The sequence below is a fragment of the Sphingobacteriia bacterium genome (genome assembly GCA_017304685.1).
GTDB lineage: Bacteria > Pseudomonadota > Alphaproteobacteria > Rickettsiales > 33-17 > JAFKLR01.
Genome location: JAFKLR010000003.1, coordinates 518,093 through 633,435 on the forward strand (window position 1 = coordinate 518,093; position 115,343 = coordinate 633,435).

The 115,343-nt window shown below is 28.7% G+C and carries 110 protein-coding genes and 1 tRNA gene (2 of these 111 running past the window's edge); 55 read left to right on the forward strand and 56 right to left on the reverse strand.

What is annotated here, in order from left to right; all coding sequences use genetic code 11:
* Together mgtE and J0H68_02455 are read right to left on the reverse strand one after the other, a co-directional pair.
* Positions 1-122 carry the beginning of a magnesium transporter gene (gene mgtE / locus J0H68_02450; protein ID MBN8827548.1) on the reverse strand. The gene continues 1,261 nt to the left of window position 1, outside the view, so the window shows 122 of its 1,383 coding nt (coding positions 1-122); it begins with the start codon at positions 120-122; its stop codon lies off the left edge, out of view.
* Between the two features lie 31 nt (positions 123-153).
* A tRNA-Leu gene (locus J0H68_02455) sits at positions 154-238 on the reverse strand.
* Between the two features lie 167 nt (positions 239-405).
* Here J0H68_02455 and lipB point away from each other — a divergent pair.
* From lipB to J0H68_02490, 7 genes are all read left to right on the forward strand, one after another.
* Positions 406-1,068 carry a lipoyl(octanoyl) transferase LipB gene (gene lipB, locus J0H68_02460; protein ID MBN8827549.1) on the forward strand — a complete coding sequence of 221 codons (663 nt, stop codon included), beginning with the start codon at positions 406-408 and terminating at the stop codon, positions 1,066-1,068.
* Positions 1,069-1,471: 403 nt separating this feature from the next.
* Complete coding sequence (locus J0H68_02465; GenBank protein MBN8827550.1) at positions 1,472-1,894, forward strand: rhodanese-like domain-containing protein; 423 nt, start codon at positions 1,472-1,474, stop codon at positions 1,892-1,894.
* Positions 1,894-3,540 carry a chromosomal replication initiator protein DnaA gene (dnaA, locus tag J0H68_02470; protein ID MBN8827551.1) on the forward strand — a complete coding sequence of 549 codons (1,647 nt, stop codon included), beginning with the start codon at positions 1,894-1,896 and terminating at the stop codon, positions 3,538-3,540. The genes J0H68_02465 and dnaA overlap by 1 nt, the downstream gene beginning before the upstream one ends.
* A 35-nt stretch (positions 3,541-3,575) precedes the next feature.
* Positions 3,576-4,010: a hypothetical protein gene (locus J0H68_02475; GenBank protein ID MBN8827552.1), complete on the forward strand. Its 435-nt coding sequence runs from the start codon at positions 3,576-3,578 to the stop codon at positions 4,008-4,010.
* 117 nt (positions 4,011-4,127) lie between these two features.
* On the forward strand, positions 4,128-5,534 hold the full coding sequence (gene dnaN / locus J0H68_02480; protein ID MBN8827553.1) for a DNA polymerase III subunit beta: 1,407 nt from the start codon (positions 4,128-4,130) through the stop codon (positions 5,532-5,534).
* Positions 5,535-5,779: 245 nt separating this feature from the next.
* Positions 5,780-6,121, forward strand: a complete 342-nt coding sequence (locus tag J0H68_02485) for a hypothetical protein (GenBank protein ID MBN8827554.1) — start codon at positions 5,780-5,782, stop codon at positions 6,119-6,121.
* A 241-nt stretch (positions 6,122-6,362) separates the two neighbouring features.
* On the forward strand, positions 6,363-6,785 hold the full coding sequence (locus J0H68_02490) for a hypothetical protein (GenBank protein ID MBN8827555.1): 423 nt from the start codon (positions 6,363-6,365) through the stop codon (positions 6,783-6,785).
* Between the two features lie 400 nt (positions 6,786-7,185).
* Here the strand turns inward: J0H68_02490 and J0H68_02495 are convergent, their stop codons facing one another.
* Positions 7,186-7,794: a hypothetical protein gene (locus J0H68_02495; protein MBN8827556.1), complete on the reverse strand. Its 609-nt coding sequence runs from the start codon at positions 7,792-7,794 to the stop codon at positions 7,186-7,188.
* 110 nt (positions 7,795-7,904) lie between these two features.
* Between J0H68_02495 and J0H68_02500 the strand changes: the two genes are divergently transcribed.
* Positions 7,905-8,597, forward strand: coding sequence for a hypothetical protein (locus J0H68_02500; protein MBN8827557.1), 693 nt, complete (start codon positions 7,905-7,907; stop codon positions 8,595-8,597).
* A gap of 122 nt (positions 8,598-8,719) precedes the next feature.
* Positions 8,720-9,094, forward strand: coding sequence for a hypothetical protein (locus J0H68_02505; protein MBN8827558.1), 375 nt, complete (start codon positions 8,720-8,722; stop codon positions 9,092-9,094).
* A gap of 42 nt (positions 9,095-9,136) precedes the next feature.
* Here J0H68_02505 and J0H68_02510 read toward each other — a convergent pair whose 3' ends face one another.
* The 7 genes from J0H68_02510 to J0H68_02540 form a co-directional block, all read right to left on the reverse strand.
* The gene (locus J0H68_02510) at positions 9,137-10,111 is read right to left on the reverse strand and encodes a polyprenyl synthetase family protein (protein ID MBN8827559.1); all 975 of its coding nucleotides are present in this window, start codon (positions 10,109-10,111) and stop codon (positions 9,137-9,139) included.
* Between the two features lie 3 nt (positions 10,112-10,114).
* Positions 10,115-10,948 (reverse strand): RMD1 family protein, encoded by an 834-nt coding sequence (locus tag J0H68_02515; protein ID MBN8827560.1) that lies wholly within the window; start codon positions 10,946-10,948, stop codon positions 10,115-10,117.
* Positions 10,949-10,987: 39 nt separating this feature from the next.
* Positions 10,988-11,404 (reverse strand): GNAT family N-acetyltransferase, encoded by a 417-nt coding sequence (locus tag J0H68_02520; GenBank protein ID MBN8827561.1) that lies wholly within the window; start codon positions 11,402-11,404, stop codon positions 10,988-10,990.
* Positions 11,401-11,820, reverse strand: a complete 420-nt coding sequence (locus J0H68_02525; GenBank protein ID MBN8827562.1) for a GNAT family N-acetyltransferase — start codon at positions 11,818-11,820, stop codon at positions 11,401-11,403. The genes J0H68_02520 and J0H68_02525 overlap by 4 nt, the downstream gene beginning before the upstream one ends.
* 1 nt (position 11,821) lies before the next feature.
* On the reverse strand, positions 11,822-13,204 hold the full coding sequence (locus tag J0H68_02530) for a glutamate--tRNA ligase (protein ID MBN8827563.1): 1,383 nt from the start codon (positions 13,202-13,204) through the stop codon (positions 11,822-11,824).
* Between the two features lie 59 nt (positions 13,205-13,263).
* Complete coding sequence (locus J0H68_02535) at positions 13,264-14,118, reverse strand: SDR family oxidoreductase (protein ID MBN8827564.1); 855 nt, start codon at positions 14,116-14,118, stop codon at positions 13,264-13,266.
* Between the two features lie 62 nt (positions 14,119-14,180).
* Positions 14,181-15,941 carry an aminopeptidase P family protein gene (locus J0H68_02540; GenBank protein MBN8827565.1) on the reverse strand — a complete coding sequence of 587 codons (1,761 nt, stop codon included), beginning with the start codon at positions 15,939-15,941 and terminating at the stop codon, positions 14,181-14,183.
* Between the two features lie 197 nt (positions 15,942-16,138).
* Between J0H68_02540 and J0H68_02545 the strand changes: the two genes are divergently transcribed.
* On the forward strand, positions 16,139-18,124 hold the full coding sequence (locus J0H68_02545) for an ankyrin repeat domain-containing protein (protein ID MBN8827566.1): 1,986 nt from the start codon (positions 16,139-16,141) through the stop codon (positions 18,122-18,124).
* Between the two features lie 27 nt (positions 18,125-18,151).
* Here the strand turns inward: J0H68_02545 and ligA are convergent, their stop codons facing one another.
* Positions 18,152-20,224 carry an NAD-dependent DNA ligase LigA gene (gene ligA / locus J0H68_02550; GenBank protein MBN8827567.1) on the reverse strand — a complete coding sequence of 691 codons (2,073 nt, stop codon included), beginning with the start codon at positions 20,222-20,224 and terminating at the stop codon, positions 18,152-18,154.
* 98 nt (positions 20,225-20,322) lie between these two features.
* Here ligA and J0H68_02555 point away from each other — a divergent pair, with 98 nt between their 5' ends.
* Positions 20,323-20,808 carry an ankyrin repeat domain-containing protein gene (locus J0H68_02555; GenBank protein MBN8827568.1) on the forward strand — a complete coding sequence of 162 codons (486 nt, stop codon included), beginning with the start codon at positions 20,323-20,325 and terminating at the stop codon, positions 20,806-20,808.
* A gap of 10 nt (positions 20,809-20,818) precedes the next feature.
* On the opposite strand, the gene J0H68_02560 is transcribed toward J0H68_02555, so the two are convergent.
* Entirely contained in the window at positions 20,819-21,094 is a 276-nt protein-coding gene (locus J0H68_02560) for a hypothetical protein (protein MBN8827569.1), read from the reverse strand.
* Positions 21,095-21,258: 164 nt separating this feature from the next.
* Between J0H68_02560 and J0H68_02565 the strand changes: the two genes are divergently transcribed.
* Both J0H68_02565 and J0H68_02570 read left to right on the forward strand, forming a co-directional pair.
* Positions 21,259-21,795, forward strand: a complete 537-nt coding sequence (locus tag J0H68_02565) for a peptidylprolyl isomerase (protein ID MBN8827570.1) — start codon at positions 21,259-21,261, stop codon at positions 21,793-21,795.
* A gap of 126 nt (positions 21,796-21,921) precedes the next feature.
* A complete protein-coding gene (locus J0H68_02570; protein MBN8827571.1) occupies positions 21,922-24,726 on the forward strand; it encodes a hypothetical protein in 2,805 nt (934 codons plus the stop codon).
* Here the strand turns inward: J0H68_02570 and J0H68_02575 are convergent.
* The 4 genes from J0H68_02575 to J0H68_02590 form a co-directional block, all read right to left on the reverse strand.
* Positions 24,723-24,992, reverse strand: coding sequence for a hypothetical protein (locus J0H68_02575; protein ID MBN8827572.1), 270 nt, complete (start codon positions 24,990-24,992; stop codon positions 24,723-24,725). The genes J0H68_02570 and J0H68_02575 overlap by 4 nt on opposite strands.
* Before the next feature lie 73 nt (positions 24,993-25,065).
* Complete coding sequence (locus J0H68_02580) at positions 25,066-25,782, reverse strand: hypothetical protein (protein ID MBN8827573.1); 717 nt, start codon at positions 25,780-25,782, stop codon at positions 25,066-25,068.
* A 66-nt stretch (positions 25,783-25,848) separates the two neighbouring features.
* The gene (locus J0H68_02585; protein ID MBN8827574.1) at positions 25,849-26,940 is read right to left on the reverse strand and encodes a hypothetical protein; all 1,092 of its coding nucleotides are present in this window, start codon (positions 26,938-26,940) and stop codon (positions 25,849-25,851) included.
* Between the two features lie 130 nt (positions 26,941-27,070).
* A complete protein-coding gene (locus J0H68_02590; GenBank protein MBN8827575.1) occupies positions 27,071-27,844 on the reverse strand; it encodes an outer membrane protein assembly factor BamD in 774 nt (257 codons plus the stop codon).
* Between the two features lie 282 nt (positions 27,845-28,126).
* On the opposite strand from J0H68_02590, the gene J0H68_02595 reads away from it, so the two are divergent.
* From J0H68_02595 to J0H68_02605, 3 genes are all read left to right on the forward strand, one after another.
* Positions 28,127-28,438, forward strand: coding sequence for a hypothetical protein (locus J0H68_02595; protein ID MBN8827576.1), 312 nt, complete (start codon positions 28,127-28,129; stop codon positions 28,436-28,438).
* Positions 28,439-28,602: 164 nt separating this feature from the next.
* Positions 28,603-32,175: a tetratricopeptide repeat protein gene (locus J0H68_02600; GenBank protein ID MBN8827577.1), complete on the forward strand. Its 3,573-nt coding sequence runs from the start codon at positions 28,603-28,605 to the stop codon at positions 32,173-32,175.
* A 44-nt stretch (positions 32,176-32,219) separates the two neighbouring features.
* On the forward strand, positions 32,220-32,579 hold the full coding sequence (locus J0H68_02605; protein ID MBN8827578.1) for a hypothetical protein: 360 nt from the start codon (positions 32,220-32,222) through the stop codon (positions 32,577-32,579).
* Positions 32,580-32,605: 26 nt separating this feature from the next.
* Here the strand turns inward: J0H68_02605 and ettA are convergent, their stop codons facing one another.
* The 4 genes from ettA to lipA all read right to left on the reverse strand — a co-directional run bounded on the left by ettA (position 32,606) and on the right by lipA (position 37,869).
* Positions 32,606-34,276: an energy-dependent translational throttle protein EttA gene (ettA, locus tag J0H68_02610; GenBank protein MBN8827579.1), complete on the reverse strand. Its 1,671-nt coding sequence runs from the start codon at positions 34,274-34,276 to the stop codon at positions 32,606-32,608.
* 138 nt (positions 34,277-34,414) lie between these two features.
* The gene (locus tag J0H68_02615; protein MBN8827580.1) at positions 34,415-36,355 is read right to left on the reverse strand and encodes a hypothetical protein; all 1,941 of its coding nucleotides are present in this window, start codon (positions 36,353-36,355) and stop codon (positions 34,415-34,417) included.
* A gap of 145 nt (positions 36,356-36,500) precedes the next feature.
* Positions 36,501-36,950, reverse strand: coding sequence for a type II toxin-antitoxin system RatA family toxin (locus J0H68_02620; GenBank protein ID MBN8827581.1), 450 nt, complete (start codon positions 36,948-36,950; stop codon positions 36,501-36,503).
* A 10-nt stretch (positions 36,951-36,960) separates the two neighbouring features.
* Positions 36,961-37,869, reverse strand: a complete 909-nt coding sequence (gene lipA / locus J0H68_02625) for a lipoyl synthase (GenBank protein ID MBN8827582.1) — start codon at positions 37,867-37,869, stop codon at positions 36,961-36,963.
* Between the two features lie 236 nt (positions 37,870-38,105).
* On the opposite strand from lipA, the gene motA reads away from it, so the two are divergent.
* Positions 38,106-38,969: a flagellar motor stator protein MotA gene (gene motA, locus J0H68_02630; protein ID MBN8827583.1), complete on the forward strand. Its 864-nt coding sequence runs from the start codon at positions 38,106-38,108 to the stop codon at positions 38,967-38,969.
* A gap of 93 nt (positions 38,970-39,062) precedes the next feature.
* A complete protein-coding gene (locus J0H68_02635; protein MBN8827584.1) occupies positions 39,063-39,638 on the forward strand; it encodes a hypothetical protein in 576 nt (191 codons plus the stop codon).
* 2 nt (positions 39,639-39,640) lie between these two features.
* On the opposite strand, the gene J0H68_02640 is transcribed toward J0H68_02635, so the two are convergent.
* The gene (locus tag J0H68_02640) at positions 39,641-40,375 is read right to left on the reverse strand and encodes a hypothetical protein (GenBank protein ID MBN8827585.1); all 735 of its coding nucleotides are present in this window, start codon (positions 40,373-40,375) and stop codon (positions 39,641-39,643) included.
* Positions 40,376-40,537: 162 nt separating this feature from the next.
* Here J0H68_02640 and J0H68_02645 point away from each other — a divergent pair, with 162 nt between their 5' ends.
* Together J0H68_02645 and bamA are read left to right on the forward strand one after the other, a co-directional pair.
* A complete protein-coding gene (locus tag J0H68_02645) occupies positions 40,538-41,647 on the forward strand; it encodes a site-2 protease family protein (protein ID MBN8827586.1) in 1,110 nt (369 codons plus the stop codon).
* A 14-nt stretch (positions 41,648-41,661) separates the two neighbouring features.
* Positions 41,662-43,944, forward strand: a complete 2,283-nt coding sequence (gene bamA, locus J0H68_02650; protein ID MBN8827587.1) for an outer membrane protein assembly factor BamA — start codon at positions 41,662-41,664, stop codon at positions 43,942-43,944.
* A gap of 69 nt (positions 43,945-44,013) precedes the next feature.
* Here bamA and J0H68_02655 read toward each other — a convergent pair whose 3' ends face one another.
* Together J0H68_02655 and J0H68_02660 are read right to left on the reverse strand one after the other, a co-directional pair.
* A complete protein-coding gene (locus J0H68_02655; GenBank protein ID MBN8827588.1) occupies positions 44,014-45,543 on the reverse strand; it encodes an ankyrin repeat domain-containing protein in 1,530 nt (509 codons plus the stop codon).
* A 158-nt stretch (positions 45,544-45,701) separates the two neighbouring features.
* Positions 45,702-46,358 (reverse strand): hypothetical protein, encoded by a 657-nt coding sequence (locus tag J0H68_02660; GenBank protein ID MBN8827589.1) that lies wholly within the window; start codon positions 46,356-46,358, stop codon positions 45,702-45,704.
* A gap of 293 nt (positions 46,359-46,651) precedes the next feature.
* Between J0H68_02660 and J0H68_02665 the strand changes: the two genes are divergently transcribed.
* The gene (locus J0H68_02665; GenBank protein MBN8827590.1) at positions 46,652-47,191 is read left to right on the forward strand and encodes an OmpH family outer membrane protein; all 540 of its coding nucleotides are present in this window, start codon (positions 46,652-46,654) and stop codon (positions 47,189-47,191) included.
* A 72-nt stretch (positions 47,192-47,263) separates the two neighbouring features.
* Here J0H68_02665 and J0H68_02670 read toward each other — a convergent pair whose 3' ends face one another.
* On the reverse strand, positions 47,264-48,313 hold the full coding sequence (locus J0H68_02670) for a hypothetical protein (GenBank protein ID MBN8827591.1): 1,050 nt from the start codon (positions 48,311-48,313) through the stop codon (positions 47,264-47,266).
* A gap of 269 nt (positions 48,314-48,582) precedes the next feature.
* On the opposite strand from J0H68_02670, the gene J0H68_02675 reads away from it, so the two are divergent.
* The gene (locus J0H68_02675) at positions 48,583-49,014 is read left to right on the forward strand and encodes a hypothetical protein (GenBank protein MBN8827592.1); all 432 of its coding nucleotides are present in this window, start codon (positions 48,583-48,585) and stop codon (positions 49,012-49,014) included.
* Here J0H68_02675 and recN read toward each other — a convergent pair.
* Positions 49,011-50,666, reverse strand: a complete 1,656-nt coding sequence (gene recN, locus J0H68_02680) for a DNA repair protein RecN (GenBank protein ID MBN8827593.1) — start codon at positions 50,664-50,666, stop codon at positions 49,011-49,013. The genes J0H68_02675 and recN overlap by 4 nt on opposite strands.
* Before the next feature lie 180 nt (positions 50,667-50,846).
* Here recN and J0H68_02685 point away from each other — a divergent pair, with 180 nt between their 5' ends.
* The 3 genes from J0H68_02685 (at position 50,847) to J0H68_02695 (ending at position 53,991) form a co-directional block, all read left to right on the forward strand.
* Entirely contained in the window at positions 50,847-52,184 is a 1,338-nt protein-coding gene (locus tag J0H68_02685) for a glutamate--tRNA ligase (protein ID MBN8827594.1), read from the forward strand.
* Positions 52,174-53,064 (forward strand): substrate-binding domain-containing protein, encoded by an 891-nt coding sequence (locus J0H68_02690; protein MBN8827595.1) that lies wholly within the window; start codon positions 52,174-52,176, stop codon positions 53,062-53,064. Before J0H68_02685 ends, J0H68_02690 begins: the two co-directional genes overlap by 11 nt.
* 186 nt (positions 53,065-53,250) lie before the next feature.
* Complete coding sequence (locus tag J0H68_02695; protein ID MBN8827596.1) at positions 53,251-53,991, forward strand: queuosine precursor transporter; 741 nt, start codon at positions 53,251-53,253, stop codon at positions 53,989-53,991.
* Positions 53,992-53,994: 3 nt separating this feature from the next.
* Here the strand turns inward: J0H68_02695 and ruvX are convergent, their stop codons facing one another.
* Together ruvX and J0H68_02705 are read right to left on the reverse strand one after the other, a co-directional pair.
* Entirely contained in the window at positions 53,995-54,450 is a 456-nt protein-coding gene (gene ruvX / locus J0H68_02700; GenBank protein MBN8827597.1) for a Holliday junction resolvase RuvX, read from the reverse strand.
* A gap of 14 nt (positions 54,451-54,464) precedes the next feature.
* Positions 54,465-54,983 (reverse strand): cytochrome b, encoded by a 519-nt coding sequence (locus J0H68_02705; GenBank protein MBN8827598.1) that lies wholly within the window; start codon positions 54,981-54,983, stop codon positions 54,465-54,467.
* A 93-nt stretch (positions 54,984-55,076) separates the two neighbouring features.
* Here J0H68_02705 and J0H68_02710 point away from each other — a divergent pair, with 93 nt between their 5' ends.
* The gene (locus J0H68_02710) at positions 55,077-55,721 is read left to right on the forward strand and encodes a hypothetical protein (GenBank protein ID MBN8827599.1); all 645 of its coding nucleotides are present in this window, start codon (positions 55,077-55,079) and stop codon (positions 55,719-55,721) included.
* A 358-nt stretch (positions 55,722-56,079) separates the two neighbouring features.
* On the opposite strand, the gene J0H68_02715 is transcribed toward J0H68_02710, so the two are convergent.
* The gene (locus tag J0H68_02715) at positions 56,080-56,742 is read right to left on the reverse strand and encodes a phospholipase (protein MBN8827600.1); all 663 of its coding nucleotides are present in this window, start codon (positions 56,740-56,742) and stop codon (positions 56,080-56,082) included.
* Between the two features lie 184 nt (positions 56,743-56,926).
* On the opposite strand from J0H68_02715, the gene J0H68_02720 reads away from it, so the two are divergent.
* On the forward strand, positions 56,927-58,342 hold the full coding sequence (locus J0H68_02720; GenBank protein ID MBN8827601.1) for a hypothetical protein: 1,416 nt from the start codon (positions 56,927-56,929) through the stop codon (positions 58,340-58,342).
* Here the strand turns inward: J0H68_02720 and J0H68_02725 are convergent.
* From J0H68_02725 to J0H68_02735, 3 genes are read right to left on the reverse strand one after another with little or no spacing between them, the layout of a single operon-like run.
* Complete coding sequence (locus J0H68_02725; protein ID MBN8827602.1) at positions 58,339-59,517, reverse strand: UbiH/UbiF/VisC/COQ6 family ubiquinone biosynthesis hydroxylase; 1,179 nt, start codon at positions 59,515-59,517, stop codon at positions 58,339-58,341. The genes J0H68_02720 and J0H68_02725 overlap by 4 nt on opposite strands.
* The gene (locus tag J0H68_02730) at positions 59,517-60,386 is read right to left on the reverse strand and encodes a bifunctional 5,10-methylenetetrahydrofolate dehydrogenase/5,10-methenyltetrahydrofolate cyclohydrolase (GenBank protein ID MBN8827603.1); all 870 of its coding nucleotides are present in this window, start codon (positions 60,384-60,386) and stop codon (positions 59,517-59,519) included. The genes J0H68_02725 and J0H68_02730 overlap by 1 nt, the downstream gene beginning before the upstream one ends.
* A gap of 13 nt (positions 60,387-60,399) precedes the next feature.
* A complete protein-coding gene (locus tag J0H68_02735; protein ID MBN8827604.1) occupies positions 60,400-61,404 on the reverse strand; it encodes an NAD(P)/FAD-dependent oxidoreductase in 1,005 nt (334 codons plus the stop codon).
* A gap of 165 nt (positions 61,405-61,569) precedes the next feature.
* Here J0H68_02735 and J0H68_02740 point away from each other — a divergent pair, with 165 nt between their 5' ends.
* A complete protein-coding gene (locus J0H68_02740; protein MBN8827605.1) occupies positions 61,570-62,463 on the forward strand; it encodes an OmpA family protein in 894 nt (297 codons plus the stop codon).
* A 164-nt stretch (positions 62,464-62,627) separates the two neighbouring features.
* The gene (locus J0H68_02745) at positions 62,628-64,730 is read left to right on the forward strand and encodes an ankyrin repeat domain-containing protein (GenBank protein ID MBN8827606.1); all 2,103 of its coding nucleotides are present in this window, start codon (positions 62,628-62,630) and stop codon (positions 64,728-64,730) included.
* Here the strand turns inward: J0H68_02745 and J0H68_02750 are convergent.
* Positions 64,723-65,826 carry a DUF2336 domain-containing protein gene (locus J0H68_02750; protein MBN8827607.1) on the reverse strand — a complete coding sequence of 368 codons (1,104 nt, stop codon included), beginning with the start codon at positions 65,824-65,826 and terminating at the stop codon, positions 64,723-64,725. The two genes, J0H68_02745 and J0H68_02750, sit on opposite strands and share 8 nt — an antisense overlap.
* A 155-nt stretch (positions 65,827-65,981) precedes the next feature.
* Between J0H68_02750 and J0H68_02755 the strand changes: the two genes are divergently transcribed.
* Genes J0H68_02755 through J0H68_02765 form a run of 3 tightly spaced genes read left to right on the forward strand, consistent with a single transcriptional unit; the run spans position 65,982 to position 68,790 of the window.
* Positions 65,982-66,680 (forward strand): CoA transferase subunit A, encoded by a 699-nt coding sequence (locus tag J0H68_02755; GenBank protein MBN8827608.1) that lies wholly within the window; start codon positions 65,982-65,984, stop codon positions 66,678-66,680.
* 38 nt (positions 66,681-66,718) lie between these two features.
* Positions 66,719-67,384, forward strand: a complete 666-nt coding sequence (locus J0H68_02760) for a 3-oxoacid CoA-transferase subunit B (protein MBN8827609.1) — start codon at positions 66,719-66,721, stop codon at positions 67,382-67,384.
* Between the two features lie 29 nt (positions 67,385-67,413).
* Complete coding sequence (locus tag J0H68_02765; GenBank protein MBN8827610.1) at positions 67,414-68,790, forward strand: hypothetical protein; 1,377 nt, start codon at positions 67,414-67,416, stop codon at positions 68,788-68,790.
* An 11-nt stretch (positions 68,791-68,801) separates the two neighbouring features.
* On the opposite strand, the gene J0H68_02770 is transcribed toward J0H68_02765, so the two are convergent.
* Positions 68,802-69,005, reverse strand: a complete 204-nt coding sequence (locus J0H68_02770; GenBank protein MBN8827611.1) for a hypothetical protein — start codon at positions 69,003-69,005, stop codon at positions 68,802-68,804.
* 212 nt (positions 69,006-69,217) lie between these two features.
* Here J0H68_02770 and J0H68_02775 point away from each other — a divergent pair, with 212 nt between their 5' ends.
* The 4 genes from J0H68_02775 (at position 69,218) to J0H68_02790 (ending at position 72,142) form a co-directional block, all read left to right on the forward strand.
* A complete protein-coding gene (locus J0H68_02775; GenBank protein ID MBN8827612.1) occupies positions 69,218-70,228 on the forward strand; it encodes a nitronate monooxygenase in 1,011 nt (336 codons plus the stop codon).
* Positions 70,229-70,239: 11 nt separating this feature from the next.
* Positions 70,240-71,133, forward strand: a complete 894-nt coding sequence (locus J0H68_02780; GenBank protein MBN8827613.1) for a peptidoglycan DD-metalloendopeptidase family protein — start codon at positions 70,240-70,242, stop codon at positions 71,131-71,133.
* 67 nt (positions 71,134-71,200) lie between these two features.
* Positions 71,201-71,629: a hypothetical protein gene (locus J0H68_02785; GenBank protein ID MBN8827614.1), complete on the forward strand. Its 429-nt coding sequence runs from the start codon at positions 71,201-71,203 to the stop codon at positions 71,627-71,629.
* 75 nt (positions 71,630-71,704) lie between these two features.
* Entirely contained in the window at positions 71,705-72,142 is a 438-nt protein-coding gene (locus J0H68_02790) for a hypothetical protein (GenBank protein MBN8827615.1), read from the forward strand.
* Here the strand turns inward: J0H68_02790 and J0H68_02795 are convergent, their stop codons facing one another.
* The 4 genes from J0H68_02795 to J0H68_02810 all read right to left on the reverse strand — a co-directional run bounded on the left by J0H68_02795 (position 72,143) and on the right by J0H68_02810 (position 76,454).
* A complete protein-coding gene (locus tag J0H68_02795) occupies positions 72,143-73,360 on the reverse strand; it encodes a hypothetical protein (GenBank protein ID MBN8827616.1) in 1,218 nt (405 codons plus the stop codon). It abuts the gene before it with no gap.
* 72 nt (positions 73,361-73,432) lie between these two features.
* Positions 73,433-75,613, reverse strand: coding sequence for a bifunctional (p)ppGpp synthetase/guanosine-3',5'-bis(diphosphate) 3'-pyrophosphohydrolase (locus J0H68_02800; protein ID MBN8827617.1), 2,181 nt, complete (start codon positions 75,611-75,613; stop codon positions 73,433-73,435).
* 255 nt (positions 75,614-75,868) lie between these two features.
* Positions 75,869-76,210, reverse strand: a complete 342-nt coding sequence (grxD, locus tag J0H68_02805) for a Grx4 family monothiol glutaredoxin (protein MBN8827618.1) — start codon at positions 76,208-76,210, stop codon at positions 75,869-75,871.
* A 10-nt stretch (positions 76,211-76,220) separates the two neighbouring features.
* Positions 76,221-76,454, reverse strand: a complete 234-nt coding sequence (locus J0H68_02810) for a BolA/IbaG family iron-sulfur metabolism protein (GenBank protein ID MBN8827619.1) — start codon at positions 76,452-76,454, stop codon at positions 76,221-76,223.
* 177 nt (positions 76,455-76,631) lie between these two features.
* On the opposite strand from J0H68_02810, the gene J0H68_02815 reads away from it, so the two are divergent.
* Positions 76,632-77,150, forward strand: a complete 519-nt coding sequence (locus J0H68_02815; GenBank protein MBN8827620.1) for a hypothetical protein — start codon at positions 76,632-76,634, stop codon at positions 77,148-77,150.
* 19 nt (positions 77,151-77,169) lie between these two features.
* Here the strand turns inward: J0H68_02815 and J0H68_02820 are convergent, their stop codons facing one another.
* On the reverse strand, positions 77,170-77,655 hold the full coding sequence (locus J0H68_02820; GenBank protein MBN8827621.1) for a hypothetical protein: 486 nt from the start codon (positions 77,653-77,655) through the stop codon (positions 77,170-77,172).
* A 152-nt stretch (positions 77,656-77,807) separates the two neighbouring features.
* Between J0H68_02820 and J0H68_02825 the strand changes: the two genes are divergently transcribed.
* The 3 genes from J0H68_02825 (at position 77,808) to J0H68_02835 (ending at position 80,508) form a co-directional block, all read left to right on the forward strand.
* Positions 77,808-78,725, forward strand: coding sequence for an ABC transporter ATP-binding protein (locus J0H68_02825; GenBank protein MBN8827622.1), 918 nt, complete (start codon positions 77,808-77,810; stop codon positions 78,723-78,725).
* A gap of 65 nt (positions 78,726-78,790) precedes the next feature.
* Positions 78,791-79,357 carry an SCO family protein gene (locus J0H68_02830; GenBank protein ID MBN8827623.1) on the forward strand — a complete coding sequence of 189 codons (567 nt, stop codon included), beginning with the start codon at positions 78,791-78,793 and terminating at the stop codon, positions 79,355-79,357.
* Positions 79,358-79,365: 8 nt separating this feature from the next.
* The gene (locus tag J0H68_02835) at positions 79,366-80,508 is read left to right on the forward strand and encodes an ABC transporter ATP-binding protein (protein MBN8827624.1); all 1,143 of its coding nucleotides are present in this window, start codon (positions 79,366-79,368) and stop codon (positions 80,506-80,508) included.
* Position 80,509: 1 nt separating this feature from the next.
* Here J0H68_02835 and J0H68_02840 read toward each other — a convergent pair whose 3' ends face one another.
* Positions 80,510-81,124 (reverse strand): hypothetical protein, encoded by a 615-nt coding sequence (locus J0H68_02840; GenBank protein MBN8827625.1) that lies wholly within the window; start codon positions 81,122-81,124, stop codon positions 80,510-80,512.
* 151 nt (positions 81,125-81,275) lie between these two features.
* On the opposite strand from J0H68_02840, the gene gatC reads away from it, so the two are divergent.
* From gatC to gatB, 3 genes are read left to right on the forward strand one after another with little or no spacing between them, the layout of a single operon-like run.
* Positions 81,276-81,569 carry an Asp-tRNA(Asn)/Glu-tRNA(Gln) amidotransferase subunit GatC gene (gene gatC / locus J0H68_02845; protein ID MBN8827626.1) on the forward strand — a complete coding sequence of 98 codons (294 nt, stop codon included), beginning with the start codon at positions 81,276-81,278 and terminating at the stop codon, positions 81,567-81,569.
* Positions 81,569-83,041, forward strand: coding sequence for an Asp-tRNA(Asn)/Glu-tRNA(Gln) amidotransferase subunit GatA (gene gatA, locus J0H68_02850; GenBank protein ID MBN8827627.1), 1,473 nt, complete (start codon positions 81,569-81,571; stop codon positions 83,039-83,041). The genes gatC and gatA overlap by 1 nt, the downstream gene beginning before the upstream one ends.
* 14 nt (positions 83,042-83,055) lie before the next feature.
* Complete coding sequence (gene gatB / locus J0H68_02855; protein MBN8827628.1) at positions 83,056-84,489, forward strand: Asp-tRNA(Asn)/Glu-tRNA(Gln) amidotransferase subunit GatB; 1,434 nt, start codon at positions 83,056-83,058, stop codon at positions 84,487-84,489.
* Here gatB and J0H68_02860 read toward each other — a convergent pair.
* Together J0H68_02860 and J0H68_02865 are read right to left on the reverse strand one after the other, a co-directional pair.
* Positions 84,486-84,989 carry a hypothetical protein gene (locus J0H68_02860; protein ID MBN8827629.1) on the reverse strand — a complete coding sequence of 168 codons (504 nt, stop codon included), beginning with the start codon at positions 84,987-84,989 and terminating at the stop codon, positions 84,486-84,488. The two genes, gatB and J0H68_02860, sit on opposite strands and share 4 nt — an antisense overlap.
* A gap of 166 nt (positions 84,990-85,155) precedes the next feature.
* Positions 85,156-85,734, reverse strand: a complete 579-nt coding sequence (locus J0H68_02865; protein ID MBN8827630.1) for a hypothetical protein — start codon at positions 85,732-85,734, stop codon at positions 85,156-85,158.
* A 109-nt stretch (positions 85,735-85,843) separates the two neighbouring features.
* Between J0H68_02865 and J0H68_02870 the strand changes: the two genes are divergently transcribed.
* From J0H68_02870 to J0H68_02895, 6 genes are all read left to right on the forward strand, one after another.
* Positions 85,844-86,686 carry an NAD-dependent epimerase/dehydratase family protein gene (locus J0H68_02870; protein ID MBN8827631.1) on the forward strand — a complete coding sequence of 281 codons (843 nt, stop codon included), beginning with the start codon at positions 85,844-85,846 and terminating at the stop codon, positions 86,684-86,686.
* A 33-nt stretch (positions 86,687-86,719) separates the two neighbouring features.
* Positions 86,720-87,664 (forward strand): glycosyltransferase family 2 protein, encoded by a 945-nt coding sequence (locus J0H68_02875; GenBank protein ID MBN8827632.1) that lies wholly within the window; start codon positions 86,720-86,722, stop codon positions 87,662-87,664.
* Positions 87,654-88,523: a flippase-like domain-containing protein gene (locus tag J0H68_02880; GenBank protein MBN8827633.1), complete on the forward strand. Its 870-nt coding sequence runs from the start codon at positions 87,654-87,656 to the stop codon at positions 88,521-88,523. Before J0H68_02875 ends, J0H68_02880 begins: the two co-directional genes overlap by 11 nt.
* Before the next feature lie 72 nt (positions 88,524-88,595).
* On the forward strand, positions 88,596-89,105 hold the full coding sequence (locus J0H68_02885) for a glycine zipper 2TM domain-containing protein (protein ID MBN8827634.1): 510 nt from the start codon (positions 88,596-88,598) through the stop codon (positions 89,103-89,105).
* Between the two features lie 259 nt (positions 89,106-89,364).
* Positions 89,365-90,168, forward strand: a complete 804-nt coding sequence (gene fabI / locus J0H68_02890) for an enoyl-ACP reductase FabI (GenBank protein MBN8827635.1) — start codon at positions 89,365-89,367, stop codon at positions 90,166-90,168.
* A 15-nt stretch (positions 90,169-90,183) separates the two neighbouring features.
* A complete protein-coding gene (locus J0H68_02895; protein ID MBN8827636.1) occupies positions 90,184-90,522 on the forward strand; it encodes a hypothetical protein in 339 nt (112 codons plus the stop codon).
* Between the two features lie 23 nt (positions 90,523-90,545).
* Here J0H68_02895 and J0H68_02900 read toward each other — a convergent pair whose 3' ends face one another.
* Entirely contained in the window at positions 90,546-91,964 is a 1,419-nt protein-coding gene (locus J0H68_02900; GenBank protein MBN8827637.1) for a citrate/2-methylcitrate synthase, read from the reverse strand.
* An 81-nt stretch (positions 91,965-92,045) separates the two neighbouring features.
* On the opposite strand from J0H68_02900, the gene J0H68_02905 reads away from it, so the two are divergent.
* On the forward strand, positions 92,046-92,429 hold the full coding sequence (locus J0H68_02905; protein ID MBN8827638.1) for an OsmC family protein: 384 nt from the start codon (positions 92,046-92,048) through the stop codon (positions 92,427-92,429).
* Here the strand turns inward: J0H68_02905 and J0H68_02910 are convergent.
* From J0H68_02910 to J0H68_02940, 7 genes are all read right to left on the reverse strand, one after another.
* Positions 92,426-94,105: an ABC transporter ATP-binding protein/permease gene (locus tag J0H68_02910; protein ID MBN8827639.1), complete on the reverse strand. Its 1,680-nt coding sequence runs from the start codon at positions 94,103-94,105 to the stop codon at positions 92,426-92,428. The two genes, J0H68_02905 and J0H68_02910, sit on opposite strands and share 4 nt — an antisense overlap.
* Before the next feature lie 80 nt (positions 94,106-94,185).
* Complete coding sequence (locus J0H68_02915; GenBank protein MBN8827640.1) at positions 94,186-95,547, reverse strand: hypothetical protein; 1,362 nt, start codon at positions 95,545-95,547, stop codon at positions 94,186-94,188.
* Between the two features lie 28 nt (positions 95,548-95,575).
* Entirely contained in the window at positions 95,576-96,817 is a 1,242-nt protein-coding gene (locus J0H68_02920) for a hypothetical protein (protein ID MBN8827641.1), read from the reverse strand.
* Positions 96,818-96,912: 95 nt separating this feature from the next.
* A complete protein-coding gene (locus J0H68_02925; protein ID MBN8827642.1) occupies positions 96,913-98,373 on the reverse strand; it encodes an NAD-dependent succinate-semialdehyde dehydrogenase in 1,461 nt (486 codons plus the stop codon).
* 108 nt (positions 98,374-98,481) lie between these two features.
* Entirely contained in the window at positions 98,482-99,276 is a 795-nt protein-coding gene (locus tag J0H68_02930) for an ankyrin repeat domain-containing protein (protein ID MBN8827643.1), read from the reverse strand.
* A 166-nt stretch (positions 99,277-99,442) separates the two neighbouring features.
* Entirely contained in the window at positions 99,443-100,738 is a 1,296-nt protein-coding gene (gene hflX / locus J0H68_02935) for a GTPase HflX (GenBank protein MBN8827644.1), read from the reverse strand.
* Between the two features lie 13 nt (positions 100,739-100,751).
* Entirely contained in the window at positions 100,752-102,011 is a 1,260-nt protein-coding gene (locus J0H68_02940) for a tyrosine--tRNA ligase (GenBank protein ID MBN8827645.1), read from the reverse strand.
* Between the two features lie 80 nt (positions 102,012-102,091).
* Here J0H68_02940 and J0H68_02945 point away from each other — a divergent pair, with 80 nt between their 5' ends.
* Positions 102,092-103,135 (forward strand): hypothetical protein, encoded by a 1,044-nt coding sequence (locus J0H68_02945; GenBank protein MBN8827646.1) that lies wholly within the window; start codon positions 102,092-102,094, stop codon positions 103,133-103,135.
* A gap of 46 nt (positions 103,136-103,181) precedes the next feature.
* Here the strand turns inward: J0H68_02945 and J0H68_02950 are convergent, their stop codons facing one another.
* Positions 103,182-103,811: a hypothetical protein gene (locus J0H68_02950; protein MBN8827647.1), complete on the reverse strand. Its 630-nt coding sequence runs from the start codon at positions 103,809-103,811 to the stop codon at positions 103,182-103,184.
* A 188-nt stretch (positions 103,812-103,999) separates the two neighbouring features.
* Here J0H68_02950 and J0H68_02955 point away from each other — a divergent pair, with 188 nt between their 5' ends.
* The gene (locus tag J0H68_02955; GenBank protein MBN8827648.1) at positions 104,000-104,260 is read left to right on the forward strand and encodes a hypothetical protein; all 261 of its coding nucleotides are present in this window, start codon (positions 104,000-104,002) and stop codon (positions 104,258-104,260) included.
* A gap of 25 nt (positions 104,261-104,285) precedes the next feature.
* On the opposite strand, the gene J0H68_02960 is transcribed toward J0H68_02955, so the two are convergent.
* From J0H68_02960 to J0H68_02970, 3 genes are read right to left on the reverse strand one after another with little or no spacing between them, the layout of a single operon-like run.
* The gene (locus J0H68_02960; GenBank protein ID MBN8827649.1) at positions 104,286-104,783 is read right to left on the reverse strand and encodes a hypothetical protein; all 498 of its coding nucleotides are present in this window, start codon (positions 104,781-104,783) and stop codon (positions 104,286-104,288) included.
* A gap of 15 nt (positions 104,784-104,798) precedes the next feature.
* Positions 104,799-105,215: a TraR/DksA family transcriptional regulator gene (locus J0H68_02965; protein ID MBN8827650.1), complete on the reverse strand. Its 417-nt coding sequence runs from the start codon at positions 105,213-105,215 to the stop codon at positions 104,799-104,801.
* Between the two features lie 28 nt (positions 105,216-105,243).
* Entirely contained in the window at positions 105,244-105,456 is a 213-nt protein-coding gene (locus J0H68_02970; GenBank protein MBN8827651.1) for a DUF378 domain-containing protein, read from the reverse strand.
* A 452-nt stretch (positions 105,457-105,908) separates the two neighbouring features.
* Here J0H68_02970 and J0H68_02975 point away from each other — a divergent pair, with 452 nt between their 5' ends.
* Positions 105,909-106,385, forward strand: a complete 477-nt coding sequence (locus J0H68_02975) for a hypothetical protein (protein ID MBN8827652.1) — start codon at positions 105,909-105,911, stop codon at positions 106,383-106,385.
* A 43-nt stretch (positions 106,386-106,428) separates the two neighbouring features.
* Here the strand turns inward: J0H68_02975 and J0H68_02980 are convergent, their stop codons facing one another.
* Complete coding sequence (locus tag J0H68_02980) at positions 106,429-106,968, reverse strand: 5-formyltetrahydrofolate cyclo-ligase (GenBank protein MBN8827653.1); 540 nt, start codon at positions 106,966-106,968, stop codon at positions 106,429-106,431.
* Between the two features lie 156 nt (positions 106,969-107,124).
* On the opposite strand from J0H68_02980, the gene J0H68_02985 reads away from it, so the two are divergent.
* Entirely contained in the window at positions 107,125-107,634 is a 510-nt protein-coding gene (locus tag J0H68_02985; protein ID MBN8827654.1) for a hypothetical protein, read from the forward strand.
* Positions 107,635-107,659: 25 nt separating this feature from the next.
* On the opposite strand, the gene J0H68_02990 is transcribed toward J0H68_02985, so the two are convergent.
* Positions 107,660-109,330 carry a hypothetical protein gene (locus tag J0H68_02990; protein ID MBN8827655.1) on the reverse strand — a complete coding sequence of 557 codons (1,671 nt, stop codon included), beginning with the start codon at positions 109,328-109,330 and terminating at the stop codon, positions 107,660-107,662.
* 177 nt (positions 109,331-109,507) lie between these two features.
* On the opposite strand from J0H68_02990, the gene J0H68_02995 reads away from it, so the two are divergent.
* A complete protein-coding gene (locus tag J0H68_02995) occupies positions 109,508-111,115 on the forward strand; it encodes a ShlB/FhaC/HecB family hemolysin secretion/activation protein (protein MBN8827656.1) in 1,608 nt (535 codons plus the stop codon).
* On the opposite strand, the gene J0H68_03000 is transcribed toward J0H68_02995, so the two are convergent.
* A protein-coding gene (locus J0H68_03000) for a hypothetical protein (protein MBN8827657.1) crosses the window boundary here: on the reverse strand, positions 111,112-115,343 show its 3' portion. 4,630 nt of this gene lie beyond the right edge of the window; only the last 4,232 of its 8,862 coding nucleotides appear in the window; the start codon falls outside the window, past its right edge; it ends in the stop codon at positions 111,112-111,114. The genes J0H68_02995 and J0H68_03000 overlap by 4 nt on opposite strands.

The window sequence follows — 115,343 nt, forward strand, 5'->3', positions numbered from 1 at the left end:
ATTTCCTTGTAAAATTCTTCAATTTTATTTTCTTCAAGTAAATTATCGATTTTTTCATGCGTCTCAAGGGTGAGGCCATAAATAAAGCCTCGATAGTCTTTGTGTTCTGAATTTGAGACCATCTATACCCCAAGTTTAGTTGATTAAGTTTTGTGGTGCGGTCGAGAAGACTCGAACTTCCACTCTGTTAGGAACAACGACCTCAACGTTGCGCGTCTACCAGTTCCGCCACGACCGCATAAATTCGCTTTAAGAATAGAAAGGAATTGACTTAAACTCAAGTAAATTTATTGTACACTTAACAGAAAATTTAAAATAAGCAAGAAATAATTTTGAAAAGTTAGAAATATCAAAATAATAATATAAAAGTTTAATAGTTAATTAACCTGTAAAAAAGTATTTTTTATGACAAAAGATATTGAATGGATCGTATCTAATAGTATAGAGCCTTATATAGACTCCATAAATAAAATGGAAAACTGGGTTTTAGATATAAAAGAAGGTAATGGTAAGGAAAAAATATGGCTTCTAGAACATGATGATATATTTACTCTGGGTACTAGCGGTAATGAGAGTGAAGTTATAAATAATGGTAATATAAAAATAGTTCAAACAGGAAGAGGTGGTAAGGTTACTTATCATGGCCCTGGACAAAGAGTTATATATATAATGTTAAATTTAAAAAAGCGTATGCGTGAATTTGATATTAGAAAATATGTTTATCTCCTTGAATGTTGGATTATTGATAGTTTAAAAGAAATTGGAATTAATGGAGAAGTTAGAGAAGGTAGAATAGGTATATGGGTAAAAACCCCGGGTAAAAATTTACCTTTTGAAGAAGCGAAAATTGCTGCAATTGGTATAAGAGTAAAACAAGGGATCTCTTATCATGGAGTTGCAATTAATATTCATCCTGATTTAAATAAATTTAAACAGATAATACCATGTGGTTTAAAAGAATTTGGTGTGACTTCTTTAAGTGATCTAAATAAAAAAATTACAATGTTAGATTTCGACAAAATTTTAAAAAATAAATTTGAAAATTTTATTCAGCAAATTTCTTCATAATAATAGTCATTTTTGTTATTCATTCTTTTAAGCGGTATATGTTTTCGATATATTTGCAATTATATTTTATAAAAAAAATATTTATAAAATTGAAAAAAATTATAAAATGAAGAATATGCTAATATATATTTTGAAAACATAAATTTTGTTAAATAATTGAAGCATAAAAGTCATATAAATTTTATAATATATACACTTAAAATACAATTAAGTTACTATATATTAATCTTGTTAAATAACGTTAGAAGATTTACCTTTTGTTAAAAAATCAATATGTTAAGAGCTTTTAAGGTCCTTTGTGTGTCAATCAATTTATTTGAAAAAAAAATAAAAAAGATTATTTACGTCACCTTTTTTTTTGTTGATTATATCCCATTAGTCATTAACAAAAATTTTGGAAGTTATGTTTGCAAGTAATAAAAATTCTGATCCAAACATGCAGGTAAAAGAAACATTACCTGAAGAGACATATGAGATATTACAACACGATAAAGACGCATATTTAATAGATGTTAGAACTGATTATGAATGGGAGAATGTAGGTCATCCTGATCTTACAAAAGCTAAAAACAACTTAGTAAAACTTTCTTGGCGTACATTGCCACAAATGGTAGTTAACACTAAATTTTCAGAAGAATTAGAACAAATTGTTTCAAATAAAGATTCAAAGTTATTTTTCATTTGCCGCGCTGGCGGTAGATCATATGAAGCTGCTACAGCTGCTATAAAAAGTGGATTTTTAAATTCATATAATGTTATTGGCGGCTTCGAAGGTCACGGTGAAGATAGCGGATGGAAATTTTCAAATCTACCATGGAGAAAGTAATGTCGACGGCCATTGATCAAAATTTTGAGGCTGATACAGAAAATAAGAACTATCAATGGGCGTTAGTTAAGAAGTCTCTTAACGAATTACTAGGCGATAATATCTATTATAATTGGCTTAATGATTTACAACTTGAATATGTAGCTAATGGACAAGTTTTACTTAAAGCCCCTTCAAGGTTTGTAAGAGAGTGGGTTATTAATAATTATTTACATCCAATTAGAAATGTATGGCAGCAATTTGATCAAAGTATTATTTGGGTTAATATATATTATGATCATACAACTTCTTCACCAGTTTCACAAAATCCTATAACTGAGATGAATGTTGCTCCAGCAGCTCCAATTATGCACGAAGCAAGTGTAAGTAGTTTTATTAATAATATTAATAATCCGGTATATGACCAAGCTTCACAAAACTTAGGAGCTGTTTATTGTAATAGTGATAGCTTTGTAGGACAAAATTTTAATAACTTTAATAATCAGCCATTAAATCAACAACTTAATAATATAAGACTAAATACGCAGTCTTTTAATTATCCTCAAGGAATGCAGGTTAATAATAGTTTCACACAAATAAATGAAACTCCAACAGATATTTTCGCTAATAATAATGATCCAAGGTCATTCCTAGATCCAAGATTTACATTTGAAAGTTTTGTAACTGGTAGTAGTAATGAATTTGCATTCAGAGCGGCAAGAGCGGTAGCTGGCAATAAAAATAGTAATTTTGAATTTAACCCATTATTTTTATATAGCCCAGTTGGTCATGGCAAAACTCATTTGATGCATGCTATTGCTTGGGAAATTACCAGACAATTTCCAGAACAAAAATTATGTTACCTTTCTGCGGAAAAATTTATGTTCCAATTTGTGAAATCACTTAAAAATAAAGATATGATTTCCTTTAAAGAACAATTCCGCTCAGTAGATGTTTTGATGATTGATGATCTACAATTTATTTGTGGAAAAGAATCAACTCAAGAAGAATTTTTCCATACATTTAATGCTTTGATTGATGGTAATAGAAAGATTATTTTAGCATGCGATCGTTCCCCAAATGAACTTGAAGGTTTAGATAATAGATTTAAATCTCGTTTAGGTTGTGGTTTAGTGGCTGATATTAATTTTAGCGATTACGAATTAAGATTACAAATTTTATCAATGAAAGCTAAAATGCTCAACTTGGTAATTGAGAATAATGTACTTGATTTTCTAGCAACTAAAATTACTACTAATATTAGAGAGCTAGAAGGTGCATTAAACAAATTAGTGGCTTATTCTACACTTATGAATAAGAAAATAAACCTTGATGTTGTTAACGTAGTGCTTAAAGATCTTTTAAGGACTAGTAGTAAAAGTATTACCGTTGAACTTATTCAACAAAAAGTAGCTGATTACTATAAACTTACCGTTACAAATATTTTATCCTCCTCAAGAGAAAGAAAACTTGCTCGTCCAAGACAACTTGCGATGTTCCTTTGTAAAAAACATACATTAGCTAGTTTATTAGATATAGGCCGTAGATTTGGTGGTAGAGATCATACCACTGTTATGCATGCTATTAAACAAATGGAAACTTTGCTTGTCGAAGACAATGAACTTATGAATGATGTTGCAGCAATTGAAAGATCAATTCTAGGTTAAGTAAGTTTTTTAATATTAATTAAATGAGGTGGATAATGAATATCAACTATGTTTCGCGTTATCAATATAAAACTATTTTTGATAATTCTGCAAATATTGTAAATAAATATAATGGTACAACAGAAATAGTTTTAGATTCGGATAAAAATGTAATTGTACAGCTACTCTCTGGGCCAAATGAGGACGAAAGTGCAGAGGTAAAACTTACAAGTGATAATTTTTCTGATCATTTAGAATTTTTAGCGAATAATCCTAATGAAATGCATATATTAGGTTCTGGTGAAAATAATAAATATAAATATGCCATGGTTTATGATGTAGATACATATTCACCGACCTACATTAAAAATGTAATTACAGATATTTATGATTCACTAAAAACTTATGAATATAACGGTACTTCTATTGCGCCTTTAACATGCACAAGCACAGTAGAAGATGTATATTCAATGGAATATGTGAATAAATAAATATCTAAATAAATATTTTGCTAATAAAAGTAATAAATATATAATATAGATTACTAAAACTTTTTTGAAATAAATTTTGATATTTTAATCTTTTTTAAACTTAAATGGTAATTGCTTATGAGTGATACAGAAACTTTATTAACACTAGGAAATGTAGCGGAAAAAGGAAGTGATAGTGACTTAACTGTTTCGGCTTCTAATCAACAATCTTATGAAATCAATGTAAGATTTAAAGTTGCAGATATTCATAAAACAATGTCTAAAATTAAAGGTGTTGTTGAAAGAAAAGCTACAATTCCGGTATTAAAAAACGTTCTTATTAGAATTACCAATTTTTCTCAAGCTGAATTAATAGTTTCTGATATGGATTTAATGGCTTCAGTTGTAGTAAATGCTGAAAGTGATGCAAAAGTTGGAAATACTAAAGCTACTGTAAATGATTTAAAAGAAATAGGTGTTATTACGGTACCTGCATTAACATTCTATGAAATTTTAAGCGCTTTAAATAAAGACAGTGATGTAGTAATTACTAAGAAATGCGCTAACGAGAATGGACAAAGCAAAATTACTTATGATATTACTTCTGACAGTTATTCAATTAATATACCATATGTAGATGTTGATAATTTTCCATTTGTAAACCTTGATGAATATGATGCGGAATTTGAAATAAATGCAAGTTTACTTGAAAATGTTTTAAATAAAACTTCATTCGCAATTTCAAATGATGAAACTAAATTCTTTTTAAATGGTATTTATTTGCATCAGAAAAGTGAAGCTGAATCAAATGTATTGTGTTTTGTAAGTACTGACTTACATAGACTTGCAAAAAGTGAAGTTATTTTAGCTGATAAATTAAGTCCTTTTAAAGGAATTATTATTCCAAGAAAAGCTATTAGTGAGCTTACAGGTTTATTAGAAAAATCAATTGGAATGGTAAATGTTAAGATTTCAAAAACAAAAGTAAGTTTTAAATTTGATACTTCTATTTTAGTTACAAAACTTATTGATGGTGAATTTCCTGAGTATCAAAATGCTATTCCAAGTATTGAATCAAGCGAAGTTAAGGTGAATATTAATAAAGCTAAATTAGTAAATGCCGTAAATCTTATTTCAATTGTTGCTCCTGAAAAAACCCAGAGTATTAAATTTTCTTTAGTAGCTAATGATCAAATTTCACTAGTAGATTTAAATGGTGAAGAAGAAGGTGAAAAAAAAGGTAAGAAAAAGGCTAAATCAGAAGATGAAGCAACAAGAGATACTTCCGATTCTGAAAATGGTACATTTTTAGTTAGCACAAGTTCAGAAAATAGTGCAAAGGCAGAGCAGGCGATTGCAATGAATTTTGAACCTCAAGATAAAAATCTTGAGATTAACTTTAATGCTAAATATGTACTTGAAGTATTAAAAGTTGTTGAAAGCGACAAAGTTGACTTATATTTTAAAGATTCATTTTCAGCAGTGTTAGTTAAAGATCAGAAAGATAGCGACTCACTATATATTATAATGCCTACACGCGGCTAATTTTAAAAGAAAGGGGTAGGAAACTACCTCTTTCAGCGCAATTTTCCTTTTTATTTTCACTTTAGTAAAAATATTTAAATTCAGTAAACAAATTCTTAAAAAAGTTGATTATGTCTTGATTTGTTTACCTGAGTAAAATATACTCTTATATTAACACGAGGTGATTTCTTTATTTTAAATTTTCACCTATTTGGTTAGTACACTTGGAAGTACTACTGTTTTAGTAATATTTACAAGGAGGTTGAATGATGCAATATTTTTTACTAGGCCTTGCAATCGTTGTTAATTTATTAGGTAATGTTTTTGCTAAATTAGGAGCAGATTTTAAAGGCGGTGGTAAACTTGGGGCTTTAGGAAATCCTTATTTAATTTTATGTCTTTGCTGTGCTGCTATCAGCTTATATTTTTTCACAAAATCTTTAGAAAAATTACCCTTACATATTGCTCAGCCTGTTCTTGCAATAGTTAGTATTGTAGGTGTTGCTTTTACTTCTACAATTTTTTTTAAAGCACACATGACCCCTATGCAAATTGCAGGTATATTAACAGCTGTAGTGTCCATATTTTTAATTACAGCACCTGCTTAATTAAAATTTGCTACCTATGATTTTATACATCATCATTTTGATGATGATGTATATCATATTCAATATAATATTCTCGTACCTATATTTTATCCAAAATGTTTTCCTAAAATTTTGCTTTTCTAATAAATTTTAAAAATTAAAATATTTATCATTATTAATTTTTTAGTTGAAAATTTATTTTATTACAATAACATTATTATGTTAAGTATTTACTTAGCGTAATTTGTTCGGAGGAAAGTTAATGTTAGAAAAGTTATATAATAAAATTAAAAGTGGTTCTACTCAAGCCGCTAATACTGCTGCTAAATATTCTAAAGAAACTACGATGCTTGCTTTATCAGGTTTAATTACTGCAGCTAATGCTCAAGCTCAAAATTCAACTGAGGCACCGGTAGCTTTAGCTCCAACTGCTGAAGAAGTTGAAGGAACTGGAATTGGTGTTATCATCACTTCAATTCTAGCTGGACTAGGCGCGGTAGGTAGTATTATTGGATTAGTATTGTATAAAACTAACAAATGTACAAAAGCTCCTACAGCGGATGATGTAATTGAAATGATAAATAAAGGTGTTATTGACGGTAAAACAGTTTACGATGCAATTAATACAACTCGTGAAGCAATTGAAAAAGAACAAAATGCTTCAAAAAAAGAAATGGCCGTATAAGACTTTCTAAATATAAGGGAGCTTTAAAAGCTCCCAAGTTTTTTTTAAAGTAAAATTATTTTATACAAAAATTTTAACCTTCTGTATTTCAATAATTAAATAAATGCCTTCAAATTTGACAAAAAATTTTTCATTTAATATTATAAATACAATTAATATTTGTAGTTCTTACCAAATTAATGCAAATATTATTAAAATAAATTTCTGCGCAGGAATTTAAGTTTAAATTTTAGTTTAATAAAATAGGCTAGCCTATACTTAAAGCAACTAAGTTAAATAATAAATATTAAATCTAAATACTAAAACCTTTTAATTTCTAAGTATTTTTTCGTTATTTCTTCCTATCAATGCTAATAAAAATATAATTGGCAAACCCAAGGGTGTATTCTTTACTTAAAAGCTATTCTCTTCTGGGTGATCTAGCTTTTTTATCACTTTCTTCTTTCTCTTCCAACAATTCTCGCATTGAAGAAATTTGAATAGCAAATTGCATTTGCAAAGTTACATTAGAATTATTTTTAATATTATCTAGACTTTGCATCAAGCTACTTAATGCTTTTATTATATCTTGATTTTGTGCATTTTGAAGAAAATCTCTAAGAGCTATTGCTTGTGAAGAGCTAATTTTAAGTACATTAATTTGATTTTTAAGTCCTATGTGCATAATAAACATAAAACGTTGAAATCCATTTTTAAGCATTCCACTAAAGCTTTCCTTTATATTATCACTTCTACTAAATCCTTTAGCTTCAATTTTTAAACTATTCATCATAGCGAAAATAAATAAACCTAAGCTTTCTTTTTCTTCTAATTTCTCAATTTTTATAAATTTTTTATAATAAAATTCAATTTCAGTTCTAGCATAACCAATTTTTTCATCTTCACGTCTTTCATCAAACATTCTTTTAAATGCTTTTGCACATAAATTTGTTAGAGCCTCGCTATTACTGATTGTCAGAATGATGTTTCTACATTTTTCAATAATTTCGTTGTCATATTTACTCTGCATGAAGGTGCTCATTTAAAATTTGATTGTTGATAATATAATTATGATTACAATAATGAAAAGGAGAATTTAAAATTTTAAATAAAATTTATATAATGAGTTAAGGAAAAAATATGGCAAAGGTTAGAGCTATAATTAAAAATATTGCAGAAAACACTGTGCTTAAAAATAAAGCATATAATATATTTGTAAAAATATCTCATGACTATGCTCATTACTCCCTCTCAACAGATAATGAAAAAGTGGTAAATATAAATTCTTATGGCAATATGGCAGAGGGGCAAGACGATTTGATTCTCTTTGCTTTAGCTTTAACATATGATGTTTTTTCTTCATTTAAACGTTATAAAAGTGAGAATAGAAAATTCACTATAACTTATAAGAAAACAGTTAGAGATTTTTTCTTGCAATTTAAAGATGTTATAAATGATCCCAGCTTAAAACACCATGTTGTTAAAGAAGAGTTTTATAAAATTTATGAAGATCTTTCCATTACATTATTTATAGCAAATTTAAGCAATGCATGTAGGCAAAACTATAAATGCGTGAGTTTTAATGCTCATGCTGATGAAATTAATAAAAGAGTTTTTACTTCAGATGATTTTAGTGAATTTGTTAAAAATAAACCACATAAATTAGAGCATGCCTCAATAAATTTAGAAGAAGCTTTTGAAACAGCTTTAGAGGGCTTTTTAGATTCATTAAATAGTAACCCATCTTCACGTAATAATTCCCCCTATCGTGAAAGGTATGAAAATAATAAGGAAAAAGGTAACTTTAATTTAATTACAGAACGAAAGTATTAGATTGATTTTTTATATAATTAGTTATTTGATATTAATTATTTATTAGTAATATTTGACGCTCTTTATTAAATAAGTTATACATAAAACTTCAAAATACTTGTAATTCAACTTAAAGGTAGGAAATGTCTAGATTTACAAATATAAGAATTGCGGTAGTACAGGGGGCGTTAACTTCAGTAATTGGAGCATTAGGTGGACATTTAATTGGTGCTTTTATAGGTCTCTTGATTGGAGCAAATGTGGGAGCTTATGAAATATATAAAAAAATGGATAAAAATGATCCTAATAAGTTCCACTTAATTTTTCAAGGTGCTGTCCTAGGTGCGTCCCTTTATACAGAAAAATTTGCTAAAATAGGTGCTATTACAGGTGCAGGAATAGGATTTACAGGTGGCGCAGGATTAGGATACTTTAGTGGTGGAGATTTGAATTATAAAGTTACAAATGCAAATAATAGAGCAAATTTTGTATCTTCTGCTTGGAATATATTTAAGTAACTTTTAGAAGAATAATAAGGTAAAATTTGCTTTATAATTCTTCTAATATTTTCTTACTAAAGTAAATTCGATTATTTCCTTTAATGCATTTTTGGCAAATGAATCAGGGAAATGCGCTAAAATTTCCGTGCATTTGCTCATGTATGTTTTTGCTGTATTAAAGCATTTATCAAACACGTTATATTTTTCAATTAATACAATTATAAATTCAAGGCTTTCCTGTGTAAATTCATGGTTAAAAAATATATTTTGTAATTTAGTTTTTTCATCAAAATTGCATTCATCTCTAATAATCATAAGCGGTAACGTAACTTTCCCTTCGTAAAAATCATCTCCCTTATTTTTTCCCATTTTTGATGTTTCTTGATAATCAATAGCATCATCAATAATTTGAAAAGCTATCCCTAAATTAAGTCCAAATTCATGCATTAATTTTACATGATCTTCATTAATTATTGGTGCGGTAAGAGGAGCGATCTCGCAAGAAGCTGCAAATAATTCTGCAGTTTTAGCTGTAATAACTTTTTTATAATCTTCAAATGTTAGGTTTAAATTTGCAATTGAACTTAATTGCATAACTTCACCTTCGGAAATAACAGCAGATGCATTTGAAAGTACGTCTAAAACTCTTATAGAACCATCAGTTACCATCAATTGAAAAGCTTGGCTAAAAAGGAAATCTCCAACTAAAATGCAAGCTTTATTATCCCATTTATGGTTAGCAGTAGGATTGCCACGACGAAGTTTACTTTCATCGACAACGTCATCATGTAAAAGGGTGGCTGTATGAATAAATTCAACTGCACCCGCAAGGTTTATATGTCTTTTATTATTAATACCACATAAATCAGCGCAAATAATTGTAAGGAGGGGTCTAAGACGTTTACCACCTGAATTTATAACATATTGGCTTATAAGTGATATTAATTCAGTTTCTCTAGTAGAATTTTTAATTAATACTTGATCGACTTCATTTAAACTATCTCTATAATGCTCGTATATATTCTCTAAACCCATTAATTATATCCATTTAAATAAGTCACGAAGAACGGCCATAATTACTTCAATTAAAATGAGTACGACAATTATCATTTCCAGTCTTGAAGAATGTAAATGGTTTAGCTCATTTGATAAAATATCATAAAGCTCATGTATGGCATCTAATCGGCGGTTAAGAATATCTAATCTAGTGTTAATATCCATATAGTGCGAAGCCATTAAATAGAATGGTTCATATCTTGGTCTTCTCCAAAAGAATTCAGGCATATCAAGAAGATCAGTGTCTAGATTTATAGAATTTCTTTCAGCAAAAAGCGCACCGGTTTGTTGTGCAAGTTTTCTACGTGATAATGATATTCTTCCTTTAGAAGCAAGTTCGTCAGAAAGGTAACGTGTTTGTTCAATAGTTTTGTTTACTCTGCGTTCAAACACTTCAAGTTTAACGGATTGTGATAAAGCATGGGAGAAAGAAAGTTTAATAAGTTCTTCATCTTCTTCTAAAATTATTAAATCTTCTTCTTCTAATATATAGGTTTTTTCCTCAGGATTTATACTGAAATTAATAATTTCTTCAAAAGGTTTATCATAGCTATTAGTTGCAAATTTATATAATTCTTCAATTAACTCCGCTGTAAATTCATACGAAACTGACCACCCAACAATACATCCATAAGGAAATATAAAAATATCTTGTTTTACCGGAGTTCCTTCTTCAAGTGAGGCAGGTATTTCTTCAATATGAGTAACATGAATTACATCATCATAAAATTTTGGCTCTAAGCCTTTAATACGAAGAAATTTCGCCATTGAATCGATATCATATTTTTCAGCAACAGCATACGCTATACATTTCATAAATCTTACATTTTACAGTTAAACAAAATAAATTTAAGGTTATATAAACTTCCTTAAATAATGAAGAGAAGAGTCATTTAAGAACCCATCCCTTGTAAATTCTAGATTAAACCCTAATTTAATGTAAAATTCAAGTGCTTGGAAGCTGAAAGTTTCAAGATAGATAAAAGAACAGAAATGTTTTTTAGCGTATTCTTCAGTATATTCAATTAATTTTTTACCTAATCCAAGCTCACGAAATTCTTCTTTTACTATTAAATATTTTATATAAAGATTTCCTGCCATATATTGAAAAACTACACTGCCTACAAATTCACCCTTATGATAAGCAACATATGCAAGTGGGTTTTCAAATATATCTTCACTTAATATTTTGTCGTGGTATTTATCAAATTCCTTAAACATAAGATGTTCAATATCATTTGATGCTTCTTCAAGTTTAATTTCTATCGTCATAAATATTTTCTTAAATAATGGAAAACAACATTATGAGAGAATCCAGCGCGACTGAATTCAATTTCAAAGCCGAGTTTTTTATAAAATTCTGGTGCTTGAAAATTTAAAGTTTCAACATATATAAATGGAAGTTTATTATCTTTTCCAAATTGAAGAACTTTATGCATTAAAAGCGTGCCAATTCCTTGTTTCCTATATTCTTTTTCAACATGAAGATATTTTATATGCAATGCTCCCCAAACAATTTCATAGGCAACAATTCCAATAAATTTTTCTTTATCATAAATAACAAATGTAAATGGATCTTCAATACCGTGATAACCCTTTATTTCATTAGCATATTCATTAAATCCGCTAAAAATCTTATTCTTTAGATCTTCAGTTAATTTTTCTTCTTTTATTTCAAAATCATGCATTTTATTTATCTAAAAGATTTTTAATTCTCCTTAAAGCTTCTTCTTTGCCTAGAATAGTTATAATTTCAAATACACTTGGTGAATTAGTTGAACCAGTAACTGCAATTCTTACAACTTCACCAAATTGCCCCATTTTAAGGCTGTTTGCCTCTAAGAATTCATTTACTTTAACTTGAATATTAGTTAGTTCCCAATTTACAATGTTATTTAACAATTCATAAATTTGCTTTAATAGGCTCGCTTTTGAATCATCAAATTTATTTAAAGCTTCTGAGGTAATAATAATATCGTCGGTTAAATAAAATTTTGAAGTATCAGTTAAGTCAATTAAAGTTTTTGCGCGAACTTTAAGGCTATCTAATCCTTTTAAAAGTCTTTCTTTATATTTAGGTTCAATATTACCAACATTTTCTTCAATAAGCGTAATAAGTCGTTCATTTGAAGATTCTTTAATGTAATGTGCATTTAAGTTGAGGAGTTTTTGCATATCAAATTTTGCTGCAGCGCGGCCAATATTTTCAATATTAAACCACTCAATTGCTTGTTCCATTGAGATAATCTCATCATTTCCATGGCTCCAGCCTAGGCGAAGTAAATAATTATTTAAAGCTTCAGGAAGAATTCCCATTTCTTTATATTCAAGAACTGATAGCGCACCATGTCTTTTTGATAATTTTGCCCCATCACTTCCATGAATTAAAGGTATATGAGCAAATTTAGGTATATCCCAGCCCATTGCTTTATATATAAGCAACTGTCTAAAAGTATTGTTAAGGTGGTCATCACCACGAATAACATGAGTAACTTTCATATCATGGTCATCTACTACAACAGCAAGCATATAGGTAGGTGTTCCATCTGAGCGAAGAAGAATCATATCATCTAAGTGATCATTCTGAACAACCACTTCTCCTTGAACGAGATCTTGAAGAACAGTTTGGTCTTCTCTTGGAGCTTTAATTCTAATAACCGGCTTAACACCTTCAGGTCCTGGTTTATTCCCATCTCTCCAAGGGCTTTTAAATAAAAAATGCTCTCCTTTACCAATAGCTTCTTCTCGAAGCTTAGCGATTTCTTCTTGTGATTCGTAGCAAAAATAAGCTTTTCCTATTTCAACAAGTTTATGTGCAATTTCTTTATGACGTTCAGCTCTTGCTAGTTGATAATAAATTTCATCATCTTGATGCAACCCAAGCCAATGCATGCTTTCAATAATAATATCTTCAAATTCTTTTTTAGATCTGGCTTGATCGGTGTCTTCAATTCTAAGTAAAAACTTGCCATTATATCTTTTAGCAAACAAGTAATTAAATAGGGCAGTGCGGCCACTACCTATATGTAATCCTCCAGTAGGGCTTGGAGCAAAGCGTGTAACAATAGTCATATCATAACCTATATATTTATTTTTGCTTACACATTATTTTTTGAGCAAGTTTATGTCAATTAAAAAGCATCAGATAAATGCCTGCCGCCGCCTAATATAATTTCAGAACCATGGGCGCCTGGTAATTGTAGTATATTTATAATTGCCTTGGCCATGTCAGTAGGTTCGTATACCACGCCACTAGGCACTCTTTTCGCGCGTTGTTCTTTAGGTGTATTATGAACATCCGGGTAATTTCTATTAATCTCAGTTAATGTTGAGCCTGGAGACACCATAGTTATGACCACATTTCTGGCAAATTCTACACTTAAATTTTCAAATAGTTTTAAAAGAGCTGATTTGCTCGCTTCATATAATATCATATTTTTTTTAGTATGATGAATAGAAAGGGAGGTTACTGTTATAATTCTTGGTAAATCTTCCTCTAACAAAGGTTTATTTTGTTGAGTTTTTAGCTGATAATTAATAAAATATTTAGATAAAATAAAAGGAGCATGACAGTTTATTTGAAAAATATTTTTAAGTTCTTTATTAGTAATATTTAAAGAAGAAGTTCTATCTACAATTCCTGCATTATTAATTAATATATCAAGGCCGGAAAGAAAGGAAACTGCATCATTAATAAGCTTTTCAATATCTTTTTCATTTTCATAGGCAAAGTCGAATTTAATTGCTTTAACTTTACCATTATGAGCTTTAATTTCTTTAATTAATTCTTCTGCACCTTTTTTATTAGTATTATAGGTAAAGACAATATCAGCCCCGTGCTTTGAAAGTTCAAGAGCAGTAGCGTAGCCAATGCCAGAACTTGCGCCGGTTATAAGTACTTTCTTGCCTTTAAAATTAACGTCTGCAAACGAACAATAGCTTGAGAAGATAATAATAAAACTAAATATGATATAAAAAAACTTCATCGATAATTATTAGTAAATAGTTAATAAATCGTTATATTTTTTAATTATAAAAAATTATGTTGTCAAATACTTACTTCTTTCTCAAACCAGACTTTAACCAATTCATCTTGAAGTAATGGCAATATTTCTTCTATAATTTGGTCATAATAATCGTTAAGCCATTTTTTCTCATGAATTTCTAGCATAGAAAAATCAATAAGCCTTTTATCATATGGAACAAGAGTAAGTTGCTCGAAAGAATTAAAGTTATTATTAGATTGTTTTACATACATAAGATTTTCAATTCTGATTCCAAATTCTCCAGGTAAATAAACACCAGGTTCGTTAGAAGTAACCATACCTGGAATTAAGGGTTGAGGATTTGCATATGTACTTATAGAATGAGGACCTTCATGAACATTTAAACAATTACCAACGCCATGGCCAGTTCCATGCTGGTAATCAAGCCCACATTGCCATAAATGAAAGCGAGCTAGAACATCAAGCTGATGTCCTGTTGTTTTATTAGGGAATTTTGCCCTTGCAAGGTTAATGTGTCCTTTTAATACCAGAGTATAATATTCAATCCATTTTGCTTTAGCTTTACCAACTAAAATAGTCCGTGTAATATCAGTAGTCCCGCATAAATATTGGCCGCCCGAATCAATTAAAAGTAAATTGTCGCCTACAATTTGTTTATTTGATTTTTCAGTAGCTCTATAATGAATAATTGCACCATTACTGCCAAAACCCGCTATTGTATCGAAGCTTTCTGAAATAAATTCTAATTGAGAATTACGATTATGAAAAAAGATTTTTCCAACTTCAAGTTCATCAATATATTCGCCGTTTTGAATTTTAAAATTCACATCATATAGTGAAGTTATCATTGCTACAGCGTCTAATTTATGAGCTTTTTTAATAGCCTCAATTTCACTGTCGTTTTTTATGGCTCTTTTTAAAATAGTTATATCTTTTTTATTAATAATATTTGAAATATCAGAAAGTAGATCAGAAAACCAAGCTTGTGATAATTCTTGATCAAAAATTATATTTTTACCCTTTAAATTTGTAAGTAAATACGATTCAATTTCATCTATTACTTTAACATTAATTTGGGCATGTATTTTATTTAAAATATTTTGATTTATTCTCTCAATATTATAAGTAAATAATGTTATAACTCCATTTTTATCGATAAGTGCGTATGATAATAATACAGGTGTATTTGATAGATCATATGCTCTAATATTAAGTAGCCAAGAGACTGATTCAGCTTTGGTAAGTAAATAGTAATCAGCATCATGATCTCTCATGTATTTTAATATATCTTCAAGTTTTGCTTTAACTTCACAACCACTATATTCAATAGGTTGGATAAATGAGTTAGAACTGGGTTGAGAAGGTTGATCTTTCCAAATTTTATCAACTGGGTTTTCAATTGATCTAAAAATATAATTTTTACCAGCTAATCTTAATTTAGTGCAATCAATCATTTTTTTTGTATGTAATTTAGAATCAAAAGCTAGCACTCCACCCTCAGGTATGTTGTTGCTAATCCATTCTGCAAATACGCTATCACCAAGTTCACTAAAATTATAAATCTCAAAATCATCTGAAAGTTCTAAACTAGCTTGAGTGGTATACCTGCCATCGGTAAAAAAAGCATTTTTTTCTAATTTGCCCGTGATAATTGCAATGCCAGCTGATCCGGTAAAATTAGTTATAAATTTTAATCGTTTCGCATATTCAGCAGCATATTCGCTTAAAAATTCATCAGAAGATCCAATTGCAAAAGCATCAATGTTATTATCTTTCAAATATTGTTTTAAAACTTTATACATAAGGTACAATTAATTGAGTTACATCAATATTTATAATCTACAGGAAAATTATTTCAATGGATATCATTATAAACTAATTGTAAAACTTCATTAAACTTCAGAGGATTTGAGGCAGAAAATTTTCATATAAATTATTGCATACTCAATAAGTTTATAGTAAAAATAATGTTAATTTATTTATACTTATGGTTGTAGATATGAGAAAAAAAGTTAATACAAAAGTAAAATCTAATCCTCATAATAATCCCCAACAAAGTGGTCCAAAACTTAATAACCAATTTGACTCACTTATTTCATCTAAATCGGGTATATTACCCAATGATGCCGAAGTTTCTATAACTATAAACTTTACACAAATAACAAATTTAAATATTAATCATCTTCCTCAAAATAATATTAATTATGATGAAAATGGTTATACAAACCTACATAAGGCTGTTAAAGGAAATAATTTCAAGGCTGTGCAAGCTATTTTAAGAAATAACCCTGATATCAATGTGAGAGATTTACAATATGGAAAAACCGCGCTTCATATAGCAGCAGAATCTGGTTTTAGGGAAATTGTTAATCTACTTTTACAATATAAGGAAGCATTAAGTTTAGACTTAGATATTAAGGATAGGGAAGGCTACACTGCATTACATTTAGCTTCGATGCCTATTCTTTCATTAAATGTATCATATTTTGAAGATTATATTATAGAATCAAGTTATCCTAGCAAAATGACATTATTGGAAAAAAGAATTAAAGATTATGATGATATTGTATTTGCATTAATTGAAAGAGGTGCGAATTTTAATATTCTTGATAACTATAATAGAAGCTGTCTTGATTTTCATATTCAAAATGGAAAAACGGAAGTAATTGCTCAATTACTTGAAATACCTGATATAATTATTAACGATACTACACTTTATAATTTAATTTCATTATATGCAGCAAAGGGTGAGATAAGTTACTTAAAAAATGTTTATTGTAAAGATACGTGTAAAAATGAAAAGTTTAGTTCCATTTATATAGATTATTTAATAAATCAAAAAGATATATTAAATCTTGTAAAATTCCTAATCGATTGTCACAATCATAAAATTAAAATTAAAAACATTCATAAAATTTTGGAGCTTGCAATTGTTTGTAATAAGCAAGAAATTATAGTTTATTTTATAAAAAATAATGGTTTTTTTAATTTGGCACTTGAAGAACCGTTATTTAATAATATGACTCTATTAGATAATGCTATTAGTTCAAATCATTTAATGGTTATTGAAGAGTTATTAAAAGCTCAAGTAAATTTCAATGAAACTCAGTTGAAGTATATATTTAACTTAGCGGCCCTTAATTTAAATGAAAATTTATTTTCATACATGCTTAATGGTTTTAAAATAGACATAAATAGGGAAGGTGAGCCACTACTTAAGCATGGAATAAGTACAAGTGATTCAAACTTGCTAATGTTACTTTTGAAATATGGGATTACATTAACACATGAATTGGCTAATGAAATAGTTAACATGGCTGTTTATTGTAAGGATTCTAAATTACTTTCTTTTATGATTATTAATAAAGAAAATTTTAAATTAAATATTCATGAAAGTGGGGCTGAATCACTTGAATATGCTATTAATAATAATCAATGTGAAATTGCAGAAACTTTACTAAAAGCTGGTATATCAGCAAATTTAACGTATATAAAATATCTTTTAAAATTATCTATTGAGGAATGTAAAACTAGCCTATTATCTTATTTATTAAGTAATAAAATGGTTTTTAATTTAGATGTAAACATGCCACTGGATGAATCAGAAAGCTTACCTTTACATTATGCTGTTAAAAGTGGAAATATAATTGCAGTGAATTTACTTCTAGAGCATGAAGCTGATTGTTTTAGTCGCGATGTAGAAGGTAAATCACCTATAGATTGGGCTGTTTTGCTTAAAAGAGATTTTATTGCTAAAAGAATGTTAGAGGGTAAAGTGGAGGACATAGATGACTACATTAAACAAATTGCGGATATCCTTGAAAATCCAATGTATGAACCTCAAATAAACGACATGGGTTTTTTAAAGGAAGAAATAAATATAACTACTATTCATGAAACTAATGAAATCATGAAGCTTTATAGAGTATGGAGATTATCTGCTGATAAAGGCTTTGGTAAAGACAGAATGGATCTTATGATGTAAGAAAATTCATAAACTTAGCAAACATTTTTAACCATTGGCTAAATTTATAAATTCCTGTTCATCTATTATTTTAACTCCAAGTTCTTTAGCATTTTTAAGCTTGCTTCCTGCGTCGTCTCCTGCAACTACATAATCAGTTTTTTTAGATACGCTACTTGAAACATGTGCGCCTAATTTTTCTGCAATAGCTTTTGCCTCAGGGCGGGAAATAGTTAGTGATCCTGTAAATACGATAGTTTTTCCTGTAAGAATAGAAGTAGAAGTTATTACTTCATAATCTTTAACTTCAATATATTGTAGTAGCTCATTTATAGTATCAATATGTTTTTTATTTTGAAAAAATTCAATTATTGAATGAGCGATTTTTTCACCAATACCGTTGGTATTTATTAAATGAATATATTCTTCACTTTGAGGGTGTAGAGCTGCTTTCTGCATGGCGTTTAGGAAACTATTTAATGTTAAATAAGTTTGTGCAAGTAGTTTTGAAATACCAGCGCCAACATGTCTAATTGATAAGCTATGAATAAATTGATCTAAATCCATTATTCTAGCTTTATCAATTGATTCAAATAAATTACTTACCGATTTTTTACCCCACCCTTCAAAATTCTCTAACTTTGTTAATGAAGCATCGTTTTTTTTGCTTAAGCGAAATATATCGACAACTGAAGTGATAAAACCATTACGATAAAGAAATTCTACTTGTCTTTCACCAAGTCCGTTAATATCTGCAACATTTTTTGAACAAAAATAAACTAGATATTCTATTATTTGTGCTTCGCAAGTTATTCTATTAACGCATCGAATTGCTGCTTCATTAGGTGATTCATAAACTTCTGAGCCACATACAGGGCAGTTTGCAGGAAATTTAAATGGTTGAGAAGTGCTATTACGTTTCTCTAAAATTACACTTGTGATTTGTGGTATTACATCACCAGCGCGAATAACTTTTACATAATCGCCAATTCTAATATCTTTTTTTTCAATTTCATCACGGTTATGTAAAGAGGCACGTGCAACCATTACGCCACCAATGTTTACTGGCTCAAGTTCTGCAACTGGAGTTAGTGCGCCAGTTCTACCAACTTGAATTTTAATATCATGAATGTGAGTTATTGCTTCCATAGCAGGAAATTTAAAAGCAATTGCCCAGCGTGGAGTTTTACCAACCGAGCCTAATCTTCTTTGTAATTTTAGATCATCAATTTTAATTACAATTCCATCAATATCAAAACCTAAATCTGATCTTTTTAAGGTCATGTCTCTATAATATTTTTCTACATCATCTAAATTGCTACTAGTTACTATATTATGATAAACATTAAAACCTTGTTCTTTAAAAAAAATAAGGTAATCGCTGTGTTTTAAGAATATTTCATGGCTTTCAAAGCCAACTGCATAAACAAAATAATTTAAATTCCTTTTAGCTGTAATTCTTGAATCAAGCTGTCTTAAAGAACCTGCAGCAGCATTACGTGGGTTTGCAAATAAGGCTTCTTCTTTTTCTAAACGCTCTTTATTTAAATATTCAAAATTTGCATGAGTCATATATACTTCACCACGAACTTCAAAATACTCTGGAAGGTTAGGGTGGGAAATAACTTTTGGGAAAGATTTTATTGTTAACATATTTTGTGTTACATCTTCACCGGTTGTGCCATCGCCTCGAGTTGCTACATATTGTAATTTACCATTATGGTACATTGCAGAGAACGATAAGCCATCAATTTTTGGTTCAATTGTAACAGTAAAATTTGGTTCAGGAATATTTAGAAAATTACATGCACGTTCAAAAAAATCTTTTATATCTTCCATGTCAAAAGCATTTGCAAGTGAAAGCATAGATTTTTTATGATTTACTTTTTTAAATTCTTCCGCAGGTTTACCACCAATTTCTTGTGTAACACTATTTTTTGAAAGTTCAGGGAATTCTCGCTCTATTTTAAGTAATTCTTGGACTGTTCTATCGTATTCAGCATCGCTTACAATCGGATTATCTTCATCATAATAAGCTTTATTATATTCTCTTATTTTTTCAGTTAATTCTTTATGCTGTTGTTCTACAGTTTTTAAGTCCATTTTACCTACATTTTTTATTTGCATAAAATTTTTATCATAAAACTGTATTTTATAAAATAGAAAATATATATAATAATATTTGTTAATTTAGTAATTTATTTTTAAAAGAGGGATGTATGAGAGATTCTATTTCAAGTGGACTTCAAAAGGCTTTACATAGGGCTGCGCTTGAAGCGAATTTCACCTTATTAGGCTGCTTAAAAAAGGAGAAGCTGGATTGTAATTCAAAAGATAAACACGGGAATACACCGCTTCATAATTTAATTAATATAGCTCCTTATAGAAATAAAAATAAAGAAGAATTACTGAAATCAATAGAATTGTTTATTAATGATAAAACAGTCGATTTAAATGCTACGAATAGCTTTGGTGAAACGCCTTTACATTTAGCAGCAATTAACGGAAATTTGCAAATTGTAACAATGTTAATTGAAAGCGGTAGAGTTGATACACAAATTAAAAATCGCTGGGGTAAAATTCCTTTAGAGTGCGCTAATACTAAAGTTGCAAATGTTATCAGGAATTATAACGCTTTACCTATTACTGGACTAAGAGCATTAATTGATAGTAGAAATGAATTGGCAGGAATTGAAATGTTGTAATTAATTTTTTTTAATTATTACACTTTAATTTGAATAAATAATTAGTAAGCTCTTTTTCCTTTTTGCAATCTTCTTTACACCTATTGCTATTTATATCTCTAATATTTTTTAAAGTTTTCTTCTCTTCTCCGTTAAGTGATAGGGTTGCAATGTTAAAAGTTGTTTCGCTGGTAAAATCTGTGGTTATAAGACTGCGAAACGTTCCACAAAGTGTAGAGGTTCCATGTTTTTCTTCTACAGTACGAAATACATCTAATATTACTTTTTCATCTAGCTGTCTTTTCATATTCTTATATTTTTAAAAAATTGTAATGAATATATATAATGTAACATGTGTATTAAATAAGTTAAGTATTTTAAACAAAATTATTTAAATTCTATAATAAATTTAGCTATCTAAAACTTTAATTTTATGCTAAACACGCCCCATAACTTTTGAGAGGATATTTTATGTTAAAAACGCTCAAACAATTTTTAAAAATCTGTTTATTTCTATTCGGAGTTTTTTCTATGGCTAAAGCTGATTCAAATACATTAATTTTAACACTAAAAGATGGTAATGTTTATATTCAAATGTTGCCTGAAGTTGCCCCTAAACACGTTGCAAGAATAAAAGAATTAGTCAAGAAAGGTTATTACGATGGTTTAAATTTCCATAGAGTAATCCCAGGTTTCATGGCTCAAACCGGTGATCCTACAGGTACAGGTTCTGGCGGTAGTGGAGTGAAATTACCTGCAGAATTCTCTACTGAACCACACCTTCGTGGTACCGTTTCAATGGCAAGAACCAATGACCCAAATAGCGCGGATAGCCAATTTTTCATTTGTTTTGAACCAGCTCCACATTTAGATGGTCAATATACAGTATGGGGTAAAGTTACAAAAGGAATGGAATTTGTTGATAAAATTAAGAAAGGTTCTAAAGGCAGTGGCGCTGTTCAAGATCCCGACAAAATTGTAAAAATGAGATTAGAAGGCGATAAATAAGCCAAACTTAAATTTATCCTTAATTTTCAATAAGTTAAATTTAAAATAGTTAAAAATTTAACTTATTGAAAATATTATGTTATAATATTAGCTAAAGCATAATATATGTGAGTTAGGGATAAATTTATGGTTGCTCCAGCTATCAATTTAGATGTATTTAAACAATCAATCGAAGAATTATATAAAGAAGTAAAGCTTACTAGCGATTTCTTTCAAAATAGAGGGAATGTTACCTTTAATGAAGTGTCGGGAAAATTATTCTCTCTTTATTTAAAAAATATTAATAAAAGTAATAGTAATATAAAAGGCGATTTAAATTTAAAAAATGAATTGAAAGTTCAGTTTTATAAATATTTAACTGAAGTTGAATTAGTACCTGCTTATAGCTTGCTTTATGATTATGAAGATTTAGAATTACTAAGATCTAATAATTTGTTTGAAGTCAAAGAAGAAAATGGAAAGAATATTTATTATTCTAAACTATTACCTGATGTTCAAAATCAAGAATCTGTAAAAACTCTAGTAAATAAATTAAATAAATTTCCTGAAACTAAAGACCTTAAAGAGGAAGATATTAGGCTAATTGTTCAGTTTGGAACACTTTTGTCTAATACTGCTAGCGATATTGAAAAACAAGCTATATCGGAAGGTTTAGAAAAAGCTATTGGAAACATGGATTTAAATAAAGTTTTAGGCGGACTTTTAAAAATAAAGCATCCTTTTGCTCAGGTCTATCATAAGCCAATTAGTGATTTACGCAGATTAATATTCAAATTAAAAGATTTAGATAAACTGGAAGATATAGTTAATCGTTTAGAAAAGGGTGAGAAAATTACTCTTAAAGAATATTCAATTATATATGCAGCATCAGAACAAGCTGGAACTCTATTTGCACTTGGATACACTAATAATGATAGAATCGAAAGAGTTCAAGTGTGTTTAGAAAGAATAATGCCAACTATAGTTGCAACTTATAACGCAACTAATCAGATGAAAATTGATACAGGTATTATATTAAATGATTTTATTAAGCTTGAAAAATTAGGGATTCATTTAAGAAATAAAGCTCAAATTTTAAATAAAAAATATATTTCAAATTATTCTCATGCAGGTGTTTATTATAAAAAATTAGTTAGAAATGATAAAGGTGAGATCGTAAAAGATATCAATGGAAATAGTACTTATGAATTAAAAATGGGAGAAATAGAAGCTACCTATCAAGAAGATGCGTTAAGTTTAAGAGCAATTTTAGGTAGCGATTCATTTAATATTAAAATTGATAGGCTTATTAATACAAATAAAGTCAAAAATAATCGTCTTAATAAAGAAGAGATTGAAAAATTTGCTAATAATAAATTTAAAGAAATATTTTCTAATTTAATGAGTCCTGAGAAATTTGGCGCAGCAGAAAATGGGAATAGATTAGAAAATTCGGTATCAAAAATATTACTAGCAGGTATGGCTGATTATGGATTGTTTTCATTCCATAAATATTTATTTAAAGACCGTAATAATAAAAAAATTCATGACCAGTTTTTTGGTAATGGCATAAGTAAGAAAAAATATAAATTATGTTCTCAATTTGCCGCAGAGGCAGTTTTGGCGGCAGTTGTTGAATTAAACGAGCAAATTAAAAAAGAATATGGAATTACTGAAGATTTAATTCAAATTCCTTTTGATAAAGGTGAAAAATTATCAAGAGTAAATCCTGGTAGATTATATAAATTACTTGACCAAGCAGGTTGTATTGAGAAAGTTTATTTACCAAAAGAAATAAGAGATATGTTCAGCGATTTTTATGATCCAGTTAATTTTAAAGATTTATCCCAAAAGAAAATAGATGAGCTTTTTGTACAAGCTTTTAGGCAGCGTGATGAATTATTGTTAGAAGATTTTAAGAATAATCCTAAGATAATACCATCGGAAAAAGCGCTTAAAGAAGCTTTAAGCTTTGCATTAAAAGATAAAGATAATGAAGAATTAAAATTCTTACATGAAAATTATTTAGATAACTTAAAATCCCCAAAGCTTGTATTTGAAACAATAAAAGAGGCGTTAAAAGCAGGTGAAGTTGAATTTGCTTTATTACTTAATGCAAATAATAAATCAAAAGAATTTAAAAAAGAGTTTGAGAAGTTTAAACAAGATTTAGAAAAAGAAATCGCGAATGGGCTTAATATTGCATCTACTTTAGAGAGGTTGATTAATGCTTACAACCATCCTGAGGTTAGAAGCAATATTATCGGAATGCCAGATGTATTATTAGCAATAGGTGAAATAGGCGGGCCAAAATTGCAAAATGAAATTATAAATATGACTTCAGTGCATTCTTTTTCCTATCTTCAATCTGTTACTAACGAGAAGTTAGAGCAAATAAATAACAAAGATAATTTAGTTATTGAAAATATTAAAAAACAATATAAAGAAACAAAGGCGATGATTAAAAGTTACAATGCAATGGGTAATGGAGTACCAATTGATTTAATTCACAAAGCACTTGAAGAAGCAGTATTAAGTAAAAATGCTAAAGCAATTCATAAATTAAAAAATGAATTTTCACATTGTTTGTCCCCAAAGATTATATTTGAGCATTTAAAAACAGCATTAGCAAATGATGATTTTGAAGTAGCAATTGCTTTAAGCGTTGACCCTAAAATGGTAAAAACAAAAGAATATAAACAAGAATTTGATAAATTTAAAAAGGAATTATCAAAAAGTTTTCATTTTTCTAGAGATGTTCCTCAATTACTGGAAGCTTATAAAAATGATGTTGAGAATTTAAAGGGTAAGCCAGTTCCGGATATCTTAATTGCTGTAGCAGAAATAGGTGGGTTAAAGATAGCGAATGAAATTATGACCGAAGTATCTAAGATAAATTCCTCAGTTTTAAATATTTCCGTTAATGATAAGGGAAAAGGGCTTGAGCTTTAATTATGTAAAAAGTAACTTTCAATATTTTCCTGAGGAAAATTGTAAGGCTCACCGTAATTCACTTCTAATGGCGCAATGAAGTTAAATTCTTCCCAAAATGTTAAAAATGATTCGTCAAAATCAGCTTTTTCAATATTAGAGCTATTATTCATTGATAATATACATTCCGGAAGTTGGTTTTTTAACCAAATATTAAAGTAATTTAAATTTACCTTAACCTTTGTATCTTCTTTCATATCAGATAATAGATCTTTAAGTGTTTCCATATTTCAATAACTTAAATTATGTTTATTAATTATTATATCTTATATTAATAAAAAATTAATAAAATGTCAAGGATTATATATTTTTAAAGCAATGTTTAATTTCTTCTTTATTAATCAGTTGATTATTTCTTCGTTTTTCTTCTATTCCTCTTAAAGTACTTAGAGAAGTAAGGAGATTTTTAGAATTTGAATTATGCTCAAGATATTCCTTAGCATAATGGTTAAATAATCCAGGAATTTCAGAAGATAAGATATTTAAACTATTATTTAAATCAAGATCAATTTCTATTAAACGAGTTATATTAGCAAAAATCTTTCTATATGATAAATCTTGAAATTTAGAATTGTTTTGGATTATTTTTAATGCTTCTTCTGTTATTTGTAAAAATGTTTGACCTAAATTTACAAATAGATGTTGATCTTCAGCAGATAAATTCTCTTGTTTTACAATTTTAACATATGCATAAATTAATTTGGCTATATGAATATGATTTCTCTCAATTGCTGTTCTAAAGGGTGAGGGAATATACTTATCTTCTTTGTAAGATAATACGGTATATGGAATATGAATAGCGTTATGTTCTAGTAAAGCTTCTGCGATTGGGAGAGAATCTGTTTGATGTAAAAGGGTAAAACCATTTTCATCAATAATATTAGCATTTGCACCACTATTTAAAGCAGCTTCTACCTTTTTTACCGCTTTTTTATTTACGGCATTTATTAAAGTTGAATTAATTAAAGAGTGTTTTTTTCTAGCGTCAGGTGCCTTTAATTGCATGTGTAAGCTCATAAAAATTAATATTAAATTTATGCTAAATATAATTTTTTGATATGTAAATAATAATTAAAATTTTAATTAGTTTTTACCGTGAGCTTTATGTTCATTTATATTATAACCTGATTTAATGTTTTTTCTAAATGTTGCTAATTCACTTGCAGCTAATACAGGATTGATAGTTGGATGAACATATTCAAAAATTTTAATAAGAATTTCATCAGGAAGTTCAAAGGATTTTAAATCCGCTGGATTATTTGAATATTTTTCTTTTTCATCTATTTTAATAGTTTTAGTAACACTAATGCTTCTAAATGAGCAACCTATTCCAAAATTTTTATCTTCACGATTTAAAATAAAATTATCAAATATGAAGAAATAAAAAGGTGTAATTGCATTAAAAATTATTTTATGAAACTTTAAACTATTAGCGGTTATATTAATCTTTTGGCTTATTAATATATTTTCTATTAAATTAATTTTCATTTTTACGAGTTTTCGAACTAAATTACTTAAGCCATTTACTCCCTCTAAAATTTCGGTAAAAAACTGAAAATGTTTAGATATTTTTTTATAAGCTTTTTTAATATCTTTACTTGGACGATTTATATCGCTTATAAAATTTGGTTTCCATGGGTCAGCATTATATTTTGGTAGAGGTTCTTGTAAAAATTTTGTTTGTTGTTCTTCAGTTTTATCTTTTAAAAAATATGTATAGAACCTTCTTATAAAGGGAAGTTTTAAATGTATTCCATTACCGATATTAACCTTAAATTTTCTTTGAATAGCAAGTAAATTATCATTATTTAATAAATTAGGATCAGCGCCAACTGATAATAATAACAAAAATTTATCTTTTTGTGAATCTCGATGGTCGTAATTTGAATTACAAGCATGTAATAAAGTGTCATTATTTGTGTTTATCGGCGCATTGATGTATAGTTTATTTAATACTAAAATTTTAAAAATTTTTAACTTAATTTTATCAATAATTTCTGAATAAGTTTTAATATTCTTATCTTCACGTTTGGGAAATGGAATAGCGCCAAAAGCTATAAAGGTTTCAATTAATTTAAAGTTTTCTGAATCAACTGAGCATACTAATTCTAATGGATAGTATTTACCTTTAAGCGGTGGGTTATAGTTTAATTGCGGTTGAAAAGGGATGTTCAATAATTCTGGTTTAATACCGTAAAATGCTTCTAATAGTTTTGTAATCCTGATTGAATATGGTCTTCTCTAAATCATAGCTTGAATACATCATGATTAGTTTCCTTATAATTTTCTGTAGATATTAGAAAAATTAGAAAATTTTATACCATTTTTCTTTTGATTTAACTCCTTTAAGTAATTCATAAGCTTTATGATACCAAGGGTTATGAGGGAAATTATAACCTAAAATACTTGCATATTTTTGTGCCTCATTAACAAGACCCATTGAATAATAAATTTCAGTTAGTCTAAATAAAGCTTCTGCTACGTGAATAGTTTTATTAAATCTATCAACCACTGTTTTGAATCTATTTAAAGCGCCAATAATATTATTTTTCTTTAAATAAAAACGACCAACCGACATTTCTTGTGCAGCTAAATGTTCATGTACTAAATCAAGTTTAACTTTTGCATCTTTAGCATAAGGTGAATCTGGGAAGCGATTAATAACTTCTTCAAGTGAATTAAGGGCTTTATATGTATCCTGTTGATCTCTTCCTGCATTATTAATTTGATCGTAATTGTTTAGTGCAATTAGGTAGTAAGCATAATCAGCGTTTTGATGAAGAGGATAGAGTTGTAAAAACCTTTCTAAAGAAGCAATTGAAGCTGCAAAATTATTTTGTGCATATTGTAAGTAAGCATACATTAATTGCCCTTTAATAGCCCATTTTGAATAAGGGAATTCTTTTTCTAGTTGTTCAAACAATTCAGATGCTTTTGCTATTTCTTTTTTATTTAATTCTACAACAGCTTCAGTATATAAAGCCTCTGCTGATTCATAATTTTTTTCAACTTCTTTTTTAGTCGAAGCACAATTTGCAAGAAGCAAGGTAGTGATTAAGGTAATTACAAGTTTTTTCATAATGATAAGTTAATTTTATTTAATTAATATTTCTTATAAAAATGCACTAACACATTTGTATATTGCTATACACTATACAAAAAAATACAAGTTAGTGATATTTTTTTGTATCATTTTTTGTGTAAAAGTTGAAATTATTTATATCAATAAATATTTTTCTAATCTTACATACCTTAAATTTACTAATAACCAGTTAAAATAATTAATTAATAAATAAATTAGTAATGTTTCATCTAGATTACTAATAAAACCTATGATATATTGATAATATTAGGAGCTAATATGTCGGAAGAAAGGGTATCAATTGTAGGCTTACCAAAAGCACTTGTTTTACAAGCGTTATGCAATAATGTAAAACCAAAATTTCCTGGTATGTCAAAAATCAGCATGCGATACGAAGAAGCGGAAGCAATTATAAGAGTCTCAGAAAAAACTAATAATTTTATATATGGTGTTATAAAAAATATATTTCACCTTGATATTGATTTGCATGGATTTGACTTTGATCCAACCAATTATGATAGAATGTATGGCAAAGGGCTTGCTAAAAAAATTATCAATACTCTTTATAAACAAATAGAAGTCGAAGAATAACTTCTTTCTAAAAATTATAAATAAAGTTTTTATAATTAAAAAATTTTCCATTTATATCAAATGTTTATTAATAAACTTACATTTGTTAATACTTTAATAATTGACTTTAGTAAATTAAATCTTAAATTAATGTTTATATGTAAATTTAAACTTAGGTTTTATTAATGAAAGAAGTTTTGGAAAGAGATTTATTAGAGATTTACAATGCTTATATTGCTATCGATCAGTTAATTGAAATTCAAACGATTAGCCAAAAAGATTGCTTAACTAAGCTTAGGGAATCAATTCATAAACTTACATGGAATCTATCAGACGAGTTAACAATTAGAAATAAATATGGTCGAATAAAATATTTAGACGGTGTAAATCATATTAGAGAACTATATATAGCAGATTGGGAGTTATTAGAATTTTTAGGACTTATTACAAATGAAGATGTTTTTCCTAATATCCAAAATATTGATTTCGTAAATATTTTTAAAAAAGACTTTATTACCTTAAGAAATAATTTGTTATTTTTATTAAATGAAAGAAAAGATATTTTGCCTAAGGAAATAAGTGATCGCATAACAATTGAAGCCAATAAATACGAAGTTTCTGGCGTTTATAAGTACATTACTATAAACCATTTTGTATCTTTTGTACGAGATATATATAATTTAAATTTTATTAGAGAAAAAATAAATCTTTTAAAGGTTATCGAAAAAGACAGCTTAATAAGTACAGATGAAGTTAAGAAAAGTTTTTATAAATATTCTGCGTCTCAAATTATTGTAGACATTGGTGAAGCATATAAATATTTATCCGAGCCTTTAAAGTTAGATAAAAACATAGGTCTTAAATTAAAACCTTTAAGCGAAAAAAGAAATGAAACTCATTCTAACCCGCAAATAATGGAAAATTATGTTACTAAACAAGAATATTTACCGGTTTGTGAAGATGTTTTTTTAAATAATTTGGAAACAACTATAAATGATAAAATTGTAATTCTCAAAGAATGCATTCAAACAGACAATTTTAGTCCTATTATACCTTCTAGTGGTTCAATTAAGGCTTCTAATACAAAACACTTAGAAAAAATGCTTACACTTGCCATTTCTACGCAAGAATATATTAATAAATTAGAGAACTACTTAGTAAAAGTACAAGATAGTAATTTAGATATAGATTCTTTCTATGATTCGTTTACTAATGAAGAAAAGCAAGAAGACGATGTATTAAAAAGGTTTTTTGGTGAAGCTAAAAATACAAGAAATAAAATAGAAAATAATTACAAGGCAAATAATAAGAAAAATACTAATAAAAAAGACTTGTCGCTATTATTTAAATATACTGAACAATCTAAAAAATTTGATTTTGCTGAATATATCCAAATCATAATAGAAGATCAAAAAATAAACTACCTTAATTATTTAAAAGAAATTAAAGAGCAGTCAAGCTTTTCGTTGGTAATTAATTCAAAAGATAATTTTGAAAAGCTAAAACGAATTTTAAATTTACCTTCGCTTAGTGAAACTAATTTTGAAGAGAATTTCTTAATAATTGAATCAATACTTGAAGCGAAAATTGAATTTATTACTAATAAATTAAATATGAGCCTTGTAAATAAACTAAGCGATAGTAAATCAGTTACTGAACAATCAAGTGATCATGAAGATCAAAATAAGCAGGAAAGTAATTTTAAACAGCTTCAACGCGTCGAAAGTAAATTAAAGTTATTAGAGGCATTTTATAATTCAACATTTGAAAAAACTTTATACAACTATGCCGTAGGTTATATTTTAATCACAATTAATGAGTCATTATCGAAAATAAAATTTAATGATCCTTCTATAAAAGAATTATTAAACGAGCTAATTGAAGAAAGTGTAGCAAATTTAAGATATATACGTAATAAAGAATGTGCGCATAGTACATTTTCAAGTAAAAAAGATGCTATTGATAATTTTGTAGTTAATAGTTTATTACCGCTTAAGCATGATTATACAGCATTATCCAGCATATTTAATTATGACGAAACAAAAAGTTATGACATAGAATTATTATATAAGTTTGGAACGGCTTTTCTAAGGTTAGGCAAATTTAAACAAGCCTATCTAGTTTTTAAAAAAGCAAAAGAAGCTTATGAAAAACAACTTTTTGATAAGGAAGCATTAGATAATCCTAATATTATAATTCTTACTATGGAAACAGATGTTAATTGTAATTTAATGATAATTAATCTTCATATGGCTAAGTGTTTGTTTTTGGCTAATGAACCAGAACAATCTATGGAGGTTTTATTAAAATCAAATAACTTTTTAAAAATGCTGGAATCTTCTTTACAAGTAGAAATTCCTGAAGTCACAAGTAAATTAGCAAAATTGAATATAAATGAATATAAAGAACTTCAAGCTATAAAAACAATTTTTGAAGAATATTTAGGTAAAGAAAACACTGAATATTTTGAAACCATATTAAAATATAAGAAAAAAGTTATTCAAGTTTTTTTAGATACAAACCTATTATATGGCATCATTCAAACAAAGCTTGGAATGAATGAAGAAGCCTATAAAACCTTAAATGACTTATATGTTAATTTTGCACATTATTTCAAGGAAGCACCGGAAGATATAAAAATATCGGTAGAATTACAACTTTTTAAGTTAACTTATGTGTTACAGAAAGAAGAAGCGCTAAAAGTTTTAACAACTAAAATGCTTGAAAGTATCAAAGATTTTGAAGAAGTTACGCAATTTCATAGTTACTTACATTTTGCAAATTTGTATATAAATTTTAAAAAAGCAGATCAAGCCAGATTCTTCTTAAAAAAGGCTGAAGATATTTATAATGCTCATAAAGCGAAATTTATTGACAGATTTGGAATTGGAATAAAAGATTTAGAAGCTCAACTCTTACTCGTTAAAGCGGGGGTTTATAGAGATACTAATAATGAATTGTTTGGATCTACGCTTGAAGAATTAAGAAATATAGAGATAAAATGTTCAAATACATTTTATTATCCCGAAATTTTAAATACCTTAATTATATGTGAAGTTAAAATTGGTAATTTAGAACGTGCAAAAGATTATTTGGAAAAGCTTGAAAAACATAGTGAAAATAAAGCAATTGATAAAAGCTTAGTTTTATTTAATTATTTTGAAATTGCAGAAAAATTAGCTGAATCTGATAACCATTTAAATGAAGTGATAGAAATTCTTAATAAAGCCTTAGCTTATAAAAAGGCATATAATTTAAAGCTCTCCGGAAGTCGAAAAGAAAGTTATTATAACATGATTAGTAATTTAGGTTATAATTATTTAAGGCTTAATAATTATGCTAAAGCTGAAGAATACTATAAAAAAACTTTAAAAAAGCAAATTAAAAATCAATATAACATTTATATAACTCTAGATAATTTAGCGGATACTTATTTTCGTTGGGGGGTAAGTTCAAAGGATATTAGTACTAAGGCTAAATATTTTGGGTATTCTTTATTTTATATAAATTTTATAAAGCATTCTTTTAAAGAAAAAGACAGGCTAAAAATTAATTTATGCTTTGAAAAAGACTTTGAGTTTATTAATAAATTTATATCAAATGAAGCAGATGAGAATATTAAAATTATTATTAAAAGCTCTATTAAAGAAGCTAAAGAAATTTTTGATAATGAGCTACTAGTACCTAATTTAAAAAATCATCGTACAATGTTTGAAGTGAAAGCTGGTTTTAAAGATGAAAAAATTGTTGAACTATAAACTTTTATGTATAAAATGCGCATGAAATTTTAAAAAGGTATATTATGGCAAAAGAAAAAATTTCTATAAAAGGAATTTCCTATGCACATGTTTTACAGGCTTTATATAATAATGCCAAATCACCTAATAATACATTCTACAAAATGAGTTTAAAAAAAGCTCAGGAAATTATCAATTTAGCTTTTGAGAATGATAATTTCTTTTTACAAGAAGTTTATATGCGTGAATTATATATAGATATTAGTACTAATGAATTTGATCCAACTGAATATGATAAAAGAAATGGCGAAGAAGGTTTAGCAAAAAAAATAATTTATAGCCTGCGTGAATTATTAGGCGGTAAAACTTTTAGAGGTAGCGTAAATATAGATTATGAAAAGAATACAAGCAGTAGAAAGTTATAATTTAATACTGCTTGTATAAGTAATTGTTAATGTGCGAACTTTTTAAATTTTGTTTTCTTTACTGATTCTTCACCAAGTCTACGTATTTTATCTTCTTCATAATCTTGGAAGTTACCTTGGAACCACTCAACGTGGCCATTTCCTTCAAAAGCTAGCATATGTGTTGCAATTCTATCTAAGAACCAACGATCATGCGAAATAACAAGCACGCAACCATTGAAATCAAGAATAGCTTCTTCAAGCGCACGTAAGGTTTCAACGTCTAAATCATTTGTTGGTTCGTCAAGTAATATAACGTTATGGCTTTCTTTTAACATTTTTGCCAAATGAACACGGTTTCTTTCACCACCAGAAAGTACTCCAATAGGTTTTTGTTGGTCACTACCTCTGAAGTTAAAGGCAGAACAATAAGCGCGGCTTTTTACAACCGTTTTACCAACTTCCATATCTTCTAGGCCTAAAGAAATTTCTTCCCAAACAGTTTTTTCATTATTCAAAGAATCGCGGCTTTGGTCAACATAACCAAGTTTTACTGATTCTCCTACAACAAATGAACCTGTATCAGGCTTTTCATGTTCTGTTATCATTTTAAATAATGTTGTTTTACCAGCGCCATTAGGACCAATAATGCCAACAATCGCAGCAGGTGGAATATCGAATGTTAAGTCTTTAATAACAGTCTTTTCACCGAAAGCTTTATTGATTTGTTCAGCTTTAATAACAATATTGCCAAGGCGAGGGCCATCTGGAATAATAATTTGAGCTGTACCTTGACGTTTTTCTCTTTCTTCTGATGCAAGTTTTTCATAAGCAGCAAGTCTTGCTTTACTTTTAGCTTGTCTTGCGCGTGGTGATTCACGAACCCATTCAAGCTCTCTTTGTAAAGTTTTACGGCGATCACTTTCACTTTTTTCTTCTTGAGCTAAGCGTTTTTCTTTTTGTTCAAGCCAAGAGGTATAATTTCCTTCCCATGGAATACCTTCACCACGGTCAAGTTCTAAAATCCAACCGGTAACGTTATCTAAGAAGTAACGATCGTGGGTAATCATAACCACGGTTCCTTTGTATTCTCTTAAATATTGCTCAAGCCATGCTACTGATTCTGCATCTAAATGGTTTGTTGGCTCATCGAGAAGTAACATGTCAGGTTTTTCAAGGAGTAATTTACAAATTGCAACTCTGCGCCTTTCACCACCAGAAAGTTTAGTAACATCTGAGTCTTTTGGTGGGCAATTAAGTGCATCCATAGCAATTTCGACTTCACGCTCTAAATCCCAAGCTCCACAAGCATCAATTTGCTCTTGAAGTTGTCCTTGTCTTTCGATTAAAGCGTTCATTTCATCATCTGACATAGGTTCAGCAAACTTATTACTTATCTCATAATATTCATCTAAAAGGACTTTTTTATCTTTTAATGCTTCTAAAATATTTTCATAAGCGTTCTTTGTTTCATCAAGTTTTGGTTCTTGTGCTAAATAACCAATTTTAACACCTTCTGCAGGCCATGCTTCACCGATAAAATCTTTATCAATACCTGCCATAATACGAAGTAATGTCGATTTACCGGAACCGTTCGGACCAATAACACCAATTTTAGCGCCTGGATAAAACGATAACCAAATATCTTTTAAAACCTGGCGATGTCCCTGAACGACTTTACCAACGCCTTTCATAACGTAAATGAATTTATGCGACATATTATACCCTTTAGCCTATTTTTAAGTTTGATTATAAATACAAGGTTTATAGGTAAAGTTCAAGTTAGATAATTGGTAATAATTGAATTTCATACTAATTATCTAACTATTAAAAGTTAAGGTACAAAAGTTGAAGAACTAAAAATTTCTACTTTTTTCTTGATTTCTTTCTGAAATAAGGTTTTTCCAAGTGTCTTTAGTATATATAATACCATTATTTGAGTGCACTTTTATTGAATCTCTATGTTTTTCTGAAGTGTAAGAATAACATACACCGGTACTTATTCCCCAATTAGTAACGTACCTTATTGGGTTAAATGGTGAAATAGTATCGATTAAATGATTTAGGGTTCTTAGATATTTATTTTCTTTAACGCCAATTTCGGTTAAGTGTATATATTTATCGTCTTTATCCTTAATATATCCCATAATTTCAGCGTTAGCATACGAATAAAGAGTGTTAATAAACATATGTAAAGATAGTAAGGCGCAAGTCATTAAATGTAAATTATAAAGGCGAACGGTATAATTATAATAAAATAATACTAAAGGCATAACGCTAATTTTAACTAAGTTCTCAGTAAAATTGCTTAATTCAATATGTGTATATTTGTTTTTAGCTTTTTCAGGGTAGTTATTATTTGCATAAATACCGTCTTTAATAGGGTAGGTAGTATTACTAATAGCTGTTAAATTAATAGGTAATTCTATTTTGTCTGACTCAGGGAAAACTGTAATAAGTAATCTATTTGTCTCTAAAACTAATTTCATAATTTGATCGGTAATTGATTTAAAAGAGTTACGATCATTTTTATGGTTGGGGTCAAAAGCCATTAAACAAAATATAGAAAAGAATTTTAAACCTATTAATTTTGTAATAGTTTTTGATGATAAAAAACGCTCTAAAAATTTAAAATACTTATCTTTAAATAAACCTATTATCATAAAATTAATTAAAAGTGCTAATCCACTATACGCTTTAAAGAAAGTTATTAATTTATGTTTTAAACTAACCTTTATTTTTGGAAAATGATATTTTTGTAAGTCGGTATATCTATATTGCATCCTTGTTTGATCAATAGCGCCTTCTATATCATCTAATATTTTTTGTTTTAGTTTTTTATAGTTATTCTTATCTTCAAAAAAATACTCTACATTTTCTATATCATCAATAAGGTTTTTTAGGTTCTTTATAAAGAGAGTTAGGCCTGTAGACCAAGATATTCCTACAGGTTCAAAGCTATCTAAAAGTCCTTTAAAAATGTCTTCAAAATATTTTACCTTAGAAGCTTCACTTAAGTCTTTGCATTTTGCTTTTAAAGCATTTGAATAAGAGATGTTTTGCTTTCTATGATTGTTCGTAAAGTAATAATTAACTTTTTCTTGAGCATTTTTACCTTTAAATTTCGATGCATCTTCATTTTCTTGTATTAATAAATATTCAAATACTTGTTTAAAGAAGTACATTTCCTCGGTTAATGAAGATGGCTCATATTCAAATTTACTATCTTTTTCATTATATTTAATAAAAATCTCATTAATTTTAACAAGCTTAATTCCTAAATTTACAGTTGATTCTTGCTGAGATTTTGCTTCATAAAATGTTGAATTAGATTCACTTGCATTAGAATGTAAATTTTCGTTTCCTGACTTTAAACTTACTATAACATCATCTAATGTAGAAGCTGCCATAAAAGCTTCACGCAAACTTGTTACTAATTTACTAATGCATCTTTCTTTATATTTATTCTTAAAAATTTTTTTATCATTATTAGAAATTTGATCTGAGTTCGTAAAATTTTCAAATAATTTATCAAAATTTTCTATCCTATCATTAGTAAAATGTCTAAATACAATTTTCTTTGCAGTCTTAAATTTGTCACTATCGCTTAATTTTTTGCTAACTTTATTGCCTGTATATTTTTTAACAAAATCAACTAAATCTTTTTGATTGTTTAAACCATTAATTTCAAGCGCTACATCGTTTGTCTCGTTACTTAGCTCAAAATTAAAAATATAAGTTTTATTAATTTTAGGTGTAGTTACTTGAAATTTAAATTGATAGTTCTGCGTCTTCATAGCGCTACTTTAAAATATTAAAATTTTTACGTATTTTAATAGTAAAGTAACCTTTTGTCAATAAATTGTCATTTATATAGTTATATAATAAACTATTGAAATTAATATAAATGAAAAATTATTTTATAAAAATTAAGGGAATTATTTATTTTCCATATAATTGGTCTGCTCTCTTTTCAAAAGAATCAATCATTTTAAATAATGCTTTTTCAAACATTATACCAATTACTTTTTCTAAAATTTTTGAATTGAATTTAAATGAAATATCGAAGTCAATAATTGTTCCATTTTCAGTTTCGGTAAATACCCAAAAGTTATCTAAATGCGTGAATGGACCCTCCATAAGTTCAACAATTACTTTAGCTTGTTTTGTGTCACTCGAATATGGTGTTTTTGTAACTTTAGAGGTATATTTTTCTCTAAACCCAGAAAAGCCAATAACTAGGTCAGCTATAATTTCTTTATCATTGTAACTTAATATTCTGGACGCAGTACACCAAGGAATAAATTCCGGATAAGATTCAATATCAAGAACAAGAGTATAAAGTTGTTCGACGGAATAAGGTGATATGCGATGTAATTTTCTTTCAGGCATATGGTTTCTTTTATGCGCTAACTTTTTTTAAATACTCTTCTCGTGCAGCGCGTAGTTTTACAAAATCATCGCCGGCATGATATGAAGAACGAGTTAATGGAGAAGAAGAAACCATTAAAAATCCTTTAACTTTAGCCATACGTTCATAATATTTAAACTCTTCAGGAGAAACAAATCTATCAATAGGTGCGTGTTTTGGAGTTGGTTGTAAATATTGACCTATTGTTAGGAAATCAACTTCTGCAGCTCTTAAATCATCCATCACTTGTAGCACTTCTTCTTTAGTTTCGCCAAGGCCGAGCATTAAGCCAGATTTAGTAAAAATGCTAGGGTTTAGCTCCTTAACTTTATGTAATAGATTAAGAGAATGAAAATATCTCGCACCTGGTCTAATTTGGTTATAAAGCGATGGTACAGTTTCAATATTATGATTATAAACATCGGGACGTGCTTGAACCACTATTTCTAGTGCTCCTGGTTTTCGTAAAAAATCAGGAGTAAGAATCTCGATTGTTGTATTTGGTGAAGTTATTCTAAGTTTATTTATGCAATTAGCAAAGTGATTTGCTCCTCCATCTGGTAGATCATCTCTATCAACTGAAGTTATAACAACATGTGAGAGTCCTAATTTACCAACTGCTTCTGCAAGCCTATCAGGCTCATGTGGGTCGAGAAGATCAGGAGTACCAGTTTCAATATTACAAAATCTACATGAACGAGTACAAACAGATCCAAGAATCATAACAGTTGCATGTTTTTGAGCCCAACATTCCCCAATATTAGGACAAGCAGCTTCTTCACATACGGTATTTAATTTAAGTGATTTAATTAATTCCCGTGTTGAATTATATTCTTTTGAAATAGGAGCTTTAACTCTTATCCAGTCAGGTTTGCTTCTATGAGTGCTTGGTACTGTCATTTTATATGAAAGGCTTTAAATTGATTTAGTTAGAATATAAAAAATCTCATTTAAAAGGTCAAGAGAAATGGGGTTGTAAATTAGTTAATAAATCTACAATCTTAGCTGATATTATTAACATCTTTAGTAGCTAGGTCTAACAAAATTAAATCGTGCAAGTATTAATTTATTTACAAATGTATAACAATTAGTATAGAATAATTATTTGAAGTTAAAATCATTTATTGAGGTATACCTTGATCTCGATCATAGGCATTATAACAACTTTTGTATTATTGTTTGGTAGTTATACCTTATCAGGTGGTAAATTTGGTATATTACTACATGCTTTACCTTTTGAAGGTGGTATGATTTTAGGAGCAGGATGCGGTGCATTCTTAGTTTCTAATAATGGGCATGTTGCCAAAAAAACTTTAAAATATCTTTCAAAAGTATTTAAGCCAACAAAATGGAAAAAACAGGATTATATAGACGTTCTTTTATTATTATTTGAAATAATTAAAACAATGCGTACAAAAGGTATGGCAGAGCTTGAAGGCCATATTGAAAATCCACATGAAAGTGAAATTTTCAAACATTATCCAAGAATTTTAGAAGATCATTTTGCTGTTGATTTTATATGCGACACCTTACGTTTAGTTAGTATGAATATGGAAAACCCATATCAAGTTGAAGATATGATGAATGAAGCTATTGAAAAGCATCATCACGAAGCAACTCATCCTGCGCATGCAGTGCAAACAATGGCTGATGGATTACCAGCGATTGGAATCGTTGCGGCTGTACTTGGGGTTATTAAAACAATGGCAAGTATTACTGAGCCACCAGCAGTACTTGGTGCTTTAATTGGAGGAGCGCTTGTAGGAACATTCTTAGGCGTATTCTTTGCTTATTGTTTCGTTGGCCCTTTTGCAAATAAAATGAAAGAAGTTGCCGAAGAAGAAGGTGCAATCTATCAAGTAATTAAAAAAGTGATTGTAACAAATCTTCATGGTGCCGCTCCACAAGTAGCAGTTGAAGTTGGGCGTATAGCTGTTCCATCACATCTACAACCTACTTTTAAAGAAATTGAAGAATCTCAACAAAATGTTGGTAAATAATAATTATTATTTCTCTAAAATGCCTTGATACACTATGTTATATTTGCTATTAATATAAATGGTAATTTATTAACAAAGTTTAAAGGTGTATTAATGTTAAATAGTATGTTAAGAATTTTTTGGTTAGAAGTTGCTAATGTATTTTTACAAGTTGGACGTCAACCTTTAAATATTCCGGAAACTCATTCAAAACCAGTATCATATCCATTATTAAGAGAAAATGCACAAAACTTAACTTCGCCTCAAGATAAAATAAAAGAGTTAAAGAATTATTCAGCAAAATTTAACTTAAATATTTTTTTAAGTCATGAAGGGGGTGAAGAAATTTTAAAATTTATACTAAATAATAAAATAAATTTCGAAAGCTATAAAAAATTTTTGAACCTACCTATAGATAATCAAAGTGTAATATTTACAAGTGAATTAAGTTTAAAATTATTTAAAGATTGTATAAAAAATATTGATGAATTAAGTGCAAAGCTTAAAGGAATAACTACTAATCTTGATCACTTTTTCTTAGAAGGGAAATCTTATCAATATATGATATGTTTACTTTCAAATCCACATTTGCATGATGAAATACACGATCATCCTAATATTATTAAAACAAGTGAAAATAATCGTATAAGAGTAGAAATCCCGAACACTAATATTCGATCTAAACTTTAATATTATGTAAGGGTTGGAGTATTAGATTTGCCATTATTTTTAACAGGTGGAGTAGGCAATGGTTTGTGATTACCTCCACTTTTATTATGGCTAACTGGTTTCGCTCCTGGGATCGCTGGTAAAGCTTTTTTAGGTTTTTGAGAAGGATCAGTAGTCTTTGCGGCTTCTGATCCTTTATTACTTTCAACATTAGTAGAATTTACTGCTTGTTGGTTATTTGTTTTATTTTGAGTTTGATTAGTGCTTTGAGTTTTTTCATCATTCTGAGTGGATTTTTCATCTTGCCCTCCATTATTTAATTGTGGTTGATTAGTTTCTGTAGTTCTAGGTGTAACGGATTTATTTTCTTCTTTTTCTTCTTCAAGTGAAAAAGGTCCATCCATTTCGCGCTGGCGTTCATGGCCTTGCTTCTCAATTTCATTCTCTTCAGTAACATTAACATTAGTAGAGTTTTTCTTTTTATCTGCCTTATCCATTCTCTTATTAACAACAGCTCTTTTGATTGCAATACCTGCTGGAATTAATCCTGCAGCTAAAAGTGGAATTCCTAAAAAAGGGAGGCCTGCAAAAATACAAGCAAGGCCAGCAAGTCCTAAAAATACTGCAGCTAAGGCTGGTGTTTTAACATTTGCACGTTTTTTCTTATCATCAGGATGATTTTGATCATTAACCCCCTGTTGTTGTGGGTCTTTTGCTGTATTTTCTTCTTCAACTCTAACATTTGAGTCTTTAGGCATAATAAAATCTCTTGTTTACATGGATATATTAATATTTTAACTAATTTTTATTATTTAAACAATAGTAAATGTATTAATTTAAATATTTATTGAGTGTTATTTTAATATCTTCTATAAAAGAAATAGTGCAAAAGTTTTTAATTTCAGGAAGTTGTAAACTCTATGGAATCATTATTTAACGGAATTCATAACGTAATTTCTTTTCTTTTAATAATAACTTTAATAGTTTTCATACATGAGCTCGGGCATTATTTAATAGCAAAATTCTATAATGTTAGGGTTAGGGTCTTTTCTATTGGTATGGGAAAGGAGCTTATAGGGAAATTTGATAAATCAGGTACCAGATGGCGCCTAAGTTTACTACCAATAGGTGGATATGTAAGTCTTTTTGGACATAATGAGTTTTTATCTCAATCAAAATACAGTCCAACTAAGCTTACAGAAGTAGAAAAGTCTTACGCGTTTGATTTTAAACCAATTTATCAAAGGTGCTTGATTGTCTTCGCAGGGCCATTATTTAACTTTATATTATCATTTATAATAATATGCAGCATATTCCTTGCTTATGGTTACACTTATGTTCCAGCAAAGATTGGTAAAGTTGTTAAAAATATGCCAGCTTATGAAGCAGGGCTAGAATCAGGTGATTTAATCACTCACTACAATGGTAAAACTATTACTTCCTTTTTTGACCTTCAACAAAACATGTTGTTAAATACCGGGGAAGAAGTCAAATTAACCGTTAAAAGACATGGTGAGGAAATAAAGTTAAAGTTAACCCCAAAAATTGAAGAAGTAGAAGATTTTGCAGGTTATAAAGTGCAAACTCCACGAATAGGAATTACAGATGCAGGTGCTGAAGTTAAACAACTTAAAGTACGTGAAGCTGTAGTTATTACTGTTGATGAAATATATAAAATGAGTGTGGCTTCTTTAACTGGCCTAAAACAAATGATTTTTGGTCAAAGAGATTTAAAAGATTTAGGAGGAATTATCAGAATTGCTGATTACTCAGGTAAATCTACACAACAAGGTTTTAAAAGAACAATGTGGTTTATTGCAGCGCTTTCACTAAACCTTGGATTATTTAATTTACTTCCGATACCTGCTCTTGATGGTGGTTATATAGTAGTTTATTTACTCGAGTCAGTAATTGGTAAAAATAATGCTGAAAGAATAAATGCTGTTGCAATTAAAGTTGGAATCGCTATTATTTTTTGCTTAATGTTATTAACTACTTATAACGATATTAAAAGCGTAATACTCAATTAAAATGGCTTAAATTTATGAAAAAGCTTCTGTATACTTCAACATTATTAATTTCCTTAAATTCTCTAGCATTTGCAGAAATAATTTCTAAAGTTGAAATTTTAGGTAATAAAAGAATCGATAATGAAACTGTTAAAATGCATATTAATATTAAAGAAGGTGATAATGTATCACAACTTCATATTGATGATGCATTAAAAAAGCTATATGCAACAGGGTTATTTAAAGACATTAAAATTGAACATGAAAAAGGTAAATTAAAGGTTTTATTAAAAGAAAACCCAATGATTTATACCGTGGCTTTAGAAGGAAATAAAAGAGTTAAAACAGAAGATATCATACCTGAATTATCACTTACTCAAAGATCTATTTTAAATAAAAATAAAGTTCAATCTGATGTTTCTACTATTCAAAGAATATATCAAAAAAATGGTAGATATGCTGTTAGTGTTTCACCTAAAATAATTGAGCTTCCACAAAATAGAGTAAATTTAGTTTACGAAATAAATGAAGGGCCAAAAACACTTATTGGAAAAGTGGTTTTCTTAGGGAATCAAAATGTAAGTGCAGGGAAGCTTAAAGATATTATTAATAGTAAGGAAGCTAAATGGTTCCGCTATTTAAGTAAAAGTCCAAATTTTGATATTGATAAATTAAGTTACGATAAAGAATTAATTACTCGTTTCTACTTATCACGTGGTTATGCTGATGTAACTGTAAAAGAGCCAGTGGTTGAGCTTGATACAGATAAAAACTATTTTGTTTTAACCTTTGTTATAAATGAAGGTAAGGTTTACAAATTTGGTGATATAGCACTTGAAAGTGAAATTAAAAATGTAAATCTAGATGATCTTAAAAAGCTTATCAAAACAAAAGAAAATGCAACATTTGATAATACAAAAATTGAAGATACTGTAAAATCAATAAACGAATATATGGGCGATAAAGGCTATGCGTTTATTGATGTTGATCCAGAAGCAAATAAAGAAGAAGATAGAGTCAGTTTAAAATATAACATTAAAAAAGCTCCTAAATATTATGTAAATAAAATTAATATTAAAGGGAATATCAGAACTTACGATAAAGTTATTAGACGTGAATTTAAAGTATCAGAAGGCGATGCATATAAAGTTTCTGAAATTAATAACGCCGACAAAAGACTTAGAGATTTAGATTATTTTGAAACAGTTAATATTGATGTGGAACCATCAACAGAATTTGAAGATAAAATTGATATCAATGTTGATGTTAAAGAAAAATCAACTGGCTTTATGAATTTAGCAGTTGGTTATTCCGATGGTGCAGGTCCTATTGCGAAAATTGCTTTTAGAGAATCTAATTTCGCAGGCCGTGGGCAAGATGTTTCATTAAGCGTTCAAAAAGCAAAGCGTACAACCGAATTTTCAGCAAATTTTGTTGAACCATATTTTATGGATAATGATTTTTCACTAGGCTTAGACTTTGAAAATGTTTACTTCGATAAAACTAGAGATAGTCATGCGGATAGAGCATTTAGTAGAAAATCTTATGGTTTTGGTACAGCGATTGGTTATGACTTAACTGATAATTTAAAACACAGTGTGTTTTATAAAATTAGAAAGGACAGAATTACTGATTTATCAGAAGAGGCTTCTATTTTACTTAAAGAACAAGCTGGAACAAACGTGTTATCATTAATTGGTCACAGTTTTAATTATAGTACATTAGATAGTAAACAATATCCAACTAAAGGATTGAATGTTGTTCTTACTCAAGAATTTGCGGGTGTAGGAGGGGATTCTTCATTCTTAAGGCATGAAATAAGATCAAGTTATTATGTTCCTGTATATAAAGAAGACGTTGTTCTTTCATTTCATGGTAATTCAGGGATAGTCAACACAGTAAATAGTAAGAAAATTATGCTTGCTGAACGTTTCTTTATTAATGGAAACGACCTCAGAGGTTTTAGAGATTACGGTGTCGGCCCACGTGATAAAAGAACTTTAGAAGCTTTAGGTGGTAATTTCTACTATACAGGGCGTGTTCAACTTTCTGTGCCACTAGGTTTACCTAAAGAATTAGATATGAAAGGTTTATTCTTTACTGATTTTGGTAGCTTAAAAGGGCTTGATTATAAAAACTATACTAATATTACTAAATCAGGTGTATATGATAGAGGTAATATAAGAGCGTCATATGGTACAGGTGTTGCATGGGATTCACCAGTAGGGATGATAGGCTTTAGCTATGCAGTTCCATTTAAGAAAGCACCATTTGATAAAGAGAAAAAATTCCGTATAAATATTATGTCTGAGTTTTAGTATAAATAGTAATTTGGTGTAAGCTAATTTTAACTTACACCAAATTTATTCAATACCTGCCACTATTTATTATTTTCCTTTGCTACTTGAATTAGATTTTTCTTCTTCTTTTTTTTCTCTAAATGAAATTTTAGGTTTTTTATTAGGAAAAACTTTCTCTTCTTTTTCTAATTTTCTTTTTTTACTTTCAACGGAGCTTCTTACATCAGTATTATCAACTATTATAGCATCAAGAATATGGTCGTACTCTTCTTCACTTTCCTCCCTAACATTAGTGTTGTTAGTTGTTATTTCAGGTTCATTATTTATAAGAAGTGAACTTGCATCAAATTCAAATAATTTTATTGCCTCACATTCGGATAAATTTCCTAAATATGAACAAATTTTACCAAGTATATCGTTAGGTAAAATAATCAAATTATCATTATTATAAGTAACTACTCCATCGCCTTTTAAAATGTATTTAGAAACAAGTTTTAAGGCTCTTAAATTCTCAATTACAAAGTTAATAGCAAATTGCATATTGCCAGTTTTATTATGAAAGTAATTGATTAAATTTTGTTTTCTAAATAATTCATCGCTTTGAGTATCCTCGGTCATATTAAGAAAAAGATAAGGGGGTAATTTTCTATTTGATGGAGAAGGGTTACGCCATGCGTTATTAATAAATAATATAGGTGGTTGTTCAACATTTTTATATTTTTCTCTAATATCTCGAGTGCTGTTACACATAAAATCGATTTCATTTTGATCGGTAAGATGTAGTCTTTTGCACAAATTTGTGTTTCGAGTTTTCCAAAAATTTTGCCAGAAAAATAGTTTGCTCTCTAATTTTTGATAAAGTTCTGAAATAATTTCATTTGTAAAAAAGTTATTTTGAATGTGAGAGAATATTTTTTGTTTAAAAGCTTCTTCACTAATCTTATGAGGGTTACTTTCACTATCTCTACTTACAATATAAGCGAGTTTAATTTCGATTGGCTCTAGCTCTTTTAAATTTATTACACAGGATAAATATATTTTTATTAATGATATATAAGGGCATACATCAAAAGATAAAAAGTTTGGAAAATTTAATTTCTTTAAAATTTGATCTTTAATAAATTCAATTTCATGTTTATCTAATTTATCTTTATATTTATTAATTATATATAAAGCTTCATCATAATAACCATTTTCAATTGCAATATTAATTGGTGTTTTTTTATCTTTATTATTAGCATTTATATCAGCGCCGCTATTCATCAAAAGGTCAATAATCTTTTTCCTTTCTTCAACCTTTTTCTCAACATTATTTCTTTTTTTAAATAAAATATGTAAAGGATTGTTATTATTGGTATCTCGAATGTTTGGGTTAGCTTTATGATTTAATAGTAACTCCATTAACCTCGAATCTAGCTTTACCGCTGCTTTAAATAAAGGCCTTGCGCTACTTTTTTTATTTTCCTTTTTTCCTCTTGCTAATTGTTGATCGGGATCTTCACCTTCTTTTAAAAGTTTTTCTAAAATTTTATAATCAATATTTTTTAATTTTTTTTTAGATAAGATTTCACCGATGCTTATATTTTCTGTAGAGATATTTTCAAGTCTTTTTTTCATGAGATTAACCGTAAATAGATTGAATGCTTAAATTAAGGTTTAATTATTTAATTTATTAAGCTAATTATTAACGTTAAAAATGTAAAAAGGAAATAAAAAAAAGGCCTCCTAAAGAAAACTTTAGAAGGCCTGGAGAGGGTATTTATGAGTAGTTGAAATTAAATTTCAATAAACGAATTCATAAGTGAATCAACACCTTTAGCTTTGCTTTCTCTACGAGCCATTTCATTATCTAAAAAGCTTGGAGCAGAGTTTGATAAAGCTTCTTTAACTGAATCAGCTAAATTAATTTTTTCTTTAGCTTGCTCAGATTTACTTAAGTTTTCCATACGTAATGAATCAGATAAATCTTGTTTCATATCATAGAAGCTACTTGCTGTTAAATCTTCAACTTTTAAATTTGATTCAACTTCTGGAAGAGCTTTATTTTCTTTTGTAAATAAATTACCAACCATTTTAGCAGTACCTGTAACAGCTTTATATGCTGTATTTGTTGTAACAGCGGCTGTTGTGCTTGCTGCACTTCCAAGTGTTGCTACATAGGTCATTCCTGCTAAGTTATTTGTAAGGGTTACAGATGGTACAACCGATGGCCAAAATGAAGCAGCTTTATAAATTAAAGTTGCGCCTAATTTACCACCACCAAATCTTGCAGCACCTAAAGCTATAGCTGAAGATAAAGGCCCCATCATTGGAATAGTAACTGGACCAAATCCTAATACGCCCATACCTGCAACTGCACCTGTACCGAGAACACCAGCCCATTTAAGAGCAGTAGAACCCCAAGAAGACTTGTTTTCTGTATTTTTTGACATTTTATATACCTATAAAAATTAAAACTGTTTTTACGATCTAGATGTATATTAATATATTATTAACCAAATGTCAATAGAGTGTTTAAAAATTAATTATTATATTGTTTGAATTTTCATCTTTTAATTAATAAGCTTTATATTTCAATAGATTAATTTTAATTAAGAGGAGAGAGTAACGGTTTAACATACTAAAATTAATGATATTTACAAGTAAGTGATTGAAGTATAGAAAAAATTTCTTGTCTAAATATAAATTATATGAGAATAATTTATTATCAATTTAGAGGTAAAACATGAAAGTCAAAAGTTTATCATTAATTATTTTAACCTTAATATTAATTACAGGTTCTGCTGAAGCAGCGGTAAATGCAGCTAATTATATTGTAATGGATATTGAAAAAGTTATATATAATTCAAACGCTGCACAAGATGTTCGTAAAAAATTAGAACAGGTAAAAAATAAATTTCAGCAAGAAATTGAACAAAAAGAACAAAAATTAAAAGCTGAAGAAGATATTCTTAAAAAAGAACAACAAAAGCTTTCTCCAGAAGCCTTTGAGAAGAAAGTTCGCGATTTTCAAACCAGAATTGCTGAATTACAAAGAGGCATTCAAATTAAAAGAGGCAAATTAGAAGAAAGCTATGAAAAAGCTTTAAATCAAATTAACGAAGAAGCTGGAAAAATTATTGTTGAAATTGCTCAGGAAAAAAAAGCTGACTTAGTTCTTCCAACTAGTCAAATTCTTTTCGCTGCTGAAGATTTAAATATGAGCGAAGAACTTGCTAAAAGGCTTAATAAAAGAATTAGTAAAGTTAATGTAGACGTTAAATAGTAAGAACTGTCTATATTATGCGCTATCAAAAGGCGGGTTATTTAAATAACTCGCCTTTTTTTATTTAAAAAGTTAAGGGTGATTCAATACATTAGGAGTGATAGAAGATCCATTGGTTTTAATATTCCTAAAACTTATTGAATTTCGATTAAAAATTTTGCTAAGAAAATACTCGTTTTGTTTTAAAGTATATTCCTGTTTAGAGGCTTCTTCTATAAACTTATAAATTACTTCAACTGAAGGAATAAGCTTTAATTGAACTTTTTGTTCTGCCTTTCCTAAAAAATAATATAACATATTAAATTTCATTCTCAAATCTTCAATATTCGGTGTTTGCTGCTTATCTAAATCATTTAAAATTGTTGCAATTAAATCATAATACATACTGTATAAAGTAACTTTGTCATTTAAGTGAGTCCAAACTATTGTTTTAAAGCAATGTATAGCTTTTTCATAGGTACAGGAGTAAATATTTAACAGTCCAAAATGATAATTAATTGTTCTAGAGGCAGATAAATTTACTTGTTGTAGTAAGTCTATATTTTCGCATAGAACAAAGTATCTATTAGCATGTTCTTGAATGAGTTTAGCATTAGTAAATTGGCTAAAATCGAATTTTTTTTCAAATTGAATTAAATTATCTAATTTTAATTTTAGAAATTTATCAATTACAGCTTTGTTAAAATTATTTGCAATTAAGTCCTGTAACACCATTTCTAAGAAGTTATCGGTTTTAATTAACTGCTTCGGTGTATAATGCTTAGTGAAATATAAATTTATCACTATCAAGCATACATTACTAAATAAGGCTTTTTCACCGTAGCTTTCGTTAGTAATACCTCGAGACTTACTAAATTTTAATAATCCGAGGAAGTCATTTATTGAATTAAATAAAACTTTTAAATCGTTACCTTCATTTTTATATTTTTTTACTCCTAGGTAAATTTGTTCAACTAAATATGGGGTTATAGTAATATTTTCGGTAAATCCAATTAAGCTTGCAATTGATTTAAAGGTTTCATTTAAATCAATACTTTGAACAATATGAGTTAGAGGGCCATTTGTTGAAAAGGTTTCTTTAATGTTGTATTGAATATCTTTACCTATAGAGCTAAGTGACATTTACCCTCCTATTAAAATGATTTAAATCATTTAAGGTAAAAATTAAAAAAGTCAAGAAAATCAATGACTTAAATAAAAATTTTAAAAAATAAAATTAAAAAACTAATATTTATATTTAATTATAAAATTTACATATTTGATTTAAATAGAAGTATTTTAAAAGATATTTAACGTATATTTGAAAAAATAATGAATAAAGAGTTGATATCTGTAATAAAGCCTGTTTATAATTTACTAATGATTTATTAAGTTGTAATGGAGTAATTTGCATGTTAGAAACTACTAATAAAGTAATTGATACTTTATCAATATCAAAAGCTTTACAGGAAGCTGGCTTTGATAACCCTCAAGCTGAAGCAATTAGCCAATTAGTTGGTGATATCATTAGTAAAATGAATTTTGATCCTGATGTGGAAAGAGCTAATATTGAAACAAAAGTTGCTGACTTAAAAATTGATTTAGATAAAAAACTTACCGATAACCATTCAGATTTAGAAAAGGCTTTAGCTAGCTTCGTTCATCAAGACCAATTAGATGCTAGAATTCAAGATTCAGATGAAAAAAATAAATCTGAATTTGATAATATTCGTAAGGAAATGCAAAATTATTTCTATAAAGTAATTTTAAGCTTAGGTACTCTTATGACTACTTTAATAGGGTTAGTAGTAACCTATTTCGAATTTAGAAAAAACTTTCATTAAGCTATTTCTTCGACTAATTTCTTAGCGGCGCTAATTGCTTCTTCAGTTAAGTTTTCGCCGCTAAGCATTCTTGCAAGCTCATTTACTTTATCATTAATTTCAAGTTTTCTAACTTTAGTAGTTGTTGAATTATTAGCAACTTCCTTTTTCACTAAATAGTGATTTTCAGCAAAACATGCAACTTGTGGCTGGTGGGTTACAACTAATACTTGTGTGTTAGAACTTAACTCTTTAAGTTTCCTACCGACTGCATAAGCAGTAGCTCCGCCAATACCAGTATCAATTTCATCAAAGATTATTGTATTCGCTGTTTTTACTTCACTTAAGGCAATTTTACATGCAAGCATAAATCTAGATAGCTCACCACCTGATGCAATAGTATTTATTTTATCAAGTGGAGCACCAGGATTTGTACTTACTAAAAATATAACTTCATCAAATCCATGTTCATGCAAATGATCAATTTGTTTAATCTCAACCACAAACTGAATTCTATCCATTTTTAAATCTTTTAATTCAGCTTTAATTCTATCTTCTAATAATTTTGCCGCTTTAATACGTTTGGAAGAAATTTCTTTGGCAAGTTTTAAATATTCTTCTTTTATACCTATTAATTTCTTTTCAATCTTTGCTACTGAATTATCGATTGATTGAAAATTTCCGATTTTTTCTTTTATAGAATCTACATAATTTGCAAGTTCATTTACAGTACAGCGATATTTTCTTGCAGCGCTCTTAAGTTCCATAAGCCTTAGTTCAACTTGTTCTTCATCAAAATTATCATGAGAATAGGCATTGATTTTATATTCAAGACTCGATGTAATTTCAAAAATTGTTGAATGAACGCTATCTAATTGGTCACTTAAATCCTCAAGTCCTAATTGCTCAATTAATCCTTGATTGCGGGCAAGTATCCTTTGAGAATTACTAACTGCTTGTGAAATATTAGTGCGGATTATTTCATTATTTAAATTATGCAAAGTTTCTAACATTTTATTTTTTTGAGAAAATGTATTCTTTTTATCAATTAATTCTTCTTCTTCGTTCTCTTTAGGATCAAGCTCATTTAATTCATTTAATACAAAACTAAGGTAATCTTGTTCTTGCTCAAGCTTTTCTTTCTGTTGTTTAAGCTCGCTAATTTCTTTAGTTAGATTTTGGTATGCAGTATATTTAGCTTTAACTTGTTCAAGTAATGCATCGTTTTCAGCAAATTCATCAAGAATAATTCGATGATAACTTTGCTCAAGCAACCAACGTTGGTCATGCTGACCATGAATTTCAATAATATGTTCCCCAATATCTTTTAAAGTGTTAATGCTCACAGGGATGTCATTTATAAAAGCTTTAGTTCTACCTTCTTTATTTATTATTCTGCGAATAATGATTGATTTATCATAGTCTACAGCTAATTCTTCAAGTTTTACTTTAACTTTGTCGTTAATTTCAAATTCACCAATAACATATCCTTCTTCAGTTCCGTGGCGTAATAATTTTGCAGTAGCTCTATCGCCTAAAACGAAACTTAAAGCATCAAGAAGAATAGATTTACCTGCACCGGTTTCACCAGTTAATACTGAAAGATTATGATAAAAATTAAGGCTTAGATAATCAATAAGGACGATATTTTTAATTGTTAAATTGGTTAACATATGTTTAGCATAAGAGTTTATTATTAATATACTAGATACTATAGATAAATCAAGAATTATAGGAAATATTCTCCTTACATACCACCTAATTTCACGGGATTTCCAGGAATTCAGGAAATTATTGAAATTATTAAAATTGCTGTTATTGTGTTACCTAAATAAAATTTATAAGAGTAGGAAATGGGAGTAATTACAAGATTTGCACCAAGCCCAACAGGGTATTTGCATATTGGAAATATTAGAACAGCAATTGTAAATTGGCTTTTTACAAGGAAGAATAATGGTAAATTCATGCTAAGAATGGATGATACTGATCTTCAAAGATCAAAGCAAGAATATGCAGATGCTATAATTAGGGATTTAAAATGGCTTGGTCTTGATTGGGATATTTTTGCTAAACAATCCGATAGACTTGATAGATATAATGAAGTGAAGCAGCAATTGATTAAAGATGGCAGGCTATATGCATGTTATGAAACTGCTGAAGAAATTGAGATTAAAAGAAAAATGCAGCTTTCACGTGGACTTCCTCCAATATACGATCGTGCGGCTTTAAAGTTAACTAGTGAGCAAATTTCAAATTTTGAAAAAGAAGGTAGAAAACCGCATTATCGTTTTAAAATGCTTGAGAATGATATTAAGTGGAATGATTTGGTTAGAGGTGAAGTTAAATTTAATGGGGCTCATATTAGTGACCCTATTGTCATACGTGAAGATTCCTCAATGACTTATATCCTTTGTTCAGTAATTGATGATATTGACTATAATATCACAAATATTATTAGAGGTGAAGATCATATAAGTAATACTGCTATCCAGATCCAAATTTTTGAAGCATTGAATGCTATGATTCCTACATTTGCCCATACCTCGCATATTGTTTCTAAAGAAGGAAAAATATCTAAAAGGTTAGGAGGGTTTGATATTGCAAGTCTTCGTGAAGACACTATGGAACCTATGACAATTTGCTCATTTTTTTCTAAAATAGGTACTTCTGATCCTGTTGAGGTTAGAAAAAGTTTAAGCGAGCTTGTAAATGATTTCGATATTTCAAAATTCAGCCGCTCTGCTGCAAATTATGAACAACAAGAATTAGTTGATCTTAATCATAAACTTGTTTCACAACTTTCATTTAATGATGTTAAAGATAAACTTATTTCATTAGGTATGGATAAGGTTAATGAATTATTTTGGGATGCAATTAAGGGTAATATCAACTTACTTAAAGATTCTAGAGAATGGTATGATATTTGTTTTAATAAAGTTAAGCCATTAATTGAAAACCCTGAACTTATAAATATCGCAATACAAACATTACCTAGTGAACCGTGGAACCTTGAGACCTGGCCAAGTTGGATTAAAGAAATACAACAGAAAACTGATTTAAAAGGTAAAAATTTATTTATGCCACTTAGAAAAGCTTTAACAGGTTTAAAACACGGTCCTGAATTAAAAATGTTACTTGTTCTTATTGGAAGTGATAAAGCGCTAGGAAGGCTTAAAGGTAATGAAGCTTAATTTAAAATTATTATATACCATTATTTTTATCGCTATTTCTAATTATGCTTTAGCACGAGATGTAATTCGTATTGCAGGTTCGAGTAGTATTTATCCTATAATTACTATTGTTGCTGAAGAATTTGGTTATAAATATAAACGGAAAATTCCCATTGTTGAAAGTGTTGGTACCGGTGGCGGGTTTAAACTTTTTTGCTCAGGTATTGGTGATAATTATGCTGATATAGTTACAGCTTCACGTCCTATTAAGAAAAGTGAAATTGATTTATGCAAGAAAAACGGTATTCATGATTTAGTTACTATTAAACTTGGACATGATGGAATAGTTTTTGTAACTTCAAAAGGCTCGAAGTTATCGAGTTTATCAATTAACCAGTTATTTAAAGCTCTTACGAATAAAAAAATATATGAATGGAATGAAGTAGATGCTTCTCTTCCTAAAAGTGAAATAATGATTTACGGACCAGATTCAAATACCGGAAATTATGAAATTATTTATGACCAAATATTAAAAGCTAATTGTACGAAAAGCAATGAATGCTTTATTAGGAATGATGGCGTATATATTGAAAATGGTAATAATCAAAACATAATTATGCATAAAGTTTTAATTAATGAAAATTCAATTGGAATTATACCTTATACATTTTTTATTGAACATGATGATGAAGTTAATTTAATTAAAATTGATAATATTTTACCAAGTTACAATAGTATTAAGCAAAAAAAATATAAACTTTCCCGTGAGCTTCTTTTATATGTTAAGGTTAAACATATTGATTTAATCCCTGGATTAAAAGAATTTATTAGCTACTTAAAATCTGATGAAGTTTCAGGTGAAGAGGGTATGATTGCTAAAAAGGGTATAATTACAAAGTAATTCTAGCGTTATGATTTTAAAATTATTTTTTTAATGTCTTTTTGTTAAAATCTTTGTAATAGAATTTGTATTAACAAAAATTAAATAAATATTTAATCTGATTATTTTAATAATAATTATTGGAATTTAAAAATTTTATCTTACAATAAGTGAAATATTATAAATTTTAAATAGGAAAAAATATATATGCCTGGTGGAGAAGCCCAAAGAATTCAACCTTATCCGAAACATCTTTGGTTTCTTATTTTATCATATTCAATGATTATCGTGCAATCGAACTGGTTTGATGTACGTATAATTAGAATATTTAATATGGATACAGATGCAGGTACTTTAGTTTTTCCACTTACATTCCTCCTTTCAGATGTTATTACAGAAGTTTATGGATATAAACAAGCCAGAAGGGCAATTTGGTGCGGATTTTTATTTAATGTTATTTGTATTGTTTATGGTCAAATTATTACTTCATTTCCAAGCCCTGAATATGCCACTCATAACCAAATGTTTGATAATTTCCTTATATTAAATATTAGGATAATATTTTCCTCTTTTGTAAGTTATATGATTTCAGAGCCTGTGAATTCTTTTATTATGGCTAAAATGAAAATTAATTTTAAAGGCCAACATATGGGGATTAGGTTTATTCTTTCCACTGTTGTGGCAGCGCTTTTAGATAGTGGTATTTTCGCGGTACTTGCTTATTACGGTACAATGAGTCATATGGAACTTTTTAATTTAATTATTACAATGTGGTTTATAAGAATTGTAATTGAAGTAATAGGTCTTCCACTTTCGACATGGCTTGCGGGTTATTTAAAGAAAATTGAGCATCTAGATATTTATGATAATAAAACTAATTTTACTATATTCAGCTTAGATGGTGATTATTCTACCAATAGTAATAAATTTATAGAGGAAGAGGCTTAAAACTTATTGCTGTAAAGTAAAGGAATTCAATACGTCTTGTAAAATAATATTTGCAGATACTTTATCATCTTGATCGTTTCTTTTCTTTCTAGTGAACTCAAAATGTGAAAGAGCATTGTTAGCCATTTTAGTTGTAAATCTTTCATCAAAAAGTAAAATTGGTAAATTAATTAAAGTGCTAATTTTATTTGCTTTTTCTAAGATTTTTTTGCAAGCCTCACCTTCATTTCCGTTCATTTCTAAAGGCCAACCTATTACAATTCCGGTTATATTATAATCTATACAAATTTTACTTAAATTATTCAGATCATTTATATTTATTACTTGGAGAGAAGAAGAAAGCCTTCTAAAGTCGTCTGAAAGAGCGAGGCCAATTTTTTTTCCTCCTATATCAAGCCCTAAAATTGGGCCTGATGAAGGAAGATTTAATTTAAATTCGGCAATTGTTTTAAATATCATTTTAAGTAACAAAACTACCAAATCCGCTTTAATATATTTATTTTATCAAAAAAGTAATGCTTAAATACCGCTAGAACATGGATAATTATAAGGTAAATAAGAATGTTTGCTGCAATACCATGAGTTTTCCAAAAAAATGTACCGAATTCATGATTAATTGGTAAAAAAGATGGAATAGCGAAATCAAATATTTTAATTGGATGACCACCAAAATATGACATTAAATAGCCAGAAATTGGAACAATAAGCATTAATAAATATAAAGTTTTATGTGTTAAGTTTGATAGCCAAATTTCATATCTTTTAAAAACATTTGGTGCAGGTGGGATATTACTTTTTAATCTAATTATAACTCTTGCAATAACAAGTAACATTACGAAGAAACCTATAGCTTTATGAATCCCAAAAAGTTGAAATTTAAAAGGGTCTTCTTTTGGGAGTTCTACCATTATGACACCTATTGTAAGTAATGCGATTAAAGCTACGCCTACAACCCAGTGCATGATACGCATATTTAAAGAATATTTTTCCATATGTTAACTCATTAATTATTGTGTCTTATTTATATATAACTTACTATATAAGCTTGATTTTGTAAATTAAAACCAGGTAGAGGAATAAATTATATGCAGATAAAAGAATATAGAAAAAGTATAGAAAATCAGAAATCTTTTGGCGCTAATATAAATGATGATTCTTCAAGCATTACCTTATTCCATCAACTTTACCAAACTGAACTAGATGTTCCAAAAGAAAGATTTTTTAAAGTGATGATAGCTCTGCAAAAGTTATTTGTTAAATATGAAGAGGGAAGAGAATATTATATTAATGTATTATATTGGCTTATAAATTTAGCTAATGATATGAAGTTTAATTTACCTTTTAAGTATACCACACAGGAAGAAAATAATGTTAAATCTCTTTTACAAAAAATAGGTATACTTAGTAAAGATAATATTCTTGATATAGCAGCGAAAAATATTATTCTTTATTCTTTTCCTGAATTTGAAATTAAGGAAAATAGCGAAATTGAACTTCAGCTAATAATACCTATTAAAAGTGACATTGTTCAAACTAAGCTCAGCGAAAAAATAATTAGGCGTGTTAGTAATTATGAAGTATGGGAAGAATATTTTGATCAACTTCATATAAGAGGCGGAATAATTGATATTGCGCTTTTATTTAATAAAAATATAAAAGCAAAATCCTTACCTGAAAGTTTTAGAAATGAAGGAAGAGGAGAGAGAAAAGTTCAAAGCATTTTATATTAATTGTTTTTTTTGAACACGTTTTACGGTTCACCAAAATGATTTTGGTGTTAAAACTAAAATAAAAATATTTTAGTTAAGGTAAATAGAAGAGGTTTGAAAGCAAAACAGCTTAAGTATGATTAGTAATGTATTTATAGTTAGACTTAATTGATTTATTAAGTATAGGCTAGCCTATTTAATTAAATTAAAATCTTTAGTTTTATCTGCGCAGATATGTAAACAAGATTTATGTATAAACTCAAATTCCCATAAAAATTTATACATAAATATAAATTAACAAACCAAAAATTTTCTGTCAAATTTCTGAAGTGAATTTGTTTATATATAAATCAGTAGGTTATAAAAATTATTATTTTTTTTACGCTTTATTTAGTGGAATATTCAAATAAGTTTTAATATGTTTAAGCGCAATTTCTAACCCTTCGTATGAGATATAATGCCCAACTCCATGCATTGTATGCGCATGAACATCTAAATCATTTTCAGAAAGTGTGGTTAAAGCAATATTCATTGATTCATAAGCCACTACATCGTCTTGGTCACCGTGAAGTAAACAAATTTTTGGACGGGATTTAATTTCGTCTTTAAGTGTGGCTGGAGAAATTAAAGCACCTGAAAACCCAATTAGACCTGCTATTGGTTTATTTCTTCTAAGAATTGTGTGAAGAGAAGTGTAGGTACCTTGTGAAAACCCTAAAACAATTAATTTGTCTTCCGTTAAGTTAAAGCGCTTTAATTGATAGTCAATATATTCATTTAACGCTTTCTCTGCATTTCTAAGTAGTGAAATCATTACACTTGGGGTTCTATCATTTAAGCTAAACCATTGATATCCTTCGCCACCCATTTCACACCTTTCAGGAGCATTTGGTGAAAGAAAATGAGTAGTTGGTAAATCATTGCTCATGAATTTTGCTATATCTAGTAAATTGTAGCCATCTGCACCATAGCCATGCAGCGTAATTACTAATGAATCTGGTTTATTACCAGAAATTGGTGGAACTTCAGGGCCTGTAATCATATGTAGATGTATCCGTTAATTATAATTTTTGTTTAGTGAGATTACATTAAAATTACAAATATTACAAGTTATTGATAATTAAATATTTAAAACTACTTGATAATTATAAATTAAACTTGAAATTTATTAATATTTAACATATAATTAACTCAAAATAATAAATTAATCAAAAATTAGTAAACTCATGAAAAAATCTTTAATTAGAAAATCTAACTCGTTTTTAGTCAATAATTTGTTTTCTGAAAATGAATTAAAGGCTTGTAATACACCTTTAGAAAATTCTGAAGATGTTATTTTAAATAAAATCAAACACTTTAATTTTGATACAAATGTTGAAAATTCAATTGAGTTTATAGATCGCTTAACTAAAAATATTTTATTATTTGATGATTTTATTACCCAATTATATCTTTTAAAGATGTTAAAGGATAATATTGATACTAATCTAAATAGTCTTGAGGATTTAAACCAAAGAAGAGTTAGAGGTTATCAAGTTAAAGTTTTTAGTGATATTTTGCTCAATATTATACATAATTACGAATTAGATGAAGAAGAAAAAGCAAAAAGAATTATAGAAATTTTTAAGCTTGATAACAACATTCTTCAATATGTTCCATTGTTTTTTCAAAACCAAGGTTATGTATTTAATAGATGGGGCGGGGAGTTTAATCATTCAGGAATGTTATTAAGCGACATTGTAGGACATGAAAAAACTCAAAACTTATTTGATACATATTTTTCTAAGGATCCCGTAAAAAAATCTATATTTTATAGATATTTTAATGCTAAAAAATGGTTTGAAACAAGTGATTTAGAAGGTCCTTTTTATGAAAATGTTCAAAAGGAAACAGAAGATACGATAATAAGTAATAATTTTTCATTAACCATGTTTGAACTTTCTGATAATAATGAGGGATGGAAAGAATTTTATAGATTTAATGATAAACATAAGTGTTCAAATCACTGTCCTGATCATTGTTCTAGGGATACGCGAAGAAAATATTTTTCAAAGCCAAAACTTGAGCAAGTTGATAATTTAAAATTTGAAAAGGAAGATGAAAAATTAGCTTTAATATATGCTGCCGATTTTGCCACTTTTAAATATACTTCTCCCAATAAAAGTGAGGCCATTAAAAATTTACTAAAAGAACATAATAAAATAGTTTTTAAAGATAATAACTCAGAAATAGTAATGAAAGTACCAGATTTCTATTCAAGCAGAATTTCTCGTATAGAAGAAACTATGAAAGGATTACTTGCAGTTACACCTAAATGGAGCACAAGACAAAAAATTAGATTAGTAATGTTTTCAAATAAGGCTATAAACTTTTTATTAGGTGAAAGTGTAATAAAAAATATTCAATATGTTATTAAATCAGTTTTTTCGCTTGCATTATCATATATTGGACTTTCATATTTTAATCCTAATTATACTACACGCTCATTTTTAAAATGTGCAGCAGCAACATTTGCAAGCTTACAGACAGCTCATACATTAGCTTATGCTATTCCTACATCGCATTCTGAACAGCTTAAAAATGGAATAAAATGTTTTAGAGAAATTAAAAAGGAAGAGAGTGCTAGAAAAATAATTAGCTAATCTCTTTTACCCATTGCATATTCCATAAAGAATTGTTTTAAAAATGTTACTTCATTTATTAAAGCAAGGCCAAATTTTCTAATTAAAGAAATTGGTGGGGATTTTATTCTAAAAAATTTATCTAAAATATCGGTTATCATTATCATATTGAAATCATCAAATTTACGCTTTGATGAATATTCTTCTAACATACGTGATGAGCCAATATCAAGGCCAGTGTTATTGTTTTCTTTTATATGTTCAACTAATACATTAATATCACGAATTGATAAATTTAAACCTTGCCCTGCTATTGGGTGAATTGAATGAGCTGCATCTCCAATTAAAACTGCTCGTTTAGTGAAAAGTCGGTTTGCATATACTAGTGATAATGGAAATACATGCCTTTCAGAAATAAGTTTTAAAGGTCCTAAATAATCACCAAATTTTTCACTTAAAAAACTCATAAATTTATTATCATCAAGCTTGCTTAAAGCAAAAGCAGTTTCTTTTTCTTCTGTCCAAACAATTCCTGAAATATTTTGGCATTGCATTGGAAGAATTGCAAAAGGGCCGCTTGGGTAAAATTTTTCTTGAGCAATAGATTCATGAGGCTTCTCATGTTCAACTAAACATACATTTGAAGCTTGATGATAATCTTTGATTGTATAGTCAATATCAAGCCAGTCGCGAATTTTAGAGAATTTACCATCAGCAACTATCAATAAATCTGCAGTAATTTTAGTAGAATTATCTAATTCAATTTCTGCATTAAAATCGTTTGTTTGAACGTTTTTTACTAAAGCCTTTTTAAATTCTATTTTATTTTCAATAATTTTTTTGTGTAAAACATGCAGTAGAAAGTTATTCTCAATCATGTACCCAAGAGTTTTATACTCAACATCTTTATTATCAAAATGTAAATGAAGTTTGGAATCGTTATCGGTTATTCTAATCTGCTCAATTGGGCCTGCAAAAAGTTTTAAATCATCCCAAATGTCAAATTCGCTTAATATAACTTGCGCTTCATGAGCAATTGCAGAAGTTCTTGGGTCACGCTTATCCGTCGCATTTACATGCAAATCTTTAGGGTCAATTAATACAATTTTTAAATTAGTTTTTTTTGCTAAGCCTAAAGCAATAATGCTTCCAGCAAGTCCTGCACCTACGATTGCGATATCAAATTTTTTTTGCATTATAATTTATCAAAATCAATATTGTTTTGTTTACATGTAGCAAGAACGGTATTTTGCATTAACATTGCTATTGTCATTGGTCCAACACCTCCTGGTACTGGAGTGATATAAGAAACATTTCTCTTCGCTGATTCATAATCAACGTCACCGACTATTTTATCATTAACACGTGTAATTCCAACATCTATTATTATAGCTTTTTTATTTAACCATTCGCTTTTAATAAATTTTGGTTTTCCAATTGCTGAAATAATAATGTCAGCTTCTTTAAGTTCTTTTTCTATATTTTCTGATTTAGAATGTAGAATTGTAACTGAAGCATTATGATTTAATAAAAGTAATGATAAAGGTTTTCCAACAATATTTGACCTACCTAATATAACAGTTTTTTTACCTGTTAAGTTATGACATACACTTTGAATTAATTTAATGCATCCTAAAGGAGTGCAGGGAATTAAGTTAGAAGTGTTATTATATAAGGCAAAGGTGTTTTCTTTTGTAAAACCATCAACATCTTTTAATGGGTTAATAAGGTTTATTATTTCCTGAGTATTAATTTGAGAAGGTAAGGGAAGCTGAATAAGTAAGCCGTTAATCGCAGGGTTATTATTTATTTCTTTGATTAAAGCTTCTACTTCTTTTTGTGTGGTAAATTCTGATAAATGATATTTAAAAGATTTAATGCCTAGCTCATTGCATTTTTTAACTTTATTATCTACATAAATTAAGCTTGCAGGATTGTTACCAATAATTATTACTGCAAGAGCAGGGTTTATTCCATAAGATTTCTTTAAAACCTCAATTTTACCTTGAGTTTCTTTATTAAAATTTTCTGCGAGTTTTCGCCCATCAATAATTTGTGCTTCCATTATTTTCCTATTTTTATGCAAGTACACCTTTTGAGGTTGAATATTCAAAATGTAGAGCCTGGTTAGGGAAAACGAATTTATATGCATCATGTGCTGCCATCGCACCTTCTGCAAAACCATTTAAAATTAGCTTTAATTTTCCTGGGTAAGTTGCAATATCTCCTATCGCATAAATCCCTGGAATTGAAGTTGCCATATTAACTGGATTTACTTCGATATGATGTTTATGCAAGTTTAAATCCCATTCAGCAATTGGTCCTAATTCCATTGCAAGTCCAAAGAATGGTAAGAGGTAATCTGCTTCTAAAGCACGTTCATTGTTATCTAGGTCTTTAACTATTACGGCTTCCAAAATACCATTTTGGCCTTTTAAAGCTTCTAATTGATATGGAATAACTAATTCAATTTTACCAGTTTCTGCAAGTTTTGTTAATTGATCGTGGCTTTCAGGTGCGCATCTGAATTTAGGTCTACGGTGAACTACATATATTTTTTTTGCAATGTCTGCTAAGTTTAATGCCCAATCAACAGCGGAATCGCCACCACCTGCGATTACTAAAGTTTTATCACGATAAGTTTCTTTTTTATTTACTAAGTAAAATACAGATTTTCCTTCATATTCTTCTAAATGCGCAAGAGGTGGGCGATTTGGCCCGAAAGCTCCACAACCACCTGCGATAATAATTGCTTTACAGTGAATAATATTATCTTTTGATGTTTTTACAGTAAATCCGTTTTCATGTTTAATAAAGCCTGTAACTTGTTGATTAAGCAAATACTCAGGCTCAAAAGGAGCTGCTTGTTCTTCAAGCTTTTTAATTAAATCTTCTGCAAGAATTTTAGGATAAGCTGGAATATCGTATATAGGTTTTTCAGGATAAAGAGCTGTACATTGACCACCAGTAAATTCTAATGTGTCAATTACAATAGATTTCATTTTTAGCATACCTGCTTCAAATATTGCGAAAAGCCCTGTAGGTCCTGCTCCAATAATAACTACGTCTGTACTGTATTCCATTTAATTAAATACCCAAATTAAATTAATCGCCTTAAATTTAGTACTATAATAAAGTTTTGACAATAAATTTAATAAAAACTTTTAGTTAATCTTATTTAAATAAAATAAAAATCTTAACGATTATAAAATAAAGTGTTATAATGTAATAAAATTATATGTAAAATTATGGCTGGAAAAGAAAGTAAAAATAATATTATCATAAAGAAAATTAAGAAAGTATCAGGCGGTCACCATGGTGGAGCGTGGAAAGTAGCTTACGCTGACTTTGTAACTGCTATGATGGCTTTCTTCTTATTATTATGGCTTCTTAGTAGTGCGCCACAAGAAGTGTTAAAGGGAATAGCGGAATATTTCACCCCAACTATTGGCATTAAAGGACAAGAAGGCATAGGTTTTAATGGCGGAACAAGCCCTATTGATAAAACTGGAAATCAGGCAGGCAGTTGGGCTAATAATGCTATTCAATTTGGTGCTCCTACTCATGGTAATGTTCAAAGAAATCCTGAAGTTCCTATAGAAAAGGATCCTGATAGTGATAATTTTATAAGCTTTGAACAATCGCTAAAAAGCGCTATTCAAAAAGATGAAACTTTAAAAGAATTTTCTGATCAAATTTTAATAAGTATGACCCCAGATGGATTAGAAATAACTTTAATTGATAAGAAAAATAGACCAATATTTGCTCCTGGAACTGCAAACTTAATGCCATATGCTAAGAATATTTTAGAAAAAGTTGGTGAAATGGTTAAGTTCATGCCTAACTTCTTAGCAATAACTGGCTATACAACAAGTGCAAGTATGCCAAGTAAATTTGATGCGTGGGCATTATCATCTGATAGAGCAAATAGTGCTAGAAGTTATTTAGAATCAACAAAAATTGATGCAGATCAAATGGGTAAAATTGTTGGTAAAGCTGATAGGGAACTTATTAATGCCAGTGACCCTAATGCTCCTGAAAATATTAGATTATCACTTACTTTACTTAAAAATTCTGTAAATCCTTATAAAAACAGGAGTCTTTCTGCACCTGTAGAATTTTCTTCAGGAAATAAAAAATAATTTATATTTAAGTTTTTATATAATAAGAATTTTATAAGTAATAGTTTATCAATAAATTATTCTGAAAATTTATAATAAAATTAAGTTTTTTGTAAAATTGTATTGTGTAATAACAATTTTAAATTTTATACTGAATAATATTACCACCTTAATAAAGTTATTTTATGAAAAACATTAACTTTCACGTTTCACCTCTAACAAATCCAAATAAAATAGCAACTGAAAAAATTGAAATTGAAAATTGGGCTATTGAATTTAATGTATGGGCACTTGCAAATGAAGAAATTAAATTAACTCGGGAGCAAATAAACCCTTATTTAAGTGACTTAACTATAACCGATAAGAGTAAAATGACTTTACTTGAATGGTTAGTGTTTACTTATCAAATTGAATTAATAGAGAAATTGGTTTTAGAAAAGAAATATTTGTTAACTAAAAACCCTATTGATAATTCAAATTTTCTTTTTGAACTTATTAAAACTTATTATGAACTTACTGAATCTAAAAAACTTATTTGCAAAAACATTATAAGTAAAATTTTAAATGATATTAATGATTACATTAATACTCATCAGCATAAATTTGAAAATGAAACTGTAGAAAGTAATTTTTATTTTAAATTATTAGAACTTTCAAATCTATATTTTAAAAGTGGTGATTATTCTTTGATAGAATTTCTTTTGTCAAAAAAAGCGCCATTCCCGGTAAAATATAAAATTCAATATGTTCTTATCAATCCTCATATAAAAATTTACAAATCTATTTCTCTAAAATGGGAAGATGAACTAAAAAAATATAATTTAAATACTCCAGAAGAAAAAGCAGGAAAGTTAAACGAGTTAGTACTAAATTATAGAGCGAAAGAAATAAAAATTGATGAACCAAATTTTAAAAATATTATATTTTTCCTTAGTCAACATTTTTTATACGATTTAGCTTCTGTAAATAATTTAATAAGAGAGGAAATTCAAAAAGTTGATTTATTAAATTTAAAAGCATTAGAATTATTTTTAAATTACATTGAGTATAATGAAAAAAATGAATTAGAAAATTATACATTGAAAGCTTTTAAGCCTACTCCAATTCTTGAATGGTTTTGGTTAATATATTTTGACTTAAATAATTATGAGAAATTTATGGAGTTATACAGAGAAGGAGTGGTTAAAAAAAAATTAGATACAAATGCTAGCGAAAAGCTTTTAGCATTATATGATTTATATGATAAGTTTAAAACTATAAATGTAAGTAATATTAATGAAATTTTCCTTTTCTTAAATAATGGGGCGCCTTTAAATTTAACTGATTTTAAAAATAAATGCTCTTTATTACATAATTCAATTTCAACTGCGATTCGTAGAAGATCATTACATGAATTGATTGAAAAATATCAACCTGATTTTAACAATCCATTATCTTTATTTAATTCTCCGCTCACGTTTTTATTAAGAAAAGGATATAATGATTTTGTATTATTAGCCTTGAAGAAAGGAGCAGATCCTTACGTTAATGATTTAATAGGATATAATTTTATTCATGAGTTAGCCTCACGCAATAATCATAATTTAATGCAAAAAGTACTTAAGCTTTTAAAAGAACAAAATAAACTGAGTGGTTTAAATGCTCAAAATTTTCAGGGTAATACACCATTACATATTGCTGTAAAAGAGGGGAATTTAAATATGGTTATAGTATTACTCGCTTATTCTGCAGATTTATATATTTTAGATAATCATGTTAAAGGAAGAACACCTTTACATTTGCTAGCTAATGACCAATATTTTAATGAAAAGATACTCAAAGAGTTTTTTAAATACAATGCAAATCCAAATTATCCGGATAAAGTTGGAAATACTCCTTTTCATAAACATTTAAAAAGCACTAGAATATCGATATCGAGTTTAATTTTATTTGTTAAAAATGGCGCTTTGTTTTCTCAAGTAAATTTTAATAAAAAAAATGCTGTTGATATTATAATTACTCGGATTTCTTCCATCAGAAAAGATATGAGCTTTAACCCTAAAGATTGTATCTATAAAGCTTTAATTTATGCGCTTTCACTGGGTTTAATGTCAAAAGAATTTACTACAAGCCAGTTAAAAGAATATTCGAGGAAAGTAGAAGAATTTGGTGAAGATTTTATAATAAATTTACAAAGCGAAATTGACAAATTGCGTGAAATTAATAAGGTAAAATGCTTTCGAGTAAATTTAGAGGATTTATCAGAAATTAGATATATATCAAAAGAAGCTAAACAAAGGATTATGTAATTTGGCTTGATATCATAATTAAAAAGTGATTCATCATATTTATTTTTTTGTCATATTCGCCGTCAATAATTTTTTGGATTAATTGTTGAGCAAAATCTTTTTGGGTAATATTTGGATGAGTCTCAACTATACCAGTTATTATTTTAAGTAAAATATTAACTGCTTCAAAGCTTCCTTTTGGCATATCGGCTTTTTTATAAAGAGCCGCAAAGCTTGTTGGACCTTCATTGATTACCATATTTTCAGCAAATTGATCAGGAATTTGCGCAAGTCTTCCCAAACCTAATGCAAAAAAGACTACATCCCCCTTGCATAATGCACGTAGTATTAACGATTGAGTTAATTTATTGTTTTTGTGAAGATGATCCACTAATTCTAAAGTTTTATCTCGATTGGCTAAAACCGATAATTTATTTGCAACTACTTCCTCTTGTGAAGCGTTAGTAACGTCATTTGCGATTTCTGTAGGTAATTTATATTCTTTTATAAGGCGTTTCTTTAAATCCTCTGAAACAACCGAGACTACCCTTTCAATTATAACTGGTGAAAGACCGCCGCGTTCAATTAATGCTTTCATTATTTCATTAGATTCATTTTGTTCTTTAAGTAATCTGGATATACTTTTTTCTGAAATTCTAGCTGTTTTATTATTAAGTAAAGAGGTAGTTACCTCTTCAATATTTTTATCTATAATTTTTTCTGCAACACCTTCCGTTAACCCACTTCTTTTGGTGATAGCCATTAATCTATTTAGTTTTTGTGTACTTTCAATTATTTGGATTAATTCATAATCTTCAAGTACAGTTGAGAATTCTATAATTGGAGTTGCAACTTCATCTTCAATATCGGTAGCTAAGAGAAATGCAGTTTGTTTTCTTAATTCGGGATAGGTTTTTAGGTTTCTTGAAACAATTTTTCTAATTTCTTTATCAGCGTCTTTTACAATCATTTCAACGATTTCAAGAGCAATAACTTTTTCTTCTTCACTAAAAGCGCCACAATCGAGATAAAAAGTAATTTTTTCAGTAATTTGCTTTTTAACATCTGTTGTAGGATTTGATTTTAACTGCTCCAAATCGTTTTGTAATAAAGGCATAGCTACCCAAAAATTTTTATTTTTCAAAAGCTTATATAGTTGACAAGTATTTATAAATCAATAAATTGAAAAAGTTACTATATTAAATACTTATAGTTAAATATTAATCTTAAAATGTTAATAAATAGTTAAAAAATTAAATAAAGAGCGCTTTTATGGTAAAAATTTATCCCGATGCAAGATCTGCTCTCTCTGATGTTCTTAGAGACGGAATAACAATTATGGCAGGCGGTTTTGGACTTTGCGGCATTCCTGAGCATTTAATAAAAGAAATAAGGGATTCTGGCGTTAAGAACCTTACTGTAATTAGTAATAATTGTGGTGTAGATGATTTTGGACTTGGGATATTATTACAAACTCGTCAAATTAAAAAAATGATTTCTTCTTATGTAGGGGAAAACAAACTATTTGAAGCGCAATATTTAAGTGGTGAATTAGAAGTTGAATTAGTACCGCAAGGAACTCTAGCAGAAAGAATTAGAGCAGGTGGAGCTGGCATTCCTGCATTTTACACTAAAACAGGCGTTGGAACTATTGTTGCCGAAGGTAAGGATAAGCGCATTTTTAATGGTGAAGAATATATTATGGAAAGAGCTTTAAAAGCTGATATTTCAATTATAAAAGCTTGGAAAGCTGATAAATCAGGTAATTTAATTTACAGAAAAACAGCCCGTAATTTTAACCCTATTATGGCAACTGCAGGTACTATTACTATTGCTGAAGCGGAAGAAATTGTTGAAATGGGGCACCTAGACGCTGATAACATTCATACACCATCAATTTTTGTTCAAAGACTTTGTAAATTTAAAGATTATGAAAAAAGAATTGAAAGAAGAACTATTAGAACTGAATAAACTTAAAGATGTTTAAAAAGATAAAATAAGAGGAAAAAATGGCTTGGACGCAAGAGCAAATGTGTAAAATAACAGCAGAGCTAGAAATTAATGATGGTTTTTATGTTAATTTAGGAATTGGTATGCCAACTTTAGTTGCAAATTTTATTCCAAGCGGAATGTTTGTAGTTCTTCAAAGTGAAAATGGTATGCTAGGAATGGGGCCATTTCCTACCGAAAACGAAGTTGATCCTGATCTTATTAATGCAGGTAAGCAAACTATTTCACAACTTCCTTATTCTAGTTATTTTGATAGTTCTTTCTCATTTGGCATGATTCGTGGAGGGCATATTGATCTAAGCATTTTAGGTGCATTACAAGTTTCTGATCGCGGTGATTTAGCTAATTGGACAATTCCTGGCAAAATGGTGAAAGGAATGGGCGGGGCTATGGATTTAGTTGCCGGTGTTAAACGCGTGGTTGTAATGATGGAACATGTTGCTAAAGATGGTACAGCAAAGCTTGTTAAAAATTGTTCGTTTCCTTTAACAGGTAGGCATGTTGTCGACCGGGTAGTTACTGATATTGCTATTTTTGATATTTATAAAAAAGATCAGTTACGTGCTATGGAACTCGTGGGTATTTGTAAAGAAGTTACTGTTGATGAAGTTAAAGCAAAAACTGAAGCCGAATTTGTTGTGAGCGATAAGCTTAAGGTATTTTAAATAGTTTTACTTAGTTGGAGTTAAATTCAATGTTAAAACAAGAGCCAAAGTTAAGCGATAAATTAAAACATGCTGTTTTGACCACTACCACTAATCCATTAGAAAATTTTATAGAAAGTGATGATATTAATCTAAAAGCAATTGATGAGAAAACGGGTAATACACTTTTACACTATGTAAAATCAAGTATTATTGCGAGTTATTTAATAATTATACATAAATTGGATGTTAATGTAGCAAATAATCAAGGGATTACTCCGTTAGAATTTTTTATTAAAGATGATAGTTTAAATTCACGTAGAAAAGAATCTATTATTAAAATATTTTTACTCAATGGCGCTAACCCGAATGTAATTGAAGAAGGTAAGGAATCTTTACTTCATTATACGGTAAAACACGATCAAGGGTGTATTGTAAAATTACTTATTAAATCTAAAGCCAATGTAAATGTCGTTGATGAACATGGCAATACCCCTATTTATTACACTAGATGTACTTATATTTTTCATAAGCTAATTGAAGCCAATGCTTCAATAGATCATGTAAATAAAGATGGTCAAACCTTATTAGAGCACATGTTATCAGTAAAGCTAAATAATAAACAGGATGAATTAGCAAGACTTGAAAATATAAAATTATTGTTCAATAAAGGCGTTTCGGTAGAAAGAAAAGATAAACACACTAGAAGTGTAATTCATTTAGCTGTACTTCAAGATGACCCTGTATTATTAGAAGAATTACTAAAATATTACGTTAAATGCGGATTTAATGTTGAAGAAAAAATAAATGAAATTGATGATGAAGGTAACACCGCTTTATTTTATGTACTAGAAACGCATAACGCTAGAGAATTCTATCGCATTTTATTTAGACACGGTATTGATCCAAATATAAAAAATAAAAATGGTAATGCGGTTATTCATAAAAGTTGGAAAGTTAATTTTCTTGAAGATTTTTTATTTTATGGATCATTAAGAGGTGATGAACTTAGAATAAATATCAATTTGACTAATAATTGTGGTCATACACTTGCTCATCATATGATTTTTAATAAATGTCATGATCTACCACATATTATTCATTATTTTTTAAAATATGAGGGTGATTTAAATATTTTAGACAAAAACCGCCAAACATGCCTAGACTTAACTTGTTCTAATCATGATCCTGAATTAAAAAGATACATTGTTCGTAAGGGTGGAAAAAAAGCCGGAAATATTGAACCAGAAAAAAATAATAATATACTTATAAGTAATTTGAAAAGTTATAGATCAGAGCATGAGCCTGAAAAAAAACATGCTTTTGAAAACGCGATTTTAGATATGAACAATAGAACTTTATATCAAAGAAGCTTGGAAAACCTTGGTAATTCAATGAAACAATTTAATGTCATAAATAAGAAATAAAGAACTTACCTTTATTTCTTAGCAAATGGGCTAAAATTTGTGGAGGTCACATTAGAAAAGTTTGAATGAGTTTCTTCAATTTTTTTTCTAATTTCTTTAAGTTTCATTAATTTATTTTGATCTAATGACTTTAAGAAATCATTTTTATTAGAGGCAGCTTCTTTAATTTTTTCTCTTAACGATTCAATTTGTCTTATTTCTAACTTGCCCAACATAAATTTAATTTTCTATTAACTGTTTATTAACTTTAATGTTATATATAATATTTAATTTGTATTTGTCAATGTATAAATAATTTATTAGTTATATAAAAAAATAATTAATTTATTATATTGATTGTTATTTTAAAAATTTCTTATTACCCCTATTGCTTAAACGTAAGAAGCATTCTATTTTAAGATTGTTAAAAATTATGGAGTTTACATAAATGGTACTTACAAACCTAATGAAGCGGGGCGCAGAATTCTTAGGAGTTAGATATGCTTTAATGGCAGGTGCAATGTCATGGGTATCTGAAGCTAATCTTGTTTCCGCAATATCTAATTCAGGCGGTTTTGGTGTAATTGCATGTTCTGCTATGCCTCCACACTTACTTTCCCAGGAAATAGACAAAACATTTGCTAAAACCTCTAATAATTTTGGTGTTAATTTAATAACAATGCATCCACAATTAGAAGAACTTATTGACGTTTGTATAGAAAAAAAAGTTAAATATGTGGTTCTTGCAGGTGGGTTACCAAAAGCAACATCAATTGCAAAATTAAGAGAAAATGGAATTAAAGTTTTATGTTTTGCTCCAGCGCTCGTAATCGCCAAAAAGCTCATTCGTAGTGGCGCTGATGCAATAATCATTGAAGGTAATGAAGCAGGTGGTCATATCGGTCCTGTTACAACTTCAGTACTTGTTCAAGAAATAGTTCCATATATTAAAAATGAAGTGCCTGTATTTGTTGCAGGGGGTATAGGGAGAGGCGAAGCAGTAGCTACTTATTTGCTTCAAGGAGCAGCAGGTTGCCAATTAGGTACACGTTTTGTTTGTGCAACTGAATCAATTGCTCATCCTAATTTTAAACAAGCGTTTATTAAAGCGCAGGCAAGAGATGCTATTCCTTCAGTACAACTAGATGATGAATTTCCAGTTATACCAGTAAGAGCTATTGAAAATAATGCAAGTAAAGAATTTATGCAGTTTCAAAGAAGCGTTATAGAAGAATACCACTCAGGGAAGCTTTCAAAACTTGATGCTCAATTAAAAATAGAGCATTTTTGGGCGGGTGCTCTAAGAAAGGCAGTTATTGAGGGCGATATTGAAAGAGGTTCTTTAATGGCAGGTCAATCTGTTGGAATGGTAACTAAAGAACAACCTACTCAAGAGATTATCGATGAAATCATAGGTGAAGCAACAATTTTTCTTAAAGGGCTAAATCAGGCAGCTTAAATTGGTGGTTCATGTTAAATAAAAGAATATTTCATAAGTTTTTTATTAATTTTATTATTGTTATTTTTCTAGGAAGCGTTCTTTCTGCATGCGGAACTAAGCAGGTAGTTTCTCCTAAATTAAAAGCAAGGCAAGAATTTGAACAAAAATTTGCTGCACGTTTTGGAAAAGAAAGCGCGAATTTAATTGTAAAATATGATTTGTTCGGATTAAGTAATAAAAAGTGCATAATTAGTGACTTTTATGCAGATGCTTATAATGGAAAAGTTTCTATAGATAAGTATAGAAATAATCTTCATAAAGCTTATGAAAAATTCATGTATCTTACTGAGAACGAACTGGAATATAATGTTTATGAAAAGCTCGTTATTCTTTCAAAAAGATATAATCAATTTGCAGGTAAAGTTAATTTATCACCAAAAAACTATGTACCAAAAAAACGTACGCTTATCCAAATGCTTAAAAGTACAGTTAAATTTAATAAAAAATTTCGTTCAATTCCTACTATTCACCCTGTAAAAAAATTTCAAGTTACAAGTCATTTTGGTATGAGAATTCATCCTATAAAACGTAAAAAGAAGTTCCATAGTGGTATTGATTTAGTAAGCCATGCAGGTCATATACCTATATACGCATCAAGCGATGGAAAAGTTGTTTTTGCTGGAAAAGCTGGAACATTTGGCAACTTAATTAAAATTAATCATGGAAATAATATCCACACTTACTATGCGCATCTTGATAAAATATATATAAAAAAGGGTGCGGTAATTAATGCCGGTCAGGTTATCGGTGAAATGGGCACCACTGGAAGATCAAACGGTTTGCATTTACACTATGAAATAAGAATCGGTGATAAAGCAATTGACCCATTTACTTTTGTGAAAATTAATAATTGTGGTGCATGAAGCCTGAATTATTTGCTACTATAACCTTATAATCTAATATTTGTAACACTATTCGTGGAGGATTAATATGAGATATCATGTAGCAATTAATGGCATAATCAAAACAAACGTTTCCGTTGAAGAAAATAAACAATTTGAATCTAAAAAAGTTACTGATGGTATTGAAGGAAATGTAAATATTCAGGATGAAAATGGTGAATATTTTATACTTCACAATGAAGAAGTTAATAACATTGATTCTCAATTAGAAGTGTTTACTACTCGTAACCAAATTTTAAATCATATAAATAGTGGAATATCTGATTCTAAATTTATATATAAAGACGAAAAGAATAAACTTCATTTAATAAGTTATAAATTAAGTTCAAATATGAATATATCTAATGTAATTAAAATTATTACTAAAATTGAAGAAATAAAAAATATTGAATTTTTATTCGAAGAATTAGATGACTTTTATTATAATGAATTTTTAGATTTTGATTGTTACGTATAAAAAATTACACTTGCACAATATTAAATAAATTTATAAATTTTAATATAAGTTAATATTTATAAATTTAACGGATTTATGCGTAGTAAAATAGCAAATACTTCAGGGCTTACACTTATATCTTATATTTATGCTGAAATTTATAAGGAAAAGCCTAATATAAATTATATTGAAGAATTAATTAGTAATCTTGAACCGGGAAATATTAATATAATAATTGATAAATGGTCCGGTACATTATTGCATCATGCAGTACAAACTTTTAATAGTAAAATTGTAGAATTATTTATTAAATATAATGCGGATTTAAATGCAAAAAATGAAAATCGTGAGAGGCCATTAGAACTTGCTAAAAGGCAAATGAAAGAAATTAAATTAGCTTATAAAGAAGATAAAAGCTATTTTTCCGATTTTGAAAGTGCTAAAGAAATTGTTCAATTACTTGAAAATCATATGTGTAATTCCTTTCGTTCAAGAGAAGAATCAGGAAAGTTTGAAGTAATTAAAGGAAGATGATTATGAAATTATACATCTGTTATTTGTTGTTATAGCTTTTTCATTCTCTTCACGCCATTTATTTTGCCCTGGTTTTTGAGGTTCATACGATTGAGGTGAATTAAATGTATCAATTTTTATAGGTAATTCTTTATAATTTGAAGGTAAAGTTTCGTCTTTATCTGAGAATAATTTATTAATTTGCTCTTGTTTTTGACGTTCATAGGATTCGATTAAATTACATACGTCAATTCTAATAGGTAATTCTTTGTAATTTAAAGGTACAGACACACCTTGATTTAAAAATAATTTAATTATAGGAAAATTCCCCTTTATTAATGCTTGCTTAAAAAAACGTACTCCAGGTTTTATACCGCTTTTTAAGAGTGCATTAAGTTTTTCATAATTTTCATGTTCGATAGATGATTCAATATAGTTTTCTAAAACGCTCATTTCGATACAATGAGTAATAATATTGAAGATATCTCCATTATTAATTTTTATTGCTAATTCTAAATGGTGCATTTGTATTTTAGCTTTACCCTTTGTTATTAATAAATCAACAATATCTTCCTGGTTAAGGTTAATTGCTTTACTAAGCGGGTTATGTGGTTCATCGATATTTACTGAGTAACCTAAACTTAAAAGTATTTCGATAAAAGGAAGATTATTTTTTTCAATAGCTAAAAGTAAAATATTAGCTATAAATTGTGTATGAATATCATCAATGTAGCTATCATATGAAATAGCTATTGGTAAAGATTCTAAAAGATAAGTTTCACGGATAGGTTCAAAATTTGAATTTTGCAGTTTCATTACTATCAATTTTTTTAAGTGAGAAAATTCTAAAGTGCCAATTTCATCTTTTAAATCATCAATCGGAAAAATTACATATTGACTGAATAAATCTATAATCTTATTAAAAAACATCTGTTTTTTTATATCATCAGTTTTACTTATAGGATTAATAACCTTAGCTTTCATATGCATTAGCATTATATAGATATCTTTCAAATCATAATGGGTTATTATATTCATTATAAAATTTTGAATTAAAGGCTTTTCGAAGAGCTTATCAAATTTAACATTCAATTCTTTATGTTCTTTAAAAATGGAATAATCGATTTTTTGTAAAATATATTGTTTTAAAATATTTAGATGAGAATATGTAATAATATTTTTATTACATAATTGGCGTGAATCTATAGTTTTTTCCGGAATTGAATATTGTGATTGCATAATTAACTCTTTTATATCTGTAATAATAAATATAAAAGAGCATTTTCTAACGTACAAGAAATTTTAAGTTTTTTACATTTTGCATCTATCTACTGAATATACGCACGATTTAGCTTTAAGTGCTGTAATAATATTGCTTAAATGTTTTGAACCTTTTACTTCAACATCGATTAATATTTCAAAAAAATCATTTGAACGTGAAACAATTTTTAAGTTAGTGATATTAGCGCTTTCTTTTGCTATTGCGTTAATAATATTTGCAAGGCTACCTGGTTCATGTGTAATAATTACCTTAAGTCTTCCGATATAATTTTCGTCACCTTGGTCTTTTTCCCAAGAAACTTCAATCCACATTTCAGGATAAGATGAGTAATTTGATAAATTTTCACAATCGGCAGTATGAATTGTTATTCCACGTCCTGTATGAGCAATGCCTACAATCCTATCACCAGGAATTGGATGGCAGCAACCTGCGTAATGTAAAGCCATTCCTGGTATAAGCCCTTTAATGAAGACAGTGTTTTCTGTACTGTTTTTTTTAGCAGTTTTCTTAGAACTAAAATTAAATATTGAAAGCTTTTTCTTAAGTTTTTGTGCATTAGATTCTGGGAAAAGAGCTTTTAAAATGTCGCTTTTATTTACTACACCTTCACCTACTGAAGCGAAAAGATCTTCGACGGTTTTTTTCTTAAATACGTTAGTTAATGGTTCAAAATCTTTTTCATTAAAAACTTTTCCAAGAGCTCTAATTTCTTTAGCAATGATAGCGCGACCTAAATGCAAATATTCATCACGTTGCTGATTACGAATGAATTTTCTAATTTCTGATTTAGCCTTTGCCGTTACAACAAACTTTTCCCAGGTAGGAGAAGGAGTTTGCGATTTAGAAGTTATAATTTCAATTTGGTCACCATTAACTAATTGAATTTGTAGTGGTACTATTCGGCCATTAACTTTAGCACCAATGCATGTATTGCCAATATCTGAATGTACTGCATAAGCAAAATCAACCGGAGTAGAACCTTTTGGAAGAACAATTAGCTGTCCATTTGGTGTAAAACAAAAAACTTGGTCATAATACATTTGCAGCTTAGTGTTTTCTAAAATATCTTGAGATTCTTGAGAATTTTCTAATATATTTAATAATTCTCTAACCCACCTAAATTGCTTTCCTTCAGCTTTATATTCATCTCCTTGTTTATAAATCCAGTGAGCCGCTACCCCGAATTCTGCTACTTCATGCATTTCTTCAGAACGAATTTGCACTTCAATTCTATGTTGTGAAGGGCCTATAACTACTGTATGTAATGATTTATAACCATTATCTTTTGGAATACTTATAAAATCCATGAACTCACCAGGAACAATCTGGAATTTTGAATGAATAATGCCAAGAGCTTTATAACAATCGGTAATATTTTTTACAATAATTCTAAAGGCAACTATATCGGATAATTGCTCAAAGCTTACGTTTTTTCTTTGCATCTTATACCAAATAGAGCAGGGAGCTTTTTCTCTACCATAGATTTGGGCTTCAATATTTTGTTCTTGTAAAAGTTTTCTAAGTTCTTCTACGATTTGATCGACAACAATTGCTCCTTCCTTCCTTAAATATTCTAAACGACTAACAATAGATTGTCTTGCATCTGCATGAAGCTCTGCAAAAGCTAAATCTTGTAATTCAAGTTTAACTTTTTGCATACCCATTCTTTCAGCAAGTGAAGCATATATTTCCATTGTTTCTTTAGCTATACGCTGGCGCTTATCAGAAGATTTTACATATTTTAAAGTTCGCATGTTATGAATACGATCAGCAAGCTTTACAAGTAAAACTCTAATATCTTCAGACATTGCTAAAAGTAGTTTTCTAAAATTTTCAGCTTGTCTTATGTAATCTGGTTGATATTCAATTTTTGTAAGTTTTGTTACACCATCAACGAGTTTTGCTATTTCTTCACCAAACTCAATTTTTAGGCGCTCATAAGTAAGTTCTGTGTCTTCAATTGTATCATGAAGAATTGCTGTAATAATTGAAGCAAGGTCAAGCTTCATTTCAGCAACAATTGAGGCAACTTCAATTGGATGAGAGTAGTATGGGTCACCTGACTCACGCAATTGTGATCCATGATATTTTACTGCGTATTCACAAGCTTTTTTTAATTTATTTAAATCAGCTGTAGAATTGTAAGCTTTTACTTTATCGAGTAAATCTTGAACTGGCGCAATTTGTGTTACGTCTATATCTGATGTCATATTTAAAGAATATTTAAAAACATGTATTTATATCTAAAATTATAACATTTTTTTAGTAATTTTAAAACTGTTATTTCCAAGCGGTTAATATTATGTAATTTTAAAAAATAGTAAAGAAAGTTTTGTAAAGCAATTCCATTTTAATTATTCTATTATTGAAAGAAAAAAATAATTAATTATTTTTAAAATGTAATTAAAGATAATATAAGAAAATAGAGAATAATAAAAGGGTATAGATTATACCCTTTTATTAATTTATTGTTTTAAAGAAATATTATTGTCTTCTAATAATTGTTGTAATTCACCTGATTGGTACATTTCTTTAACAATGTCACAACCACCAATGAATTCACCTTTAATGTATAATTGGGGAATAGTTGGCCAATCGGTGAAAGCCTTTATTGCTTCACGAATTTCCATATCATTTAATACATTGATATCAAGGAAATCTACTCCTAATTTATTAAGTATTGCAACTACGGTTGCTGAAAATCCACACATTGGAGTTTCACTAGTTCCTTTCATATATAAAACTACATCATTTTCATGTATGTGCTTTTTAATTTCATCAAATAATTCTTTTTGAGTTCTAGTCATAATTATTTCCTCATTCCGGGATTTTTGTAGTTATTTTTAAAGCATGTAACTCACCACCTAAAACGTTTTTTAGGGCTGCATTTACCATTTTGTGCTGTTCTATTCGTGATTTTCCAGAAAATTGTTGCGACCAAATGGTTAAAGACCAATGATTATTATCACCGACTAAATCAGTTAATTCCCATTTTGCTTCAGGAAAGTGAGATTTTAAATGTTCAGAAATTTCATCAGCTGTAAGAGGCATAAAGCTTACCATTATTTTTTATTGGTAATATAAAAAGTTTTAAGTATAAGGTCAACAATTACAGTAATTACAAAAATTATTTTAAAGTTATTAATTAATTATTTTAATTAAGTCAATCCTTTACTATTTAGCAAAATATAGATAAATTAAAATATCATTATTACCAAGGAGGAAGAAATGTTAAAAAATAAATGTAAAAAGCTATGTTTTATGATTGGAATAACTTTTTTAAGTTTAGCCGCCTGTGACAGTAAAGAAGAGAAAAAAGATACTAAAGCTTCAATCTCCCCAACTGATATATTACCTGCAGGGGTTGATTATGCAACAGTGGTTAATCCAATTACAGGAGAAAAAGGTGAAGCTAGAAAAGGAACTTTAGCAGCTTTAATGGTTAATACTATGGAATTAAATAAGTTATTAAATAAAGAAAAATGGGAAGATAAAGATAAGAAAAAATTTGAAGAAATTGAAAAACAAGTAGTAGAGCTTATTCCATCTGCAAAATATATTGGAATTTTTGATTTTTTCACTTTAAATGAATGGATATCTGATTCTAGTAAATTAGGTAGATTATATGTAGGTTTATTAGCTTTAGAGCGTGATAAATCATTGTTAACTGAGGAAATTAAAACTTTTCTTAAGTCACTGCAAATTAATCATCCATTAATTGCAAAAAAAATTGAGAATTTACTTTAATTTAATTAGGAAAGTTTAATTATAAAACCCTTTCTTTAATAATATTTGAAGTTGTTTCGCGAAAATTTTTACTAATTGCAAGCATGGATAAAAAACTTGAACTACATGCAAGTGGGAATGCTATCAATAAAGCATTAGCAAATGTTTTATTTTGTATTACTGATTTATCGATGTCTCTAGATATATAACTGCCAAATCTATTATGAAATATAATATTAAAAACGCCAATAGGAATGAAATTTATATTATTTAAAGCAGCTTTAAGGCCTTGACCTGTCCAAATTATTAAAAATTTAAGTAAGAATATTCCTGTAGGAAGGGCAGTTCCTCCTGAAATTGCTGAGTGAATAATGGCATGAATAGGTTTTAATTTATTATATAACTTTGGTTTATAATATTCAGATACTTCTGGCTTCTTTTCTCTTTTTTGGATTATATATTCCACTATACCGCTATAAATTGAGCAACCAAGGATAATAGATAATGCGGGTTTTAAAAGAAACATTTTACTACCGCTTAATAAAATTAAAACAGTGCACATTTAACTATTAACTGAAAGTTAAGTAATTACAAGCAAGAATTTAAAAAAGCATTTTGTTGCTAAATTGAAGAATAATTATTAATATTCTGTTGAAATAAAAAAATAGAATTAGTTATATGAATTCAATTGAAATAAAAAATTTAGTAAAAGTTTATAAAGAAAATAATAAAGAAAAGCTTGCTCTTAAGGGAATAGATTTAAATATTCCAAAGGGTAGTTTTTTTGGCTTGTTAGGGCCAAATGGTGCGGGAAAATCAACTACTATTGATATTTTAGCGGGTCTAACAATTAAAACTTCAGGAAGTGTTAAAATATCTGGACTTGACCTTGAAAATGACTTCCTAGAAAGTCGTTATAAAATAGGTGTAGTGCCACAAGAATTGCAACTTGATACTTTCTTCACAGTAGGTGAGCTTCTTAATTATTATGCAGGTTATTACGGAATTATAAAACCGCAATACATTATTGACGAATTACTTGAGAATTTGCATCTGAAAGACAAAGTCAATACTTATACATACGCCTTATCTGGTGGGATGAAAAGAAGATTACTAGTTGCTAAAGCTTTAATACATCAACCAGAAATAGTTATTCTTGATGAACCTACAGCAGGAGTTGATGTTGAGCTTAGACATCAACTTTGGAATTACATAAGATTTTTAAATCAAGAAAAGAAAATTACTATTGTAATTACTACTCATTATTTAGAAGAAGCTGAAGAATTATGCGATTTATTGGCAATTATGAATGAAGGGCAGATAATTGCTTATGATACAACAAAAAATTTAATGAAAAAAAATACCATTAAATTTGTTGAACTCGGATTAGAGAATAATTTAGATGCTATTCCTAAATTTTTAATGGATTTTGAACCGCAATTAGAGGGCACAAAGCTAACATTAAAATTGCCTGAAAAGCTAAAAATAGGGGATTTTATTAAAGATCTTGCTTCCAGTGAATTACCTATCATCGATATTGCATTTAAAGAACCTTCTTTAGAGGATGTTTTTCGTAAACTCACAACTAAGCATTAATATTTGATTAGCTTTATTAAATAAAGCTTAATCCCAATTTGAACCAACTTATGAGATTAATTATTATGAAATATAAAAATATCTTTATTTTACTTTTGCTTTTAATATTTACAAACGAACAATTTGCATGTGCTAATACAGAAGAATTAGGTAAAGAAAAATTTAACCTTATAACTAATAATGACAAAGCTTTTAATGAAAAATCTCTTAAAGGTAAAATAAGTTTATTATATTTTGGCTTTACATTTTGCCCGGATGTTTGTCCTGCAACCCTTAATAATTTTTCTCTTGCATTAGATGAGCTTACAGATTCTGAAAAAGAAAATTTACAATTTGTTTTTATAACCGTTGATCCTAAACGCGATGATTTAAAATTAATGAAAGAATATATGACTAATTTTAATAGTAATATTATCGGTGTAACGGGTAGTGAAGAAGAAATAGATAAAATTATTAAATCATATAAGATTTATGCAGTAAAAGTCCCTAATAAAGAAAACCCTAAAAATTATACCGTTGATCATTCAACAATAATTTATATTATTGATCGTGAAGGTAAGTTTATAAGTTTCTTAGGACATGAGTCTAAACCAGAGGAAATTGTAAAAGAAATAAAAAAATATTTGAAATAGGTGTTTGAATGTCTATAGACAATAAAGAAGCAAAAAAAAATAAAAATCGTAAAGCTTTGTTAGAAATTACAGAAGTTAATAAACAATTTCCTGGCTCTCATTATTTAACTCTGAATGATATAAATCTTTCAATTTACGAAGGTGAATTTTTTGCTCTATTAGGTCCTTCAGGATGTGGTAAAACTACTTTAATGAGATTAATTGCAGGTTTTGATGAACCAGATAATGGAAGCATTAAAATTGATGGTATTGATGTTACAAACAAGCCACCTTATGAAAGACCTGTAAACATGATGTTTCAATCATATGCGCTTTTTCCTAATATGAATGTAGAAGAAAATATTGCTTTTGGTTTAAAACAAGAAAAATTAGCAAGTAATATTATAAAAGAAAGAATAGAAGAAGTATTAGATATTGTTAAAATGAGTACTTTTAGATCAAGAAATATTCAAGATTTGTCAGGAGGGCAGCAGCAGCGTATAGCTCTTGCAAGATGTTTAGCAAAAAGACCAAAAATACTTTTATTAGATGAGCCACTCGGTGCACTTGATTTAAAAAGCAGAGAACGTACTCAACTTGAACTTATTAATATTCAAAATTTATTAGGGGTTACCTTTGTAATGGTAACGCATAATCAGCAAGAAGCAATGGCAATGGCTAATAGAATGGCAATTATGGATAGTGGCCAAATTTTACAAGTAGGTTCACCTCAAGAGATTTACGATTATCCTAATTCAAGTTTCGTTGCGGATTTTATAGGATCTATAAATATGCTTGATGGCGAAGTAGTGAATTTTGATGATGATAAAGATGAAACAATTATAAGACTTCCTGAGCCGCTTTCTGTGGAAGTTAAAGTAATACATCAAAATAAATTTTCGATAGGTACAAAGGTAAAATTAGGAATAAGGCCAGAAGAATTAACAATTTCAGAAGATAAAATTAATAATGAAGATAATTATTTGAAAGGAGAAATTATAGACGTTGGCTTCTTAGGAGATCAGGTAATTTATCATGCAAAATTAATTTCAGGTCAGGTAGTGACTGTAACCGTTCCTACCGCGGCTCGCTCACGAAATAAAAATATAGTAGTGGGATCAAATGTTTACATTTCTTGGCATGATACTGATGGAATAGTACTTAGCGAATAATTTATTTTCTAAATTCCATATTTTTGTTAATTTGCTCACCCATTGGGCTTAAGACAATTTTACAAATTTTAGAATTATATCCTTTTATATCATTTTGAAAACTTATAAGGGTGTTTTTAAGCTCATTATTATCAGTTGAGTTAAGAGCGTTGGTTAAATTTAAATGAAATTGTTTGAGTTTAAGTTTTTCTTCAAAACTGATTTCTTCACTTCTTAAATATTCAATACGGTCCAGAAAATTTTCTAAGCGTTGGCAAATTATATAAGCTACATTACCAAGTTTATTTTCAGGATTAATATCTTTGAATTTTAATGAAAAATCTATTCCAAATTGCTCGTTTGAATCTTTTTTTAAAGTTTGATTAGAATTTAAATTTAGTTTTTTACCCTTTAAATCCTTTTCAATATCCTTTGAAATATCTATAAAAGCTAAATAGGAGGAAATAATAAAACATAATAATATAACAGGTATTGCTATAATAGCTGGAATAAAAATAGCTAAAATAAAGCCTAAAGCTATTGGTAAAGCAGTTTTTAAAACTTTTAAAATAGGGAAAAGGTTATTTTCATAAAAGCTAGCGCCTTTATTTTGTGTAGTAGAATTAAATTTTACCATTTTGCTAACTAATAATAATATTACAGAATAATTAAAATATTAACATAAATATTTTTTATGTGCAATACCTATATTAATGAAAATTAAGTTAAAACTTGACTTAATTTAAAAAACTTGATAGTGTAGTTATCCCAAAAAAATGGTAAAAAATATGTCAAATATTAGTGAAAAAGAAGTTTATAAAATAGCTAAACTTGCTCGTATAAGAATAAGAAATGATGAGCATGCTCAAAAATTAGCAAAGGAATTATCAAGCATTTTTACTGTAATTGATGAATTGCAACCTTTAGACGTTTCAAATGTTCCAGTAACTATTAATGTTATAGAAACTACTCAACCAATGAGAGAAGATATAGTTAAAGAAGGAAATATCACGGATAAAATACTTAAAAATGCTCCAAGCGCAGAATTTGATTGTTTCACAGTACCAAAGGTAATAGAATAATGAGTTTAATAGATTTAACCATAGTTGAAGCTAAAGAAAAGCTTTTAAAAAAGGAAATTTCTGTAAAAGAATTAATTGAAGCTCACATTAAACAAGCAGAAAAATTAAAAAACCTTAACGCATTTGTGTTAGAAACCTTTGAACAAGCATTTAATAAAGCAGAAGTTTCTCAACAAAAAATTACAAGTGGAAACCCAAGATTACTTGAAGGCATACCAGTTGCTGTTAAAGATTTATTTTGTACAGAAAATGTTAGAACTACTGCATGTTCTAACATTTTGAAAAATTATGTTCCACAATACGAGTCAACGGTTAGCGCAAAGTTTTTTGAAAATGGTGCTATAATGCTTGGTAAAACAAATATGGATGATACTGCTATGGGATCATCTAATTTAACCAGCTGTTTTGGGCCTTGTGAAAACCCGTGGAGAGGACAATCAAATCCTAATGAGAAATTAGTACCGGGTGGATCATCAGGTGGTTCCGCAATCGCTGTTTCTTCAAGAATGGCTATGGCAGCTCTTGGAAGTGATACAGGTGGTTCAATTCGCCAACCTGCTTCTTTTACAGGAAGTGTAGGTATTAAACCGAGTTATGGAAGATGCTCTCGCTATGGAATGATAGCGTATTCAAGTTCTCTTGACCAAGCTGGCGTATTTACTCGTACTGTGAGCGATGCAGCTTTAGCATTGGAAGCAATTATGGGAAGTGACGAATTTGATTCAACTGTATTAAATAACCCTGTACCTAGATTATCACAAATTCAATATTCAGAGTTAAAAGGCTTAAGAGTTGGAATTCCGAAAGAATATCATAATGATATGGTAGCTAAAGAAATTACCGATTTATGGCAACAAGGTGCTGATTGGTTAAGACAACATGGTGCAGAAATAGTTGAAATATCTTTACCGCATACAAGATACGCATTACCAGTATATTACATAGTAGCTCCAGCAGAAGCTTCAACGAATTTAGCGCGTTATGATGGTGTTAGATATGGACATAGAACAAGTGAAACTGTTCAAAATATTAATGATTTATACGAATTAACAAGGGCTGAAGGTTTTGGTGAAGAGGTTCAAAGGCGTATATTAGTAGGAACATTTGTGCTTTCTTCTGAAAAAATAAGTAGTTATTTTCAAAAAGCTCAAAAGGTTAGAACTCTTGTAATTCAGGATTTTAAAGAAGCATTTAGCAAAGTTGATGTTATCCTTACACCAACTGCTTTATCCGCAGCTTTCAGTATGGATGCTAAGCTCGATCCTGTAAGCATGTATTTAAATGACGTGTATACAATACCTGCAAGTCTCGCTGGACTTCCATGTGTTTCTATACCTGCTACTTTAAGTAATAATGGATTACCTTTAGGATTACAGTTAATTGCAAAACACTTAGATGAAGAAACTCTAATTAAAGCTAGTTTAGCTTTAGAAAAGGCAGCAAATTTCAAATATAAACCAAATACAATATAAACTAAGGTACGTAAATGAATTCTGAATGGGAAATAGTAATAGGTCTTGAAGTTCACGCTCAAGTTACCTCAAATGCAAAATTATTTTCAAGCGCTTCAACTAAATTTGGAGCAGAACCAAATTCTCAGGTTTCTTTTATCGATGCAGCAATGCCTGGTATGTTACCTAAGTTAAATAAATTTTGTGTTGAGCAAGCGGTAAAAACAGGATTAGGGTTAAATGCAGAAATTAATCTTGAATCTAGATTTGATCGTAAGAATTACTTTTACCCGGATTTACCTCAAGGGTATCAAATCACTCAATTTTTTAAGCCAATTGTTGATAAAGGATATATAAATATTAGGCTTAATGATGGCAGTCATAAAAAAGTTGGAATTCATCATATCCATTTAGAGCAAGATGCTGGAAAAAGTTTACATGATCAAAGCCCGCGCCATACTTTTATTGACTTAAATAGAGCGGGGGTGGCTTTAATGGAAATAGTTTCTGAACCCGACATGAGATCGGCTGAAGAAGCTGCAGAATATATGAAAAAACTTAGAGCTATACTTCGTTATCTTGGTACATGTGACGGTGATATGGAAAAAGGCTCATTAAGATGTGATGCTAACGTTTCTGTCCGTAAAAAAGGAGCACCTTTAGGCACACGTTGTGAAATTAAAAACCTGAACTCAATTCGTTTTATTATGAAAGCAATTGAGTATGAAGCAGAAAGACAAATTCAAGTAATTGAATCTGGGGGAACAATAGACCAAGAAACAAGATTGTTTGATACGACTACTGGCGAAACTCGTACAATGCGTTCTAAAGAAGATGCGCTTGATTACCGTTATTTCCCTGACCCTGATTTATTACCTATAAAACTAACTAGCGATTATATCGAAAACTTACGTAAAAGTTTACCTGAATTACCTGATCAAAAAGTTAAGAGATATACAGAACAATTAGGATTAACTGAATATGATGCTGAAGTTTTAACTTCAGATAAAACCTTTGCTGATTATTTTGAAGAAGTTATTAAAGAAGTAAATGAGCCAAAACTTGCAGCAAATTGGATTATGGCTGAACTCTTTGGGAGACTTAATAAAGCTGGTATTGAAATTACTGATTCGAAAATTTCTGCTAAATCCTTTGCAAAATTAATTAAATTAATGGCTACTGATGTTATTTCAGGCAAAATTGCGAAGCAAGTTATTGATATAATGTTTGAAACAGGAAGAGATGCAGAAGAAATTGTTGAGACAGAAAATTTAAAGCAAGTTACTGATACCGGTGAAATTGAAAAGGTTATTGATGAAGTGCTCGCTTCAAATCAAGACAAAGTAGCTGAATATAAATCTGGAAAAGATAAGTTATTTGGTTTTTTTGTTGGTCAAGTAATGAAAGCTTCAGGTGGCAAAGTTAACCCAGACATAGTAAATAAAATTCTTAAAGATAAATTATCTTAAAGAATTACTTCAAATGAAGTTAGTTTTCTATCGGTAAAATCTGAGGTATTATAATTTAACCTGTAATTCTCGCATGTATCTTTTATTATATGTTTTTTATTATTTAAACAATGAATAAACTTCATAAGAATACAGGTTACAATTAAGAAATTTTCATTGGTAACACTTAGTTTTTGTTTTTTAAGTTCTAATATTAATAAAATAATTTCAGTAGGAAGGTATTTAAATATTAGAGGACGTAAAGAACATTTTTCATTAAGCTTTAAGTGAGTATATTTATCAACTTTATCAAGAAAATCATTAAATAGATTGCCAAATTTTTCAATAAATTTGTTTTCCTTTAGGATTAATTCTTGGGAATAATGGTTAAAGTTCTTAGTTGGTATATTAAAAATAAAAATAGAATTTTTTGAACTCTGTAATAGCTTGGTTAAATTAATTTCTTTTCCTACTAATACTTTTTGTTGTTCAAGATTCTGTCTAAAATTTGAGATTAACATATAATTAATATTGTTTAGTTAATATTTAATTAATATATAATATTAAATTTTTTACCTTTTGTAAATATAGTTTAATATTATATATATAGATATGTTAACTACCAAACTTATATAATGACGTATTACTTATATTATGAAAATTTATAACTCTCGGTTTATTTTCTTCTTATATATCAATTTTTATACTCTTAATAAGATCTGTTAATAATTTCATTTCATCTTTTTCAGCTTTTATAATTTCAATAGTTTCTCTATAAGAGGTTTGAGATTTAATGCTTATAAAATTAGCTCTATTAGGTTCTCCTTCCTCTTTTTTTTCAGTAGAATTAGCTTGAAGATTTATATTAGGAAGAGAAGAAACTCTTCTAATTGGAGTAGGTCTAATGTTAGTAATAACACTCCCAATACCTTTGTTAATCTCTTCTTTTAAGTAAATTTTTAATGAATTGAAGCTATTCACAAGTTTATTTAAAAACTGCCCTAATATTTCAGTATTTTTCTCTATCTTATTTGTTAAAGTAGAAAATTCATTAGGGGAAAGATTTGTATTATTAAAATTATTAGATAAGGGAAGGCTAAAAATAGTTTCATTTCCTTTAAATTTTTTTTGGATATGCTCTTTATTATCTTTATTTTCCGCCTTACGTTTTTTTTGATTGTAAGTTTTATTTTCTTCTGATCCTGTTTTAGTTTTTTTATATTTAACTTCTGTGACTTCGTGAGCTTCCGATTTACGTTTTGTCATATTTTACCTATTTAGGTTATTAATATAATTTATACATATAAAAATATTTCATTTAAAAAAAATGTAAATTAATGTAATTATAAATTATATTAATCTTATAGTTTTACCTATGAATAATTTTCTTAGAATATTTGGTTTTGGTTACACTGCTAAATACTTAGCTAAAATTTTACCTGATAATTTTAAAGTTGATGGTTCTAATACTGGAACTAACGAAAATGGGTTTGTTTTTAATCCACCGACAGAAGTAGAAAATTTAGATTTTAGTGAAGTAACTCATATATTAATCACTATTCCTCCTGATCAGGATGGAGATTTAGTATATGAATATTATAACAAACAAATAATGAATGAAGCTAAAAAACTTAAATGGATTGGATATATTTCTACAACTGGAGTATATGGTGATTATCAAGGTAACTGGGTTGATGAAACTTCAGAATTAAGAGCTAATGATGTACTATCACTAAACAGAATTAAAGCTGAAAACCAATGGCTAGAATTTGGTAAACATAATGCTAATCTTTCTATAAATATTTTTAGAGTAGCAGGTATTTACGGACCTAATCGCTCGATTGTAGAAAAAGTTATTAATGATAACTATAAAATTATTAAAAAAGAGGGGCAATATTTTAGTAGAATTCATGTAGAAGATATTGCAAATATTATTTTAAAAACCATGGCAAATTACAAAACTGAAATTTATAATTTAGCAGATGATTTACCAACTTCACCCGAAGAGCCATATTTATATTTAATTCAGAAGTTAAACAAAACTACCCCGGAAATTTATAACTTTAATGAAATTGCTTTAAATGATATGTTAAAACACTTTTTTAATTCAAGTAAGAAAGTAAATAATAATAAAATAAAAGAAATTTTAAATATTAAATTGAAATACCCAAGCTATCAGCATGGATTTGATGAAATTTTAAAACTATATCAAAAATAATAAATATCTAAGAAAATAATGAGGAAAAGATAAATGATGCTTTCAGTTGTAGTACCTATATATAATGAGCGTGAAAATATTAAGCCTATGATAGAAGCTTTAAAATCCAATTTAAATAAGTATGATTATGAAATTATATTTGTAGATGATGGTTCAATAGATGGAACTATTGAAGAAGTAGAATCTCATTTAGATCAAAAAACAAAGTTAATTCAGTTATCTAGAAATTTTGGCCAAACCTCAGCGATGGCTGCAGGGATTGCAAGTGCAAATGGTGAATATATAGTTACGCTTGATGGTGATTTACAAAATGACCCTTCAGATATTCCAATGATGTTAGATAAATTAATTACTAATAAAGTTGATATGGTTGCAGGTAGAAGAGCCAACAGACGTGATGGCGCACTACTTAGAAAATTTCCAAGTAAAGTTGCTAATTTTATAATTAGGAAAATTAGTGGTGTTGATTTAAAAGATTATGGTTGCACTTTAAAAGTTTTTAAACGCGATTTAGCTGTAAAATTAGACTTATACGGTGAATTACATAGATTTATTCCTATCTTAGCCCATATGAAGGGTGGAAAAATTTTAGAAGTTGATGTTAAGCATCATTCAAGACAATTTGGTAAATCTAAATATGGTATTGGTAGAACAATGAAGGTGGTAAGTGATTTGTTCTTAATGATGTTTATGCTTAAATATCGTCAAAAGCCTATGCATCTCTTTGGAACTTTAGGGGTAGGTTCTCTTTCAATATCATTTTTAATTGCCATTTATTTATTCTTTCTAAAAATTATTGGTCAATCTATTACAGATAAACCTTTATTTTATTTGTTCATTATTCTTGTAATAGCTTCATTACAGTTAATTACTACAGGTTTTTTAGCAGAACTTGTTATGAGAACATATTATGAATCTCAAAATAAGAAACCGTATGAAATAGCAAGGAAATTAGGCAAGTTTGATAATGACGCTTAATAAAAAGAAAGTATTTATTATCCTTAAATTATTGCTAATAAGTGTAGCTGGATATTACCTATATACTAAACTTGATTGGAAAGAAATAACGCTTTATTTAAATAAAATAAGTTTTATCAACCTTTTCATTTCATTTGTATTTCTTAATTTATCATATGTTTTTAGTGCTTATCGTTTAAAAGGGTATTTAAAATTTAGAAATATTAAAGAAAAAATTTCAAAATTATTACTTCTGGGTTACAAATGTAGTTTTTTTAGTAATTTTCTTCCTGGCGGTATTGGAGGTGAAGGATTTAAACTATATTCTTTCATAAATACATACAAATTACCTAGCAAAACAGCAATTAAATTAGTGTTTTCTGATCGCGGAAGCGGAATGCTTTCTTTGGCTTTTTTAGTACTTCTTTTTTTGTCTTTTATAAATATAAAATTAAAAATTCCACAAAATTTAATTATATTAATGTCCTGTGTTGGTCTTATAATAAATGTAATTTTATATAGAATAATAACTTTTAAATTATTAGACGAAACTACTAATATTTCTTTTAGATCATTCTTTTACTCTCTTTTAGTTCAATTGTGCTGCGGCATAGCTTTTATAGTAATATTACTTGATATTAACCCTAATATTGATATTAAAAGTTATATGTTTGCTTTCTTTTTAAGTTCGGTAATGATTATTATCCCAGTATCTGTCGGTGGGCTTGGTATAAGAGAAGTTACTTTCTATATTACTTCTAAATATCTATATATTGATTCAGAACTTGCAATAACCGCGTCAATAATTTTTTATATAATTTCATTAATTTCTTCTTTATTTGCAATTCAAGGAGTTATCAAAGTCAAGGATTTAAACTAATTGTCTATTGAATAAAATTATGTTATCAAGGAAATATGGAGTTATTTACTAACTTTTACGGAGAGTTTAAAAATGGTTAAAGCTAAAAATAAAATTAATAAAATATTATCCAAAGTTACAATCGTAACCCTTCTTTCTACAACTTTATTATCTACTACTGGATGTGAAAATGGAAGAGGATTTAATCGCCAAGATGCAGCTTCTTTAATGGGAGCAATTGGTGGTGGAATTTTAGGGTCAAATATCGGTAAAGGTAAAGGTAGAATGGTTGGTGCTGCTGTTGGTGCTTTAGGTGGAGCTGCATTTGGAAGCTGGCTCGGTGAAAACCTTGAGCCTAGAGATCGCGAATATCATTACAGGACTACACAAACCACACTTGAAACTGTACCACTTGGTGAAACAAGAGAATGGACCGATCCAGATACGCATGCACGTGGTTATGTGACACCAACAAGAACTTATAAAAAATCTGGAAAATATTGCCGCGAATATAATCAAAAAATCGTAATAGGTGGTAAGGAACAGAGCGCTTATGGTACTGCTTGTCGTCAAGAAGACGGTAGCTGGGAAATTCAAGAGTAGAATAACAAATACTATAAACAAGCCTAAAAATAAGCTCTATACTTTTATAGAGCTTATTTTTATTTAAACACTAAAATTGATTTCTTTTAATGTTATTTTTGTATTCCTTACAATTATTTTACAATCTTCTTAACTAAAAGTTTGATTTTCTTTAAGAAATTTTATATTAATTACTGCAGAGAAAATATAATTTAAGGATATAAAGATGAATGAAGCATTTATAAGCGAGGGTTTAAAAGAGCCTATTACAGGTACCATAATGAAAGGTAAAAAAGGCCTTATCATGGGAGTCGCTAATGATAAATCCATAGCATGGGGTATTGCTCAAGCTTTACATGCGCAGGGTGCTGAAATAGCTTATACATATCAAGGTGAAGCATTACTTAAAAGAGTTGAAAAATTAGCCACTTTAACTGATTCAAATACATTAATTCCTTGTGATGTAAAAGATCAAGCTTCAATTGATGAAGCATTCAAACTAATTGAAAAAAAATGGGGTAAAATTGACTTTATAGTTCATGCAATAGCATTTTCTGACAAAGAAGAATTAAAAGGTCAATACGTTGATACATCATTAGAAAATTTCCTTAATACCATGCATATTTCAGTATACTCATTTACGGCTGTTGCTCGTAAAGCTCGCGAATTAATGAAAGATGGCGGGAGTATGCTGACTCTAACATATTATGGTGCTGAAAAAGTAATGCCACATTATAATGTTATGGGTATTGCTAAAGCTGCTTTAGAAACAAGTGTACAATATTTAGCAGCAGATCTTGGAAGAGAAAATATACGTGTAAATGCAATATCAGCAGGGCCAATAAAAACATTAGCTGCTTCTGGTATTGGTGATTTCAGATATATTTTAAAGTGGAATGAATATAATGCTCCTTTAAAAAGAAATACTACTATTCAAGAAGTAGGTGGTGCTGGATTATATTTATTAAGTGATTTAAGTACTGGGACAACAGGTGAAATATTACATGTTGATAGTGGGTATCATGTGGTGGGGATGAAGGCGATTGATGCGCCGGATATTACTGTAATAATGAATGGCGAATAATTAAGAGGTTTTTTTATGACAGAATACACGCAAGCAACGTTAGTGGGTGATAAATATAAAATTAGCGTTCCACAAGAAGACGTTAATATAAAAGAAAGTACTGTAAAAGCTTTGAAGTGTTTTGCTCTTGAAGCCGATAATATAATTATTAGAAATACTTTAGTACAATCAGATGATATTTTAGCATTTAATTCTAAAAGTCTAAGTATTTTTTCTTCTACCCTTGAATCAGGAAAACATATTTATGTTAATGAAGGCTGTGCGCTAAATATTTATAACTCTGAAATTAAATTTGATGTAGAATATGTGACACAGGATGTTTTGCAAGAAATTATGAATGGGTACTTTAGTTAAATTTTTTTAATGGCTAATTTACTTTATAATTTAGCCATTAAAACTGTTTCTTTTTGAGATTTTTCATATTTTTCTCTTTCAGAACTTATATGAATAGTATTTTTAATCTCATTTTCAATCTCTATAAATAATTTTTCAATATAATTATCTATAGCTTTAGAATCATTAATATGATTGTCCCTAAGTAGTCTATTATTTTGTTCAATAACTCTTTTAGAAATATAACTATAAAGTGATACAACAAGAATACTTCCAAATAATGGTATTAAGGCTTCATCTTGTATCCCTAAGATTTCACCCACAACTGGATTTAATAAATCTACATTTGCTGGTACTTTTTTTACATGTTCAATTAAGAATTTAGCAGCTTTTAAGCGAGGAGAAGAGGAGCTATTAGGATGTTCTAATATGTATTTTAGTAATACTTTAACTCGTCCATCTAATTCTTTGTAAACTCGATGTCCAAAACCATGGATTACCTTTGAGTTGTTCAAAATATTATCTAACGAAGTTTTGATATGCTCTAAATTATTAGAAGTGGAAGTTAAAACTTCAGCAATTTTATCTAAATTTTTTATGATATGAACCATTGCTCCACCATGGCTTTCTCCCATAATTGAAGCAAAAAGTGCATCTAAAGGTTCTTCCTTAAATCTCTTAGTTATTTCATGCGCTGATGCTACCCTAATTCCTGCATCCACACTATTACTAAATCCATGTTCTATTAAGCAAATAAACCAGGCATTTATTAAGTTTTTATCTGATTGTGTACAAGTTTTTCCTTTTAAACGATAATAAAAAAGCTCAGCAAATGTTTCAAATTTTTTATTATAATCAATTTTAATATGACAAAATTTTCTCCTATAAATTTCAGTAAAATGAAATAATACTTTTGCAAAAAGTTCACTACTTGCATTAGCTAAAGAATTCCAAGATTTATTGTTAATTTGAATTTCTTTAAAATCATATTTAAAAGATGTATTAAATGATCTTATAAAAGAAGTATTAAATAGATTAGTTGAAGTTTTTTCTTCAGTTACAGGATTAATAGCAATTGCATTTTCAAAAATATTACCTCTATAACTACAAAAATCATTTATTATTTTTTGAGAAAGATTAAGTAAGCTTTGATTGCTCCTAATATTATCAAGATCATTATTTAAGAAAAGAGCGGCTGCAATTTCTTCAAATTTATTATTTACGCAATCTTCTAAATCCATATTCTTTATTATTTCTTTTCCCTCAAATAAAATGCAATTTGTAGAGGGCATTGTAGCAGGGTTTTGATAATTATTATTTTTACCAAGTAAAAATAATATTTTTTCAAGGTTTGCTAGTTTTTTATTAATTGAAGAATTTGTTGAAGTTTTCTTTAACTCTTGTAATCTTTGATGATATTTTTGATCAAGCATAAATTGAGTATTTAAAATTAATTTAAGCATTAATTAAATTACAAAAATTTTTGCTTATCAATATTTTTTATATATATTTAAATAAAAATATTAAATTAAAGAGATTAAGGAATGGTAAATGTAACGCGATTAAAACAATATACAGTAATTGCAAAATCAAGAAATCATGAGTTAACTATTGATGTAGATAATTCCTTAAACGGCCTCGATTTAGGAATGGATCCACATGAATTAGTTAAAGCCGCACTTGCTGCATGTACTTCAATAACTCTTCAAATGTATGCCGACCGTAAGCAATGGAATTTAGAATCTGCGGATGTTGAGATCGATATCGAAGATGAGAAGGGGAATGAAGTAAAATTTTCTAGGATTATAAATTTAAAGGGAAATTTAAATGAAGAACAAAGGCAAAAATTGCTTGAAATAGCGAATAAATGCCCTGTTCATAAATTATTAGAAAAACCTAGTATTATTACAAGCTACCTAAAAGACTAAACCTTTACTTCATTATTAAAATATTGCTTTAAAGCTGATTTATGGCCAATTGTTATGATAGTTGCTTTAGGTAATTTTTCTTTAAGAAGCTTAAAGAATATTTCTTCATCTTCTTCATTTAATGCATTTGTACTTTCATCCATTATTAAAATATCAGGAAGAGATAAAATTGCTCTAATCAAGGCGATTTTTTGCTGTTCACCTAAACTTAAAATTATTCCCCAATTTTCTTCTTCATCCAATCTATCGCTTAAGTAATCTATTCGAGCTGTTTTCATTAAGCTTTTTATATAATCTTTATCGTTTTCAGTTAAACAAGTTTTAGGATAAAAAATAACTTCTGCTAGAGTACCAAAAGGCATATAGGTTCTTTGCGGAATATAAAAAATATTTTTATCAGATGGAATATTAATTTCTCCGCTTCCGAAAGGCCAAAGTCCACGTATTGCTCTAAGTAAAGTACTTTTACCTGCACCATTTTTCCCAGTAATAATGTAACTTTCACTATGCTTAAATGTAACGTTTAAATTAATTATTAAGCTTTTACCAAAAGGAGTTTGTATATTTAAATTATTTAAACTTAATTGATCGCCCTCATTAGTAATTGCAATAGCTTTAGTTTGAGAAGTTTGATGCCAATTTTCAATGTTTGCATTAAACTCAGTTAAACGTATTATAACTGCTTTGTATGCTGCGATTGAGCGAAAACTATTAACTAAAAATGATAACGCAGTGTGTACTTCTCTAAAAGCGCCATAAATTTGCATTACTTTTCCAAGTGTAATTTCTTTTTTGAAATAGCGAGGGCAGGCTGCAAGAATTGGAACTACAGTAGTCATATTATTATATAAATTTGTCCATATGCTTAATCTTTTATTTATATGCATGTATATGTAGAAATTATCTACGATCTTGTCTATTGCAAGTTTAAACACGCCTTTTTCAAATAAAACACCTTTATAAAAAGCAATGTTTTCACTATTTTCTCTAAAACGCATCATGCGAAAGCGGAAAGAAGCTTCTTTTTGTTCTTGTAAATAATCAATAAGTGGTAAATCTCGACCAATTCTATATGCAACAACTGTTCCAATTCCAGCATAAATAACAGAAAGCCACACTAAATAACCCTTAATAGCAAAATTAGTGTCTAAGAGAGTAAATTTCAATACACCAGATAATGTCCAAAGAATTGTAACAAAGCTAATTAATGACACGATACTATTTAATAACCCTAACGTAAGAGATAAAGTATAATCAATAAAATAGCTTATATCTTCGCTTATCCTTTGATCTGGGTTGTCATTTTTTGCTCTAAATAAATTATTAGTACCATAGTAAGCATCATTATTGGTCCATTTATTTATGTAATCCTGTGTCATCCACTTACGCCATTCAATTGTAAGAATACTTTGAAAAACATATTTTGAAACAAAAACTAGGATATAAAAAAATACGATTATAAAAAATGTGCCAAGAGCTTTGTAAATACCGTCTTTATTATATTCTTGAAGGGAAGTGTAAAAATCATTATTCCACTCATTTAGAATAACATTAAAATATACCATAACTAATTCTAAAATTATGGAGGTTATAAAAAGCGCTATAGCCTTTTTTTTATATTCACTTTTAATAAAGAAATCTTTTCCTAAATCCCAGGCGTTTTTGATGATTTGCATTAAATATATCCAATTATGTTTATAATTGGATATATTTAAGATTATGCGAAGTTGTTAGTCAACAAATTTGATAATTATAATTAAAGTTCCGGAGCGTTTACGGGTTGTTTCTTTTGTTTTTCAATTTCAGCGCGCTTATTTTCTATTTGTCTAGTTTCATGTTTATAATCATCATGAGTCGCCATTGTAATAAAAGTTAACCCACCTAAGCCTATTGAGGTTGCGCCAGCTTTAAGTAAATGTTTACCTAGTAATTTAGTATTAACTTTTATAGGTGATCCAATAGCTTTATTAACAACTGTTAATAAGGCTATTGTTAAAATTTTAGGTGTATGACCTTTAATTATTGATAAAATAAATCCTGGCAAATTACTATAAAGAAAAATTGTATTATCTAAGAAATTTTTCACCCTATTTGCAAATATAACTTTTTTAGTTATTTTAGGGTTTTTTACCATATCTTTATAATATCTGTTCTCAACATTTTCATTATCAGTATTACGCTCACCAGTTGAAGTATGAATCTTATAAAGCTTATATTTTTGATATTCTAACATATTATTGAATTTAGAAGTATATGAAATATTTTCTGTTATAAAACTGCATGTCATAAGAGCGATTTTTAAATCACTAATTAAAGATAATTTTTTCTTATCATTTCTATAGTGATATTCAATTTGCTTAAAAATGTTTTTAAATTCTTTCGTAGGATTAGTAATTTCAGTCTGGCAACAAAATAACTCAATAATTTCTGATAAATCTTTGAGTTCAATGCTAATGTTTATATCGGTACCATTAACATTGTAAGATCCGTTATTTAAATATTTTAGGATAAGTATTTTTAAATCTTCATTAGAAATCACCTTATTTCCAAAAAGTTTTTCTTTTTTTTCTCTTATTAACGTGGACAATTGATTTTGTGAAATTGTTAACTTATTTTTGGCTTCATTGTAATTATTTCGCTTTTTTTCTTTATTTGAACCAGGAACGATACCCCATTGTGCATTTGGTTTAAACTCTTTTTCTGCTGCTTTAAAGATTTTTTGTGCTTCTTTACAATCTTTTCTCAATTTATTTTCTTCATCATTAATTAAATTATCGTAGTCTAAGCCCTGTGTTTTTATAAAAGAATAAAGCATACATCCATTACTATCTAAATCAAAAAGAGAAAAATTAGCTATATCTTGCAGGCTTTTACCCTGTTTTAGTTTAATTACATCTTCTTCCATAATTAAAGGTTTTGATTCATCATTACCTTCTGGAGTTTGATCTACAATTTCATCCACCCATGATTGATTAATTTTTGTATTAAAAACAAGTTCCTTAACTTGTTCAGGTGCTAAAACATTTTTAGGTGCTAAATTATGGAAGTAACTTTTAACTCCTAAAACATTTAATAATCCCTTATAAATCACTTCATTAAAATAATATGCAAATTTCATATAGTTATCCTTTTCATAAATTATAGAATTATAATTGATTTTCGTTAGCAATTTGAGCTTGCTGATTTTGAATTTCAGTGCGCATGTTTTTAATGTCCTTCATATGATTTTTATATATAGTATAAGCATCATTAATATTAACACCTAAATTAGTTACCACTGTTGTTGCAGCAATTGTTTTAAATAATGTTTTAAACCTAATGACATTTTTATAAACTAAAGGGATTCCAATTAAACTACCTATTATAGTGATAATAGCTCCAACTAAAAGACCAATATCTCTATAATTTAAAATGTTTTTATCTAAAGTATTTTTAACAAAATTAGCAAATAATGCTTTTTTAGCAATTTGTGGATTTTCTGCTAAATGCTTAATAAAGCTAACTTGAGTTCTCTTTTTGTCATTAATACGATCATAATTCTCTTCTCCTGAAAGGAAAAGATCATCTTTAATATCAATTTCATGCTCTAATTGATATCTTTGATGTTTTAAAAGATTAGAGTATTTTTTTAGATGTTTTACAGAGGATTCATCTTTAAATATTTTTAAATTAAAATTTTTATTAATCTCTTTTTTAAGACATTCAAGGAAATTTAATTTCTCTCGATCATTTTTATATGTGTCTTCAATAACTTTAAAAATGCTTTTAATATTTTTTATTTGTTCGCCAGCCTCTTTACATGAATAAATTGACTCTGAAGCATTATAATTATGATAAACATAACTTCTAATAATTGTAACTATATCTTCTATTTCAATAGATACATTACTTTGTTGATTAATTATGCTGAAACTGTCTTGATTAAGGAATTTAAGTATAATGCGTTCAATATCCTCTTTTGTAACTTCTTTATATCTAAAGACAGTATACATAAACAGTTTTAACTGCTCTTGTTTTTCTTCAAAAGAATTTTCAGTTTGCTGAATTTGAGATTTTAAAAATAAATAAAGCATACGGCCTTCAGTATCAACATCAAAAGGAGAAAACTTGGAAAGTACATTTTCAAATTTATTTGTTCCCTTATTTTTAAATTCAAATAGTCCGTTAGATGAAAATATAAAATTTTGATTATCTTTTTGTAAATTTCCAAAATATTCTAACCAACTTTTATTAATTGTTTTATTTGTAGTAGAAAGTAAACTTTCCATTCTCTGGGGAGTTAAAGGTGCTATATTTTTAGTGGATAGTATATAAAAATCTTTTTTTACACCTAAAATATTTAATAATCCCTTGTAAATAACTTCATTAAAATAAAGTGCAAATTTCATATAGTTATCCTTTTAATAAATTTCAGTTATTATATCTTAAAATTTATTAAAAAGCAAAATAAAATTAACTTTATTTTAATAAATCAATTAAGTTCTTATTTTTCAGCTACATATTTAGTTTCTAAATATTCAAAAATACCTTCAATACCACCTTCACGACCAAAACCAGAGTTTTTAATGCCTCCGAATGGGATTTTTGCATCAGAAAGGCGAGTATCATTAATGCCGATCATACCAAAACTTAACCTTTCAGCCATTTTTTGGTTTCTTTCTTTATTTTCTCCACAAATGTAACCGGCTAAACCATAATCAGTGTCATTTGCTATAGTAATTGCTTCTTCTTCACTTTCAAACTTTAGAAGAGATATAATAGGCCCAAAAATTTCGTTTCGAGCTATATCCATTTCATTATGAACATTGGTTAAAATGGTTGGCTCAAGAAAATATCCTTTATCCTTTATACGGTTACCACCTAACGCTATTTTTGCGCCTTGCTTAACAGCATTTTCAATAATTCTAAGTAAACGAACGAGCGCTGCTTCATTAATAACACTTCCTAAAAAATTCTCTTCATCAAAACCGTCACCAACCTTAATTTTATTAACTATATTTATTAATTCATCATGTAATACATTAAATATTTTATCGCTAACTAAAACTCGATTAACTGCAGTGCAACTTTGGCCATTATTACGAAATTTACCATTTAAAATCATAGTAATTGCAGTTTCAATATTAGCATCTTCATTTATAATTAATGGAGCATTGCCACCAAGTTCCATTGAAAGCTTTTTAAGGGAATCAGAAGAACCACGCATTAACATTTTGCCTGTTGCTGTAGAACCAGTAAAACTAAGCTTTCTTACAGCAAAAGAAGTTAATAACACTTCGCCAATTTCTTTTGGATAACCTGTTACAATTTGTAAAATATCTTTGGGAAGTCCTGAATCTAGCGCAAGTTTACACATTAAAAGAGCGGAGAAGGGCGTGTATTCAGAAGGTTTAATAATCATTGAACAGCCTGCCGCAATTGCAGCACCAGCTTTACGTGTTATCATTGCTAAAGGAAAGTTCCATGGTGTAATTGCAGCAGTAACACCAACTGGTAAATATGTTACCTTACGTTCTTTAAATATGTCATTTGAGGGAATAATATAATCATGATTCTTTTTCGCTTCTTCACTAAACCAACTTAAATAACCTGCTGCATAATCAACTTCCGCTCTTGATTCACGCAATGACTTGCCAGCTTCAAGCGTAATAATTTTTGCGATATCTTCTTTATTCTCAATTAATTTATCGAACCATTTTTTTAAAATTTCAGCTCTAAATTCTTTAGATGTCTTTTTAAGTTCTTGTTGAGCAGAATCAGCACTTTTAACTGCATCAATTATTATATCTGCATTTAAGTTAGGAATAGTGCCAATTAATTCTTCATTTGCAGGGTTAAATATTTTTATTTTATCATCACTATCAACCCAGTTGCCAGACACAAAGGCTTTCTCAATTAAAAAACCTTTTTCTTTTAATTCTTTAATGATTTCAAGGTGTTTCATAGCTATTATCCATATAAGTAATTAAATATATAAATAATATTATAAATTAAAAAATTGTAAAGAGCATAACTAAATAATTACACTTTTACTTATTTGATTAATTAAATACTATTTTATTTGAAAATAATTTTTAATTCTATTTATTGGAGCGTTTATTAACCTTTGACATATTTCATTTGAATTATTGAAAATAGGGATAATATTATTACTGTAAGCTTCTTTCCAAATTTTTTCAGGAGAAATATATTTAATTCCAATATAAAATAACGCTAAGCTTACCGTAGTAATTGCTACTTTAAATATTGAAAAAATTTTCCATTTAGTCTCTGCTGTTTTAATATTCTCATTATTTTCAATAGTTACTTTTACTTCTTTGATATAAATATTAGTAGTATTATTAGAACCATTATTCTGTGAAATAATTTGAGATGTTTCTGGTACTTTAGAATCTATAACTTTTGCAGTTACTTTATTAAAAGAATTTATTTCTTCTTCAATTGTTTTATAAAATATATAATCACAAGGCGTGTAATAAGCGTGATCTTTAATTTTAGTATCAGCTCCTGCTTTTAATAATGTAATAGCAATCTCTTTATTATTCGCTACCATTGCAAGGTGTAAAGAAGTGTATTTGCCACTAGTAGTTTGAGAATTAATCTCTGCGCCATTATTTAATAAAAAAATAACCATATCTTTTAGCCCTAAACTCGTTGCTTCATGTAAAGGAGCATAACCAAAATTATCATTTGCTTTGCAATTAATGTTAGCGCCATTTTTTAATAATTCTTGAACTTTTGAAATATCGTTGTTTTTTACAGCTTCTAATAATTCACTATTTTTTTCATCATAAATCACCTCATTATCATCATCTGATTCATAAGCAAGATTTTTTCCTAAAGCCATTACACACCATAACATTTTATTAATTATCAAGCAGGAAGTAACGATATATTAATAGTTAGTAAATGTAAATAAAAAGGTTAACAAGTTTATTCTACAAATTACTGATTTATAGTGTAAAAAAATTTTTATATATGATTATTAAATATAAATTAAATACTGTTTAAAACTAATGCAAAGTTTTTATATGATCTGAATTAATAGCATTCCATTTCATTAAATTTGCTTCATCAATAGAAACTTCAAATGTTATTGAATCTTCAATATTTTCTACGCTTAGAATAGATGCATGCTTATAAAGCCATGATATTTTATCACTTTCTTTGACATGCAAACTTATTGAAAGTTTAACATCATTTTCCATTAATTTTTCATCAATTTTCTGTAGCAATTCATTAATGCCTTGCTTTTTTAAAGCTGAAATTTTTATTGCATCTTCAGGTAAGTCGTCTGTTGAATCAAGTTTATCGACTTTATTATAAACATGGATAGTATTATTTTTCCATTTCTCTACTAAACCAAGGCTTCTCATTACTTCAGCAACGTCTCGTTCTTGTTTTTCACACATAGGTGAAGAACTGTCTTTAACGTGAAGAATAATAGTTGATTCTGCAACTTCTTCTAACGTGGCTCTAAATGCTGCGATAAGTTCAGTAGGGAGATCAGCAATAAATCCAACAGTGTCAGAAAGAATAACGGTTTTACGTGATGGAAGTTTTATTAACCTCATAGTTGGATCAAGAGTTGCAAAAAGCTTATCTTCAGCCAAAACACCAGCTCCACTTAATAAATTAAATAATGTTGATTTTCCAGCGTTAGTATAACCAACAAGTGCTACAATAGGATAGGGGGTTGCATCGCGATTTTTTCTATGTAAATCACGTGTAACACGAACTTTTTCTAAATGTTTTTTAATTTTCGCCATTTCATCGCGAATCATCCTTTTATCAAGCTCAAGCTGAGTTTCACCAGGGCCCCCGGTTTTACCTAATCCACCACGTTGTCTTTCAAGGTGAGTCCAAAGTCTTACAAGTCTTGATTTTTGGTAATCAAGCTGCGCAAGTCTTACTTGCAATTTACCTTCTTTAGTTCTTGCGCGGGATGCAAATATTTCTAATATTATACCAGTTCTATCAATTACTTTAGCATTTAACGCTCTTTCTAAATTTCTTTGTTGAACTGGTGTTAAAGGCATATCGATATAAACTAATCCAACTTTAAAATGTGCAATTAAAGGTTTTATTTCCTCAATTTTTCCACTTGTAATTAAAGTACTAGGTTTAAATTCTTTAGTATAAATAATAAATTTATCAACGACATTTAATTCAAGTGTTGTGGCAAGACCTTCTGCTTCTTCAAGTTTGAAAAGAACAAGATCAGGTTTAATAGTTCCTTTAATGACAGGAAGTATAATTAAGCAATTAGTTTTTTCAATTTGCTCAAATACACTGTCCGTTTTTGCCATTTATTACCTCGTTTTATTTTAAGACTAACATTATATGTTTCTTTTTTCCAACTGATAATTTTAGTTTATTATTTACAAAATCATTAGTAAATACTTTCTTCATCTCTTCATTAATTATATTATCATCTAACTTAACTGCATTTGACTTAATCATACGTTTTGCTTCAGCACCTGTCTCAACAACACCTGATTCACGCATAATCTCATATAATGCTTTTCCATTCTCTAAATCAGATTGAAGAATCTCAAATTCTGGTAAACCTTCACCGCTTCGATTTCCGCCAAATGTACTTGCAGCAATTGCTTCTGATTTTTTTGCTTCCTCTTCACCATGACACAGTTTTGTAGCTTCATTGGCTAAAATAACTTTTAAGTTATTTATATTTTTCTCAGTATTTTCTAAACTTGCTATTTCTTCTAATGAAAGGTCGGTGAACATTTTCATAAACCTAATTACATCGCGGTCATCGGTATTACGCCAAAATTGCCAGTAATCATATGGAGATAACATATCTTCTTTAATCCAAACAGCACCTGCTTCTGTTTTACCCATTTTAGCTCCGCTCGCAGTAGTAAGAAGAGGGGTAGTAAGCCCGAATGAGTCTTTAAGACCTAATTTTCTAGCAAGATCGACACCATTAATTATATTACTCCACTGATCGGAGCCACCAATTTGTAAAATACAATTTTTATGTTTATTTAAATAGGCAAAATCAGTTGCTTGAAGAAGCATATAGCTAAATTCAAGAAAGGAGAGGCTTTGTTCGCGTTCTAAACGTGTTTTTACACTATCCATACCAAGCATGCGGTTTACTGAAAAATGCTTCCCATAGTCCCTTAAAAATTCAATATAGCCAATTTTCATAAGCCAATCAGAATTATTTACAAGCTCTGCATCAGTTTTTTCATTTCCAAATTTAATGAACTTTTTCATGCAATGCACTATTCCCTCAAGATTTTCTTGAATTTCCTCTTCTGAAAGTAGTGAACGAGCTTTATCTTTAAATGATGGATCGCCTATTTTACTAGTAGCGCCACCAACAAGCGGTAATGGTTTATGTCCATGTTTCTGAAGTAACCTCAAAACCATCACTTGAATTAAATGCCCAACATGCAGTGATTTACCTGTACAATCTGTGCCGCTATATGCAATGATGGTTTCAGAGGCAAATTTTTTATCAAGTCCTTCAATATCCGTACATTGGTAAAAATATCCACGTGCAATAAATTCCTTTAAAAAGCTGCTTTTTGGGGTGTAATTCAGGTCTTCCATCTTAATATCCTAAAATTTTTGCAATATTTAATTTAAATGGTTATACTTAAAAAATTATAAACTTTTTTGAGAAAAACTTGATGCAGTCTAAAGCTTTATCGATAATTTATCAAACAATTTCTGAATATACGGATAATTTTAAAGGGCAAAATGGAAATCCTATTTTAGATAGTAAAGCTAAATCGATTATTACTACAATTCTGGCTAATACATTAAGTAATGACCTAACCGATGAGGAAGTTGAAACTAAGGCAAAAATTTATGTAACTAATTTAGAAAGTTTCCTCAGCGAAACAAAAAATCAAAACACCATTTTTTCAATGGACAGCGTTGAGCAAGGAACATTTTTAAGTTTCATTGCAAATGGAATGCAGGAGAAAGAAAAATTTAAATCTACGATTATTGATATGACAACAAATGAATTAACAAATGGTGTTTTGAATCAAGATCATGAATTGATTGAAGAATTTAAAACTAAATTTAAATTTGTTGAAAATATAAAAGGTCAAATAGCAGAATTAGTTCAGGAAGTTTTAATTGATGAAGCTAATAAAGATTATAATGCTTTTCTAAAAAAAGTTGCGGCAATACAAAAGAAAAAACAAGAAATTATAAATCAAATATTTGATCAAATTAGAAAAAAAATTGACCAAAAAATGTCTGTTCAAAATGTGAAAATTTCTCGTATAGCGCTTTCAGTTGCAGCTATTAGTGCGGTGGTTGGTTTAGGATTTGCAGCCATTGGTGGGATTTTACCTTTAGATATTTTACTACCAGCTTCTTTTGGTCTTAGTGGCGGAATTGTAGCTAGAGAGATTGCTAAAATTTCTTTTGCAAAAGAGAAAAGTAATAAAGAAAAAGAAAATATAAATAGTATGGATTTTGAATTTGAAAAAACCTCAACCCCATTAATTAAAAATGAACTTAAAAGAGAAATTCAAACTCGTAAAAATTTAGAGCAGGTTATTAATCAGAAAGATTTAAAAGACGTTAAAAAGGTCTTTGAAAGTTACGGTTTAAATGTAACACCAGAAGGAATGGAAATAACACGAATTACTAAAGTGAAAACAGTAGAAAAAGAAACTGAAGTTAAAAAGAATAAAGGCCCCGAGCTAAATAGGTAACAATAAAAAAGAGCTGTAAAGTACCAGCTCTTTTTTATTGAAATAATTAGCGACCGTTAGAAACTACTGGTTGACCAGTTGTTAATACCGCAGTGTTTGCTGCATCATGTGCATTTCTCATAACATTGTCTGCAGCTACAACAGTATTAAATTGTGTACCTGAAGGAAGAGAAACATCAACTGTTGTATTAGCTACGTTAATAACTGCTTCACGTTCATTTAATAGGGTTGCATTTCCACGAGTAAATAAGTTAAATCTTTTTGTTGTTAAACCAAAGAAATCTCTTACAAGTGATGGTTTTAATTTAAATAAATAAACTATGCCTAACGCAGCAGCGCTTGCAAGGGCTAATTTAAATAAATTTCTAAAATGAGGAACTTTTTTTTCAGGAGCCGGTGGCTGTAACTGGTCATCCGCATTAACAACATTTTTTAATTGTTCATCAGACGGTGTCTTACGAACTTTTATTGTTAATCCTTCTGTAAAAATGTCTATAAAAGGTCTTTCCTTTTTAAATTCATTATATTTAACAAAAGATAAAACAGCATTAGTAAGTGCTGAAAAACCTACATAAGCTCCAATCGCAATAGGAAGTGTAGGAGCTAAAAACCATGCAGCTGCAGTTCCAGCTACAATAGAAGCTTTACCTTTATTTTCTAAAATTAGTGATTTCATTCTTTCCTCCAATAAGTAGTTGATATTATTATATAAACATAATTTTTAAAAAATATAAACAAAAAATTGAAGAAAATTTTATTATTTACATATGATTAATATCTTAGTAAATTAAGTGTGCAAAAAATTAGTTTTAAAAATTGAAAAGTTGTTTAATAATATTATAAGTAACAAATAAGAGTAATTTAATGTTAAACTATATATATTATCTATGGCATTCTATAACACATTGCCATTTAGCGCTTACTGGTACAGCAAATTATTATAATTGTCGAGTGGAAATTGTCACTATAATCATAATTATAGCCTTTATTTTAAGTTTAGTTTTTTATTTTAAAAGCGAAGATATTAGTGGAAAAGAAGCTTTCAAAGTTTTTTTAGGAATAATAGGGGTGTTATTTTTCTGTGGATTTATGTGGCATGTTATTAATTTAATTATGTCAGCATAAACCCACAAAAATTTAAGTATAAAATTTAACGTAGGCGATTAAAATCATCTCTTTGAAGTTGATTTCTCTGATCACCACCTGCGAAATCACCATTTCCTTGTGGTACAAATGCATTAACAATATTTCCAGCATTTTCAGGTTTGTAATTAGAAGCAATATACGCAATTGCCCCTAAGCCAGCCGCGCTATAAATAAATAATCTTACCATCCTCCAAAGTTCAAATTCCTGACCTTCTATACTTGGTAAAGTTTTATTTACTATACGGTTTTTATTTTTAGGTACACTAGTTAAACCTTTAAAAAATGTTCCAATAAAACCTTTATCTTGATCAGGACCCATATTATTACTTACGAAGGATAAAATTAAATTTGCTCCTATCAAAGCTGTAAAAAAAGAAGTGAACATAGTAGTTAAAGGCACGCCATTAGCTGTAACGTTATTTAAAGTATAATATGCAGACACTAACAAAGCTACACCAACAGATACTTTACCTTTTTTTTCTAAAATTTTCTCAAAAGTCATAATTTTATCTCCAACTTAATTGTTTTCTTTTTCTCTCTTTTCTTGAGCTTCTGTAGTAAACCTTGCATAGGGGATTATGAGTAGCCTCTCAATTCCTATAGGATTACCACTTTCTTCGCAGAATCCGTAAGTACCATTTTCAATAGATTTTAAAGCTTCTTCAATTTGAAAACGTAAATTTTCTTCATGTTCTTGGTACATAAAATCATTATATTGAAGTTCTTCATCAGTCCCTGTATCTACAAAATCTGGTTGTTTATAAGGGGTTTCCCTAACATTTGAAGAGATGGAATTTTCTTTATTAATAATTTCTATTAATAAATTAGTAAGTTTATCTTTAAAAAATTTAAGCATGTCAGGTGACATATAAATTTTATCTTTTAAAGGATCGTAATCATTTGGTAGGGAAGAAGAGATTATTGATTTATTCATAACGAAGTCCTCCAAAAAATGATTATATTTAGTGCGCCGCTGAGTGTGAATTTACTCTTATAACAAGTGCTACTGCATGATAAACCGCAGATAACCCAACTAATGAATAAATTACTCTTGAAAGAACGCTTTGCTCGCCAAATAGGGCGCTTACAATATTAAAATCAGCAATACCAACTAAACCCCAATTTAAACCACCAATTATCATTAAAACTAAAGAAATTAAACGTACGCTTTTCATACAAACCTCCAATAAAAATTTAAACGACAAAAAAAAGTATAAAAGTTAGTATAGTATATAGAAAATCTAAAAACTATAAAAAAAATATTAATCTCAATAATTAAATTTACAAATCATTAGAAAAGTTAGCGTGAATTTTATAATTATATTAAGACGTGAGTATGGAAAATTGTAATTTTTTATCTAAAAATATAATTTTAATAATAAAAATTAGGAAAGTTTTCTAAACAATTGACCAATTATATATTAGAAGCTGGATAATCTACTGAAAGAGTTATTAAGAGTTTTAATGCTAAAGTTGTTATATTATAATAACCTTTAATATTAGCTAAAATTTTCCATAATATATATTATAGGATTATTATTGTAAATAAAATCATAAAAATTTAACTTTACTAAACCCTATTTTTATGTTAATTATATTTCTGTTAATTAATAGAGGTTTAACAAATATGTCTATTACAGGATTTTTAGTCACTACTATTAGTACTTCAATAATTATTCCTAGTGCAGTAACTGCTGCGAGCTTTCTTTACAAATCATATAAAGATGGCGAATATACGACATTTGATGAAGCTATTGAAACACTTAATTATTTCGGTCCGCAATCTTCAGTTAAAGACACTGTTCGTGAATCTATGTTAGATAGCGCCATTATCGGAGCCTCTTTGTATACGCTTCGGTCAATCTTCTTTAATGGCTTCAGTGCTTTATTAAACACTGTACCATTAACTTCTGCTTTGGTTTATAGCGGGATAAAGTTTCAGCAAGAAAAAGAAAAATTCAAAGAATGTTCAACTTCTACACTTGTTTTAGATGTTTCAAAAAATTTATTAATAGCAAGTTTACCTATTATTCTTGGAAATTGTACAAAAAAAATTGATTTTAGAAGTATAGCATCATGTGCAGCTTCATTACTTTCAAAGTAATTTTTACTTTGCTTGTTATTAGTTTTAATAAAAATTTAAGGGGTTAATCTGTAATTATAGCATCTAATTTACAGTCATGCCTCTCTTCTTTAAAATCACTTAATTGTTCTTTATATGCTACCCCAATTAATTTAGGTTTGTTTTCTAAGATTTTATGAAAATATTCTAAAGTAGTATCATAATATCCTTTACCATAGCCAATGCGGTAATTCTCATTATTAAAAGCAACTATCGGAACAAAGATATAATCAAGGTTTTCAGCAAATTCTTCTTTGATTGGTTCTAAAATGTTATATTGCCCCTTTTTTAACTCATCCTCTTTACCATTCCATTTAGCGAATTTAAGAACTTTATTATTATTTTGAATTACAGGTAAGTAAAATTCCGCATTAACTAGTGATAATAACCTTAGAATATTAACTTCATTTTTTACTGGAAAATATAAGGCTACTTTTTTGTTTTCTAATGAAAATTGCTGTAAAACCTTTTCTAATATATTTACGGATTTTTTTTCAATTTCACTAGCACTAAGCTTATTTCTTTGAAATATATAAGTTTTTCTTATTGCTTCTTTATTTTCCATAAATTTTAAATATTAAGTGATATTTTACTAATAACATATTCTTCTTAAAGAATAAAATTTATATTCGTTAAATTATAATTAATAACAACTTAACTTTAATTAAAATGTTAATATTGTAGAAATACAAACGTTATTAATATTGTTGAGATTTTTAAAATGATTACACTAGGTTTAATTGCATACACTTTCGGCCCAAGCATGATATCATATGGAGTTACCCAAATTTATTATCGAATTTTTAATAAATTTTCTTCTGAGAAAAATGAAACTGATGAACGTAAGATTAAGTACAATTCATATTTTATAGGAGAAATTGTAAGCACAATTTCTATGAGCTCATTTATTATAACAAGCTTTATAACAGCTTGTAATCTCAAAAATAAAGCATTAATATTTGATTCTTTAATTACTTTTATTCAGGGTATGGCAGCAACAATTTCATATTTCAGTATCCGTAATAATACTTATGATAGGCTTTATAATGATAGGCTTTCTTTATTAGAAAAAGCTCAAATCTTTAATGAAGCACGTGATGAAGCTTTAGCAAAAACAGCTTTTATAACTGGTTTACTTGCAACTTGCTTAAATAGAAATACTATAAAATTTGCGATTAATACAGGAGCAAAATTTGCTTCAGGAAATATGAATACTACACTTATTAGATAATTATATTACTAATTTTAGAGGGAATTTATTTATTTCCTCTAAAATTAAGTGCTTCAATAATTTTTTGGAGTAAAATATTACTTAAGTTATTTGAGTCATCAATTTTGATGGCATTGCTATAATATCTTGTAACATCATGCCCAATTCCAATTGCCATTAAGTCAATCAAACTGTTTTTCTCTAAACGCTTAATAACAGCTTTTAAATGATTTTCTAAATAAAGACTTTCATTATTCATATTGGTAACTTCATCAAGTGGTGCACCATCAGAAATTATTATCAATATTTTTCTGCTTTCTGGTTGTTTTGCTAAGCGATTATAAGCCCAAAGTAATGCTTCTCCATCAATATTTTCTTTAAGTAAGCCTTCTTTAAGCATAACAGCTATTGAAAATTTTGCCTTTTGCCAAGTTTCATTAAAACTTTTATATATAACATGTTTTAAATCATTTAATCTTCCTGGATTCTTCGGAGAGCCTTCTGATTGCCATTTTTTCTTAGATTGCCCACCTTTCCATTCTTTTGTTGTAAAGCCGAGAATCTCAATTTTAATACCAAATTTTTCAAGTAAATTTGTTAAAATATCAGAACAAATTGCAGCTACTGTAATTGGTTTTCCTCTCATAGAACCTGAATTGTCAATTAAAATTGTAATTGCAGTATTTAAATTTTTTCGAGTTTGAAGTTTTTTAAAATAGTTATCTTGTGAATTGCCTGTAACAATACTTGCAAGTTTTTTACTATCTAATATCCCTTCTCTTTGATCTGAAACCCATGATTTAAATTTATTAGATTCTAGTAAATTAACTAAGTTAAATAATAATTTTTTATCAAGCGCCTTAAAGGTTTTAATTTTTAAATCTAATTGATGCCTTAAATATTTTATTTCATTTAAAGGAGCTAGCTCTTTTGCTTTAGTAATCTTATCAAATTCAGTAGTAAATATTTTGTAATTAATATTTTGATTAAAACTTTCAATATCTATAGTTTGATTATTAAATGGCTCAATTTTAACGCTAACAAATTTTTTATTAGTTAAGTCTTTATGTTCCTCGTTTGTAAAATCAATATTATTTAAATCGGGTTCAACTTCTTGTTCATTTTGGATTAAATCTGTAAAAAAGTTATTAAAATCTGATCCTAAAGTTTCAATAAGTTCATTTGCAAATTTGTTATATTCTTTTTGATTAAGAATATTTTTTTTTAACTGAATGATTATATTATCTATCTTTTGAGAGAAATTAATATATTTTTGGTTAGTAAAGTTTAGATACAATTTATTTAATAATGTATAAAATGCCGAGTTTTCATCGTTTATTTCACTTTTATAAGCACTTAGATTTTGAAAAAATTTTGTAAAATTTTTTTTACTACCTTGATAATTAGTAGAACATATTACTCCTATTCTCAATCTTTCCAGTAACTGGTATTTTAATATAGAGATTTCATTTAAAGGCTGAAATTCTACAAAAGTTTTTTCATCATGAAAAATTGTATAAAAACTTGCTACATCTGTTAAAGCACGCGTGTAATCTAAATTTTCCTGTAAAATTTTTGGTAAAACAAAAGTATGTTGTTGATTATTAAAATAGAAAATATCATCTGCTAAATATTCAATCTGTGAACCTTCTTTAGCATGAACTACAAAATATTTATTTAAGGATTTTTCTAAATTTATCTCTATTTTAGCCGACATTCTTTAACTCATTTTTATAAAATATTATATGATTTTTTTTACTTTTAAAGCCTAAAATATATTTATAGAGATTAAATTTAATAAATTAATTAGTTTTTAATATAATAAATAAATTTACTATTTAGAAAAAATGTTTAATAATATAAGTATATGAATTACAAGTAATTTTAATTAACAATGCATAATAAAAATTATATAAAAACCATTTTTTTAGGCTTAAGCATAACAACAAGCCTTATTTCTATTCCGAAGCTTTCTAGCGCTTCTGACCATACAACTTATACCGAAATTAAACAAATTAATATTGAAGGTGAATCAATACTTTCCGCTAAAGATTTAGAAAAATGCATTGAAGATATCGAAGCAGATAAAATTACTATGAATGATATTATGAAGATCACTGAAGATATTACAAAGCAATATATAGATAAAGGTTTTATTTTTTCTAAAGCTATTGTTCCTAAACAGGTTATTAAAGATGGAATAATAACAATCGTTATGCTTGAGCCTAAAATTGAAAATATAATAATTGAGAATCCTCAACAAAAAATTAGCGATGAAACAATTAAAGAAATTATCGAGAAAGTAATCAAAAAAGGAAACGTTATTAATATAAGAGACATAGAAAAAATAATTTTATTGCTTAATGAAAGAGCCGGAGTAATTGTAAAAGGTGACCTTGTTAAAATTAAAAATAATAACTCCTTTAATTTTGTAGTTAAAGTAACTAGTCTTAAGAATTTTACTGCGGGTATTACAATTGATAATTTTGGTAACCCAGATTTAGGTCGCGCTCAAGCAAGTGGTTTCTTTAATTATTATAACCCTTTTAAAAAAGGCGATACATTTATATTTGAATTTGGTGGAAGTGGTGAAGAAATGCTATACGCCAAAGCAGGTTATAACATCCCTATAAATTATTATGGAACAAAATTAAGTTTAGGGGCAGCACATATAAAATATTTAATTCCAAATTTTACCAATCTTAAACCCGAAGGAAATGCAAATGTAGTTTCTATAGGTATTACCCAACCAATTACTAAAAGCTTAAGCTCTCAAATTGAAACGGGTTTAATATATGAATATAAGACTCTAAAAAATATTACAACTCTTAATATAAACACTACTAAAGATATTAATGCAGGAAAATGGAATTTAAATGGTAAATTTTCAAATAACATTTTAAATGGCGGTAATCTTTCAACAAATTTTAGTTACAATTATGGTTATTTAAAATTAAATGATGAAACAGATAGGGTTCAAGATTTGGCAACCAAAAAATCTGCTGGGAATTTTTCAAAAATTACTTATAATGCTGAGCTTTTTCAAAGGCTAAATAATAAATTTAGTACCAATATTTTATTACGCGGTCAACACGCTTTAAATAATTTAGATCCACTTGAAAAAGGTTCATTTGCAGGTCCAAATGGTGTGCGAGCTTATTCTTCTGAAGAAGGACTTGCAGATAATGGTTTTCTTGCTAGAGGTGAGTTAATTTATAATTTAAATGTAAAACAAAATAGTATATGGTTAGGACCATTTATAGATTATGGTCATTTAAGTTTACATAATAAAGTATGGAATGGATGGCAAGGATCAAATACTAACTTAAAAAATAATTATGATTTACTGGGGACTGGATTTAGAATAAATTTTGCACCTTGGAAAGGAATAAGCGCTGATTTTACTGCAGCAAAACAATTAAAAGTTAATTTAAATAAATCAAATGGTTCTTGTCAAAAAGGAAAACAATTCTGGTTTCAAGTTAAAAAATATTTTAACTAAATAGCATTGATTGGTAATAAGTTATCATAATCAAGTCTTTCGTGTTCTAAATTTTCTCTATTATAATCATTATAATTATTTTCAATATTAATTGAATCAATAGAAATTATTTCAATTAAATCATCAATAAGTACTTTAGGTAATTTTAAACTTATATAATTTGTGACTGCTTTTGACAAATGAGGATAAGCAAAAATAGTTTTGAAATACTCAATAGGAGCTGGGTTTCCACCTCCTCCACTACCGCCTCCGCCGCCACCGCCTCCTCCTGTACACGGAGTTGTACCTTCAAATAAAACTGTACCATTAAGTATCACTTTTCCAATAATAGTTGGATCATAATGTATTGTGTTATCTCCTATTGCTCCATCAATAGTAACGCATGCACAATTAGCGTCTTTAATAGAAGCATTAGCGCTTGCAATTTGCGCAGCTCTTACCCTTAATGGATTTGTAAACAATCCAATAGTTCCGCCAGTATCAAAGTTAACATCTCTAGTTGCATCGATATTAAATGTAGCGCTTCCATCTCCATCTAATATACTACCATTATTATTTATAGTAATATCTCTTGCGATTAAAGTTCCTGCTCTAAAATTACCTATAACATTTGTAAATGATATATCACCTGATCCATTAGCTGTAGCATTAACTCTTGTACCGAATACATTGGCAGAATCAAATATAATAGAATTATTACCTGCAGTAGTCGTTAAAGTACTTATTCCTGTAACATTAAGTATTCCTGTATCAGAAATATTGCCATCAGTTGAAATTGTAAGGTCACCGTTTACACTTGAATTACTAAAATTAATGTTAGATGTTGTACCGCTTAAGCTCGCATTTCCTGCTACTGTATTTAATGAAATAAGAGCACCATAAGAATTAGCATTATTTAAAGTTATAGCTTTCATTATTCCAGTTGTACTAAAACTACTATTTCCACCTATGGTTAGTACCCCTGTATCAGTTATTATTCCAGCAGTACTTGCCGTAAAATTTCCGCCAACACTTGATGCAGCAAAGTTTAAATCAGAAGAAGTGCCGGTAAGTGAAGCATTTCCGTCGTTAGTATTTAGACTAACTGTTCCACCAAACACATTAGCATTATTAAAAATAATATGTTTACCAATACCAGTTGTAGTAAAATCACTATTGTTTGTTACAGTAATTATTCCAGAATCTGAAATATCCCCACTAGTTGTAACTGATAAAATATTTCCAATATTTGATGCAGCAAAATTTAAATCAGAAGAAGTACCGCTAATTGTCGCATTTCCATTATTTGTATTTAAAGAAATTGTGCCTGAAAAATTATTAGCGCTATTAAAAGTTATATTTTTACCAACACCACTAGTAGTAAAATTTGCGTTTCCAAGTACAGATATTACCCCAGTATCTATAATATCATCTGTAGTATTTGCACTTAAGTTTCCTACTACTGCCGATGCAGCGAAATCAAGAATAGATGATGTATTACTTACCGAAGCATTTCCATTGACAGTATTCAAACTAATAGTTCCACCATATGTATTTGCATTATTTAAAGTAATATTTTTTCCTGCCCCTGTTACTGTAAATGCGGCATTGCCAGTTATAGATAGTGTTCCGCTATCAGTCAAATCACCAACAGATAGAGCTGTAAAATTTCCTCCAATGTTTGACGCAGCTAAGTCTAGGTTAGAATTTACATTTGTTATTGAGATATCGCTCCCTAGGTCTGTATTTAAACTAACTGCACCAGTGTAACTACTTGCGCTATTTAAATTAATTGTACTTGCACCGCTTGTTGTGAAATTACTTGTTCCACTTACTGTAATAACACCACTATCTAATATATTACCTGTTGTAGTTGCACTTAAATTCCCACCAATTGTAGAAGCGGCAAAGTTCAAGGCACTTGTTGTATTCGAAACACTTGCGTTACCGGTAGCACCTGTTGTATTAAGGCTTATTGTTCCGCCATAAGTGTTGGCATTATCAAGTGTAATATCATTATTATTGCCAGTAGAAGTAAATGATGCATTTCCGGTTATCGCTAAGACACCACTATCAGTTAAACTTCCTACTGAAGATGTAGTTAAATTACCGCCTATTGTTGATGCTGCTAAATCGAGTGCAGTTTGTACGTTTGTTATTGAAGCTGCTCCAGTGCCGGTATTTAAGCTTACTGATCCGGTATAAGAACTTGCGCTGTCAAGGGTGATGGTACTTGTACCACTTGTGGTGAAATTACTTGTTCCACCAACTGTAACGACACCACTATCTAATATATTTCCTGTTGTTGTTGCAGTTAGATTACCACCAATTGTAGAAGCTGCAAAGTTTAATGCGCTAGTAGTGTTCGTTACTGAAGCATTACCAATATTTGTATTAAGTGCAATAGTACCAGTATAAGTATTAGCGTTATCTAAAGTAATATTTGTCCCTACACCTGATGTACTAAATGACGAATTACCACCCACCGATATATTACCAACATCTGTAATATTACTTGAAGTACTAGCAGTTAAGTTACCACCAACTGAAGAAGCTGCAAATATTAGGGCACTTGTCGTATTAGTTAATGATGCGTTACCGGTAGCACCTGTTGTATTAAGGCTTATTGTTCCACCGTAAGTGTTAGCTTGATCAAGCGTAATGTCATTATTACTACCAGTTGTAGTAAATGATGCATTACCAGTTATTGCAAGAATACCGCTATCAGTTAAACTTCCTACTGAAGATGTAGTTAATGTACCGCCTATTGTTGATGCTGATAAATCAAGAGCTGTTTGTACGTTTGTTAATGATGCATTACCAGTGTCTGTATTTAAACTAACTGCACCTGTATAACTACTTGCGCTATTTAAATTAATTGTACTTGCACCGCTTGTTGTGAAATTACTTGTTCCACCTACTGTAATAACACCACTATCTAATATATTTCCGGTTGTAGTGGCTGTTAAATTCCCACCAATTGTAGAAGCGGCAAAGTTCAAGGCACTTGTTGTATTCGAAACACTCGCGTTACCGGTAGCACCTGTTGTATTAAGGCTTATTGTTCCACCGTAAGTGTTAGCTTGATCAAGCGTAATATCATTATTACTACCAGTTGTAGTAAATGATGCATTTCCGGTTATCGCTAAGACACCACTATCAGTTAAGCTACCTACCGACGATGTAGTTAATGTACCGCCTAATGTTGATGCTGCTAAATCGAGTGCAGTTTGTACGTTTGTTATTGAAGCTGCTCCAGTGCCGGTATTTAAGCTTACTGATCCGGTATAAGAACTTGCACTATCAAGTGTAATGGTACTTGTACCACTTGTGGTGAAATTACTTGTTCCACCAACTGTAACGACACCACTATCTAATATATTTCCTGTTGTTGTTGCAGTTAAATTACCACCTATTGTAGAAGCTGCAAAGTTTAAAGCGCTCGTTGTATTTGAAACACTTGCATTGCCTGAGGCTCCTGTTGTATTAAGACTTATCGTTCCGCCATATGTATTTGCGTCATTTAAGGTAATGGTATTATTGTTACCGGTTGTAGTAAATGACGCGTTACCAGTTATTGAAAGAACTCCACTATCGGTAATACTTCCTGTTGAAGAGGCAGTTAATGCTGCACCTACAGTTGATGCACCAAGATTTAATGCTGAAGTTACATTTGTTATAGAAGCCGCACCCGTTCCAGTATTTAAGCTCACTGCACCTGTGTAAGAACTTGCACTATCAAGTGTGATAGTACTTGCACCACTTGTGGTGAAATTACTTGTACCACCAACTGTAACGACACCTGTGTCTAATATATTGCCTGTTGTAGTTGCGGTTAAATTTCCACCTATTGTTGATGCTGCAAAGTTTAACGCTGAAGTTGTGTTTGTTACTGAAGCATTACCGGTAGCACCTGTTGTATTAAGACTTATTGTCCCACCGTAAGTGTTGGCATTATCAAGTGTAATAACATTATTATTGCCAGTAGAAGTAAATGATGCATTTCCAGTTATTGCTAAAACCCCGCTATCAGTTATTGAACCTGTAGTTGTTGCAGCGAAAGTTCCTCCCACAGTTGAAGCACCAAAATTTAAATCAGAAGTAAAATTGCTTAAACTTACGTTACCCGTACCATGAGTATTAAAACTTGCGACTCCTGTAAGAGTAGTACCATTGTTTAAAGTAATATTACCATTATTAGCTTGTGTATCGAAACGTGAAGTTCCACCAATTACTATAGCTCGATTAT

What these genes read in the sequence shown, in the direction of transcription:
- lipB (MBN8827549.1), top strand. Translation starts at nt 406, where the DNA reads ATGACAAAAGATATTGAATGGATCGTATCTAATAGTATAGAGCCTTAT.
- J0H68_02465 (MBN8827550.1), top strand. Translation starts at nt 1,472, where the DNA reads ATGTTTGCAAGTAATAAAAATTCTGATCCAAACATGCAGGTAAAAGAA.
- dnaA (MBN8827551.1), top strand. Translation starts at nt 1,894, where the DNA reads ATGTCGACGGCCATTGATCAAAATTTTGAGGCTGATACAGAAAATAAG.
- J0H68_02475 (MBN8827552.1), top strand. Translation starts at nt 3,576, where the DNA reads ATGAATATCAACTATGTTTCGCGTTATCAATATAAAACTATTTTTGAT.
- dnaN (MBN8827553.1), top strand. Translation starts at nt 4,128, where the DNA reads ATGAGTGATACAGAAACTTTATTAACACTAGGAAATGTAGCGGAAAAA.
- J0H68_02485 (MBN8827554.1), top strand. Translation starts at nt 5,780, where the DNA reads ATGATGCAATATTTTTTACTAGGCCTTGCAATCGTTGTTAATTTATTA.
- J0H68_02490 (MBN8827555.1), top strand. Translation starts at nt 6,363, where the DNA reads ATGTTAGAAAAGTTATATAATAAAATTAAAAGTGGTTCTACTCAAGCC.
- J0H68_02495 (MBN8827556.1), bottom strand. Translation starts at nt 7,794, where the DNA reads ATGCAGAGTAAATATGACAACGAAATTATTGAAAAATGTAGAAACATC.
- J0H68_02500 (MBN8827557.1), top strand. Translation starts at nt 7,905, where the DNA reads ATGGCAAAGGTTAGAGCTATAATTAAAAATATTGCAGAAAACACTGTG.
- J0H68_02505 (MBN8827558.1), top strand. Translation starts at nt 8,720, where the DNA reads ATGTCTAGATTTACAAATATAAGAATTGCGGTAGTACAGGGGGCGTTA.
- J0H68_02510 (MBN8827559.1), bottom strand. Translation starts at nt 10,111, where the DNA reads ATGGGTTTAGAGAATATATACGAGCATTATAGAGATAGTTTAAATGAA.
- J0H68_02515 (MBN8827560.1), bottom strand. Translation starts at nt 10,948, where the DNA reads ATGAAATGTATAGCGTATGCTGTTGCTGAAAAATATGATATCGATTCA.
- J0H68_02520 (MBN8827561.1), bottom strand. Translation starts at nt 11,404, where the DNA reads ATGACGATAGAAATTAAACTTGAAGAAGCATCAAATGATATTGAACAT.
- J0H68_02525 (MBN8827562.1), bottom strand. Translation starts at nt 11,820, where the DNA reads ATGCATGATTTTGAAATAAAAGAAGAAAAATTAACTGAAGATCTAAAG.
- J0H68_02530 (MBN8827563.1), bottom strand. Translation starts at nt 13,204, where the DNA reads ATGACTATTGTTACACGCTTTGCTCCAAGCCCTACTGGAGGATTACAT.
- J0H68_02535 (MBN8827564.1), bottom strand. Translation starts at nt 14,118, where the DNA reads ATGAAGTTTTTTTATATCATATTTAGTTTTATTATTATCTTCTCAAGC.
- J0H68_02540 (MBN8827565.1), bottom strand. Translation starts at nt 15,941, where the DNA reads ATGTATAAAGTTTTAAAACAATATTTGAAAGATAATAACATTGATGCT.
- J0H68_02545 (MBN8827566.1), top strand. Translation starts at nt 16,139, where the DNA reads ATGAGAAAAAAAGTTAATACAAAAGTAAAATCTAATCCTCATAATAAT.
- J0H68_02555 (MBN8827568.1), top strand. Translation starts at nt 20,323, where the DNA reads ATGAGAGATTCTATTTCAAGTGGACTTCAAAAGGCTTTACATAGGGCT.
- J0H68_02560 (MBN8827569.1), bottom strand. Translation starts at nt 21,094, where the DNA reads ATGAAAAGACAGCTAGATGAAAAAGTAATATTAGATGTATTTCGTACT.
- J0H68_02565 (MBN8827570.1), top strand. Translation starts at nt 21,259, where the DNA reads ATGTTAAAAACGCTCAAACAATTTTTAAAAATCTGTTTATTTCTATTC.
- J0H68_02570 (MBN8827571.1), top strand. Translation starts at nt 21,922, where the DNA reads ATGGTTGCTCCAGCTATCAATTTAGATGTATTTAAACAATCAATCGAA.
- J0H68_02575 (MBN8827572.1), bottom strand. Translation starts at nt 24,992, where the DNA reads ATGGAAACACTTAAAGATCTATTATCTGATATGAAAGAAGATACAAAG.
- J0H68_02580 (MBN8827573.1), bottom strand. Translation starts at nt 25,782, where the DNA reads ATGAGCTTACACATGCAATTAAAGGCACCTGACGCTAGAAAAAAACAC.
- J0H68_02590 (MBN8827575.1), bottom strand. Translation starts at nt 27,844, where the DNA reads ATGAAAAAACTTGTAATTACCTTAATCACTACCTTGCTTCTTGCAAAT.
- J0H68_02595 (MBN8827576.1), top strand. Translation starts at nt 28,127, where the DNA reads ATGTCGGAAGAAAGGGTATCAATTGTAGGCTTACCAAAAGCACTTGTT.
- J0H68_02600 (MBN8827577.1), top strand. Translation starts at nt 28,603, where the DNA reads ATGAAAGAAGTTTTGGAAAGAGATTTATTAGAGATTTACAATGCTTAT.
- J0H68_02605 (MBN8827578.1), top strand. Translation starts at nt 32,220, where the DNA reads ATGGCAAAAGAAAAAATTTCTATAAAAGGAATTTCCTATGCACATGTT.
- ettA (MBN8827579.1), bottom strand. Translation starts at nt 34,276, where the DNA reads ATGTCGCATAAATTCATTTACGTTATGAAAGGCGTTGGTAAAGTCGTT.
- J0H68_02615 (MBN8827580.1), bottom strand. Translation starts at nt 36,355, where the DNA reads ATGAAGACGCAGAACTATCAATTTAAATTTCAAGTAACTACACCTAAA.
- J0H68_02620 (MBN8827581.1), bottom strand. Translation starts at nt 36,950, where the DNA reads ATGCCTGAAAGAAAATTACATCGCATATCACCTTATTCCGTCGAACAA.
- lipA (MBN8827582.1), bottom strand. Translation starts at nt 37,869, where the DNA reads ATGACAGTACCAAGCACTCATAGAAGCAAACCTGACTGGATAAGAGTT.
- J0H68_02635 (MBN8827584.1), top strand. Translation starts at nt 39,063, where the DNA reads ATGTTAAATAGTATGTTAAGAATTTTTTGGTTAGAAGTTGCTAATGTA.
- J0H68_02640 (MBN8827585.1), bottom strand. Translation starts at nt 40,375, where the DNA reads ATGCCTAAAGACTCAAATGTTAGAGTTGAAGAAGAAAATACAGCAAAA.
- J0H68_02645 (MBN8827586.1), top strand. Translation starts at nt 40,538, where the DNA reads ATGGAATCATTATTTAACGGAATTCATAACGTAATTTCTTTTCTTTTA.
- bamA (MBN8827587.1), top strand. Translation starts at nt 41,662, where the DNA reads ATGAAAAAGCTTCTGTATACTTCAACATTATTAATTTCCTTAAATTCT.
- J0H68_02655 (MBN8827588.1), bottom strand. Translation starts at nt 45,543, where the DNA reads ATGAAAAAAAGACTTGAAAATATCTCTACAGAAAATATAAGCATCGGT.
- J0H68_02660 (MBN8827589.1), bottom strand. Translation starts at nt 46,358, where the DNA reads ATGTCAAAAAATACAGAAAACAAGTCTTCTTGGGGTTCTACTGCTCTT.
- J0H68_02665 (MBN8827590.1), top strand. Translation starts at nt 46,652, where the DNA reads ATGAAAGTCAAAAGTTTATCATTAATTATTTTAACCTTAATATTAATT.
- J0H68_02670 (MBN8827591.1), bottom strand. Translation starts at nt 48,313, where the DNA reads ATGTCACTTAGCTCTATAGGTAAAGATATTCAATACAACATTAAAGAA.
- J0H68_02675 (MBN8827592.1), top strand. Translation starts at nt 48,583, where the DNA reads ATGTTAGAAACTACTAATAAAGTAATTGATACTTTATCAATATCAAAA.
- recN (MBN8827593.1), bottom strand. Translation starts at nt 50,666, where the DNA reads ATGTTAACCAATTTAACAATTAAAAATATCGTCCTTATTGATTATCTA.
- J0H68_02685 (MBN8827594.1), top strand. Translation starts at nt 50,847, where the DNA reads ATGGGAGTAATTACAAGATTTGCACCAAGCCCAACAGGGTATTTGCAT.
- J0H68_02690 (MBN8827595.1), top strand. Translation starts at nt 52,174, where the DNA reads ATGAAGCTTAATTTAAAATTATTATATACCATTATTTTTATCGCTATT.
- J0H68_02695 (MBN8827596.1), top strand. Translation starts at nt 53,251, where the DNA reads ATGCCTGGTGGAGAAGCCCAAAGAATTCAACCTTATCCGAAACATCTT.
- ruvX (MBN8827597.1), bottom strand. Translation starts at nt 54,450, where the DNA reads ATGATATTTAAAACAATTGCCGAATTTAAATTAAATCTTCCTTCATCA.
- J0H68_02705 (MBN8827598.1), bottom strand. Translation starts at nt 54,983, where the DNA reads ATGGAAAAATATTCTTTAAATATGCGTATCATGCACTGGGTTGTAGGC.
- J0H68_02710 (MBN8827599.1), top strand. Translation starts at nt 55,077, where the DNA reads ATGCAGATAAAAGAATATAGAAAAAGTATAGAAAATCAGAAATCTTTT.
- J0H68_02715 (MBN8827600.1), bottom strand. Translation starts at nt 56,742, where the DNA reads ATGATTACAGGCCCTGAAGTTCCACCAATTTCTGGTAATAAACCAGAT.
- J0H68_02720 (MBN8827601.1), top strand. Translation starts at nt 56,927, where the DNA reads ATGAAAAAATCTTTAATTAGAAAATCTAACTCGTTTTTAGTCAATAAT.
- J0H68_02725 (MBN8827602.1), bottom strand. Translation starts at nt 59,517, where the DNA reads ATGCAAAAAAAATTTGATATCGCAATCGTAGGTGCAGGACTTGCTGGA.
- J0H68_02730 (MBN8827603.1), bottom strand. Translation starts at nt 60,386, where the DNA reads ATGGAAGCACAAATTATTGATGGGCGAAAACTCGCAGAAAATTTTAAT.
- J0H68_02735 (MBN8827604.1), bottom strand. Translation starts at nt 61,404, where the DNA reads ATGGAATACAGTACAGACGTAGTTATTATTGGAGCAGGACCTACAGGG.
- J0H68_02740 (MBN8827605.1), top strand. Translation starts at nt 61,570, where the DNA reads ATGGCTGGAAAAGAAAGTAAAAATAATATTATCATAAAGAAAATTAAG.
- J0H68_02745 (MBN8827606.1), top strand. Translation starts at nt 62,628, where the DNA reads ATGAAAAACATTAACTTTCACGTTTCACCTCTAACAAATCCAAATAAA.
- J0H68_02750 (MBN8827607.1), bottom strand. Translation starts at nt 65,826, where the DNA reads ATGCCTTTATTACAAAACGATTTGGAGCAGTTAAAATCAAATCCTACA.
- J0H68_02755 (MBN8827608.1), top strand. Translation starts at nt 65,982, where the DNA reads ATGGTAAAAATTTATCCCGATGCAAGATCTGCTCTCTCTGATGTTCTT.
- J0H68_02760 (MBN8827609.1), top strand. Translation starts at nt 66,719, where the DNA reads ATGGCTTGGACGCAAGAGCAAATGTGTAAAATAACAGCAGAGCTAGAA.
- J0H68_02765 (MBN8827610.1), top strand. Translation starts at nt 67,414, where the DNA reads ATGTTAAAACAAGAGCCAAAGTTAAGCGATAAATTAAAACATGCTGTT.
- J0H68_02770 (MBN8827611.1), bottom strand. Translation starts at nt 69,005, where the DNA reads ATGTTGGGCAAGTTAGAAATAAGACAAATTGAATCGTTAAGAGAAAAA.
- J0H68_02775 (MBN8827612.1), top strand. Translation starts at nt 69,218, where the DNA reads ATGGTACTTACAAACCTAATGAAGCGGGGCGCAGAATTCTTAGGAGTT.
- J0H68_02780 (MBN8827613.1), top strand. Translation starts at nt 70,240, where the DNA reads ATGTTAAATAAAAGAATATTTCATAAGTTTTTTATTAATTTTATTATT.
- J0H68_02785 (MBN8827614.1), top strand. Translation starts at nt 71,201, where the DNA reads ATGAGATATCATGTAGCAATTAATGGCATAATCAAAACAAACGTTTCC.
- J0H68_02790 (MBN8827615.1), top strand. Translation starts at nt 71,705, where the DNA reads ATGCGTAGTAAAATAGCAAATACTTCAGGGCTTACACTTATATCTTAT.
- J0H68_02795 (MBN8827616.1), bottom strand. Translation starts at nt 73,360, where the DNA reads ATGCAATCACAATATTCAATTCCGGAAAAAACTATAGATTCACGCCAA.
- J0H68_02800 (MBN8827617.1), bottom strand. Translation starts at nt 75,613, where the DNA reads ATGACATCAGATATAGACGTAACACAAATTGCGCCAGTTCAAGATTTA.
- grxD (MBN8827618.1), bottom strand. Translation starts at nt 76,210, where the DNA reads ATGACTAGAACTCAAAAAGAATTATTTGATGAAATTAAAAAGCACATA.
- J0H68_02810 (MBN8827619.1), bottom strand. Translation starts at nt 76,454, where the DNA reads ATGCCTCTTACAGCTGATGAAATTTCTGAACATTTAAAATCTCACTTT.
- J0H68_02815 (MBN8827620.1), top strand. Translation starts at nt 76,632, where the DNA reads ATGTTAAAAAATAAATGTAAAAAGCTATGTTTTATGATTGGAATAACT.
- J0H68_02820 (MBN8827621.1), bottom strand. Translation starts at nt 77,655, where the DNA reads ATGTTTCTTTTAAAACCCGCATTATCTATTATCCTTGGTTGCTCAATT.
- J0H68_02825 (MBN8827622.1), top strand. Translation starts at nt 77,808, where the DNA reads ATGAATTCAATTGAAATAAAAAATTTAGTAAAAGTTTATAAAGAAAAT.
- J0H68_02830 (MBN8827623.1), top strand. Translation starts at nt 78,791, where the DNA reads ATGAAATATAAAAATATCTTTATTTTACTTTTGCTTTTAATATTTACA.
- J0H68_02835 (MBN8827624.1), top strand. Translation starts at nt 79,366, where the DNA reads ATGTCTATAGACAATAAAGAAGCAAAAAAAAATAAAAATCGTAAAGCT.
- J0H68_02840 (MBN8827625.1), bottom strand. Translation starts at nt 81,124, where the DNA reads ATGGTAAAATTTAATTCTACTACACAAAATAAAGGCGCTAGCTTTTAT.
- gatC (MBN8827626.1), top strand. Translation starts at nt 81,276, where the DNA reads ATGTCAAATATTAGTGAAAAAGAAGTTTATAAAATAGCTAAACTTGCT.
- gatA (MBN8827627.1), top strand. Translation starts at nt 81,569, where the DNA reads ATGAGTTTAATAGATTTAACCATAGTTGAAGCTAAAGAAAAGCTTTTA.
- gatB (MBN8827628.1), top strand. Translation starts at nt 83,056, where the DNA reads ATGAATTCTGAATGGGAAATAGTAATAGGTCTTGAAGTTCACGCTCAA.
- J0H68_02860 (MBN8827629.1), bottom strand. Translation starts at nt 84,989, where the DNA reads ATGTTAATCTCAAATTTTAGACAGAATCTTGAACAACAAAAAGTATTA.
- J0H68_02865 (MBN8827630.1), bottom strand. Translation starts at nt 85,734, where the DNA reads ATGACAAAACGTAAATCGGAAGCTCACGAAGTCACAGAAGTTAAATAT.
- J0H68_02870 (MBN8827631.1), top strand. Translation starts at nt 85,844, where the DNA reads ATGAATAATTTTCTTAGAATATTTGGTTTTGGTTACACTGCTAAATAC.
- J0H68_02875 (MBN8827632.1), top strand. Translation starts at nt 86,720, where the DNA reads ATGATGCTTTCAGTTGTAGTACCTATATATAATGAGCGTGAAAATATT.
- J0H68_02880 (MBN8827633.1), top strand. Translation starts at nt 87,654, where the DNA reads ATGACGCTTAATAAAAAGAAAGTATTTATTATCCTTAAATTATTGCTA.
- J0H68_02885 (MBN8827634.1), top strand. Translation starts at nt 88,596, where the DNA reads ATGGTTAAAGCTAAAAATAAAATTAATAAAATATTATCCAAAGTTACA.
- fabI (MBN8827635.1), top strand. Translation starts at nt 89,365, where the DNA reads ATGAAAGGTAAAAAAGGCCTTATCATGGGAGTCGCTAATGATAAATCC.
- J0H68_02895 (MBN8827636.1), top strand. Translation starts at nt 90,184, where the DNA reads ATGACAGAATACACGCAAGCAACGTTAGTGGGTGATAAATATAAAATT.
- J0H68_02900 (MBN8827637.1), bottom strand. Translation starts at nt 91,964, where the DNA reads ATGCTTAAATTAATTTTAAATACTCAATTTATGCTTGATCAAAAATAT.
- J0H68_02905 (MBN8827638.1), top strand. Translation starts at nt 92,046, where the DNA reads ATGGTAAATGTAACGCGATTAAAACAATATACAGTAATTGCAAAATCA.
- J0H68_02910 (MBN8827639.1), bottom strand. Translation starts at nt 94,105, where the DNA reads ATGCAAATCATCAAAAACGCCTGGGATTTAGGAAAAGATTTCTTTATT.
- J0H68_02915 (MBN8827640.1), bottom strand. Translation starts at nt 95,547, where the DNA reads ATGAAATTTGCATATTATTTTAATGAAGTGATTTATAAGGGATTATTA.
- J0H68_02920 (MBN8827641.1), bottom strand. Translation starts at nt 96,817, where the DNA reads ATGAAATTTGCACTTTATTTTAATGAAGTTATTTACAAGGGATTATTA.
- J0H68_02925 (MBN8827642.1), bottom strand. Translation starts at nt 98,373, where the DNA reads ATGAAACACCTTGAAATCATTAAAGAATTAAAAGAAAAAGGTTTTTTA.
- J0H68_02930 (MBN8827643.1), bottom strand. Translation starts at nt 99,276, where the DNA reads ATGGCTTTAGGAAAAAATCTTGCTTATGAATCAGATGATGATAATGAG.
- hflX (MBN8827644.1), bottom strand. Translation starts at nt 100,738, where the DNA reads ATGGCAAAAACGGACAGTGTATTTGAGCAAATTGAAAAAACTAATTGC.
- J0H68_02940 (MBN8827645.1), bottom strand. Translation starts at nt 102,011, where the DNA reads ATGGAAGACCTGAATTACACCCCAAAAAGCAGCTTTTTAAAGGAATTT.
- J0H68_02945 (MBN8827646.1), top strand. Translation starts at nt 102,092, where the DNA reads ATGCAGTCTAAAGCTTTATCGATAATTTATCAAACAATTTCTGAATAT.
- J0H68_02950 (MBN8827647.1), bottom strand. Translation starts at nt 103,811, where the DNA reads ATGAAATCACTAATTTTAGAAAATAAAGGTAAAGCTTCTATTGTAGCT.
- J0H68_02955 (MBN8827648.1), top strand. Translation starts at nt 104,000, where the DNA reads ATGTTAAACTATATATATTATCTATGGCATTCTATAACACATTGCCAT.
- J0H68_02960 (MBN8827649.1), bottom strand. Translation starts at nt 104,783, where the DNA reads ATGACTTTTGAGAAAATTTTAGAAAAAAAAGGTAAAGTATCTGTTGGT.
- J0H68_02965 (MBN8827650.1), bottom strand. Translation starts at nt 105,215, where the DNA reads ATGAATAAATCAATAATCTCTTCTTCCCTACCAAATGATTACGATCCT.
- J0H68_02970 (MBN8827651.1), bottom strand. Translation starts at nt 105,456, where the DNA reads ATGAAAAGCGTACGTTTAATTTCTTTAGTTTTAATGATAATTGGTGGT.
- J0H68_02975 (MBN8827652.1), top strand. Translation starts at nt 105,909, where the DNA reads ATGTCTATTACAGGATTTTTAGTCACTACTATTAGTACTTCAATAATT.
- J0H68_02980 (MBN8827653.1), bottom strand. Translation starts at nt 106,968, where the DNA reads ATGGAAAATAAAGAAGCAATAAGAAAAACTTATATATTTCAAAGAAAT.
- J0H68_02985 (MBN8827654.1), top strand. Translation starts at nt 107,125, where the DNA reads ATGATTACACTAGGTTTAATTGCATACACTTTCGGCCCAAGCATGATA.
- J0H68_02990 (MBN8827655.1), bottom strand. Translation starts at nt 109,330, where the DNA reads ATGTCGGCTAAAATAGAGATAAATTTAGAAAAATCCTTAAATAAATAT.
- J0H68_02995 (MBN8827656.1), top strand. Translation starts at nt 109,508, where the DNA reads ATGCATAATAAAAATTATATAAAAACCATTTTTTTAGGCTTAAGCATA.